Origin of the sequence: Lysinibacillus sp. NPDC097162, from assembly GCF_044762185.1 — a bacterium.
GTDB lineage: Bacteria > Bacillota > Bacilli > Bacillales_A > Planococcaceae > Lysinibacillus.
The window spans coordinates 230687-346029 of the sequence record NZ_JBIWDT010000002.1; the positions used below are offsets into that span (position 1 = coordinate 230687).

The 115343-nt window shown below is 37.3% G+C and carries 98 protein-coding genes, 1 riboswitch and 1 other annotated feature (2 of these 100 running past the window's edge); of the genes, 23 read left to right on the forward strand and 75 right to left on the reverse strand.

Annotated features, from left to right (window positions below):
• The 5 genes from ACIQXW_RS13275 to ACIQXW_RS13295 all read right to left on the reverse strand — a co-directional run.
• A protein-coding gene (locus tag ACIQXW_RS13275) for a DUF1565 domain-containing protein (protein WP_402762857.1) crosses the window boundary here: on the reverse strand, nt 1–323 show its start. The gene continues 1075 nt to the left of window position 1, outside the view; only the first 323 of its 1398 coding nucleotides appear in the window; its start codon is at nt 321–323; its stop codon lies off the left edge, out of view.
• Between the two features lie 103 nt (nt 324–426).
• Nucleotides 427–1221: an ABC transporter ATP-binding protein gene (locus ACIQXW_RS13280; protein WP_340821050.1), complete on the reverse strand. Its 795-nt coding sequence runs from the start codon at nt 1219–1221 to the stop codon at nt 427–429.
• Nucleotides 1214–2242 carry an ABC transporter permease gene (locus ACIQXW_RS13285; protein WP_340821051.1) on the reverse strand — a complete coding sequence of 343 codons (1029 nt, stop codon included), beginning with the start codon at nt 2240–2242 and terminating at the stop codon, nt 1214–1216. The genes ACIQXW_RS13280 and ACIQXW_RS13285 overlap by 8 nt, the downstream gene beginning before the upstream one ends.
• 277 nt (nt 2243–2519) lie before the next feature.
• A complete protein-coding gene (locus tag ACIQXW_RS13290; protein ID WP_402762862.1) occupies nt 2520–3542 on the reverse strand; it encodes an ABC transporter substrate-binding protein in 1023 nt (340 codons plus the stop codon).
• 345 nt (nt 3543–3887) lie between these two features.
• On the reverse strand, nt 3888–4421 hold the full coding sequence (locus ACIQXW_RS13295) for a hypothetical protein (RefSeq protein WP_402763222.1): 534 nt from the start codon (nt 4419–4421) through the stop codon (nt 3888–3890).
• Nucleotides 4422–4777: 356 nt separating this feature from the next.
• Nucleotides 4778–4822: riboswitch (PreQ1 riboswitch) on the forward strand.
• Between the two features lie 6 nt (nt 4823–4828).
• On the opposite strand from ACIQXW_RS13295, the gene ACIQXW_RS13300 reads away from it, so the two are divergent.
• Together ACIQXW_RS13300 and trpB are read left to right on the forward strand one after the other, a co-directional pair.
• The gene (locus tag ACIQXW_RS13300) at nt 4829–5311 is read left to right on the forward strand and encodes a QueT transporter family protein (RefSeq protein ID WP_401019278.1); all 483 of its coding nucleotides are present in this window, start codon (nt 4829–4831) and stop codon (nt 5309–5311) included.
• A gap of 129 nt (nt 5312–5440) precedes the next feature.
• Nucleotides 5441–5639, forward strand: a binding site (T-box leader).
• Between the two features lie 59 nt (nt 5640–5698).
• Nucleotides 5699–6862, forward strand: a complete 1164-nt coding sequence (trpB, locus tag ACIQXW_RS13305; protein WP_340821055.1) for a tryptophan synthase subunit beta — start codon at nt 5699–5701, stop codon at nt 6860–6862.
• A 121-nt stretch (nt 6863–6983) separates the two neighbouring features.
• On the opposite strand, the gene ACIQXW_RS13310 is transcribed toward trpB, so the two are convergent.
• From ACIQXW_RS13310 to ACIQXW_RS13320, 3 genes are all read right to left on the reverse strand, one after another.
• Complete coding sequence (locus tag ACIQXW_RS13310) at nt 6984–8609, reverse strand: long-chain fatty acid--CoA ligase (protein WP_402762866.1); 1626 nt, start codon at nt 8607–8609, stop codon at nt 6984–6986.
• Between the two features lie 282 nt (nt 8610–8891).
• Complete coding sequence (locus tag ACIQXW_RS13315) at nt 8892–9845, reverse strand: L-threonine 3-dehydrogenase (protein ID WP_340821057.1); 954 nt, start codon at nt 9843–9845, stop codon at nt 8892–8894.
• A gap of 319 nt (nt 9846–10164) precedes the next feature.
• The gene (locus ACIQXW_RS13320; RefSeq protein WP_402762869.1) at nt 10165–11838 is read right to left on the reverse strand and encodes a methyl-accepting chemotaxis protein; all 1674 of its coding nucleotides are present in this window, start codon (nt 11836–11838) and stop codon (nt 10165–10167) included.
• 174 nt (nt 11839–12012) lie between these two features.
• On the opposite strand from ACIQXW_RS13320, the gene ACIQXW_RS13325 reads away from it, so the two are divergent.
• Nucleotides 12013–13185: an FtsW/RodA/SpoVE family cell cycle protein gene (locus ACIQXW_RS13325; protein WP_402762872.1), complete on the forward strand. Its 1173-nt coding sequence runs from the start codon at nt 12013–12015 to the stop codon at nt 13183–13185.
• Nucleotides 13186–13242: 57 nt separating this feature from the next.
• Here the strand turns inward: ACIQXW_RS13325 and ACIQXW_RS13330 are convergent, their stop codons facing one another.
• The 12 genes from ACIQXW_RS13330 to ACIQXW_RS13385 all read right to left on the reverse strand — a co-directional run bounded on the left by ACIQXW_RS13330 (nt 13243) and on the right by ACIQXW_RS13385 (nt 26549).
• Nucleotides 13243–14223 carry an N-acetylglucosamine kinase gene (locus ACIQXW_RS13330; protein ID WP_402762875.1) on the reverse strand — a complete coding sequence of 327 codons (981 nt, stop codon included), beginning with the start codon at nt 14221–14223 and terminating at the stop codon, nt 13243–13245.
• Between the two features lie 12 nt (nt 14224–14235).
• A complete protein-coding gene (locus tag ACIQXW_RS13335) occupies nt 14236–15237 on the reverse strand; it encodes an asparaginase (protein WP_402762878.1) in 1002 nt (333 codons plus the stop codon).
• Between the two features lie 18 nt (nt 15238–15255).
• Nucleotides 15256–16404, reverse strand: a complete 1149-nt coding sequence (locus ACIQXW_RS13340) for an ROK family transcriptional regulator (protein ID WP_401019294.1) — start codon at nt 16402–16404, stop codon at nt 15256–15258.
• A gap of 14 nt (nt 16405–16418) precedes the next feature.
• Complete coding sequence (locus ACIQXW_RS13345) at nt 16419–17300, reverse strand: sugar phosphate isomerase/epimerase family protein (protein WP_340821063.1); 882 nt, start codon at nt 17298–17300, stop codon at nt 16419–16421.
• Nucleotides 17301–18359, reverse strand: a complete 1059-nt coding sequence (locus ACIQXW_RS13350) for a Gfo/Idh/MocA family protein (protein WP_402762882.1) — start codon at nt 18357–18359, stop codon at nt 17301–17303. It lies immediately after the preceding gene.
• Between the two features lie 12 nt (nt 18360–18371).
• A complete protein-coding gene (locus tag ACIQXW_RS13355) occupies nt 18372–19250 on the reverse strand; it encodes a sugar phosphate isomerase/epimerase family protein (RefSeq protein ID WP_340821065.1) in 879 nt (292 codons plus the stop codon).
• Nucleotides 19247–20233: an ABC transporter ATP-binding protein gene (locus tag ACIQXW_RS13360; RefSeq protein WP_402762885.1), complete on the reverse strand. Its 987-nt coding sequence runs from the start codon at nt 20231–20233 to the stop codon at nt 19247–19249. Before ACIQXW_RS13360 ends, ACIQXW_RS13355 begins: the two co-directional genes overlap by 4 nt.
• Nucleotides 20226–21218 carry an ABC transporter ATP-binding protein gene (locus tag ACIQXW_RS13365; RefSeq protein WP_340821067.1) on the reverse strand — a complete coding sequence of 331 codons (993 nt, stop codon included), beginning with the start codon at nt 21216–21218 and terminating at the stop codon, nt 20226–20228. The genes ACIQXW_RS13360 and ACIQXW_RS13365 overlap by 8 nt, the downstream gene beginning before the upstream one ends.
• Before the next feature lie 11 nt (nt 21219–21229).
• Nucleotides 21230–22126: an ABC transporter permease gene (locus tag ACIQXW_RS13370; RefSeq protein WP_340821068.1), complete on the reverse strand. Its 897-nt coding sequence runs from the start codon at nt 22124–22126 to the stop codon at nt 21230–21232.
• A 13-nt stretch (nt 22127–22139) separates the two neighbouring features.
• Nucleotides 22140–23063, reverse strand: a complete 924-nt coding sequence (nikB, locus tag ACIQXW_RS13375) for a nickel ABC transporter permease (RefSeq protein ID WP_340821069.1) — start codon at nt 23061–23063, stop codon at nt 22140–22142.
• 65 nt (nt 23064–23128) lie between these two features.
• The gene (locus ACIQXW_RS13380; RefSeq protein WP_402762889.1) at nt 23129–24712 is read right to left on the reverse strand and encodes a glutathione ABC transporter substrate-binding protein; all 1584 of its coding nucleotides are present in this window, start codon (nt 24710–24712) and stop codon (nt 23129–23131) included.
• 484 nt (nt 24713–25196) lie between these two features.
• On the reverse strand, nt 25197–26549 hold the full coding sequence (locus ACIQXW_RS13385; protein ID WP_402762892.1) for an aspartate aminotransferase family protein: 1353 nt from the start codon (nt 26547–26549) through the stop codon (nt 25197–25199).
• Nucleotides 26550–27009: 460 nt separating this feature from the next.
• Here ACIQXW_RS13385 and ACIQXW_RS13390 point away from each other — a divergent pair, with 460 nt between their 5' ends.
• Nucleotides 27010–28581 (forward strand): PucR family transcriptional regulator, encoded by a 1572-nt coding sequence (locus tag ACIQXW_RS13390; RefSeq protein ID WP_402762895.1) that lies wholly within the window; start codon nt 27010–27012, stop codon nt 28579–28581.
• A 143-nt stretch (nt 28582–28724) separates the two neighbouring features.
• Here ACIQXW_RS13390 and ACIQXW_RS13395 read toward each other — a convergent pair whose 3' ends face one another.
• Nucleotides 28725–29516 carry a carbon-nitrogen family hydrolase gene (locus ACIQXW_RS13395; RefSeq protein ID WP_402762898.1) on the reverse strand — a complete coding sequence of 264 codons (792 nt, stop codon included), beginning with the start codon at nt 29514–29516 and terminating at the stop codon, nt 28725–28727.
• 647 nt (nt 29517–30163) lie between these two features.
• Here ACIQXW_RS13395 and ACIQXW_RS13400 point away from each other — a divergent pair.
• The 4 genes from ACIQXW_RS13400 (at nt 30164) to ACIQXW_RS13415 (ending at nt 32896) form a co-directional block, all read left to right on the forward strand.
• On the forward strand, nt 30164–30862 hold the full coding sequence (locus ACIQXW_RS13400) for a polysaccharide deacetylase family protein (protein ID WP_402762901.1): 699 nt from the start codon (nt 30164–30166) through the stop codon (nt 30860–30862).
• Nucleotides 30863–30936: 74 nt separating this feature from the next.
• Nucleotides 30937–31137, forward strand: coding sequence for a hypothetical protein (locus ACIQXW_RS13405; protein ID WP_402762904.1), 201 nt, complete (start codon nt 30937–30939; stop codon nt 31135–31137).
• A 19-nt stretch (nt 31138–31156) separates the two neighbouring features.
• Nucleotides 31157–31567, forward strand: a complete 411-nt coding sequence (locus ACIQXW_RS13410; protein WP_402762907.1) for a hypothetical protein — start codon at nt 31157–31159, stop codon at nt 31565–31567.
• Between the two features lie 159 nt (nt 31568–31726).
• Complete coding sequence (locus ACIQXW_RS13415) at nt 31727–32896, forward strand: pyridoxal phosphate-dependent aminotransferase (protein ID WP_402762910.1); 1170 nt, start codon at nt 31727–31729, stop codon at nt 32894–32896.
• 57 nt (nt 32897–32953) lie between these two features.
• Here ACIQXW_RS13415 and ACIQXW_RS13420 read toward each other — a convergent pair whose 3' ends face one another.
• The 32 genes from ACIQXW_RS13420 to ACIQXW_RS13575 all read right to left on the reverse strand — a co-directional run bounded on the left by ACIQXW_RS13420 (nt 32954) and on the right by ACIQXW_RS13575 (nt 65929).
• Nucleotides 32954–33805: a MetQ/NlpA family ABC transporter substrate-binding protein gene (locus tag ACIQXW_RS13420; RefSeq protein WP_401019322.1), complete on the reverse strand. Its 852-nt coding sequence runs from the start codon at nt 33803–33805 to the stop codon at nt 32954–32956.
• Between the two features lie 20 nt (nt 33806–33825).
• Entirely contained in the window at nt 33826–34494 is a 669-nt protein-coding gene (locus ACIQXW_RS13425; protein ID WP_340821078.1) for a methionine ABC transporter permease, read from the reverse strand.
• Complete coding sequence (locus tag ACIQXW_RS13430) at nt 34487–35497, reverse strand: methionine ABC transporter ATP-binding protein (protein WP_402762915.1); 1011 nt, start codon at nt 35495–35497, stop codon at nt 34487–34489. Before ACIQXW_RS13430 ends, ACIQXW_RS13425 begins: the two co-directional genes overlap by 8 nt.
• A gap of 248 nt (nt 35498–35745) precedes the next feature.
• Entirely contained in the window at nt 35746–36945 is a 1200-nt protein-coding gene (locus ACIQXW_RS13435; RefSeq protein WP_340826371.1) for a glycine C-acetyltransferase, read from the reverse strand.
• A gap of 232 nt (nt 36946–37177) precedes the next feature.
• Nucleotides 37178–38254 carry a nucleotide kinase gene (locus ACIQXW_RS13440; protein ID WP_402762917.1) on the reverse strand — a complete coding sequence of 359 codons (1077 nt, stop codon included), beginning with the start codon at nt 38252–38254 and terminating at the stop codon, nt 37178–37180.
• Nucleotides 38255–38754: 500 nt separating this feature from the next.
• Nucleotides 38755–39387 carry a YczE/YyaS/YitT family protein gene (locus ACIQXW_RS13445; RefSeq protein WP_402762919.1) on the reverse strand — a complete coding sequence of 211 codons (633 nt, stop codon included), beginning with the start codon at nt 39385–39387 and terminating at the stop codon, nt 38755–38757.
• Nucleotides 39388–39519: 132 nt separating this feature from the next.
• Nucleotides 39520–40014 (reverse strand): Cys-tRNA(Pro) deacylase, encoded by a 495-nt coding sequence (gene ybaK, locus ACIQXW_RS13450; RefSeq protein ID WP_401019329.1) that lies wholly within the window; start codon nt 40012–40014, stop codon nt 39520–39522.
• A gap of 24 nt (nt 40015–40038) precedes the next feature.
• Nucleotides 40039–40830 (reverse strand): putative metalloprotease CJM1_0395 family protein, encoded by a 792-nt coding sequence (locus ACIQXW_RS13455; protein ID WP_402762922.1) that lies wholly within the window; start codon nt 40828–40830, stop codon nt 40039–40041.
• Between the two features lie 349 nt (nt 40831–41179).
• Complete coding sequence (locus ACIQXW_RS13460; protein ID WP_340821084.1) at nt 41180–41752, reverse strand: VanZ family protein; 573 nt, start codon at nt 41750–41752, stop codon at nt 41180–41182.
• Nucleotides 41753–41884: 132 nt separating this feature from the next.
• A complete protein-coding gene (locus ACIQXW_RS13465) occupies nt 41885–43423 on the reverse strand; it encodes an acyl-CoA carboxylase subunit beta (protein WP_402762925.1) in 1539 nt (512 codons plus the stop codon).
• Nucleotides 43424–43447: 24 nt separating this feature from the next.
• On the reverse strand, nt 43448–44233 hold the full coding sequence (locus ACIQXW_RS13470) for an enoyl-CoA hydratase (RefSeq protein ID WP_402762927.1): 786 nt from the start codon (nt 44231–44233) through the stop codon (nt 43448–43450).
• Nucleotides 44230–45147 carry a hydroxymethylglutaryl-CoA lyase gene (locus ACIQXW_RS13475; protein WP_401019337.1) on the reverse strand — a complete coding sequence of 306 codons (918 nt, stop codon included), beginning with the start codon at nt 45145–45147 and terminating at the stop codon, nt 44230–44232. The genes ACIQXW_RS13470 and ACIQXW_RS13475 overlap by 4 nt, the downstream gene beginning before the upstream one ends.
• 12 nt (nt 45148–45159) lie before the next feature.
• Nucleotides 45160–45372 (reverse strand): acetyl-CoA carboxylase biotin carboxyl carrier protein subunit, encoded by a 213-nt coding sequence (locus ACIQXW_RS13480; protein WP_139860471.1) that lies wholly within the window; start codon nt 45370–45372, stop codon nt 45160–45162.
• Between the two features lie 202 nt (nt 45373–45574).
• Complete coding sequence (locus ACIQXW_RS13485; RefSeq protein WP_402762930.1) at nt 45575–46933, reverse strand: acetyl-CoA carboxylase biotin carboxylase subunit; 1359 nt, start codon at nt 46931–46933, stop codon at nt 45575–45577.
• A 15-nt stretch (nt 46934–46948) separates the two neighbouring features.
• On the reverse strand, nt 46949–48589 hold the full coding sequence (locus tag ACIQXW_RS13490) for an AMP-binding protein (RefSeq protein WP_402762933.1): 1641 nt from the start codon (nt 48587–48589) through the stop codon (nt 46949–46951).
• Between the two features lie 33 nt (nt 48590–48622).
• Complete coding sequence (locus tag ACIQXW_RS13495; RefSeq protein WP_401010957.1) at nt 48623–49765, reverse strand: acyl-CoA dehydrogenase; 1143 nt, start codon at nt 49763–49765, stop codon at nt 48623–48625.
• A gap of 87 nt (nt 49766–49852) precedes the next feature.
• A complete protein-coding gene (locus ACIQXW_RS13500) occupies nt 49853–50503 on the reverse strand; it encodes a TetR/AcrR family transcriptional regulator (protein ID WP_402763210.1) in 651 nt (216 codons plus the stop codon).
• 470 nt (nt 50504–50973) lie between these two features.
• Nucleotides 50974–51912 (reverse strand): ROK family protein, encoded by a 939-nt coding sequence (locus ACIQXW_RS13505; protein ID WP_402762936.1) that lies wholly within the window; start codon nt 51910–51912, stop codon nt 50974–50976.
• Nucleotides 51913–51938: 26 nt separating this feature from the next.
• Nucleotides 51939–52631, reverse strand: coding sequence for a copper homeostasis protein CutC (locus ACIQXW_RS13510; protein WP_402762939.1), 693 nt, complete (start codon nt 52629–52631; stop codon nt 51939–51941).
• Between the two features lie 2 nt (nt 52632–52633).
• Nucleotides 52634–54073: a leucyl aminopeptidase family protein gene (locus tag ACIQXW_RS13515; RefSeq protein ID WP_402762942.1), complete on the reverse strand. Its 1440-nt coding sequence runs from the start codon at nt 54071–54073 to the stop codon at nt 52634–52636.
• A 164-nt stretch (nt 54074–54237) separates the two neighbouring features.
• On the reverse strand, nt 54238–56232 hold the full coding sequence (locus ACIQXW_RS13520) for an alpha-amylase family protein (protein ID WP_402762945.1): 1995 nt from the start codon (nt 56230–56232) through the stop codon (nt 54238–54240).
• 41 nt (nt 56233–56273) lie between these two features.
• Complete coding sequence (locus ACIQXW_RS13525) at nt 56274–57089, reverse strand: carbohydrate ABC transporter permease (protein ID WP_340821096.1); 816 nt, start codon at nt 57087–57089, stop codon at nt 56274–56276.
• The gene (locus ACIQXW_RS13530; protein ID WP_340821097.1) at nt 57086–57973 is read right to left on the reverse strand and encodes a carbohydrate ABC transporter permease; all 888 of its coding nucleotides are present in this window, start codon (nt 57971–57973) and stop codon (nt 57086–57088) included. Before ACIQXW_RS13530 ends, ACIQXW_RS13525 begins: the two co-directional genes overlap by 4 nt.
• Before the next feature lie 185 nt (nt 57974–58158).
• Entirely contained in the window at nt 58159–59469 is a 1311-nt protein-coding gene (locus ACIQXW_RS13535) for an ABC transporter substrate-binding protein (RefSeq protein ID WP_402762948.1), read from the reverse strand.
• A 27-nt stretch (nt 59470–59496) separates the two neighbouring features.
• A complete protein-coding gene (locus ACIQXW_RS13540; RefSeq protein WP_402762951.1) occupies nt 59497–60510 on the reverse strand; it encodes an asparaginase in 1014 nt (337 codons plus the stop codon).
• A 106-nt stretch (nt 60511–60616) separates the two neighbouring features.
• Complete coding sequence (fucU, locus tag ACIQXW_RS13545; RefSeq protein WP_402762954.1) at nt 60617–61045, reverse strand: L-fucose mutarotase; 429 nt, start codon at nt 61043–61045, stop codon at nt 60617–60619.
• A 20-nt stretch (nt 61046–61065) separates the two neighbouring features.
• On the reverse strand, nt 61066–61959 hold the full coding sequence (locus ACIQXW_RS13550) for a fumarylacetoacetate hydrolase family protein (protein WP_340821101.1): 894 nt from the start codon (nt 61957–61959) through the stop codon (nt 61066–61068).
• 27 nt (nt 61960–61986) lie between these two features.
• A complete protein-coding gene (locus ACIQXW_RS13555; protein WP_340821102.1) occupies nt 61987–62760 on the reverse strand; it encodes an SDR family NAD(P)-dependent oxidoreductase in 774 nt (257 codons plus the stop codon).
• The gene (locus tag ACIQXW_RS13560) at nt 62757–63572 is read right to left on the reverse strand and encodes an SDR family NAD(P)-dependent oxidoreductase (protein WP_402762957.1); all 816 of its coding nucleotides are present in this window, start codon (nt 63570–63572) and stop codon (nt 62757–62759) included. Before ACIQXW_RS13560 ends, ACIQXW_RS13555 begins: the two co-directional genes overlap by 4 nt.
• A 23-nt stretch (nt 63573–63595) precedes the next feature.
• Nucleotides 63596–64756, reverse strand: coding sequence for a UxaA family hydrolase (locus ACIQXW_RS13565; protein ID WP_402763213.1), 1161 nt, complete (start codon nt 64754–64756; stop codon nt 63596–63598).
• Nucleotides 64756–65082 (reverse strand): UxaA family hydrolase, encoded by a 327-nt coding sequence (locus ACIQXW_RS13570; protein ID WP_401019364.1) that lies wholly within the window; start codon nt 65080–65082, stop codon nt 64756–64758. Before ACIQXW_RS13570 ends, ACIQXW_RS13565 begins: the two co-directional genes overlap by 1 nt.
• Before the next feature lie 16 nt (nt 65083–65098).
• Nucleotides 65099–65929, reverse strand: coding sequence for an amidohydrolase family protein (locus ACIQXW_RS13575; protein WP_401019366.1), 831 nt, complete (start codon nt 65927–65929; stop codon nt 65099–65101).
• A 599-nt stretch (nt 65930–66528) separates the two neighbouring features.
• Here ACIQXW_RS13575 and ACIQXW_RS13580 point away from each other — a divergent pair.
• Together ACIQXW_RS13580 and ACIQXW_RS13585 are read left to right on the forward strand one after the other, a co-directional pair.
• The gene (locus ACIQXW_RS13580; RefSeq protein ID WP_401019367.1) at nt 66529–67548 is read left to right on the forward strand and encodes a LacI family DNA-binding transcriptional regulator; all 1020 of its coding nucleotides are present in this window, start codon (nt 66529–66531) and stop codon (nt 67546–67548) included.
• A gap of 300 nt (nt 67549–67848) precedes the next feature.
• Nucleotides 67849–70038, forward strand: coding sequence for a DNA topoisomerase III (locus ACIQXW_RS13585; protein ID WP_402762961.1), 2190 nt, complete (start codon nt 67849–67851; stop codon nt 70036–70038).
• A gap of 1135 nt (nt 70039–71173) precedes the next feature.
• Here ACIQXW_RS13585 and ACIQXW_RS13590 read toward each other — a convergent pair.
• The 4 genes from ACIQXW_RS13590 to ACIQXW_RS13605 form a co-directional block, all read right to left on the reverse strand.
• Complete coding sequence (locus tag ACIQXW_RS13590; protein ID WP_402762963.1) at nt 71174–71920, reverse strand: hypothetical protein; 747 nt, start codon at nt 71918–71920, stop codon at nt 71174–71176.
• 1 nt (nt 71921) lies between these two features.
• On the reverse strand, nt 71922–75704 hold the full coding sequence (locus ACIQXW_RS13595) for a DEAD/DEAH box helicase (protein WP_402762966.1): 3783 nt from the start codon (nt 75702–75704) through the stop codon (nt 71922–71924).
• A gap of 144 nt (nt 75705–75848) precedes the next feature.
• On the reverse strand, nt 75849–76403 hold the full coding sequence (locus tag ACIQXW_RS13600; RefSeq protein ID WP_340821111.1) for an NADPH-dependent FMN reductase: 555 nt from the start codon (nt 76401–76403) through the stop codon (nt 75849–75851).
• A 131-nt stretch (nt 76404–76534) separates the two neighbouring features.
• On the reverse strand, nt 76535–77386 hold the full coding sequence (locus tag ACIQXW_RS13605) for an NAD(P)H-binding protein (protein WP_402762968.1): 852 nt from the start codon (nt 77384–77386) through the stop codon (nt 76535–76537).
• A 229-nt stretch (nt 77387–77615) separates the two neighbouring features.
• Between ACIQXW_RS13605 and ACIQXW_RS13610 the strand changes: the two genes are divergently transcribed.
• The 5 genes from ACIQXW_RS13610 (at nt 77616) to ACIQXW_RS13630 (ending at nt 82168) form a co-directional block, all read left to right on the forward strand.
• The gene (locus ACIQXW_RS13610) at nt 77616–78662 is read left to right on the forward strand and encodes a PseG/SpsG family protein (RefSeq protein WP_340821115.1); all 1047 of its coding nucleotides are present in this window, start codon (nt 77616–77618) and stop codon (nt 78660–78662) included.
• Nucleotides 78663–78890: 228 nt separating this feature from the next.
• Nucleotides 78891–79076 (forward strand): SE1832 family protein, encoded by a 186-nt coding sequence (locus ACIQXW_RS13615; protein WP_402762971.1) that lies wholly within the window; start codon nt 78891–78893, stop codon nt 79074–79076.
• Nucleotides 79077–79173: 97 nt separating this feature from the next.
• A complete protein-coding gene (locus ACIQXW_RS13620; RefSeq protein ID WP_402762974.1) occupies nt 79174–80739 on the forward strand; it encodes an ABC-F family ATP-binding cassette domain-containing protein in 1566 nt (521 codons plus the stop codon).
• A 554-nt stretch (nt 80740–81293) separates the two neighbouring features.
• The gene (spx, locus tag ACIQXW_RS13625; RefSeq protein ID WP_036117523.1) at nt 81294–81698 is read left to right on the forward strand and encodes a transcriptional regulator Spx; all 405 of its coding nucleotides are present in this window, start codon (nt 81294–81296) and stop codon (nt 81696–81698) included.
• Between the two features lie 23 nt (nt 81699–81721).
• Nucleotides 81722–82168 carry a MarR family winged helix-turn-helix transcriptional regulator gene (locus ACIQXW_RS13630; protein ID WP_340821119.1) on the forward strand — a complete coding sequence of 149 codons (447 nt, stop codon included), beginning with the start codon at nt 81722–81724 and terminating at the stop codon, nt 82166–82168.
• Between the two features lie 134 nt (nt 82169–82302).
• On the opposite strand, the gene ACIQXW_RS13635 is transcribed toward ACIQXW_RS13630, so the two are convergent.
• Together ACIQXW_RS13635 and ACIQXW_RS13640 are read right to left on the reverse strand one after the other, a co-directional pair.
• Entirely contained in the window at nt 82303–82851 is a 549-nt protein-coding gene (locus ACIQXW_RS13635) for an RNA polymerase sigma factor (protein ID WP_340821120.1), read from the reverse strand.
• A 302-nt stretch (nt 82852–83153) separates the two neighbouring features.
• Nucleotides 83154–84281: a LuxR C-terminal-related transcriptional regulator gene (locus tag ACIQXW_RS13640; protein WP_401019382.1), complete on the reverse strand. Its 1128-nt coding sequence runs from the start codon at nt 84279–84281 to the stop codon at nt 83154–83156.
• 191 nt (nt 84282–84472) lie between these two features.
• Between ACIQXW_RS13640 and ACIQXW_RS13645 the strand changes: the two genes are divergently transcribed.
• The 3 genes from ACIQXW_RS13645 (at nt 84473) to ACIQXW_RS13655 (ending at nt 87639) form a co-directional block, all read left to right on the forward strand.
• Nucleotides 84473–85228, forward strand: coding sequence for an SDR family NAD(P)-dependent oxidoreductase (locus ACIQXW_RS13645; RefSeq protein WP_402762979.1), 756 nt, complete (start codon nt 84473–84475; stop codon nt 85226–85228).
• 20 nt (nt 85229–85248) lie between these two features.
• Nucleotides 85249–85992, forward strand: a complete 744-nt coding sequence (locus tag ACIQXW_RS13650; protein WP_401019386.1) for an SDR family NAD(P)-dependent oxidoreductase — start codon at nt 85249–85251, stop codon at nt 85990–85992.
• 264 nt (nt 85993–86256) lie between these two features.
• Nucleotides 86257–87639, forward strand: a complete 1383-nt coding sequence (locus ACIQXW_RS13655; RefSeq protein WP_340821124.1) for a dipeptidase — start codon at nt 86257–86259, stop codon at nt 87637–87639.
• Between the two features lie 609 nt (nt 87640–88248).
• Here ACIQXW_RS13655 and ACIQXW_RS13660 read toward each other — a convergent pair.
• Nucleotides 88249–88821: a nitroreductase family protein gene (locus ACIQXW_RS13660; RefSeq protein WP_340821125.1), complete on the reverse strand. Its 573-nt coding sequence runs from the start codon at nt 88819–88821 to the stop codon at nt 88249–88251.
• 102 nt (nt 88822–88923) lie between these two features.
• Nucleotides 88924–89418 carry an amidase domain-containing protein gene (locus tag ACIQXW_RS13665; RefSeq protein ID WP_401019391.1) on the reverse strand — a complete coding sequence of 165 codons (495 nt, stop codon included), beginning with the start codon at nt 89416–89418 and terminating at the stop codon, nt 88924–88926.
• Nucleotides 89419–89602: 184 nt separating this feature from the next.
• Here ACIQXW_RS13665 and ACIQXW_RS13670 point away from each other — a divergent pair, with 184 nt between their 5' ends.
• Nucleotides 89603–90625, forward strand: coding sequence for a DUF2804 domain-containing protein (locus tag ACIQXW_RS13670; RefSeq protein ID WP_340826375.1), 1023 nt, complete (start codon nt 89603–89605; stop codon nt 90623–90625).
• Nucleotides 90626–90717: 92 nt separating this feature from the next.
• Here ACIQXW_RS13670 and ACIQXW_RS13675 read toward each other — a convergent pair whose 3' ends face one another.
• Nucleotides 90718–91437, reverse strand: coding sequence for a glycerophosphodiester phosphodiesterase (locus tag ACIQXW_RS13675; protein ID WP_402762985.1), 720 nt, complete (start codon nt 91435–91437; stop codon nt 90718–90720).
• 135 nt (nt 91438–91572) lie between these two features.
• Between ACIQXW_RS13675 and helD the strand changes: the two genes are divergently transcribed.
• Nucleotides 91573–93801: an RNA polymerase recycling motor HelD gene (helD, locus tag ACIQXW_RS13680; RefSeq protein WP_402762988.1), complete on the forward strand. Its 2229-nt coding sequence runs from the start codon at nt 91573–91575 to the stop codon at nt 93799–93801.
• A gap of 374 nt (nt 93802–94175) precedes the next feature.
• Here the strand turns inward: helD and ACIQXW_RS13685 are convergent, their stop codons facing one another.
• The 4 genes from ACIQXW_RS13685 to ACIQXW_RS13700 all read right to left on the reverse strand — a co-directional run bounded on the left by ACIQXW_RS13685 (nt 94176) and on the right by ACIQXW_RS13700 (nt 100061).
• On the reverse strand, nt 94176–95042 hold the full coding sequence (locus ACIQXW_RS13685) for a GNAT family N-acetyltransferase (RefSeq protein WP_401019398.1): 867 nt from the start codon (nt 95040–95042) through the stop codon (nt 94176–94178).
• Nucleotides 95043–95538: 496 nt separating this feature from the next.
• Nucleotides 95539–97371, reverse strand: coding sequence for an ABC transporter ATP-binding protein (locus ACIQXW_RS13690; protein WP_402762991.1), 1833 nt, complete (start codon nt 97369–97371; stop codon nt 95539–95541).
• Nucleotides 97371–99092 (reverse strand): ABC transporter ATP-binding protein, encoded by a 1722-nt coding sequence (locus ACIQXW_RS13695; RefSeq protein WP_402762994.1) that lies wholly within the window; start codon nt 99090–99092, stop codon nt 97371–97373. Before ACIQXW_RS13695 ends, ACIQXW_RS13690 begins: the two co-directional genes overlap by 1 nt.
• Nucleotides 99093–99167: 75 nt before the next feature.
• A complete protein-coding gene (locus ACIQXW_RS13700) occupies nt 99168–100061 on the reverse strand; it encodes a DMT family transporter (protein ID WP_402762997.1) in 894 nt (297 codons plus the stop codon).
• 186 nt (nt 100062–100247) lie between these two features.
• Here ACIQXW_RS13700 and ACIQXW_RS13705 point away from each other — a divergent pair, with 186 nt between their 5' ends.
• Nucleotides 100248–102269 (forward strand): EAL domain-containing protein, encoded by a 2022-nt coding sequence (locus ACIQXW_RS13705; RefSeq protein ID WP_402762999.1) that lies wholly within the window; start codon nt 100248–100250, stop codon nt 102267–102269.
• A 91-nt stretch (nt 102270–102360) separates the two neighbouring features.
• On the opposite strand, the gene ACIQXW_RS13710 is transcribed toward ACIQXW_RS13705, so the two are convergent.
• Both ACIQXW_RS13710 and ACIQXW_RS13715 read right to left on the reverse strand, forming a co-directional pair.
• On the reverse strand, nt 102361–102828 hold the full coding sequence (locus ACIQXW_RS13710; protein ID WP_340821134.1) for a threonine/serine exporter family protein: 468 nt from the start codon (nt 102826–102828) through the stop codon (nt 102361–102363).
• 12 nt (nt 102829–102840) lie between these two features.
• On the reverse strand, nt 102841–103593 hold the full coding sequence (locus tag ACIQXW_RS13715) for a threonine/serine exporter family protein (RefSeq protein ID WP_340821135.1): 753 nt from the start codon (nt 103591–103593) through the stop codon (nt 102841–102843).
• Between the two features lie 372 nt (nt 103594–103965).
• Here ACIQXW_RS13715 and ACIQXW_RS13720 point away from each other — a divergent pair, with 372 nt between their 5' ends.
• Nucleotides 103966–105372, forward strand: a complete 1407-nt coding sequence (locus ACIQXW_RS13720; protein WP_340821136.1) for a polysaccharide deacetylase family protein — start codon at nt 103966–103968, stop codon at nt 105370–105372.
• A gap of 175 nt (nt 105373–105547) precedes the next feature.
• Here ACIQXW_RS13720 and ACIQXW_RS13725 read toward each other — a convergent pair whose 3' ends face one another.
• From ACIQXW_RS13725 to ACIQXW_RS13750, 6 genes are all read right to left on the reverse strand, one after another.
• Nucleotides 105548–107647, reverse strand: a complete 2100-nt coding sequence (locus ACIQXW_RS13725; RefSeq protein WP_402763003.1) for a beta-propeller domain-containing protein — start codon at nt 107645–107647, stop codon at nt 105548–105550.
• A gap of 219 nt (nt 107648–107866) precedes the next feature.
• The gene (locus tag ACIQXW_RS13730) at nt 107867–108325 is read right to left on the reverse strand and encodes an SRPBCC domain-containing protein (RefSeq protein ID WP_402763216.1); all 459 of its coding nucleotides are present in this window, start codon (nt 108323–108325) and stop codon (nt 107867–107869) included.
• A gap of 70 nt (nt 108326–108395) precedes the next feature.
• A complete protein-coding gene (locus tag ACIQXW_RS13735) occupies nt 108396–109370 on the reverse strand; it encodes a helix-turn-helix transcriptional regulator (RefSeq protein ID WP_402763006.1) in 975 nt (324 codons plus the stop codon).
• Between the two features lie 371 nt (nt 109371–109741).
• A complete protein-coding gene (locus ACIQXW_RS13740) occupies nt 109742–110935 on the reverse strand; it encodes an acyl-CoA dehydrogenase family protein (RefSeq protein WP_401019416.1) in 1194 nt (397 codons plus the stop codon).
• Between the two features lie 9 nt (nt 110936–110944).
• Nucleotides 110945–112117, reverse strand: a complete 1173-nt coding sequence (locus tag ACIQXW_RS13745; RefSeq protein WP_340826378.1) for a saccharopine dehydrogenase family protein — start codon at nt 112115–112117, stop codon at nt 110945–110947.
• A gap of 26 nt (nt 112118–112143) precedes the next feature.
• On the reverse strand, nt 112144–113622 hold the full coding sequence (locus tag ACIQXW_RS13750; RefSeq protein WP_340821140.1) for an aldehyde dehydrogenase family protein: 1479 nt from the start codon (nt 113620–113622) through the stop codon (nt 112144–112146).
• 438 nt (nt 113623–114060) lie between these two features.
• Here ACIQXW_RS13750 and ACIQXW_RS13755 point away from each other — a divergent pair, with 438 nt between their 5' ends.
• Entirely contained in the window at nt 114061–114861 is an 801-nt protein-coding gene (locus ACIQXW_RS13755) for a TIGR00266 family protein (RefSeq protein WP_340821141.1), read from the forward strand.
• A 246-nt stretch (nt 114862–115107) separates the two neighbouring features.
• On the opposite strand, the gene ACIQXW_RS13760 is transcribed toward ACIQXW_RS13755, so the two are convergent.
• Nucleotides 115108–115343: the 3' portion of an aminopeptidase P family protein gene (locus tag ACIQXW_RS13760; protein ID WP_402763011.1), read on the reverse strand. Its footprint extends 1543 nt past the window's final position; the window shows 236 of its 1779 coding nt (coding positions 1544–1779); its start codon lies beyond the right edge, outside the window — the gene reads right to left on this strand; its stop codon occupies nt 115108–115110.

Consider the following 115343-nt stretch of genomic DNA (forward strand, 5'->3'; position numbering starts at 1 on the left):
ACATCCTTCAAGTCCTTTCCACTAAGAACAACTTTCTCCTTGTTGTAAGCTTTAAATGTAATTGGTTTTGACTTGGTGCCACTTTGTTTTACAACAAGTTTTTCATGATAATTTCCTTTTCGTATGAAGACGGTAGTACCGGCATCTGCTTCTGAAGACGCTTTTTTTAATGTGCGAAATGGCTTTGATTTTGTACCATCATTTTGATCATTTCCATTTGTCGCAACGTAAATAGCTTGATCCTGCTTATCCTCATTATTGTTTAAAACAAAGACAATCACTATAGCAACTGCAACCAAGAGGATAAAATAAATTTTTTTCATTAAATCATTCCTTATTGTATATTAAAGTGCCAGTCACCCAAACAATTCTGAATTTTCACAAGAACATTAAAAACGCCCATACTCATGTAGGGGCGTTAAATCTTTATCCTAGCAACGCGCGGTCTGAATTCATTTTCTCTCCACGGATGCGTTCAAATTCAGCCATTAAATCAGGAATTGTTAGTTCGTGTTTACGATCCTCACCGACTTCCAAAATGATTTGACCTTTATCCATCATAATGAGGCGATTTCCTAAATCCAATGCTTGTTGCATATTGTGTGTTACCATCAGCGTTGTAAGGTTATCCTTTTCAACTAAATGCTTCGTAATGCGCGTAATAAGCTCAGCACGCGAAGGGTCAAGTGCTGCTGTATGCTCATCTAGCAATAAAATCGATGGCTTCGTAAACGTGGCCATGAGAAGTGATAACGCCTGACGCTCACCACCAGAAAGAAGACCAACCTTTGCCGATAGACGATTTTCCAAGTTTAAGCCAAGCATCTCTAATGATTCCTTAAAAACTTGTCGGCGCTTCTTATCCACACCAATATGCAATCCCCGACTCTTATTTCTAGAATACGCTAGTGCTAAATTTTCTTCAATCGTCATTGTTGGTGCTGTACCCGCCATAGGGTCCTGAAACACTCGCCCAATAAAATGCGAGCGTTTATATTCGGGCAACCCCGTCACGTTATTACCGTCTATTAAAACAGAACCGAAGTCAGGTGTTAACGCCCCAGAAATCATATTCATCATCGTTGATTTACCGGCACCATTACTACCGATAATTGTAACAAAATCACCTGGTTTTAAATGCAGGTTTATTTCAGCAAGTGCAATTTTTTCATCAGGTGTACCTTCATTGAAAATTTTGTTAATGCCGTCTAATTTAAGCAAGGCCTTTTCCCCCCTGCTCTACCGGTTTTACTTGAGTACGTTCTGCTGCACGCTTTGCTTTGCGCTTTCGTTCTTTATTTTTATCGACAAATTGCGGTACGACAAGCGCTAAAATAACGATAATCGCCGTGATTAATTTCATATCGCCTGAATCAAGGAAATCAACGCGTAATGCTAACGCTAAAATAATGCGGTAAATAATAGCACCTGCGATTACAGCTAAAGTAGTTCGCATAATTGTTTTTGTGCCAAAGATTGCTTCACCTATAATGACAGAAGCAAGGCCGATCACAATCATACCGATCCCCATACTAACATCTGAGAACTTCGAATATTGTGCGATTAAAGCTCCAGAAAATGCGACAAGTGCATTTGAAAGACCTAGCCCAAGAATAATAAGTGTATCTGTATTCGCAGAGAAACTACGAATCATTCGTTTATTATCTCCTGTTGCTCGGATAGCAAGCCCGACTTCTGTTTTTAAGAACCAGTCCGCAATAAATTTAATTAAAATCGTGATGAGTAAAACTACAATCAACGTACCCCAAGTTGACGGTACTTGCTGAATGCCGATGCTTTCTAATACGTTATTTAATGCATCATCGATACCTAAATTACTCCAAAATGTTTGAAACTTTGAAAACAATGTTTCAGAGTTTAACAATGGAATATTCGGACGACCTATCGTACTTTCTGCAGTTAACCCCATGATACGTAGGTTAATAGAATACAAGGCAATCATCATTAAAATCCCTGATAATAGCGGATTGATCTTCCCTTTTGTGTGAAGAATTCCTGTCATACATCCTGCAATAAATCCAGCAACAATTGCCACTAAAGTCGCTAAGATTGGGTGGTAGCCAAGCAGAATCATTGTCGCTGCTGTTGCCGCCCCTGTTACAAAGCTTCCATCAACCGTTAAATCCGGAAAATCTAACACGCGGAATGTTAAGTACACACCGAGTGCCATAATTGCATAGATGATTCCTTGCTCCACTGAGCCAAATATTGCTGTAAACATCGTTGAATCATCTCCTAAAAATTATCGTATCATTCACGTCTCGTCGTAATCGCGTCTTTATTTTTTCGAGTTTGCTTGAAAAGTACCTCATAATCTATAACATCCACCATGGGCTTTATCTCGGCTCAGCTAGGTTTTAAACCCCACTGCATTGGTAGCACTTTGGCATTTATTTCCCACTATAGGAGCAATAGACTTCTTCGGAAGCAAATTAAAATGAAGATAAAGCGGGGTTAATCCTCCCCCGCTTCAGCTTAAAATTGACTTCACTTATACATTATTTCTCTAAAAGCTCTGCGCCCCAAGAATCTTTAATTTCGATTCCTAAATCATCAGCTACTTTTTTGTTCACTACTAATTTTAAGTTTTGAGGATATTGAGCTGGTGTATCAGCTGCCGTAGCCTCACCTTTTAAAATTTTCACAGCCATTTGACCAGCCTCATAACCGATATCATAGTACTCAAAGCCAAATGCCGCTAAGCCACCACGCTCCACAGAATCAAGTTCTCCTACAATAAGTGGTAATTTATTTGCATTAGCAACATCAATGACAGATTCTAATGCAGAAACTACTGTATTATCTGTAATGATATAGAATGCATCTACTTTACCAATTAATGATTCAGTAGCTTGTTTTACATCTGCTGAAGTTGCAGCTGAAGCTTCTTTTACTTCAAGACCTTGCTCGGCCATTACCTTTTTCACTTCTGTTACTTGTGCTACCGAATTTTGCTCACCAGCATTGTAGACCATACCTACATTTTTAGCACCTAGCTCTTTTAAGAATGCTACCGTTTTAGAAATCGTTTCAGGATGTAAATCAATCGTACCTGTTACATTTTTCCCTGGTTTCTCCATTGATTCAATTAGTTGCGCACCAACTGCATCTGTTACCGAAGTAAAGATAATTGGAATATCGCTTGTAGCAGTCGCTGCCGCTTGTGCAGAAGGTGTAGAGTTAGCAAAAATTAAATCTACGTTTGCACTTACTAGGTTATTGGCAATTGTCGTATTCAGACTGTTATCACCTTGTGCGATTTGTGGATCGTATTCCACTTTTAAGCCAGAATCCTCAATCGCTTTTTTAAAGCCTTCTGTTGCCGCATTTAAAGATGGATGCTCAACAATTTGCGTAATCCCGATTTTATATGTTTTTTGATCTACACTACCGCTCTCACTTGCATTATTCTTTTCGTCGCCTTTTGAATCAGATGAACTAGAACCCCCGCTACCACAAGCAGCAAGCAGTAATACTAATCCAAATAATAGGAACGAAAGCTTTGTCATATTGCGCTTCACAATTAATCCCCCCGACTAATATCTCTATTATCTATCACACTTCACTCTAGCAAAGTGTGAATGTATCGCTATATTATCGTTATTATTGATATTCGTCAACAACATTATGAATGTTCTGACTTTTATATTTGACAAAATATTTTACTTTTTCGTTCAATTTGGCGCTTTAAACCGCTAAACTGCTACATTTCTAGTACTATAATTCTTTTGTAATATAATAAATAATTGTATGGCAATTTTTCGAAAGTTAAAGTGCGCCTCCATATGTTGTTGTGCGTAAAACTGGTTAAGCCTCTTTTTCATGGCACAAAAAAAGAACGAGCTAACATAACCCGATCTTAAAACTTATATATAAATTAAAAGCTTAACAGATTCAATTGTAGAAAAAATACGCGAAAATACATCTTGAATATTCTCTTTATTTTTTAACTCATATCTCCATGTATTGTCCTTATATTCCTGATCTGTTCCTAAATATAAGAACCCAGTTGCATAACTTGAAGGTTGAATATCAATAACATCGTCATACTGAACACCTTCATTGACAAATGGTACATGGGCTTTCGTAGATTGCATGAAAAATATCGGAACTTTTAACGTCTTATAAGAAAGCACATATTGATCATCAGCTGCTTCACTTAGAAATTTTTTCATAATCATAATTGCATCTAATTCTTTAGAAAGATATTCCGTGTTATTTTTCAAATCCTCAAAGGTAATTTTTTGAAAGATTATATTTTCTTCTCTTATCGCAGGATTTGTACCAATTACACCGATCTTTAAATCTTTTCCTGTATATACATTATAATTTTTTTCCTTATTACTACAACCAACTAGTAGAATCAACATCCCGAATAACAGTGGTAAGATTTTCTTCAAAGCTACACCTCCAATTACACTAAAGATAGTTGATATTATAATGTTTCTCACTAATACCTAACACTTCCCGTTTTGTGTGTAATAATTACTCGTTATGGCAACTAAATAAGTGGCACCAGTAGTTCCTGTAGTTGATGTCGTTATCTGTTATAGTGACTTTACAAATTCACTTATTCTCTAATTAAAACTAATTATAGTTGAAGCTTTCCCGCCATTTCAACCGACATTTTCTTGTCGGCACATTTAGAAATTTTAGTAATTGATGAATATATGCAATACTGCGAATATTCCGGTTGTCTTGTATTTAACACACAGCTATTTACAAACCCTCATGAACACTGATATGATTGCACTTGCTCTACGTGGTTCGTAACCATCCCACGAAAAAAAACTAAGGAGAAATGAATATGAAAGTTAAATTTTTAGCAGCAAGTGGCATTATTGCCGCGCTTTATATTGCTGTTACTTTGCTAGTCGCACCATTCGGTTTTACAGAGGTGCAATTCCGCGTTTCGGAAATTTTTAATCATTTAGTTGCCTTTAACCCTCGCTTTGCCGTTGGGATTATTATGGGTGTCTTTATTTCCAATTTATTTTCACCACTCGGTGCTTACGATTTAGTTTTCGGCGTTGGGCAGACAATGATTACGCTTGGCCTATTTATTGTTATTTGTAAATTTGTAAAAAATATATGGGCACGGTTAATTATTAACACCTTTTTATTTACTTGCACGATGTTTATCATCGCCTTCGAACTGAACTTAGCACTGGAATTACCATTCTTTTGGACATGGCTAACAGTCGCAGCAGGTGAATTTGTTGTATTAGCAGTCGGTGCGCCGATTATGTATATCCTTAATAAGCGCTTAAATTTCAAAAACTTGATTTAACAGACGAGTCTTTTTAGATTCGTCTTTTTTTGTCCTCTCTAAGCTTTTGTGACTTCGTTAATCCTTGCATCAAAAATCCATTTTCTTTCTCTTGACACTATTTTGAAAATACTTTAAAATTTTTCAATAATAAATGCTAAGAAAAAGAATAGTAGCAAGAACTTGTACTTTTAGAGAGCTGATGGCTGGTGCAAATCAGTAGTATGAACTTGTGAATGGACTTTGGAGCAGCCTCAGTAAAATGAGGCCGAACTAACTCCCCGTTACAGGAGTACACAAGCGCGCAATTTTGCGAATAAAGGTGGCACCACGGTTACTCGTCCTTTTTATAGAGGGATTGAAGTGGCTTTTTTTTATGGAAAATTAGAATAGAGGAGTCGAGAACAGATGAGTACAACAGTCGAGCAAAAAGGATATTTTGGTGAATTTGGAGGTAGCTTCGTTCCTGAAGAACTTCAAAATGTTTTAAATATTTTAGATGAGAATTTCCAAAAATATAAGGATGATGCAGATTTTAATAATGAACTAGATTATTATTTCCGTGAATATGTAGGTCGTAAATCGCCACTATATTTTGCTGAGAACTTAACAAAGCAACTAGGTGGCGCTAAAATTTATTTAAAGCGTGAAGATCTTAATCATACTGGTTCTCATAAAATTAATAATGTACTAGGTCAAATATTACTTGCAAAACGTATGGGTGCTAATCGTGTAATAGCAGAAACAGGTGCAGGTCAACACGGTGTTGCCACAGCAACAGCTTGTGCAATGTTTGGCATGGATTGCACAGTCTACATGGGGCTAGAAGATACAAAGCGTCAAGCATTAAACGTATTCCGTATGGAGCTACTCGGTGCAAAAGTCGTTGCGGTTGATAAAGGGCAAGGGCGTTTAAAAGATGCAGTAGACGAGGCATTTGCTGATTTAGTAGAAAACTATGAAACAACTTTCTATTTATTAGGCTCTGCGGTAGGACCACATCCTTTCCCTTCAATGGTGAAGCATTTCCAATCGGTAATTAGCCGCGAGAGTCGTGAACAAATTTTAGAAAAAGAAGGTAAGCTCCCAGCAGCCGTGCTTGCTTGTGTTGGTGGTGGCAGTAATGCAATCGGTGCATTTGCAGAATATATCGCTGATGAAGGAGTTCGCTTAATCGGCATTGAGCCCGATAAAGCAGCGACATTGAATGAAGGTACTCCAGGTGAATTACATGGTTTCAAATGCTTACTACTGCAAGATGCACAAGGTAATCCACTGCCAACGTATTCTATCGCAGCTGGTCTTGACTACCCTGGCGCAGGTCCTGAACATAGTTATTTAAAAACAATCGGTCGCGGTGAGTATGTAACAGTTTCAAACGAAGAAGTACTTGAAGCATTCCAAATACTTTCTAAAGTTGAAGGAATTATTCCTGCATTGGAAAGCTCGCATGCTGTTGCACATGCATTCAAATTAGCTCCAACTTTATCACCTGAAGAGAGTATTATCATTAATATTTCAGGTCGCGGAGATAAAGACGTTGAACAAGTTTTCAATATGTTGAATAAATAATAGCTCCAAAAGCGGTTGAGTTTCGTTACGTGGATGCGTTCCACTCCAATCAACGGCTACAATTATAAGGCTGAAAAAGACAAAGGCATCGAGAAATGTATTCTCGATGCCTTATATCATGTTACACAAGCGTATTTAATTTCGGATAAATTTCCGCCACATTGTCACGTAACTTAGCTTTTAAGAATTTGCCGACAGACGTTTTTGGTATTTCATCTAGAAATACAATATCGTCTGGCACCCACCATTTCGCAAATTGACTTTCTAAAAATGCTAACAATTCTTCTTCTGTTGCTGACATCCCTTCCTTTAAAACTACGCAAGCAAGCGGACGTTCTTGCCATTTGGCATGTGGAATTGCAATTACTGCTGCTTCAAAAATAGCGTCATGTGTCATTAATGCATTTTCTAAATCTACGGATGAAATCCATTCCCCACCAGATTTAATTAAATCTTTTGTGCGATCGGTAATTTTAATAAAGCCATCCGCTGTTCGTACCGCAATATCTCCCGTAAATAACCAACCATCTCGATATGCATCTTTCGTACGCTCGTCACGATAGTATTCATGTGAAATCCAAGGACCACGTAGACGTAATTCCCCCATCGTCTCACCATCCCACGGCACCTCTCCATTATCATTGACAATACTAGACTCAATACCAGCCATCGTCATACCTTGCATAGCACGCGCTTCAATTCGTTTTTCAATCGGCCATTCATCCATCCATGACATATAATTCGATAATGCAACGATTGGTGTCGTCTCTGTCATCCCATAGACAACGATATACGGAATACCGTACTTTTCTTCAAAAGTACGAATTAAACGTGTTGGTGATGCCGAACCACCACAACAAATCGCACGTAGTGAACTAATATCTCGCTCACGCTTCTCCTGTTCCTGTAATGCACCAATCCAAATTGTCGGTACACCTGCCGTCAATGTCACCTTTTCTTGCTCTACTAAATCTAAAATTAAATCAGATGTAAATTGAGGGCCTGGCAATACTTGACTTGCTCCCACATTAACACTCGCAAATGGTAAACCCCATGCATTCGCATGGAACATCGGCACAATCGGCATTACCACATCACGTTCAGCAATACCCATGGAATCGGACATGCTAAGCATCATACTGTGTAGCACTAAGCCACGATGAGAATAAACAACTCCTTTTGGATTCCCTGTCGTTGCACTTGTATAACACATGCCTGCTGGTGCTTCTTCTTCTAAATCATCCGGAAATTCGAAGTTTTCATCCGCAGATGCTAATAATTCCTCATAAGACAAAGCATTCGGTAATGTTGTCTCTGGTAGAGTATCTTCATCTGTCATAATAATATAGTGTTTTACTGTCTTTAACTCAGATGCAATATTTTCAATGATAGGGACAAGATCTTCATCAATCATTAAAATTTCATCTTCCGCATGGTTAATAATATAAATTAAATGTTCTTCTGATAATCGAATATTGACCATATGCAATATAGCACCAGCACATGGCACCGCAAAATACGCCTCTAAGTGGCGATGCTGATTCCAAGCGAAGGAACCAATCTTCTTTCCCTTTTCCATCCCCAGCTTTGTAAGCGCATCTGCTAATCGACGGGTTCTCTTCGCCCATTCTCCATATGTTAAACGGTGAATTTTATGTGGGCTTGTACGTGACACGATTGTCTTTCTAGCAAAATAACTTTCTGCTCGCTTAAAAAAATTTGTTAATACTAACGGTGCTTGCATCATAAAACATCATCCCTTCTTCTTGTGAATTCCCCCAAACTTTGTAGAATATTAACATCAATTTTAACAGAATAATATTAATATTCTGAATATGATTATATTAAAAAATTAATTACGATGCTATATATTCCAAAAATTTTCTTTTTCATGCTCACTTTTTCTTTCCTATCCATCTTTTTCAATACATCCATTCATATCTTTTCTCGACAAAAAAACAGGCAAAGAAAACAAAATTGTTTTCCTCACCTGCTTTATAGTACAAACTTCTGGTTTAATATATATTTTTTAAGAAATAGCCTTTTTTTGCAGCTTAATTTTTAATTTCTCTAACATATCAACCGTCATTTTAGCTAAGTCATATTCCGCTTTGAAGCCCCATTCATTTTTAGCTGCCTCTGTATTTATAGAGTTTGGCCAACTGTCAGCAATCGCCTGACGCACTGGATCTACTTTATAATCCATACGGAATTGTGGCAAATGCTTTTTAATTTCAGCCGCTATTTGAGATGGTTCAAAACTCATCGCAGTAATATTAAATGCATTACGGTGAATTAACTTGCTACTGTCAGCTTCCATTAAATCTACAATAGCTTGTAATGCATCCGGCATATACATCATATCCATGTAAGTTCCTTCTTGAATATACGATGTATACTTCCCTTGCTGAATTGCTTCATAAAATATTTCAACCGCATAGTCTGTCGTACCGCCTCCAGGAGGAGTTACATAAGAAATTAAACCTGGGAAACGTACCCCACGTGTATCTACACCAAAACGATTAAAATAATAGTCACATAATAATTCACCGGCTACTTTGTTAACACCATACATAGTTGTTGGGCGCTGTAACGTATCTTGTGGTGTATCATCCTTAGGTGTAGATGGTCCAAATGCACCGATTGAACTTGGTGTGAAAAATTGTAAATTTAACTCACGGGAAACTTCTAACGCATTCATCAGACCACCCATGTTTAAATTCCAGGCAAGTAACGGATTTTTTTCCGCTGTTGCAGATAATAATGCTGCCAAATGCATCATCGTATCTGCCCCAAAATCCTTAGCTAAATCATGCATCCTTTGTCCATCTGTCACGTCCAGTACTTCGAATGGACCCTTAGTATGTTCAAGCTTTCGTATATCCGTCGCCAATATATTGTCCTCTCCATAAATACTACGAAGTTTTTCTACTAGCTCAGAGCCAATTTGACCAAGAGCACCTGTAACCATAATCTTTTCCATTTCTCCAAACCTCCACATATGAACAATTGTACTCCTGATAAGTACAATATTTTATACTAAAACATTGATTTAATAACACTTTTGATGAATTTTATTATAAAGTGTTCATATTAAAAATACAACAATAATATGTGCAATTTTCTAAAAAAGAACATAAAACGCCTTGTTACCAGTATATGATTTTGTATTAAAAGTGTTCTGATGCATTCATTAAAAATACATTTGTACTTTCCATAAATACAAATATCTATTTTTTTACATAATAAAAGAACCTCTTTGACCTTTTAATGTCAAGAGGTTCTTAATTCTTATTTTTTCATTAGATTGAAAAGCGTTTCACAGCAATTTGCAATACCTTTGAAACTTTTCGTAATTCTTTTATATAATTATGAAATTGTTGCTGTGCATTTAATTGATCTGCAGTTAACTTAGCCACATGTTTGGTCGAGGCAGCATTCGTATCTGAAAGAGATGTTAACATGACGGCATCTTCGTTAACCTTTTTCGTATGCTCAGCTATTTCTTGAACTGTCGACGATACCTCAACTATATAAGGCTGGATATTATTCACTTTTTCTAATATTTGATTGAAGCTTGTTGCTGTTTCTGAAGTTACATTTACACCCTTTTCGGTAGCAATTAATACACCTTCCATCATCTTAACAGCATAATGAGAATCTGTATGGATGTTTTGCACAATAGACGTAATCGTATTAGTTGAATGAACTGTTTGCTCCGCTAGCTTGCGCACCTCATTCGCAACGACTGCAAACCCTTGCCCATGCGTGCCAGCTCTAGCAGCTTCGATGGACGCATTCAAAGCAAGTAAATTTGTTTGTGCTGTTATTTTTTCAATTACTTCAACCATTTGATCAATTGTAGCGGCACGTTCAACTAAATTAAAAATAGCTGTATTTGATTTTTCTACCGCTTGTTTAATAGCTTGAATTTGTGTTAAGTTTGCCTGCACAATTTCTGTACCACTCTCTGCTTCGTGTGCAGTATCATGTGCAAAACTCTCTACAAGCTGCACCTTTTCTAATATAATCTGTACACCATTTAGTACTTCTTCTAATGAAGCTGAATTGGACGCTAATTTAGTAGTTGACGCAGTAGTTAACTCCGCAATATTTTGCACATCTTCGGCAATTTTAAGCGTAGTTGTAGAAGATTGCTCAGAGGATTGTTGCAAATTTTCTGTCATACCTTCTACTTCTTGCGCACTATTTGTAACCGTATGTAGTAATTGCTTTACTTCTGTTGCCATCTGATTATAAGACAGTATAACTTCCCCTAGCTCATCATGTGCCACATAGCTCGCATTGGCTGTAAAATCTCCTTGTTCTGCTCGTTTTAATAGTGATTTTAATTGCCGAGTTGGTACATTGACTGCTTTCGTTGCAACTAAACCAATGAAAATAACTAATAGTACCACAAACATACAGACGCTACCTAATAACCAATAACCAAATTGTACATCCTTTTGGTAAGCCTGCTGCTGTTCCTCTGCTCTTTGCACTAAGTAGCTCTGTGTTTCTTCTAAAATTGAATGGCTTTGTTGGCTTACAGGGAAATAGGACAGCTCATAAAATTGCTGACGTTCTTCCGAATTTAACTGCTGATAGTTTTCAACTAACTCTACCTGCTGCGTGAATATTGTATTATACTTCTTTACCTGATGATTCATCTTTTTATCAATCGTTAATTTTTCTAAATGACCTAAAGGCTGTTCAATATTATTTAGAATAGCCGCCATCTCTTGGTAATCACCACTGGAATCCACTAAAAAATCCAATTGTCTTTGTGCTTCTTCTAACTCATTTAGCCATCCAATTGGTACAAGCCCCTCGGTATAACTCTCACTTGCATGCCACGACATTTTCCGTAAATAATCTACACTAAATATACCGATTAGGATATTTGATAGTACACAAACAATCATGAGTACAAGCAGCTTATCTTTTACCTTAATATAACGAAAAAATTGCATCATCTTCGGCTCCTTCTCCAACTCTTACCATTAATCATAGTATGGAGATATAAAGCCAGTGTTATGTTTTTGTAAAATTTTCTAGAAATCTGAAGAAATTATCATATGCTCTTACGGAACCTTCTTTAATTCCATTCGTTCCCTATTACTAGTTGGTTTTTCCAAAAACGAAAGGAGGTGAAACTGTTGCAGCTAAAAAAATTAGATAATAGTTTAGCAATTAGTCTATTATTGCTAGGAATTATTAGTTGTCTTTTCGTACATTCTAGCAGTATCGCATTTGAACAGTATGCAAGCTTGTTTATTGTAAAGCAATTTATTTATTTTAGCCTTGGATTTTTAATTATGTACGGCGTTGCAACACTTGATATTGAGCAACTTAAAAAAATAGGCTGGCCATTTTATTGGATGATCGTAGCCCTCACATTTGGCTTATTTATTGCTCCAGAGAGCATCGCTCGAACGATAAATGAGGCGAAATCTTGGTACCAAGTTCCACTATTAGGATCATTTCAGCCATCAGAGTTTTTGAAATTTGCATTTTTAATTGTTGTCAGTAAAGTCATTGTCGCCCATCAAGCAAAATATGTACGCCCTTCCTTTCTATCAGATATGCGCCTACTATTTACGATTGGCATTATTACTCTTCCACCGACACTTGCTGTCTATAAGCAACCTGATACAGGCATGGTTATGTTATACATGGCGATGATTATACCGATGATTTACTTCTCAGGCATTCAAACTAAGTTACTCGTAATCTTTACAGCCATCCCAGTTTCAATTGTGACTGTTATTGCCACTCTTTATATACAGTTTAATGATTTTTTTACAGAAAAACTATTAAGTAAATTATCTGGGCATCAGGTTTCTCGTATTTATGGGTGGCTACAACCTTATGAATATACTGATTCATCTTTTCAGACTAGACAAGGCTTTATGGCCATAGGTTCAGGAGAGTTCATTGGGAAAGGCTATTTACACAATAATGTCTATGTCCCAGAAAAGCATACCGATTTCATTTTTTCTGCTATCGCTGAAGAAGTAGGTTTTATTGGAGGGGCTTTTGTTATTGCGCTATTATTTTTTGTTATTTACCGTATTGTCCTAATTACAGTTCAAGCAAAGGATCCATTTATGACACTTATGGGTGCAGGCATCTCCAGTTTATTAGCATTTCAAATTACGCAAAATATTGGTATGACGATTGGACTTTTACCTGTAACAGGAGTAACGTTACCGTTTCTAAGCTATGGAGGGAGCTCACTACTTTCAAATTTCATGTTAATGGGTATCGTCATGATTATCCATAACTCTTATAAGGGATATATGTTTAAAGTAGGGGATTAACAAAATGCAAGTAGAGATTAGTACATACCATTCTCTACTTGCTAAGTTAAAGGGGGATTAATTAGTTAAAAACCTTTTTATACTTGCATTATATTGATCGATAAAAATTTTAGCTTCATCACTAGATAATTTTAATGCAGCTAAAGCGGCACCGCCCACTGGTAAGCTATAGGCACCCATGAAGTCATACAGATTACTATTCTTTTTATCAATTGCGACTAATTTTTCAATAAATAGCCTCAACTCGTTAAAAACTCCTCCAGCTAGCACTACTTTGACACGCTTATTTGCAAACGAATTTTTTTTATAACAAGCATCTATACTTTGATAAAAAACATGGCATACTTGATCAATAATTGTTTTGGCTTCTCCATCACCACGTTTAGCGCATTCGATTGCTATCTTACTTAGAGGGGATATTGTATCACGTGGATGTCCTTCACCATACACTACTTCAATTATCTGCGGAACGGATTGTAATTGAAAATATTCTAATACTGCTGCTGTTAGGAGCGTTTCAGGACCTCTTTTATCAAATGCTTTAAATACCGCTTTTAATGTGCGAATGCCAATATCATAGCCACTGCCCTCATCATCAAAAATATAACCCCATCCTGCTGTACGCTCAATTCTTCCAGACGAATCTATACTGAGTGTAATCGCACCTGTACCAGAAATCTGTACAATACCAGGCTGGCCCAATGTTCCCGCATATAGCGCGTTCACCCCATCATTCGATAGTGATAGTTGACAGTCTTTAGGTAAAAGCGAGGATAATAATTCACGGGTAATTTTCTCATTATTATTTTCTGTTACTCCCGATAGACCCGCATGGCACTTTGTAATATGTTGAAATTCGTGAAGTCCCTGTCTTTTTAAATCATTTATTAGTTCTGTTATCGTCTCTGTAAATTGCTCCATGCTCATGGATGTGGGGTTACTTTTACCCGTTTCTGCTAGCGCCAAAATTTGGCCACGACATGTTGAGATTGTTGCAATTGTTTTTGTTCCACCACCGTCAATTGCCAAAACATACAAGTGCCTTCACCTCTATACAATTTTAATTGTAGAAACAATTTCTCCTACCTCAACCCCTGCGTCATTACGCACAGATGAAGGTGACAACGCTTTAATACGCTCAATTGTTTCTCGATTTGTATATTGAATTTGTTCCAATACAGAAGCAATTACATGTGGCCATGGACTTTCTGAGCCATTCATAATTTTCAAAGCAAAACTTACCCCTTCTTTCCTTAGAGCAAAACAGTATACGCCCTGTGCCCCGCCCTTCGCCACAATATTAGGATCCTTCAATAATGCCGTACAAATAAAGTTTTGAGATGCAATAATCTGATTATGTTGATTCATTACTTCAGTAAGCTTTATTACTGCTTCACGAATCTGTTGATCATCAATTAATTCTGGTCGTGCTAGCTTTAAATAGGCTAATGCCATATTTTTTAGCGGAATCGCAAAGACTGGCGCACCACAGCCATCAATCCCTGTATGAATTTTCTCCACATCATATTCACTTAAATAAGCAATGTATTTTTTTATCATCTGCTGCAGTGGATGATCTGGATGGCAATATTGCTTAACATCATAGCCATTTGCTAGACAGGCAGTTAAAAATCCTAAATGCTTGCCCGCACAATTATGAAATAGTTTTCTCTTTTCAAAGCCCTGTTGAATATACTGTGTTTTAGGTTCCTCATTTAATGGATAGGATGCAGCACAAATTAACTCATTTTCATTAATAGGTATTTTTTCTAACAAAGAGACTAACGCCTCTTGATGATAAATTTCACCTCTTTGTGAAGCCAGAAATAATGCACTTTCTTTTGAAGTAATCCCGTACTTTTCTATAAAATCGGTCATAAAAATGGGAATGGCTTGAAATGGTTTTGCTGCAGAACGAAAATACACAGGCTCATAATCTTGACCTACAGAGACGAATTCTTCCTTCGTTAGATTCACAGCACTCATTTGTCCATAATGCACATTTTCCATTAATCCTGAACGATACTCTTTTAAAAATTCTGAGTAAGCCACGAATGAACCAACCTTTCTTTAAACAGACAGCAACTGCTTTTGTGCTTGTAATGCCGCTCCTTTAACAACCCCTTCTTTTAATTGATTTGAAAACTGCAAATCAAAGGGTTGTAATTCCTTCCATATATACTGTCTACACTTTTCACTAAGTAATTTTTGAAATGTTACATTATGCTCAATAATTTCTCCACTGACTATGACAGCCTCCGGTTCATATAAACAAACTAGATTATTGATGGCAATAGCTAAAAATGTAGCTACATCTTGTTGAATATCAATTGCCCATTGCTCACCATGATCAACACAATGCAAAACCTCTTCTATTGATTGAATATTAAGATTTTTAGGCGTTCTTTTTAACAACGCTACTTCAGAAACATACATGGATAAGCATCCTCTTTTACCACAATGACATATTTCACCAAAGGGATTAATCGTGATATGGCTTATTTCTCCCGCTTTATTTTGAATGCCACGATAGACTTCTCCATTTAATAATATAGATGCACCTATGCCCGTTCCAATTCCGACTAAAATACAATTTGAATACATTGGTGTATAAATATCACCAATTTCAGCATTGATTTGCATTTTTAATTCATTATCTACGATGACTTCACAACCAAAAATACAATTTAAATCTTCTTTTATGTGGCAGTTTTCCCACTTCAATTGCTCAGAGGAAACGACTATTCCTTCCTCGTTGTTGATTACTCCTGGAATTCCTATCCCAATGCCTAGTAATTTATCTTGAACAATCTGATATTCCGTCATGATATTATCGATAGACTGTTTCAGTAGATGTAAAGCTTCTTCATATTGATGCCTAATGCTACATTTGACTTCCTGAAAGGCAATCAGCTTCCCTAAGAAATCTAATATACCTATCCGAATAGTAAAGCAATCAATTTCTATCCCAATAGTATATAAAGCATCTTCACGCATATGAATTAACGTAGGACGTCTACCAATGGCTGTTTCTTCCGATACCCCTTCTTGAATAAAGCCTTCCGCTTCTAGTTCCTGCACAATACGAGTAATGGTCGTAGGACTCATTTTTGTATATTTTGATAATTGAATTCTTGAAATTGGCGCCATCTGTCTTATTGCGTCAAGCACAATATATTTATTTTGCTTTCGCATCTGAACTTGATCTTGCTTTTTCAAAATCGATTCAACCCCTATTTAAACTTTTCTATAAAATGAACAGCTTCTTTGATGTCTTTTTCAGGATTTAATCTCACTTCTCGTTCAATAGTTAAATAGCCATTGTAGCCGATTTCCTGCAAAGCTAAAAAATAAAGCTCGAAATGGACATCTCCTTGTCCTAATGGAAGTTCTCTAAAAAACTCCCCATTTTCCACCATTTCTTCTATTTTATCATGAGATGTTCCAGAATCGTATCCTAAGTACCCATACACATCTTTGGGGTTTGTTGGCTGCAGTTGAATACCATCTTTTACATGTGTATGTACGATATAATTCTTTAAAAGTTTAACGCCAGCTACAGGGTCATCACTCGTTACCATCACCATATTGGCAGGATCAAAATTAACCGATACACCATTTGTCGATAGTTTATCTAAAAACCCCTTTAATGTTTTACTCGTTTCTGGACCCGTTTCAATCGCAAAGTACGCATCTAATGACGTAGCATATTGGCCTAATTCTTCACAGGCTTCCAGCATTGTTTGATAAATTGGATCATTTTCATCTTCAGGAATAATACCAATATGGGTTGTAACAATGGATGTTCCCAAATCCTTGGCTAATTGCATAATTTCTTTCGATTTTTTTATTTTCCAAATATTTTCTGTTTTATCTTGAAAGCCATGTCCTCCTAAATCTCCACATAATGCGGAGATTTCTAGACCTAACTCTGAAATGTACTGCTTCAATTCTGCTCTTTGTGCAGCATTTAAATTATCTGGGTCCAACTCACCTGAAACTGCATACATTTGTACTCCTTGTGCACCAACTTCTTTCGCTTTTAATAAACCTTCACGAATAGGCAAACGAAAGCTATCTACTATCACACCGATTTTATTGTCCAATTTCACCATTTAATAAACAACTTCCTTTCCTTCAGTTGCAGATATATAAATGCCCTCTAAAATTTTCATAATTTCTACGCCATCCTCCACCGGTGCAACTGAATCATATTGATGAAGGCAGCAGTCAACAAATGAATTGATTTCATTTTGAAAGGCTTTCGCAAAATCAAATGTTAAATCGTTAATTTGAGGATGAATATTTAAAATCGTATTATGCTCTTCACTGACAATTTTTAACTCAGGCTCTAGCTCTGCTCCACCGTTCGTGCCGTATAACTTAATACTGATTTCATCTTTAATAGCATGTAGTGTATAGGAAACGTCTACCATTAACGACGCGCCATTCTCAAATGTAATAAGGGCATTTGCTAAGTCTTCTACTGTATTTTTAGTAGCATCATAGTCTGCTGCCTTATAAAAGGATAAATTTTCAACATGATTTCTATTTCCTAATTGATTGTACGTATGACCTGTTATACGTTTCACCTTTGGTCTACCCATTAAATACCAGCAAATATCAATCACATGTACTCCTAAATCAATTAAAGGGCCGCCACCAGACTTATCTATTTCTGCAAACCAGCCCCCTGGATTACCTAATCTTCTTAGACATGAAGCTTTCGCATAATAAATATCGCCTAGTTTGTTATCGTCGATGAAGCTTTTCAGCACTTTAGTATTTGTTGCAAACCGTCTAACATAGCCCACTTGAAATATTTTCTGATGCTTTTGGGCAATCTTTTGAATGTTTAAAGCCTCCGCATAGGTCATGGATAAAGGCTTTTCAATCAGCACATGTAAGTCATTTTCTAATGCAAGAATTGCCAATTCGGCATGCGTATTATTCCATGTACAAATACTTACTGCATCTATATTTTTGTCTGCGAATAACGCTTCCTTAGAAGAAAAAACATGAGTTGCGCCAAATTGAGCTGCTTTTGCCTTGCCTCGTTCAATAGAGGCATCATATACGCCATATAACTCAACCGCAGGATTTTTCATATAAGAGCCTAAATGATAATCGGAAATAGAACCTGTACCGATTACACAAACTTTTAATTTATTCATATTCTTCCCCCTTTAGAGCTTGCATTCGTCCCATAAGCGACGTACATTATCCATCCCTATTTTTGAACCAACTTGACAATCTTCCATGCCTTCAAATTCCACTGTAATATAGCCATCATATCCACTGCCTTTTACGAGCTTAATAATTTCTCGAATATTTATATCGCCATGTCCGACAATAGCTCCTCTGATGTAATTGTTATGAACTGTACGGTACCATTCGCCCTCTCCTGGATTTTCATAGTAAGGTCGAATATAAAAATCTTTGAAATGCACTGTAGCAGCATATGGAATGTTTTTCATGACACCAATTAAAGGTTGTTCATCAATACATAAAAAATTTCCGATATCTAAAGTTGTTTTAAAGTTATCTCTGTTTACCGCATGAATTAATTGTTGTACACGATCACTTGTTTGAACATTAAAGCCGTGATTTTCAATCGTTGTCGTAATATCAAATTGTTTTGCGTAATCTGCAATCAACTGACAACCTCTAACCATTTCTTCAAAATGCTCATTGTAATAATGAATAGTTGTTAGCTCCTTTGGTAAAGTAAAAAGTGTAACGTCATGGCGCATAATGTTAATGCCCATATGATGTACTACATCAACATGTTTCTTTAAGCGCTCAACTTCTTCTAGAAAAGCTTCCTCCGTATCCTGAATAAAGTTTGCTGGTAATGAGTAGGCTGATAACGCTAGTCCTAGCTCCGCTGCTTTTTCTTTAATTTGTGTTGCAAGTTCATAGTTATCTACAACAGTAAATTCATAAGGCACTAATTCTACATGCTGTCCTCCGTTGTCTGCCACCCATTGCAAAACATCCAGAACATTCATTTCCCCCTGCCTCATTTTTTTGACCATACTGTATGTGCTTAACCCTATTTTCATATATGAACACCCTCTCTATTAGTGACAAAGTGACATGCAACACTTTGCTCTTCGTTAATTTTTTTCATTTCAGGAATAGCTTGCTTACATATATCTGATGCAAGGGGACACCTTGTGTGGAAGGTACAACCACTTGGCGGGTTTTTAGGATTCGGAATGTCACCAGTTAAAACGATTTTCTTTTTTCGTAATGTTGGGTCTGCTATCGGCACGGAAGCAATGAGTGCTTGTGTATAAGGATGCTTAGGTTCATTAAAAATAGTTTCTTTTCGCCCAATTTCTACAATGGACCCTAAATACATAACACCTATATAATGGCTAATATGTTCTACAACACTTAAATCGTGAGAAATAAAAAGAAAAGATATTTTATATTCTTGCTGCAATTGCTTTAATAGATTTAAAATTTGCGATTGTATAGATACATCCAATGCCGACACAGGTTCATCAGCAATAATTAATTTTGGTTTCGTTATTAATGCGCGTGCAATACCTAAACGCTGTCTTTGTCCACCACTAAACTCATGTGCATAGCGGTCGGCATGTTCAGCATTTAATCCAACGACTTCCAGCATTTCAAGAACTAGTTTTTCACGCTCAGCTTTTGAAAGTTTTGAATGAATTTCTAAAGGCTCTCCAACAAGCTCCTTTACCTTCATTCTTGGATTCAATGAGGCATATGGATCTTGAAAAATCATTTGAACAGTTTGCCTTAAATGCTTTAATTCGGATTGCTTTGCAGTAGCTACTTCTTTTCCGCCTACAACAATACTTCCATTTGTTGGTTCTATTAATCTAGTGATTAACCTGCCTGTAGTAGATTTTCCACAACCACTTTCCCCAACTAGACTAAATGTCGTACCTTCTTCTATTTCAAAGGAAACATCTATGACCGCGTTAACAAATTGCTTTTTTTGAAATAATCCACCTGCTGTTTGAAAGCTTTTTTTTAGATTCTCCACTTTTAAAATCGTGTTAGGCATTTACTTTCACATCCTTTTTCGCGTATAGCCAGCAGCTACATTGCCGTGTAGCTGAAATTTCCACTGTCGGTGGACTCTCCTGATGGCATATGGACATTGCTTCATTACATCGTGGAGCAAATTTACAACCATTTGGCATATTTTGCGGGGATGGCACTTGACCATTGATGGAATCTAATATTTCTTTGTTATCACCAATTTTCGGTACAGATGCAATTAAACCTTTTGTATAAGGATGCTTTGGGCTAGCAAATAACTCAAAGACATCTGCTTCCTCTACAACCTGCCCTGCATACATTACAACTACCTTATCGCACATTTCAGCAACAACACCTAAATCATGTGTGATTAATAAAATAGCTGTCTCATTTTCTTCCTTTAGCTTTTTCATTAGCTCTAAAATTTGGGCTTGTATCGTGACATCAAGCGCAGTAGTTGGTTCGTCAGCAATGAGTAATTTAGGATGACAGGCCATAGCCATAGCAATCATTACTCGCTGGCGCATTCCTCCTGATAGCTGATGTGGATATTCATAAATGATTTCCTCGGCTCTTCCTATACCTACACTTTTTAACATTTGGATTGCATGATGTTTGCTTTCGTTCTTTGGCAGCTTCAAATGCATCTCAATTGCTTCCATTAACTGCTTGCCAATTTTTAAGACAGGATTTAAAGAGGTCATAGGCTCTTGAAAAATCATCGCCATTTGCTTGCCACGAATCTTCCGAATTTCTGATTCGGACATTTTCGTCAAGTCATGTCCATTAAAATGTATAGAGCCATTGACAATTTTGCCTGTAGTACCATGGAATAATTGCATAATGGATAACGATGTTAAGCTTTTCCCACTACCCGATTCTCCCACTAAGCCTAATATTTCTCCTTTACGGATGGAAAAATTGACACCCCTTAAAATCTTGATTTCCTTTTTATCACGTGTAAAGGACGTTTCTAAGTCAGTTACTTGCAATACATGTTCTGACATAGGCATTCTCCTTAATTATTTTTTATTTTTGGATCTAATACATCTCGTAATCCATCACCTATTAAGTTAAATGCTAGTACGGTTAAAAATATAGCAATGCCTGGCATGATGACGACGTGTGAAGATGTTCCTAAATAGTCACGCCCGCTACTTAGCATTACCCCCCACTCAGGCATTTCAGGGCTGGCACCTAAGCCTAAAAAACTTAAACCAGAAGCTGCTAAAATGGCTGTTCCTATTCGCATTGTGACAAAAATGATTAATTCATTCATCGTTTCAGGGAAAATATGTTTCCACAGCACTCTAACATGCGAAGCTCCCATTGATTGAGCTGCCTCTACGTATACATTCTCTTTCGCATTCAATGTAGCGCCTCTTACTAAACGGGCAAAAGAGGGTACACTAAAAATCATCACAGCAATAATGACATTATTAATACCAGGACCTAATAAGGCTACAATGGCAATGGCTAACAATAAATCAGGGAATGAAAATAATACATCACAACTACGCATAATCAATTTGTCAATCCATCCACCAAAGTAACCGCTAATTAAACCTAAAATTGTGCCTAGTATTAAGCCTAAAAATACGGCACTAAAACTCACCATCAAGGATATTTTTGCTCCCACTATTAGACGACTAAAAATATCTCGACCATACTCGTCCGTTCCTGCCAAATGACTTGCACTTGGTCCCTCTAATAAAGCATCATAATTTGGTTCGAAAGGATCGTACGGCGCGATATAAGGACCAATCATAGCGACTACAATTAACAATCCTATAAAGATACTTGCTACTAATGCAGCCTTTTGTTTTTTAAAAGACTTCCAAAATTCTTTAAGAGGAGAGTATTTTCTTTGTGTATTTTGCACTTCGCTATTTTGCACAGCAGTTGGTGAAGTCATGTTATTCCCTCCCTTAAGAATCTAATTGAATTTTTGGATTTAACACTGTATAAAGCACATCTACGGCTAAATTCACTAAAATAAATTCTAATGCAAATAACAGCAGTGCTGATTGAATAACGGGATAATCTCGAAATGCGATAGAATCGATTAAAAGTCGTCCCATTCCTGGAAAACTAAACACGGTCTCGACTACCACCGATCCTCCTAATAGAAATCCAAATTGCAAGCCTGCCACTGTTACCACCGAAATCAAGGAATTTCTTAAAGCATGTGTCACAATAACGGAGCGCTCTTTCAATCCCTTTGCTCTCCCTGTTCTTATATAATCTGCTTGTAACGTTTCAAGCATAGAAGATCGAGTAAATCTAGCAATCATTGACATAATGCCAGCCCCTAAAGTTAAGGAAGGTAAAATATAACTAGAAAAGCCATCTAATCCACCTGTCGGAAATAACCCTAGTTGCACTGAAAATAATTGAATCAATAATAAGCCCAGCCAAAAACCTGGAATCGAAATGCCCGATACAGCCGTTACCATTCCAAAATAATCAGGCCATTTGTTTTTATTGATGGCAGAAAAAACACCAATCGCCAAACCCATCAATGTAGCCCAAAACATGGAAAGGAAAGTAAGTTGCAGAGAAGGCATAAACCTTGTTTTAAACATATCAATGACAGGTAGTCCTGTTGTTAAAGATGTTCCAAGCTCACCCGTCACAAGGTTTTTCATATAATCTACATATTGTTTAAGAATGGGTTTATCTAGACCCATCTCATGTCTTACATTTTCAACATCTTCTAGCGTGGCATCCTTACCAGCTACTAATCGCGCAGGGTCACCTGGTATGAAATGAATAAATAAAAATGTTAATACGGAAATGACAATTAAAATCGGTATCATTTCAACAGTTCTTCTTGCTACATATTTCCACATGGCACCTTCCTCCTTTCTATTTTTTAGAAAAGGAATTGACTAGCATCAATTCCTTTTACTGTGCATTACTCGACTTTGGCGTTCTTCACATCAAGTCCACCTGTAGGATTTACTAATACACCACTAACATTTGAACGAACACCATATACAACCTCATCCACCCCTAAGAAAATCCAAGGTGTATCTTGATATACGATTTCCTGCAATTTTTCATATAGTTCAGCTTGGCGATCTACATCTGAAATGGAGTTAGCTTCATCCATTAATTGGTCTGCCTCTGTGTTATTATAGTAAGCTGTATTTGCACCATTTGGTGGGAAGGATACGCTATGGAAAAGAGGCTTTGTCGCATTCGTTATATCCGAAGCATATGCTGACCAACTCACATACCACATTTGTAATTTCGCGTCATCTGGTGTTTGTGCACCATAGATTTCATCTGATAAAGTGCCTTCTTCCATTGATTTAATTTCTACTTTTACACCGATTTGACCTAACTGTTGTTGAATAAACTGCATACCTTTCATCGTATCTGAGTTTGTGTTCCCCCAGATTTCAATATCGAAGCCATCAGGATAGCCAGCCTCAGCCAATAATTCTTTTGCCTTTTCAATATTGTGTTCATACATTTTTTGTTGCTTATAATAAACCGTTTTAGAAGGAATAATGGAGTCTAATGGTAAACCTAGACCCGCATTAACCACTTTTATATAAGCATCTTTGTCCACCGCATAGTTAAAGGCTTGTCGAACTTTAATATCATTCAATGGTTTTTTATAGGTATTTAATGAAACGTAGTGTGCAATTGTAGAAGGAACTTTATTAACTTCAACATCTTTACTTTTAGAAAGTTCTTCAATATTTTGAGATGGCACTGGATAGATAACCTGTGCATCACCCGCTTTTAGCATCGCCACTCGTGATCCGTTTTCTGGTACTGGTTTATAGGTGATTTTAGAAACACGTTCTCCGCCACCCCAATAGCCATCAAAATTTTCAATTGTTAAATGGTCTCCTTGTACCCATTCAACAAATTTATAAGGACCTGTGCCGACAGGTTTTTTAGGTATATCTGCTAAATTATCTTTAATCATTTTTGGACTAATCATTTTGGCAACCCCGAAGCGAGTAATCATTGGTCCATATGGTTCTTTTAAAGTAACTTTAATTTCATAGTCACCTAGAATTTCAACATTACTGATTAAGCTAAAACCACGAGAATACAAGCGTAAGCTTTCATCATTCATGATTCGTTCAATGTTGGCCTTTACAGCCTCTGCATTAAACGGTTCCCCGTCATGGAAAGTAACCCCTTCTTTAAGTTTGAACGTATATACAAGAGCGTCTTCACTTATTGAATAATCATCTGCTAAAACCTTAATAATTTGTCCATCTGCATCGAAGCCTAACAATCCTTCTAGCATCGTCTCCTGAACAGAATTCGAATTAGTATCCCCTGTGTTATGCGGATCCATTGAAATAAAATTTTCATTTACAGCGATGACAAGTTCATTTTTTGAACTAGCTGTGCCTGATTCTGTAGTAGACTTATCCCCAGTATTTGATGCGTTAGAATTGTCTTTCTCTGCGCATGCTGCTAAAAGAAACGTACATAGTATGACAAAAACCAACTTTTTAACATAATTCATCTCATCTTCCCCCTTTGTAAAAATATATAAAAATATTTCTTATAACTTAAAATAAGAAATATAATTACTAAAAACATTTATTTTCTCCACTGCTGAAAATAAATAGGCAAAAAATAAAACTATATTTTCTTACGATTAGACAATTCAATTCAGGAAAGACGGTGCTTCCTCAACTATCACAATTGCTTTTAATCAGAAAATATAGTTCAAATAACAAGATGTATTTATTCCACTGCTGAAAATAAGTGATTAAAAAAATATTCCCTTCCAGGATATCGTTTTAATTATCAGAAAATTAATTATTTTTTACAACTATAAACTATGAAATCTAATATTTCCAGTGTTTTTTTAATAAAATTCAGAATTTTTAAATTATTATTATTAGGCTATAATAATTAACCCAAAGTTCATTTATGCTACAAAATGCCACAATAAAAGTTCTAAAAGCCTTTATTACACGGCTTTTAGAACTTTCATGAATAGTCTATAGCGTATTTATACTATCGACAGCCACCTTTAGTATGCGGTCTAGATCTTCTTGTACAATATTAAGTGGAGGTGATAACGTTAAGACGTTATTAAACCCTGCTACGGTAGCTCCATTTTTTCCAATGATGACACCTTGCCCTTTACATGCTGCAATGACAGCATTCACTTTTTCCAATGGTAAAGGTTCTTTGGAAACTTTATCTACAACTAATTCAATCCCAATCAATAAGCCTTTACCTCGCACATCTCCTACATTTGGATGCGTGTTTAAAGCATTTTGAAGTGTTTGTAGTGTTTTAGCTCCCACTTCCTTAGATCGCTCAAATAACGCTTCTCGCTCAAGAATTTCAATATTTTTCAAAGCGACAGCACAGGCTACAGGAGAGCCACCAAATGTGTTGACATGGCGGAAATAACCGTATGCATCTGTTCCTGTAAATGCCTCATAAATTTCTCTTTTCACTGCAGTTGCTGACAGAGGCAAATAAGCACTTGTAATACCTTTAGCCATCGTTATAATATCAGGCTTCACATCATAGTTCATAAAACCAAACGGCTTCCCTGTACGTCCAAACCCACATATTACTTCATCGACAATCATTAAAGCCCCATGTTTTTTACAGACTGCCTCAATGCCCTTCATATAATTTTCTGGAGGCATGATAACACCACCACCTGTAATAATAGGTTCTAATATCATTGCGGCAATAGTATCGCCGAGTTCCCAAGTCATCATTTTATCGACGGCTATTACACTCGCTAAGTCAGTTGGTGCTATCGAGTCATTTTCTGGTTCACGATATTGATCTGGTGGCGCTACATGAATAAAACCTGGTGATAACGGTTCATATTTATATTTTCGTTCTGCTTGCCCAGTCGCAGCTAAAGCCCCAAACGAGTTTCCATGATATGCCCGATAACGTGAGACAATTTTATAGCGCGTACTTTCCCCTTTTTGTTGATGGTATTGACGCGCTATTTTAAATGCCGTTTCATTTGCTTCAGAGCCGCTATTCGAAAAGAAAACGACATAATCACCGCCAAGCATTTGGTTAATCTTTTCTGCTAATTCAACAGCGGGTAAATGGCCTTGTGACAGAGGCGCATAAGCATTTTTCATCATTTGCTCATGTGCAACATCCGCTAATTCTTTACGCCCGTAGCCTACATTTACACACCATAACCCTGCCATTGCGTCAATGTATTCATTACCTTCTGTATCAACGATTCTTGCACCATCCGATTTTTCTACAACATATGTGGCTTGCGGATTATAGGGCTTCATTGAATGCCAGACATACTGTTCATCTTTTTTTAATACATCGCTCTTAAGATTTGTTTGAACCATTTACATGCACCCCTTTAATTATATTAAGTTCTATTATTGAAGCAGCTTGAACTGTTCCACCTAATGTAATTTGGTATCGCTATTACTTGGAAAGGCAAATGAACCTGTTTGATGTTTCATCTTCCAACGTTCAAAAATGGATGTTATTTAGTCAGTCAGTTACATTGACTTTTTGCGCTGCATTCCACTTCCTGTAAACATCAAAACTCCATTTCCAAGCATGGTTATTATTTGTGTCACCCCATTTGATTGAATTGTTTCTTACAAAAATTTTACATCTTCTAAAAAAGGAATGTAATAGACACTCTGTATAATTCTATGATTTTGTTTTAAACATAATGTAAAATAGAATAAATAGTTTTTAAAAAGTATATGACGTAAATTACTAGCTAAATTATCACTTTTTACTTATGAGTCCATAATTCCCATATACAATACGAACTTTGATTGGAGGGCTACGATGAGTCAATATAAGCTTCAGGTAAAGGATGTATTAGAGAATGCACACTTTAAAAGCGCCGAGGTCGTTGCAGGCAAGGATGGGTTATTACGCATTGTAAAGTGGGCACATGTTATTGAAATTGTACAAGTTGATAATTTCCTAGCAGGGGACGAATTGGTTTTAACGACGGGGATTAGTTTACAGCATATTGAGGACTTTACCTTTTTCGTAGAGTCTCTAATTGAAAAAAACTGTGCAGCACTTTGCATAGAATACGGCACCTATTTACAAACAATACCAGAATCTATTCTTTCACTAGCTAACCGCCATGACTTCCCAATCATCGTTTTTCATGAGACAGTGCCTTTTGTTCGGATTACACAAGATTTACATAACCAGATCATGAATCAACAATATTTTATGATTTCTTCATTAGAAACTTACTCCCAGACTTTAAACAAAAACGCTCTTTTAGGACAAACAGTGGATGACATTCTGCAAACTCTTTATCAAGCGTTACGTACACAAATCATTTTTTCTATTAAAGGTCGGGATGCTATCTTTTTCCCAAATATGCCCCTAGCGAAAAGACAGCATTTATTAAAGATGCCAAAATCAGCAACACAACTTAAACATGAGCCCATTTTTATTGTCGATCAGCATTATGCGGATTTATCCCTTTATCGAGCAGATGGATTATTCTCAGAATTTGAATTACTTATTTTAGACCGTACAGCGACGGCACTAGCACAGCTTTTAATGCGTGAATTTTATATAGAAGAGAAAAGAGATATTGAGGATGCAACGATTTTAGCGGATTGGATCGATCACAAGCTGACGAAAGAGGAAATCTATAAATTTATCGTGTCCCATCATTCTAACTTTACTTATTATAGTAGCGCGGTGTTTATTTTATCTTCACCTTATACAATCATGAAGGTACAAGAGGATATTGTGTATAGCAAGCTTTATTATCGGAATCTATTTGAACAAAATGGCTTTATCCCCTTTTTATTCGAAAGGAAAAGCTATGTTATATTCATTCTACTCCACACAAAAGATTGTAAAGCGAGTCGCGAATTATTAAATACGCTATTTTCTACGCTCCAAAAAACGGATTTTTATAAAAAGCAATTGTCGCAAGGGTATCAGCTAGCGATCGGTAAGGTTGTTTCGGATGTCGAGGAAATTCCAAAGAGCTATCAAACAGCTTTGGAAACATTATATATTTGTCGCAAAGTTCAAACGACATCGTTTTTTTATGATGACTTGCACTTGTACCACCTTATTTACAAATTACAAATGCAAGTGGATTTGCAAGAAGTCATTCAAGATTATTTACAGCCTGTTATTGAATATGATAAAAAATACAACAGTAAACTGCTAGAAACACTCAGAGTTTATTTACAAACGAATGGCTCAAAACAACAAACTGCCAATCAATTGTTTATTGTACGGCAAACACTTTATCATCGTCTAAAGAAGCTTGAAAGTTTGCTAGGTGAAAATTTTATGAAGGGCCACAATCGTATTACACTTGAGTTTATGTTACTTGCCAGTTCACTAATTGAAGATAAAACGCAAAATTGAGTAAGCATCCTAAAATTGTTTGAGTGCCTGGCACTTAACGTAAAAATCCACTTTGATTTTCCGCGCAGCATTTTGTTAGCCGCAGGAATCTTCGTGGATTTTTACTTGGATATAGAATTCAGAATTGTTTGTGTGCCTGGCACTTATTTCTCAACAACGCCGCTATACAATCCAGGTCTACGGTCATCATAAACTGGAATTCTTCCACGTACTTCATCGACAATTGAAAAATCAACATCAATAACTGCTACTTCCTCATCGTCTGCACCAACCCATAATACTTCTCCCCAAGGTTGAATAACCATGGATTGTCCATTGAAGTTTTCTACCTTGTTGGCAATTCGATTAACAGCAATGACAAAGCATTGATTTTCAATTGCACGTGCCTGTAATAATGTTTTCCAATGGTCAATACGAGGTGTTGGCCATTGTGCTGGTACGAATAGAACCTTTGCTCCATCTAATGCATGCGCACGTAACCATTCTGGAAAACGAATATCATAGCAAATAACACCCGCCGCTTCAATATCCCCTAATGCAAAGCGGTTCATTTCATCACCCGCTTCTAAATATAGATGTTCATCCATCAAACGGAATAAATGTGCTTTACTATATTCGCCAACTTGCTTTCCTCCCTTATCAAACGTATACATCGTATTGTAAAATTTATCGCCCTTCTTCGTTGCGACAGAGCCCCCCACAATATGTACACCAAGTTCGATTGCTAAGCCTTGTAGAAACGCCTTTGCTCGCTCTCCGTCTGTATCTGCAAGTTCAGCTAATTTTTCAAGCGCGTAGCCAGTATTCCACATTTCGGGAAGTACAATAATTTCCGCACCTAAACTTGCCGCTTCGCGTATTTTCTCTTCAGCTCTCGCGAAGTTTTCTTCTACTTTGCCAAATCTTACGTTTAATTGAATACAACCTATTTTCATTTTCATTCCCCCGTCCAATAGTTAAAAAATAGTTTTATAATTCAAGATACAAGTAATTCCAAACGCTTCCAAAAGCATTTAGCTTATTACATTACATTTTTCTATACCCCATTATATCATTGAGCGATCTTAGCTTGTCGATGATATGAAGGAAACCTTGCACTATAATTGATTTCGCACAATGTCCATCATTTAATGTCTTATTAATTACTTAGAACACTATAAATATACATATTTATCGTTTAATGACAATAATAATCAATACTGATATACTTATTACATACATAGAATGAATAAAAATCGTTTTCTAGGCAGACCTTTTTAACTTTATAAAAATCTTAATCAAGAAGGAAGGTATTATCATTTATGGACAGCGCATTTTTCGTTTTTTTACCTCTCTTAAGCTTATTAATCTACATAGCTCCAGTTGTTTTTATCATTTGGTTTCTCCTTAAATTTCTTAAAATACAACAAGAGCAAATACAAATCCTTAAAAGTATTTCTGATAAGTTAGATAAGCGCTAAAAAAAGATGGGAATTCCCATCTTTTTTATTTTTTCGATTAACTCTTTTGGACTAGAGGGAAAGCGGCTTTCGAATGGAATTATAAACTGTATTAAAACTTCCAAACGGAAAGAAGGTTTGTTATGAAAAAGAAAGTAACAATCATTGCGACAGGATTTCTGTTAGTTTTTCTCCTATTATTTGGCACATATAAATTAATGAATTCGAGAGCGTATCAGTTGTTTGGGAATATAACGAATAAAGTAGAAACAACTCAAAAAGTGATTGCGTTAACTTTTGATGATGGACCAACAGATAACGTAAAAATGATTTTGCCACTATTAGAAAAGTATCATGCCAAAGCGACCTTTTTTCTAATTGGTGAAGAACTTGAAAAACATCCAGACGAAGCAAAAAAAATTGCAGAAGAAGGACATCAAATTGGCAATCACACGTATTCTCATAATCGAATGGTTTTCAAAACCCTTTCCTACTATAAGGATGAAATTAAAAAAACAGATCTATTAATTCGAAATGCTGGATTTAAAGGCGAAATTGATGTTCGGCCCCCTAACGGAAAAAAACTTATAGGCTTCCCGTATTACTTAAGTAAACATAATAGAGACACGATAACTTGGAATCTCGAGCCAGACAGCTTTTACGACTCGGCTTCAGACAAAGTGAATTATGTGAAAGAGAATGTTACACCTGGTTCGATTATTTTAATCCATCCAATGTATGATAAAACCGATAAAGCACTTGAAACAATTGAAGGCATTTTACAAGAGCTGTCAAATGAGGGCTATACATTTGTTACTGTGAATGAACTTCAGGATTTATAAAACATGTGAGATAGCTTAAAGAGACTAAATTTAAACTAATGTCACTCATTCGAGTGGCATTTTTAGGAGGTAAAATGAAATATATAAAAGGGTTTTTAGGATTCATAATGATGACTTTTGGTAGTATGCTCATTGCTATCACCATAGATGATGTTCTGATTAAGAATATTCTTTTAAGAATACTTGGTGCATTCTTTGTTTTCATTGGAGTTGATATATTACATAGACAACTCCATCCTCATAAAAATAATTCTCACAAAATAAATTACAAGTGAAAAATGAGAGGAGATACTTGTGAGAAAATTAACACTTATATTATCTACTTTATTTATTTCTAATTCGGTATCACTTAGCGCTATAGTTAACGCTGAAGAAAATACGAATTACTCTACAACAGAAAAACAATATGAATATAGCCTCAAATATAATTACGAGGAGATATATGCGTTATTAAAATTGACTGAAGAGGAATTTAATTTATATTGGCAACAAGGGCTTTATATTGCAGAAATGGCTATAAAACAAGGTATTGACAGAAGTGTATTAGAAGAGTATTTTGTAACTTTCCATCACAAAGTTTTACGAGAATGGCAAATACGTGACGAAGTACCTGAACATCTTTACTTCACACAAGTTTATCGATTAAAAGATGAAATCAACAAATTTATTGATCGTCATCTAAATAAAGACCAGGCTCAAAATTAAATGAGGCCTGGTCTTTGCCTTCCGCATAAGTCTCTTTTTAGTCTTCTTCTTACGTTTTTTACCCTTGATAAAGAAAGACTATAGACAATCTATTGAAAAAGTAATAGTATTTGCAACATATCTATAATAATTATTATATTCTGAAAAAGGTGAGCATACATGGAATTATCAAAAAAACTACAGCAACTCCCAACTCAATTTTTTGCAGCACTTGTACAAAAGGTCAATGCGGCACTAACGGAAGGGCGCGACATTATTAATCTTGGACAAGGCAATCCCGACCAACCGACGCCCCCACACATTATTAAAGCGCTTCAAGAGGCAGCAGAAAACCCTCAGCATCATAAATATTCCCCGTTCCGTGGTATTACTGAATTACGCCAAGCTGCAGCTGCGTTTTATAAACGTGAATACAATGTGGATATTAATCCTGATACAGAAGTAGCCATTTTAGGCGGAACGAAAATTGGACTTGTGGAACTGCCAATGGCCGTTTTAAATCCTGGTGACACAATGCTATTGCCCGATCCCGGTTATCCAGATTATTTATCTGGTGTTGTATTAGGTGAAGTTCAATATGATGTGATGCCACTTTTTGCAGAAAATGATTTCTTACCTGACTATGATGCATTGTCTGATGAAGTAAAAGAAAGAGCTAAGCTTCTTTACTTGAATTACCCGAACAATCCTACTGGTGGAACAGCAACACTTGAATTTTTCGAAGAAACAGTAAGGTTTGCTAAAGAGCATCAAATTATCATAGCACACGATTTCGCCTACGGTGCGATTGGCTTTGATGGCAATAAACCAGTGAGTTTCATGCAGGCAGACGGTGCTAAAGATGTCGGTATTGAACTGTATACGTTATCAAAAACCTATAATATGGCTGGCTGGCGCATCGGTTTCGCAGTTGGAAATGCTCAAATTATAGAAGCTATTAATCTTATTCAAGATCATTTATTTTGTAGCCAATTTCCCGCTATTCAGCAGGCAGCAGCTGTCGCTTTAACTTCTTCACAAACTTGTGCTCAGGAACTTAACGCGACATATGAGCGCCGTCGAAACGTCCTAATTGAAGAAGCTCATCGTATTGGTTGGCAAGTAACAGCTCCAAAAGGTTCGTTTTTTGCATGGCTCCCTGTTCCATTAGGTTACACAAGTGAACAATTTGCCGATTTATTACTTGATAAAGCTGATATTGCAGTAGCTGCTGGCAATGGCTTTGGACAGTTCGGTGAAGGCTATGTACGTGTCGGCTTACTTGTTAGTGAAGAACGCTTACGTGAAGCTATTGGCCGAATTGAAAAGCTTAATCTATTTAAACGATAATTTACTAATATAAAGTAAGAAGCACTCGCCATATGACGAGTGCTTCTTATTTCTTTATTATTTACGATTTTCCATCCACTCTGGTTTACCAAAGCCTTTGAAGTCTGCATCAATTACTTCTTCAAATTTAGCCGATTCTACAATTTCAACTAGATCCTTTGATAATTGTGAATCTTTGTTATCAGCCTTCACCGCAATAACGTTTCGGAATTGGTCAGGCATGTTTTCTAAAAATACTGCATTTAGTAAATCTAGCCCCGCTGCTAAAGCAAAGTTACCAGGTACGCCAGCTAAATCAACACTTTCTACTGTACGCGGAAGTGCAGCTGCCTCAATCGGTTGGAATACTAAATTTTTGTCGTTTTTCACAACATCTTTTTCTGATGCTTTTAATTCTTCAATGCTAGGGTCAATCTCGATTAAGCCTTGCTCCTGCAATGATAATAATGTACGTGCTGCATTTGAAGGATCGTTGGCAATTGCCACTGTTGCGCCATCTGGAATTTCATCGATTGATTTATATTTGTTTGAGAAAAAGCCCATTGGTGCTGTTGGTACAATAATTAATGCTTCTAAATCCATGTTGTTCTGCTCTTCGAAGTTTTCTAAGTATTTCGTATGCTGGAATAAGTTTGCATCAATATCGCCATTATCTAAAGCTTTGTTTGGTTGCACATAATCACTGAATTCTACTAATTCAACTTTGTAACCTTTTTCTTCAAGCTGTGGAATAATTGCTTTTTTAAGCATATCGCTATAAGGACCTGCTGTTGCACCTAGTTTAATAGATTTGCTTTCCCCTGCTGCATCTGAACCCTTTTTTGAATCGGATCCTTTGTCGCTTGAACCACATGCTGCTAAAACGACAGCAAGAATGATTGTTAAAAATGCCAGTAATGATTTTCTCATCTTTTCTTTCTCTCCTCTTCTTATCTTTTATCAATTGATTTTGCAAACCAGTCGCCAGCAATTTGTATCGCTTGCACGAGCAAAATTAATATCGCAACGGTAGCAATCATAATTGTATTATCATAACGATAGTAGCCGAATCGGATAGCTAAATCACCGATACCACCGCCACCTACTACACCTGCCATCGCAGAGAAAGCAACTAAACTAATTACTGTAACTGTCATTGCTTGAATGATGCTTGATTTTGCTTCGGGAATTAAAACATCTTTAATAATCATCCACGGTGTTGCTCCTACCGCTATTGACGCTTCAATAACACCTTTATCAATTTCACGTAATGACGTTTCCACTAATCGTGCAAAAAATGGAATGGCTGCAACCGATAAGGAAACACTCGCTGCAATCGGCCCAATTGTTTGTCCAACAAGTAATTTCGTTAATGGGAATAACGCGACTAATAAAATGATGTATGGAATCGATCGAATAAAGTTCACCGCAAAGCCGAACACACTTTTAATTAAACGATTTTCCCAAAATAGCCCCTTATCCGTGACAAATAATAAAATACCAAGCGGTAAACCTACCACGATTGACACAGTTAGCGAGATGCCAATCATAATAATTGTCTCCTGAAAGGCTTTCAATATATCCGGAATCATCTCCATAAAATGCGTTACATCAAACATGCTGAACCACCTCCACAATCGCACCACGTTCGGTCATATAAGCAACAGCTTTCTGTAACTCACTCTGCTCACCTTGTAGCTCCATTAAAAAAATACCAAGTGGTCGTTCTTGTATGTATTCGATTGTGCCATGAAGGAAATTCCCTTTTACGTAAAAACGTTGCATTGTGTCTGCAATAACGCCTTCACCTGCTACATTTCCTTTAAATAAAATTTTGACGATTTGACCATGTACATCTTTTAAAATCGTTTCAGGAATATCAAACGATACAACACTACTAATAAACTCCTGCGTTAATACTTTTTGAGGGCTAGCGAAAATATCATATACTTCGCCTTCCTCTATGACTTTACCATCTTGCATAACAGCCATACGATTGCAAATTTCCTTCACTACATCCATTTCATGTGTAATTAGAACAATCGTAATACCTAACTTATTATTAATTTCCTTTAACAGTCGTAAAATTGACACGGTTGTTTTAGGATCGAGTGCGGATGTAGCTTCATCACAGAGCAACATCGCTGGATTGTTTGCTAAAGCTCTTGCAATTCCTACTCTTTGCTTTTGACCACCACTTAGCTGCGCAGGATAAACATCCCTTTTTTCTGCTAAGTCGACCATTTTAAGCAATTCATCCACTCTTGCAGGAATATCAGCTGCTGGCATATTCGCTGCCTTTAGGGCAAAGGCTATATTTTCGCCTACTGTTTTTTGGCTTATTAAATAGAAGTGTTGAAATATCATTCCAATTTTTAAGCGAGCTAAACGTAGTTCATTTCGTGATAGTTTTGTTAAATCCTTACCATTAATTAATATTTCACCGCTAGTAGGTCGTTCGAGTAAATTTATACAACGTAAAAGCGAGCTTTTGCCAGCTCCCGAATAACCTACTATTCCGAAAATATCGCCACGATTAATTGTTAAGGATACATCATCAACACCGACAACCTCTTTTTTCTTTGAGCTATAAACTTTTGATACATTACGATATTCGAGCATTTTGTTCTCCTTACTCAATTATTCAATAACAATTATAACCTACTATTTCAATATGCTTTATAGAATAGTTCGAATTATGTTATTTGTCAATCTCTTTTGACAATCTATCATATCACCGATTATTTATTTTCCGATTAAATGGTTATAACTTTAGCAATATCTCGAATTTTCGCAGTAAAACTATACGTAATATAAAAATAAAAGAAGGCACTTTCTGTTCAAATTGAACAAAAAGTGCCTTCTATTCCTTATTGAATTACGCCTAATTCACGACCTACTTTTTCATAAATCGCCAATGCATTGTCTAGCATTTCCTTTGTATGAGCTGCTGTTGGCATATTACGAACACGGCCAGTGCCTTTTGGTACTGTTGGGAAAACGATTGATTTTGCATAAACGCCTTCCTCAAATAAGCGACGTGAAAACGCTTGTGTCAGCTTTTCATCACCAATAATACATGGTGTAATAGGTGTTTCAGATTCACCGATATTAAAGCCTAATTTCGCTAACCCTGCTTTTAAGTAATCCCCATTGTCCCATAGCTTATCATGTAGTTCTGTTGAATCAATAAGCATTTGTACTGCTGCAGTAATAGCAGCTACATCACCTGGCGGCAACGCTGTTGAGAATAAAAATGGACGAGAACGGACTTTCAACCAGTCAATTAGATTTTTCTTGCCGGCAACATAACCACCGACTACACCAATTGCCTTTGAAAGTGTACCGATTTGGAAGTCGATTTCTTTTTCTAGACCGAAATGTTTTACAGTGCCTTTCCCTTTACCTGTAACACCTGATCCATGTGCATCATCGACATAAGTAATTAAATCAAACTCTTTCGCAATTTCGACGATTTCCGGTAGTTTGGCGATATCCCCATCCATTGAGAAGACACCATCTGTAATTACCATCACTTTATTATACAAACCTGATTCTGTAGCTTCTTTTGCTTTTGCGCGTAAATCATCCATATCTGAGTGATTGTACGCAATGATTTTTGCACGCGATAAGCGGCATCCATCAATAATAGATGCATGGTTTAATTGGTCTGATAAAATTGCATCGTTTTTATCCATAACAGCTGAAATAGCCGCCATATTACAGTTAAAACCTGATTGATAGGAAATAGCTGCTTCTGTTCCTTTAAATTCGGCAAGCTTTTCTTCTAATTTAACATGCAAATCAAGTGTGCCGTTAATTGTACGAACAGCACCTGCACCCACACCATATTTTTCTGTTGCTTCTTTAGCAATTTGCTTTAATTGCTCATTTGTTGCTAAGCCGAGATAGTTATTAGAGGAAAGATTAATAAGATTCTGACCTCGAACTTGAATAACTGGCCCATTTGCGCCTTCTACTGCGTCAATTTCATTGTATAAGCCTTGATCACGTAAGGCTTGTAAGTTTTCATCTAAAAATGCATTTAGTACTTTTGACAAGAGTATCATCCTTTCTACGATTAGTTTTGTCTCGGCGTCATAATATTCGGATTTTAATTTATGCATGCATCCTACAATTCAAAATCCACGGCTTCTGCCAGAGGCATTGTCTTCATTCAGCTTGCTTTTGACATTCATGCAAATAAGGGGTCATTTGCATCAATTCGCTTTAGCAAGTAGCTATTGAATAAAGATCGACTAGTCTACTCATAGTGTAGCATAAGCAACCAATTAGAATAAATTACTTTGCTAATCTTTCAAATAAAGGAGCCGTTTTTTCACGCCAAATTGCAGTCGATAAACATTGATCCATTAGCTGGCGAATTGTTTTCTCTGCTTCTGCATAACGCGTCGTATAGCCGATTGCATCTTGCATTGCACTTTTATAGTTCACGCGGATTTCTTCAATTTGAGCTTCCGCTTCCTCGGACAAAATACAATGTTGCCCCATATCGAAAATTTCATCCCCTAATCTTCCATCCTGTGGCTCAAATACATGTGGTTCTGTACTATCAAATATGCAAAAGTTTAATTCTGGAACGATGACCATATCCACTGAACCAGCATCTAAGCCACACCAAACAATTTGCGCATCTAGCCCTCTAGCATTTGCCTCGTCAGCTAATCCTTTCATTAATGAGGATTTCCCTGTACCTGGCTTGCCTTTTATCATCAATCTTTTCGCTAAATTTTTCGTCATGCTTTCTACTGTATTTTCTGCACCACGAGGTGTAAGTGTTCCTAATAGTCGATGTGTCCGTCTGCCTGTTTTATTTAAAACGATGGATTGAAAAATATTCGACTTTAAGTTGGTAACTTGTTCATCTAACGCTTGCCAGTCCATGCAACTTTGTGTAACAATCTCCCAGTCATCATGTATTTTTTTTGCGATTTCAAGCATTGTAATACACTTCTCGCGCCACAATTCTCGCTCTTTTATTGCAACGGCTAGCTTTTCGCCAATCTCTTCAAGTCGGTCTTCTTCTAAGCAATCATAAAAGGACAGCACACGATGCTTCGTACCAAATAAAGTTGGTTCAATCCCCCACTGTGAAGACCAAACATAGAGTCGATTACAGCCTCGAATAAATACTCCCTCTATTACGTTCTCTAACAATGCGTGTTGAAACCACTCTACCGCAAAGCCCTGTTTTACATAATAATAGCCGAGCTCCTTCAGAAGTTCTGATCCTTTATATGTTGATGGGCCTTGCAGAATGTAAACTAGTTCCGCTTCATCCATCATTTCTTTATATAAATGTTTAATTCCTTGCCCAGTAAGTGCGTGTCCAAAGTAATAGGTCACATTTCCGTTCAATGTCGCTCCCCCTTTTTTTATGCCATGACATTATATGAACTATCACACCAAAAGATGAAAGGGGAGGCAAATTGTTTGAGTGCCTGACACTAATTGTGTGCGTACCTGGCACTTGGCATAGACACCTGACATAATACAGGCTCCTTACATCGTAAAAATCCACTTCGCTTTCCGCGGGCACAATGTAAGCCGCAGGAGTCTTCGTGGATTTTTACTGGGGTATTAATAAATAGTTTTAGCAGAATTCAGAATTGTTTGAGTGACTGGCACTAATTGTGTGCGTACCTGGCACTTGGCATGGACACCTAACATAATACAGGCTCCCTGCATTGTAGTAAAAATCCACTTCTCTCTCCTTGGACACAATGTAATCCGCATCTGTCACTAACACAGTTTGTTGCATCTTAAGTTACGGACGTTCCCGCACGCATTTTCGTGGATATTACTTCGATATATATTACTAAAAATTTCAGAATTGTTTGAGTGCCTGACACCATAACTTAAAATGGTTTGATGCCTTCCATGCTTCCGATACATTTCATTAAAACTTTCCGACAATACGGTAAGGAAAATTGCACAATATAGCCGGATGTTAGTGCAATAACGACAGTACCAACACCAACAGGGCCACCGAGCAACCATCCGAGAATGGTTACGAGAACTTCAATGCCCATACGTGCTGTTTTAATCGTCCCTCCAAACCTTTCAACGAGTATCATCATTAAAGTATCACGTGGACCTGCCCCCATATTTGGTGCAATATACATTCCACAGCCGAAACTTAAAACAAATAAACCTAATACAAAATAGGTTATTTGTAAGCTATAAATATCAGTTGATGGCAACAGCCAATTAAACACATCAATAAATGAGCCGATAAGTAGCATATTTAGCCATGTACCTATTTTAGGCCACTGCCGTAATACAATCGAGGTTGATACGACGATTAAAAATCCTGTTAAAATAGACCAAGTTCCTATTGTTAAGCCGAAATTTTGAAATAACCCTACATGTAACACATCCCATGGGCTTGTTCCTATAATTTTCCCCTTGATTGACATCGTAATACCTAATGACATAATCATCATGCCCACCACAAAAAACACCCAGCGCCATCCTGTGACTTTTCGCATTTCACTATCCTTCTCTCTATGTATGATATTGCTCTAACTTTATCATCATTTCTATTCCGAAATCTCAGTTTTCGTTAATAATTTAAAATAATCTGAACATAAAATTTCTCCAAATAAAAAACTACCCAAGGATTATTCTTGGATAGTTGTGATTGGAGCAAGTTGTGCCTTAGTCACTGCAAGTAAATCATCTAGTTGAATGTGCATTTGCATACCAATTTTCCCTGCACTAACAATAATACTTCCTTGCGCACTTGCAGATGCATCAACAACCGTAGGATACAGCTTTTTCATGCCAACTGGTGAGCATCCACCACGGACATAGCCTGTATAACCAAGTAGCTCCTTAACTGCTAGCATCTCAATCTTTTTCTCACCAACGACTTTAGCCGCAGCTTTTAAATCAAGTTCTTCCGCAACGGGTATGACAAAAACAAAAAGCTTTTGGGCGCTCGCCTTTGCCACTAATGTTTTAAATACAGATGATACAGGATGTCCGATTTTCCCAGCTACTGACACCCCATCTACTTGACCGTCACCTGTCTCGTATTCTAAAACGTCAAATTGTATTTTTTGTTGCTCTAATAGTCTAATTGCATTTGTTTTTGTATGCTTCGCCTTTGCCACAATTAAAATCCCCAATCTATACCATTAAGCTGTCATTGAAAACGTCGAGTTGTCTCCATATAGATAGCCGCTTTTTGCCATTTGAATATGCGTAGCATATTTTGCAGACGCTATTTTAAATGTCCGTGCTTTCATTGCCTCATCATAACTCTTACCGAAAATTGTATCTGCAAATGGGTCCAAATTCAATTCCTTCGAAAATCGTTCTGGCACCTTTACATCAGTTGTTTCCGTAACATAAGGTGGTTCAAGCTCATTAAGCACTGTTTCATCTAGCTCTGTACCATTCTGAATTTGTTGCATTTGAGCATCTGCACTAGCCGCTATACGTAAATCTTGTGGAGATGGAACTATTGGTGTTAGCGCAGCACTTCGAACCTGCTGTAAAATTTGCAATGTGTCCGCGGCCTCAGTATCCGTATCCATTACTGCTTCAGGCAAATCATCTAATGCTGGATATCGGTCATCTGATGCTTTTAGCCGTGATGAAGAAGGAGATTCTCCAATATCACTGCCGATTGTTTTATATGCTTGCTCATGAGCTCTTACACTTTTTTCAGTTTGTTGTAAATCTTGAATCATAGCCTGTTGCTGTGGCGTTACTTCCTTAGATTCTTCTTTATGTTGCTCATATAAATCTTGATCTTGGCGGCCTAATAATAAATTTTCGAGCTCTAGCAATATTTTATTTTTTTCTGGTTGGAAGTACTGTGCATTTTTTCGATAAGCATCACCAGCCTCTTTACGCTGAAGGATTTTCTTACGGTTATAATGAGCAGATTGTCTTTCTTGCTCCATCATGTTTGATAGTTTCATATCATCACCTCGACTTTCTTTTTAATATGCAAGTTTAGTAGTAAATATGAACAACTCTCTATTAACTATTTTTATTCAAACGGAATGGTTTCTGTACTTTTATTATCGGAATTTTCTCTCTTAAATTCAAGCAATAATTACTACTAACCTCCTAAAGAAACAATACCCCGAATTTTATATAGGTAAAAACACCTTGTTAATAAGAGTGTTTTTATTATTATTATATTTCTTTATTACTTTTTCATTTATTTTCATTGAAATTTATCACATTAAACACTTGTAAAATAGTGTTTATAGCGAATAAAAAACAGCCCATTATTAAATGGACTGTTTCTTCTATAATCGAACTTTATGAACGTTTTTTCGGCATGATAAGCACACATTTATAAGCTAAGTATCCAAACCATGCGCCTAGCGTATTTAAAATCAAGTCATCAATATCTGCAGAACCAACTGTAAAAATAAACTGCACGGTTTCAACAGCAAGGCTAGAGAAAAAGCCTATACAAATAATAACCCATGCCTTTCGAAACCTCTTTGACAGTAGTGGTAACAAAAAGCCCATCGGTGTAAATATTAACAAATTGCCTAATAAGTTTACGACAATCAAATCTAAATTAAAATATTGTGAGTAATTGATATAACGTAAAATTGTTTCAAACGGTATAAAATTTGTCGTTACTCGCCAGCTACTATAATCAAACAAACCAATCTCACTTAAAGAATAATCGCCACGGAACAACATAATACAAACATCCACTAAACGATTAATCACTAATTTGTAAAAGGCGATAATTGTGTAAAAACTAAAAAACACCCAGCCTATTACTTTTAGCTGCATATAATACGTATCAATCCACGCTCGAAATGGTAATGGTAGCTTGGCATCACCTTGGATACTAGATATATTATTTTTTGCCATGCTAATTCACCCACTTCCTCTTATCCATCCCATATTTTAATATGTCTGACCGTGCTCATGCAAGGGGTGAAATATATCAAAAAATGCACACCAGCATAAACTGGGTGCATTTTTCGGATAAAATATTTCTTCTTATACTGGATTTACACCATGCTTCCGTTGAGAGAATAACAAGTATTTAGACATATACAAGTCCAAACGTGTTTCCAGTGCCTTCCGTAAATCATTCGGCTCAATGACATCATCAATAATTAGCTCAGATGCTAAGCGATAAATGTCAATTTCCTCTTGGTATTCTTTTCGCTTTTCAGCAATAAAGCTTGCTTGTTCTTCTTTTGGTAGTTCGGCAATTTTATTGGCATATACTGCATTTACAGCTGCCTCTGGACCCATTACGGCTATTTGTGCGTTTGATAACGCAATACAGCAATCAGGCTCAAAAGCCGGACCTGCCATTGCATAAAGCCCTGCACCATACGCCTTACGTACAATTACAGTTAGTTTAGGTACAGTTGCCTCGCTCATTGCAAAAATCATCTTCGCGCCATGGCGAATAATGCCCGCCTTCTCAACTTGTGTTCCAATCATAAAGCCTGGAACGTCTACAAGGAAAATAAGTGGAATATTAAAAGCATCACATAATGAAATAAATTTTGCCGCTTTGTCAGCTGAATCGTGGAACAATACGCCGCCCTTCACACGTGGTTGGTTGGCTATAATCCCAACTGATTGTCCGTTAATGCGTCCAAGCCCAGTTATTAATTCTGATGCAAATAATTTTTTTACTTCACAGAAAGAATCTTCATCAATCAACCGATCAATTAATTGATACATATCAAAAGGCGAGTTTTGATTTTTAGGAATTAATTCTTCAATTGATTTTTCAAATGTTGCTGGTGGCTTTGGCGCTTCCACTTTACTACGCTCAGCATAGTTACTCGGGAAATAGCTCAAATATTTGCGTGCATAGGCAATAGCTTCCTGCTCTGTTTTTACAAGCACATCCCCACAACCAGATACTGAACAATGCATTTTAGCGCCACCCATTGTTTCTAGATCTACCTTTTCACCTATGACCATTTCTGCCATACGTGGTGACCCCAAATACATTGATGCGTTGCCTTCCACCATCACCACAATATCAGAAAATGCAGGAATATATGCGCCTCCCGCTGCAGAAGGACCAAACAACAAGCAAATTTGCGGTACTTTACCAGAAAGTTTTACTTGATTGTAGAAAATACGTCCTGCTCCACGACGTCCAGGGAACATTTCTAACTGATCTGTTATACGTGCACCTGCTGAATCAACTAAATAAAATAATGGACAATTTAGCTTCTCCGCCGTTTCTTGAATACGGATCATTTTCTCCACTGTACGTTTTCCCCAAGACCCTGCTTTAATCGTCGAATCATTGGCTAAAACACATACTGTACGACCATGGATTTTACCGATACCTGTTATAACGCCATCTGCTGGTAAATCACCTGCTAAACAGTTTGCATACAGTCCATCTTCCGATTGAAGACCATCATCTAATAATAATTCTAGTCGCTCTCGGACAAATAGCTTGCCTTGTTGTGCATTTTTATCGTGATATTTCGGCAGACCCCCTGCTAAAATTTGTTCCTTCATCGCATTTGATGTATTTTCTGTGGATATATTGCTCATGTCCAATTCCCCCTTTGCAGTCCATTACTTTCCTGAATATTGCGGTGTTCTTTTTTCTTGGAAAGCTTGTAAGCCCTCCAAGCGATCTTCCGTTGGAATAAGTGCACTATATGCAAGTGATTCGATTTTCAAGCCTGTAGCTAAATCTACTTCAACACCATTATTAATGGCATTTTTCGCCTGAATTAATGATAGCGGCGCATTTTTCGCCATTTCGAGTGCAAGCTGTTGCGCTCTTTCTTGCACTTCATGCCCTTCATATACATATTCCACAATACCAATGTGTTTCGCTTCCTCGGCATCGATTCGACGTGCTGTATAAATTAGTTCCTTCGCTTTACCAATTCCAATCAGTCGCGGTAAGCGTTGTGTCCCACCTGCTCCTGGAATAATGCCAAGTGAGGTTTCAGTAAGACCTACTTTGATATGTGTGGCTGCTATGCGTAAATCGCAAGCTAAAGCGAGTTCTAGTCCGCCTCCAAATGCAACGCCGTTTAAAACAGCAATAACAGGTTGAGCTAATGACTCTACTTTTGCAATCGTTGCTCCGATTAAATGCACAATTTGCTTTACTTGTTGATCGGACATCCCTTTACGCTCTTTTAAATCTGCTCCTGCACAAAATGCCTTTTCCCCTGCACCTGTTAGTAAAACAACACGCACTGCTGGATCAGCATTTATTTTATCTAGCGTAGCACTAAGGTCGTTTAATAATTGTACTGACATGGCATTGGCAGCTTCCGGTCTAGATAGTGTAATGAGCCCTATATTACCTGGTAACAAATCAAATTGAACGAGTTGTTGTGTCATGTGACATTAGCACTCCCTTCATTACGAACAATGGCCATTTGTTTAGACGCAACGTCCTTCCCTAGCTTTTGTTCGATAAATAGTACCGCTTCTAACAGCCTTTGCATGTTAACGCCTGTTTCAATGCCCATTCCTTCTAATAGATACAACAAATCCTCTGTAGCTACATTACCTGTTGCTCCTTTTGCATAAGGACAACCGCCTAGGCCACCGAGTGCACTATCAAATTTCGTAATACCCATTTCTAACGATTTCATAATATTGGCAAGTGCTGTACCACGCGTATCATGGAAATGCATCGCAAATTTTTCAGCCGGATATCTCTTTAACAGCTCTTCTAATAGATGCTCAACCTGCGTCGGAACTCCAACGCCGATTGTATCTCCTAGCGATATTTCATCAACGCCCATTTCCAATAATTTATCTGTTACTTGTAAAACTTTTTCTGGGTGTATGTAACCCTCATAAGGGCATCCGATTACCGTTGAGATATAACCACGTACATGCTTATTTGCGGCCTTTGCCCCCTCAACTACTTCCTTCATTATTGGAAATGTTTCGTGGATTGTTTTATTGATATTTTTTTGATTATGACTTTCACTGGCAGACATAAAAATGCTTGCTTCATCGATGCCCGCTAGCAATGCACGTTCTAATCCTCGCATGTTTGGCACAAGTGCCGCATACGTTATGTCCTTTTCTCGCTTAATAGCTTGCAGCACTTCTACTGCATCTGCTAATTGAGGAATCCACTTCGGATGGACTAGAGATGTTACTTCTATATAATTTAATCCCGTCCGACTAAGTAAATTTACTAGCTCTACTTTATCTGCAGTAGCGATGTGTACCTTTTCATTTTGCAAACCATCACGAGGCCCAACTTCCTTTAACGTAACATGCTTTGGTAATTGCATAGAAATGCCTCCCTATTCAATTTCTAAAATATCATCGTCAACGTTAATGAAATCGCCTTCGTTCGCAATAATTTTTGTTACAACGCCGTCCTCTTCTGCAGCAATCGGAATCTCCATTTTCATTGACTCTAAAATTGCTACGTCTTGCCCTGCTGTTACTTTATCGCCTTCTGCCACTACGATTTTCCATACTGTTCCCGCCATGCTCGCTTTTACTGTTGCCATATAAATCCCTCCAAATAGTTAGGTGTATTTGTTTCAAGTGACAAACGTATCACTCAAAACAACACACATATTTTCACTTTGTAACGCATGCATACTCGCACATGCTTTGCATAAGCTCCTCAGTATGAAAACATCTGTTAGTAATCACGAGCCATTTGTTTATAAGCTCGTTGCTACGAATGTCCATAATATGAACTTATCCTTATTTTGTTTCTGTTAATTGTGGTAAATAAAATTCCTCGACAAATTTCGTTGTTGTATGCCCTTTTAAAAATTGCTCATGGGTTACCGTTTTCAAAAGCATCGGTATATTTGTTTGAATGCCTTCAATTTTATATTCTTTCAATGCTTGTATAAGGCGCTCACACGCAATTGCTCGCGTTTCTCCCCACACTACTAATTTACTAATCATTGGATCATAGAAAGGGGTCACAGTTGAACCCGCTTCTACACCACATTCATGGCGAATACCCTCACCTGTTGGCAATACAAGATCTGTAATTTTGCCTGGAGACGGGAAAAACGTTGTAGGGTTTTCTGCATAAATTCGTACCTCAATGGCATGCCCCTGCTTGTCAATGCTGTCGCGTGTAAAGCTTAATAGCTGTCTCGCTGCTACTTTCAATTGTTCTTCTACAAGATCCAATTTCGTTATTTCTTCCGTTACTGGATGCTCTACTTGTAAGCGCGTGTTCATCTCTAAAAAATAGAAGTTTTGCTCTGCATCTACTAAATACTCAATCGTTCCTGCGTTTACATAACCGATATGCTTCACCGCTTGCACAGAAGCTTCTAGCATTCGCGCTCGCGTTTCCTCAGAAATAAATGGAGACGGGGCCTCTTCCACCACTTTTTGATTGCGTCGTTGAATTGAACATTCTCGTTCAAATAACGGAACTACATTGCCCTCATAATCCGCGATAATCTGTACTTCGACATGATGTGGATTGGCTATGAATCGTTCCATGTACATCGTGCCATCACCAAAAAATGATTGTGCACGTTTCTGATTACCTTCAAATGCTTTCTCTAACTCCTCAGCATCTGACACAAGTTGCATGCCGATGCCACCACCTCCAGCAGAGGCTTTTAGCATAATTGGATAACCTAAACGAGAAGCGATTTCAACTGCTTCTGAAACATCTTTGACAGGCGCTTCAACCCCTTCAACAATCGGTACTCCTGCAGATTTCATCGTCTTTCGCGCTTCTAATTTACTGCCCATGGACGCGATCACTGTAGCACTAGGTCCAATAAATACTAGGCCAGCCTCCGTACAACGTTTTGCAAAATCAGCGTTTTCCGAAAGCAAGCCATATCCCGGATGGACAGCGTCAGCCCCGCTTTCTTTTGCAATTTCAAGAATCCGCTCAATATTTAAATAGCTTTGAACAACAGGCGGCTTACCAACGCAGTATGCCTCGTCAGCATCTTTGACATGTAAACTTTCAGCATCCGCCTCAGAATATACCGCGACCGTTTGAATATTAAGTCGCTTACATGTGCGAATAATACGTCTAGCAATTTCACCACGATTTGCAATTAATACTTTCTTGAACATTGTCTTGCCCCCTCCCTAATTCACCTTCACTGCTGCCACAAAATCTTCGCGTAGTTTAAACTTCTGCACTTTTCCTGAAGCAGTCATTGGGTAGCCATCGATAAAGAAAATATGTCGCGGAATTTTATGTTTAGAAATTTTATCTCGGCAAAAAGCTCGAATTTCCTCTTCTGTCGCCTGTTCCCCTTCTCGCAATATAATCCATGCTGCGGCTTCTTCACCGTACTTAGGATCAGGGACACCCGCTACCTGTACATCTGCGATTTTTGGAAATGTATATAAAAACTCTTCAATTTCACGTGGATATAAATTTTCACCACCGCGAATAATCATGTCCTTCAATCGGCCTGTTACTCTCACATAACCTTCTTCATCCATCGTTGCCAAATCACCGGTATGAAGCCAGCCATCGTGATCGATTGCCAGTTGTGTTTCCTCAGGATTGTTATAGTAACCTTTCATCACATGGTAGCCTCTTGTACATAGCTCGCCTTGCTCATTTGTTTCAGCTTCTACATCTGTACCAGGAACGACAATTTTAACTTCTAGATTCGGTAATGCTCTACCTACAGTCTCTACTTTTAGATGGAATGGATCATCTGCTCTCGTTTGTGTAATGACAGGAGAAGATTCCGTTTGACCATAACAAATTGTTACGTCAGTCATACCCATTTTCTCGATCACAGCTTTCATGACTTCAATAGGACAGTTAGAACCTGCCATTACGCCAGTACGTAATGTCGATAAGTCGTATGACGCAAAATTGTGTAAATTCAACTCGCTTATAAACATAGTTGGTACTCCGTGTAATGCAGTACACTTCTCTTTTTCTACTGTTCGTAACACTTCCACAGGGGAGAATTCTTGCACAGGTACCATTGTTCCACCACTTGTAGTAATAGCTAATGTACCGATGACACAGCCAAAGCAATGGAAGAAAGGCACTGGAATACATAAGCGATCTATCGACGTTAAGCGCATACATTCCGCAATGTTAACCGCATTATTGACTAAGTTATAATGTGTTAACATAACCCCTTTAGGAAACCCTGTTGTTCCAGAAGTATATTGAATATTAATGACATCATCATAATGGAGTGAGGCCTGTATTTGATCTAATTGTTGCTCTGTAACTTGCTCAGCAGCTGCTAGTACATCAGACCAGTTAAGTACTCCCGGATATTTTGTTTCGCCAATTAAAATAACATTTTTCAATAGAGGTAGTCGCTCCGATTGCAATTTACCAGGTTCACAATTTTCAAGCTCCGGGCAAATTTCTTGGAGTGTATTCATAAAAGAATGGTCTCGATAATTTTCGATTAAAATTATCGTTTTAGCATCGGATTGTCTTAGTAAATATTCCAATTCATGCGCACGATAATTTGTATTTACAGTAACGATTGGCGCCCCCATCTTTCCTGTGCCAAACTGTAACTGTACCCATTCAGGAACATTTGTCGTCCACACTGCGATATGATCTCCCTTTTCAATACCAAGGGCCATTAATCCTCTCGCAACTAAACGACTTTGATGATTTAACTCCTCATAAGTCATACGTAAGTCTCTATCTGCATACACTAGCGCTTCATTTTTAGGATATTTTTTAGACTGTTCATCGAGCAATTGACCAATTGTTTGATACACAAGTTCTGCCATGAAAATCCCCCTTAAATATGCTATATAATGTTTTTAACAGCCAATTAGACGAGAAATAACGAGACGTTGAATTTCAGATGTACCTTCGCCGATTTCCATTAATTTAATGTCACGTAAATGACGCTCTACATCATATTCCTTCATATAACCTGAACCACCATGAATTTGAATAGCTTGATTGCAAGTTCGGAAGCCCATCTCAGATGCGAATAATTTCGCCATAGCAGCTTCCTTAGCAAATGGTTTTTTCTGGTCTTTAAGCCATGCTGCTTTATGTACAAGTGTACGAGCAAGCTCTATTTCCATTGCCATATCTGCTAATTTAAACTGTATTGCTTGTAACTTGGAAATTGGTGCTCCAAATTGCTCTCGTTCGTTCGCAAACTTTAATGCTTTTTCATAAGCAGACTGTGCAATGCCGACTGATAAAGCCGCTATGGAAATACGTCCACCATCTAACGTATTTAAAAATTGGCTAAATCCACGTTTTTCGTCCCCTAATAAATTCGTTTTTGGAACGCGAACATTTTGCAAAATGATTTCACATGTATTGGAACCACGCACACCCATTTTGTCGTAATTACAATTGATTGTGACACCAGGTGTATTTGTTGGCACAATAATTGATGAGATGATTTTTTTGCCATCTTCACGTTTGCCTGTTACTGCCGTAACAATAATTTGGCGTGCATGGCCTGCATTTGTAATCCAGCATTTTTCACCGTTAATAACGTAATCATCACCGTCAACTACCGCTGTTGTACGTGTTCCGCCAGCATCAGATCCTGCATTTGGCTCCGTTAAACCGAAGGCACCTAATGTTTCTCCCTTTGCCAAAGGTACAAGCCATTCACGCTTTTGCTCTTCCGTTCCAAAGTTATAAATTGGAGCCGCGCCTAAACTCACTGCTGCTGCATAGCTTAAACCTGTACCACCGCAAGCACGCCCAATTTCCTCAACAGCAATTGCATAGGAAACCGTATCTCCTCCAGAACCACCATATTCCTCAGGAAACGGGATACCCAATAAGCCTAGCTCTGCCATTTTTTCAAAGCTTTCTATTCTCATTGTTGATGTCTCGTCGACTTCACGAGCGTAAGGTTTAATCTCTTTCTCTGCAAAATCACGTACCATGTCTCGAATCATCGCTTGCTCTTTCGTTAGTTCAAAGTTCATTCCCATTTCCCCCTAATATCCAATTTGCCATAGCGGATTTCTTTCAGACGACAGTTACATAAATCTGGACCGACTAGTCGGTCTGTATTAAAGATTAATAAAACCAGCTTTTTCTTCTGGCTTCACCTTTACCATAAATTGAGTTGCTTCTTCCATAGCTTGCTCTGTAACAATTGCTCGTAATATCATATCCGTAAATACTTCTGTAATTTCCTCCATTGTCAACGGACCGGTTTGTTTAAACCACATATATGTCCAGTTAATCATCCCCACAATGGCCATTGTTACAATCGTACAAGGTAATTCAGAACGAAAATCCTTAGTTTGCTGTCCTTCTTCAATCACCTTTTGTAATATTTCCCGATATTGGTCCCGCTTTTTATGAATTATTGCACTATATTCTTCTGACAACGAACGGCTTTCTTCATAAAACACAGTAATATGGGCTTGATACACATCAAACACTTGTGTCAGTGTTTGAAGCATTGCACATAAGCGTTTAATCGGCGTATCATATTTGTCATAAGCTTCCTGTGACTGTTTAATAACATGGGAAATAAACACATCATGAACTTCATATAACAATTCATCTTTCGATTTAAAATTATGATAAAATCCACCTTTTGATGCACCGATGTATTCTACAATGCGATCAACAGTTACATTATGATAGCCATCTTGCTGAAACAGCACTACAGAAGCGTCAACAATTCGTTGTTTTAACGTTTTTTTTACCATAAGCATCTATCATCCTTCTTTATAACACTTACCCCTTTGTTCCTTATAACTAGGACTTACATTCTCTTAATTTTCCTAATTATAAAAATACTATGACTCCTTTAATATAGCATTCTCAAAAATTGGTGTCTAGTTCCATAAAACAATTTAATAGTATTAACGAGAATTTTTTTACTTTAAACAGCATATAAACCATTCGTTTTTAACAAAAAATATGAATCTACACAATATCAAATGTGAATTCACATGTGGAATACTGTACTTCCTTTATGTCTGAAGCATTCTTTTCCCCAGAAGCATTTTTCCGCAAATTTCCTACACTAACTGTATGCTCTCTAGTTGAATTTTATGTGACAGGCACTCAAACAATTCTGAATTTTTATATATCCAAGTAAAAACCCACGAAGACTTCTGCGCTTACAAAGTGCTGCGCGCGGAAAGCTAAGTGGGTTTTTAAAAGTGACAGGCACTCAAACAATTAAATTTGCCGCACCTATTAATGCTGCATTTTCAAACAATTGCGAACGTCTAATTTCATATGTGTTTCGATAGGAAGGTAGAACATAGTGTTGAGTCTCTTTCTCAATTTTCTCCATAAATCGGGAATTCGTTTTCATAACACCGCCACCTAATACAATGCAGTCCGGGTTAAATGTTTGTATAAAATTCGCCAAAACCATCCCTACATATGTAGCTGCTTGCTCAATAATTTCTTGTGCAACTAAGTCTCCTGACTCATATGCAGCAAACACCATTTTTGTATCAATTGGTCTTCTTTCATACTTCTCCATTTCGAGCAAAATGGATGTACTACTTTTAATTGCATCCATTGCACGTCGTTGAATGGATACTCCTGATGCATATGCTTCTAAACAACCCAATTTGCCACAATTGCATGTTGGGCCATTCGGATTAACAGTGACATGCCCTATTTCACCAGCTAACATATTACTGCCAGTAAACAATTGTCGTTCAAAAATAATGCCTCCACCGATTCCTGTGCTTATCGTCATAAAAAGCATATTCTTTGATTGCCGACCAGCACCGAAGTTAAATTCTCCCCAAGTAGCTGCACTCGCATCATTGACTACTGTAATTTTCTTATCTAACTGTGCATTTAACATCTGCCCTAAAGGTACGTTATTCCAATTGAAAGTAGACCAATAGTGAATAATTCCATTATCTGTATCAACTATCCCTGGCACTCCGACGCCTATACCTTTTATCTCGTAACCTTCTGAAAGAGCATTAATCGCCTCTACTAATCTATTAACAACAATCTCTGGACCATCATGCCCTCTCGTATCCATACGAGTTTCCTTCATGATTTTCCCATCAACACTTAATAATCCAACGGCAATTTTTGTACCACCCATATCTACCCCAACTAGGTACTCTTTTTGCTGCATTTTATTTCCCCCAATGGTCACTGTGTCTATGCTCGGTATAAAATTATATCCTTTATTTCTTTAATTTTATGTTCGTCTATAAAATGGTCAAAGCTCGATTGATGCCGAACACCAGATCCAAAATGAAATTCTGAAACGTTAACCTGTTTCAAAAAGGATGGAAGGGTATTAGGTGATAGACCAGAACCTGGCATTATTTGAATGTGAGATTGGCTTGCCTGTTGTTCTAAAGCTTGAATTTCACTAACTGCATCAAGTACTTTATTTTTGCCACCTGATGTTAAAATTCGTGAGATTTCCTTATAAGACATTAACGTATTTAATGCCTTTGATTGGTCCCTTACTTCATCGAATGCTCGATGAAATGTAATATCCAATCCATCCGCTGCTTCTATTAATTGTTTTAAAGTATGTTCATCAATATCATGCTCTTCAGTAAGTGCACCAACAACTATTCCACTAGCACCTAGCTGCTTACATATTTGAATATCCTTTAACATTATTTGTAAATCGTTTTGATCATAGAAGAATGAACGGCTGTGAGGACGAATCATTACATTTACAGGGATCGTTAATTCACCGCAAACACTTTCAATCATTGCATAGCTCGGTGTTAATCCTCCCTCGGCAATACCTGCGACTAATTCAATTCTGTCTGCTCCTGCTTTTTGTGCCGCTTTCGCATCTGTTAAAGAAATTGCAATCACTTCAATAACCATATTTAGTCATTCCCTTTTTCTAGTTTACTATAGCTTTCTATAAAATCTGCCAATAATCGAACGCCATAACCTGATGCACCGCGCACATGATAGCCTCTCGTTTTCGGCGATTGAACAGGTGCCGCCATATCAATATGCCCCCATTTAGTACCTTTAGGGACGAATTTTCTTAAAAAGAGTGCAGCCGTAATAGAGCCTGCTAGATTGTCTGAGCTAATATTACAAATATCTGCATAATCACTCGCTAATGATTCCTCATATTGATCAATAAGTGGCATCGGCCATACAAAATCACCATTTTGACCGCCTAGCTTTTTCATTAATTCTGTAATCGACTCATCTCCGAATACACCTGCATATTTTAAGCCTAATGCTGCACCAATTGAGCCCGTTAACGTAGCGATATCAATAATTACATCTGGCTTTAACCTTTCAGAATATAGTAGAGCATCCGCTAAAATAAGTCTTCCTTCAGCATCTGTATTGCCAACTTGAACATGCAGATTATTTGCGAAACGAATAACTTCACCTGGTAAAAATGCCTTTTCATTAAGCAAGTTTTCAGCAATCGGCAACAGGGCGGTGACATTTACATCTACATTTTTTGAAGCGATTAAATCCATAGCACCAAATACAGCACCTGCTCCGCCCATATCCATCCGCATATCGCTAATGTTAAGACCCGTTTTAATGCTAATACCACCGCTATCATAAGTCATACCTTTACCAATCAACACGATATGTGGCTTATTAACATTCGTACAGTACTTAATCTCTGCTAAATAAGATGAATATTGACTGCCTCTTCCAACTGCCAGTAGCCCATTTAATTGGAGCTGTTGCAAGTCGTCAGTATTATAAATATTGACGGACAGATTTTTTTCACCGAAATGCTGACGAATCGTTTCAGTAAATGTGTCTGGGTTAAGGTCAATCGGATCTGTATTACATAAGTCTCTCGTTATATTAGTGCTGTTTGCACGTAACATTCCAACGGTAATAGCATTTTTTAAAGCTTCTGTTTCTTCTAATAGAAAATATACATTACAAGGTTTTACGACTATTTTTTCTTTGCGGTATTTTTGAAACTGGTAGGCCCCAAGTATCCAACCTTCTACAAAAGCAGTCACAGCATCTAGATGATTGAGATTTATTGCATTTAAAAAATCAAATGATACTTGAATGTCATTATTTTCACTGGCATTAGCCACTCGTGCTACTTCTCCTGCTGCTTCTCTTAAGCTTTCATAAGTAACTGTTTCATCGCTTCCCAATCCAATGATTAAATAATCCTGACCGCCCTGCTCTGTTTCATGTCTTAACCAGTGGCATTTATGTTTTTCAATCATCCATTTAGGAATTTGGATGGATTGATGAGCTGATTGTAATACAGGATTTACAACAACGATATCCTTGTTCCGTTGCCCAAAATGAAATTCCATTTATCATCACATCTTTCATTTATCGTCATTAAGTTTCGAGCCGGCTCGAAAAGCTTCTCTTCAAATCGATGACACCCGCAAGAGCCTTTAACTATATTAAAAAGGAAAATATCTAAGTTTTTTGTTCTTAGATTATTTCCCTTTTTTATAGTTTTTTCATAACATTAATCGATATGTAGCATTAAATGGCCTTCGATTTTTTCCACAGTAAACTGTATATACTGTCCTTCAACACTGTAACTTACCTCTGATAATTCAGGCAGTTTTTTGACAGATGTCACCTTTGTATCACCAACAAACATTCTAATTTCTGTGTTATAAAGTGGGATAATGTCTTCAATCGTATAAATATCCTCTGAGCGTTTCTCAGTTATATAATGAAGTGCATGCAAAATCTTTGCCCCTGTTTCTTTATCTTCATTTAATGATGTCAGCAATGTCGATGGACCATTATGAGTAATGAGCTTTCTTTCGAGAAGATGATCAATCGCATCATTCATCATCCATTTACACCAAGCTAGGCCATTTTTTCGATATAGTTTGAAAATAGGGTGTGAGAAGTAAATGATATTTTGGCGTTTTGTCACTGCAGCATGTCCAAATGTATGCGATGATGGGGCATGTTGATGCGAACAAAACGTAGTGCCTTCTCTATTAAAATAAGGTTTTACTGTCTGCATCAGTACCTCTGACTGTACAGGTTTCATTTCTAAACCTTTTAAATACATGACATACTCTTCTTTATGCAATTTTTTCCCAATTATATCATTCGGTAAAACAAAATCACGGTCATACTTTGATTCACCAACGTACACATTTCCAAATAAATCTTCTTCGTTACTATTTTTATTAATTAGAGATTCAAATGTACCAATAATTTTCCCGCCATTGTTAGCGTAAGCTTGTAGCTTTTGCTGTAACTCAGGAGAATAGTCAATCACATCAGGTAAAATAATTAACTTATAGTCATTAAAATCAATTTGACTGTCGATAATATTAAATTGATATGATAACTCTTGTAACATTCTAACTGCACCGATTAATGCTGGATGGATACCTAAATTATGATCTCCTGGTGTATAAAATTCTTCAGGTGTTAATACCCCGATTTCTGTAACCGGTTTTGTATTCATACAGTACTTTTCTACTTCTTTCACTTTTCCATAAACACTGCCAATTAATTCATAAGCAGCTTTCGATAATTTACCATTTGGATGAAGTTGATCTCCAATTGAACAGCCTGCACCTAAAGCAAGCATATTGAAGCACTCAAATTCTAAAGCTGCTTTATTTTTCAATGAGTGGAAATCACCCCAATACGTGTGAAACTTACCCGTCATACCGATGATGTCCTTACCCAAAATACGAGAATATCTCATTGTTGCAGGGAAATGATCATAGCCCCATCCACCACTTGGTAAAGACTCTAGCTCCAAATGTGTATAATTGTTTAAGCTACTTTTATTGCCTGGACCAATATGAGAGCTATTATAGAAAATACCTGCATGCGGCACTCTAGTTCTAATAAAATCACTAATCTCTTCTTTAAATTCCTCAAGCATCAGCGTAGAATAATAGATTCTATCTACTCTATTTTCTGTGTTTAACCCTTTATGTTCCATTTGTTCAAAACAATTTTTACAATTACAATCAACTTTAAATAAAATATCTAAAAAGAAGCCATCAATATTTTCGCTTTTCACTGTATCGATAATATCTTGTAAATGGTCTTTAAAATATTGTCTATAGCCGCTATTTAAACAAATTGTATAGTAGAAATGTGGTTCAGGAACACCTTGACTGTTAATGAATTCACCGTTTTCATCAATCGATAACCACTCAGGATGATGTTTACTAATATAACCATCCCATTGCACAGTTGTATAAATCGGAACTTTAATATTATTTTTATGGCAAACCTCTATTTGTTCTAATAAAAGGTTTTTATTTTCAAGATGCGGATGGATTAAGTCTGGACGATGCTGTGAAGGGTAATATAACCAGCCGTGATGACATCTAGCAAAACAAGTAATCGAGTTTACATTCGCTTCTTTTAATGTCTCAACAAACTCCTCTGCAACAAAGTCCTTACCAACACCAGGAATATCTTCACTCGTATGAAAATCTAAATGTACCTGTCTATAACGTAATTCGCTCATATTCATAACCCCCAATAATATTCACTATTTCTATTTCATTGTTATTCTTTGACTGAGCCTGCCGCAAGACCACTTTCAATTTTCTCTTGGAATAGAAGATAAACGACTAAAGGAACTAATATCGTGATGACGATTGCAGCCATTAATGGCCCGTATTCTGATCCTCTTTCACCACTAAAGTTTAATAGACCCAATGCAATTGGTTTTAAGCGGTCATCATTAATAAATAAAAGTGGGAACAGAATGTTATTCCATGCGCCTAAAAAATTAAAAATAGAAACAGTCGATATTGCTGGAACAGACATTGGCAATATAACTTTGAAATATATTTGGAAATAACTTGCGCCATCCATAAGTGCCGCTTCTTCTAAAGAGGCATTAATCCCTTTCATAAACCGTGTCAAAACTAAAATGCTAAATGACAAAGAAAACGCCACATACAGTAGAACTAATGCCACTAAGTTATTTTTCAATTCTAGTGCTCCAATAATATATGAAACTGGTACAAGAACTGTATGCATAGGTATCATCATACCTAACAGGAAAAACAGAGCTAAAAATTTATTCACTTTAAAGTTAAATCTTGATAATGTAAATGACGCCATAGAAGAGACAATCGCAAGGATAATAACTGTTGCCATTGAAATAAGTATACTATTTAAAAAATATCTACTCATATTCGCTTCTTGCCAAGCAATTACATAGTTTTCAAATCTAAAAACCTCAGGCAAACTAAAGGGTGAACTAAATATTTCTTTATTTCCTTTAAGAGAAGAAACTAATGTAAATAGCATCGGTTCAATAAACATTAAAGCCATTGCTATTACAAAAACATATAATATTATTTTCTTTTTCATTGGTTCTTCTCCTTCCTATTCATGATGGCTTCACTACCGATAGTCAATACGAGCGCAATAACAAAAATGATGACCCCTAATGCACTACCAACGCCATAGTTGTTGTATCTGAAAGCTTCATAATACATTAAAGTAGTCGGCAGATTGGTTAGACCATTCGGCCCTCCCTCAGTCATAACAAAAATTAAATCAAATACTTTCACGGTCCCAATAATATCCATTAAAATACATAAAGTAATAATTGGCTTTAGCATAGGAACTGTTATATGGAAGAACTTTTGTACAGATGAAGCCCCATCCATCTCTGCCGCCTCATATACTTCTTCTGGTATCGTTGTTAACCCCGCTAATAGGATTACCATGTAGTATCCAACACCTGCCCAAATGTTTACAAAGATAATTGCACCCATAGCAGTAGATGAGTCAATTAACCAGCCTTTAGCTAAATCTGCTAGACCAATAAATTCTAATAAGCTATTTAAAGAGCCATTTGGCATAAAAATAAAGTACCAAAGTAGACCGATAGCTGTTAGTGGAAAAATAGTAGGTACAAAATAGATTACTTTAAAGAATCGATGTCCCCTAAATTTCGTATTAATTGCAACTGCTAATAATAAAGCGATTGGTGTATGGAATAAAACGCTAAAAAACACCATGCCAAACATATTTTTTAAAGAAATAAGAAAGTCTTTATCTTTAAACACATTTAGATAGTTTTCTAAACCTACAAAATTTAATGGTGCTCCTTTAATGCCATTCCAATTGACAACGGAAAAATAAAGGGCGCCTATCATAGGTATAATAAGGAATAGAATATAGATTACTAAGGCCGGTAAAGTAAATAGAAAAATTTTTGACTTATCTCTATTTGTTTTTACATTCATCTATTCCCCTCCATTTCTTAATTTTTTTGTAATCTTAATCAATTTCAATCTAATTCGCATATGCAACAGGCGGACGCATTCCACGGGTAAGCATCGAGCCGCTTCCCTCGCTACGCTCGATGCTTGCATTTCCCACTGGAGTCGCCGCCTTCCGCTCCACCTTAATATTCGTTATGGAAAACTACTTATTTAGATTTATCAATTTCATCTTGAATTTCTTTTGCTGCATCTTTAGGCTTACCACCGATTAAGATACTTACGATAGAGTTTCTTGTTCTATCTTGCATAGATGGTAGTGGATCAAAATCGAACACATCTACTGCAATTCCTGTTGACGTAGCACCTAATTCAATATTGTGTAAGAACAAATCAGATACTTTCGAGTTATCAATTGCGATATCTGATCTTGGAATTAAGAACTGTGCTTCCTCTGCAAATCGTTTAGCTGCTTCAGCAGAAGTAAGCATTTTTAGTAGTTCAATTGTATATTCTTTTTCTTTTCCTTCTAGTTTGCCATTCACCATATATGGACTAATAATTTGCATATCTTCATCTTTAAACTCTGGTTTTTCATCAAAGTATGGGAATTTAGCAAGTTTAATCGCATCAGCGTATTCTGTCTCACTTGGATTCGTAAATTTCCCAATGTTCCATGGACCAGTAATAATCATCGCTGCCTTACCTTCAAGGAAATCTGCCACAGCAATTTCATCGCTTATACCAGCAGCACTTTTACCAAATGCATCTAACTTATTTAAGTCTTCAACATATTCAAGTGTTTTCACAACATCTGAATCTGTCCATTTTAATTCTCTAGTACCTAGTTTCTTTGCTGCTTCTGTCCCCATCCATTTATAAAAAATTTGGTTGTGTAAATGTCCTGCCATATACGTTGCCTTTGCACCAAGTGCAATAGGTGTTACATCGATGCCTTTTAACTTTTTAACAGCTGCTGTTAGTTCACTCCATGTTTCAGGGAATTCATTAATACCAGCTTTTTTAAGTAGTTCTTCATTATAATAAACACCAATTAAACCAGACTCCATTGGAATTCCATATGTCCCCTCATGACCTGGCACTTGATAATATTTTAATGCACCTTCTGTGAAATTTTGTCCCCATTCAGGATCATCCTTTAAAACTGGGTCCATATCCATAAGTAAGCCACTTTCAATATACTCGTTTAAATTTGCAACACCTTGAACTCTAAAAATGTTAGGTAAAGTGCCAGATGCAAGATCTGTTTTCAGCTTATTGTTAAATGCTGATTCATCACCTTGAGATTCATCAACAACAACTACATCGGAATGCTTTGCCTCGAATTCTTTAATAATATCTTTGTAGATTTGTGCCTGACTGCTTGTCCCTGCCATTCTTGTTAGCAATCTGATTTTTACCTTACCATCTGCATTATCACTAGCATCACTCGAACCACCACACGCTGTAAGTATAGTAGCTAATAAAACCATCAATACAACTAGCATCTTTTTCTTCATAAATTTCATCCCCTTTGTAACAAATTTTTATTTTGTATTTGGTGTTAATGCAAATACCTCATGGATTGATCCTACTTCAATGCCCCCATCACTTTTAATGATGCTTGGTCTAAGGGAGCGAATATTAGCAATTGTTTCTTTATTTTCATAGTCTATTTGCTCTAAAATCGAAGCAATTACATTTGGCCAAACGTCTTCTGAACCATCTAAAACTTTCAAAGCGAAACCTAAACGTTCTTTTTTCAAGCCGAAGCAATACACGCCTTTTGCTCCGCCCTTTGCTACAATATTTCGATCTTGCAATAATACAGAGCAAATAAAGTTTTCAGACGCTACCATGTTGAATTCATTGTTCATAATTGTTGTCATTCGCTCTACTGCTTCTCTAAGTTCCAAATCTTCAATTAAATCTGGACAAGCTAATTTCAAACTTGTAATAGCCATATTGTGTAATGGTATAGCAAACACAGGCACACCACATCCGTCTATTCCGATATGAATTTCAGATAGCGGTGTTTCTGATAAATAAGATAGCGTTTTCAAAATAAGCTGTTGTAGGGGATGATTTATATTCCAATAACCCTCCGTTGGAAAACCCATTTCACGACAAGTTGCAATAAAGCCCATATGTTTTCCCGAGCAGTTATGAAAAAGTCGTCTTTTCTCTATATGTTGTCTTAACATTGCCTCTTTTGGTTCCGCATTTAAAGGGTACGAAAAAGGACAAAATAATTCATTCTCATCAATGGCTAATTTCTCTTTCATCGTTTCTAGCGCTTCAATGTGATACGTTTCTCCGCGATGTGAAGCAGTAAATAACGCTGCTTCTTTATCAGTTAAGCCATACTTTAAATCAATTTTAGATAAAAATGCAGGTAGTGCTTGAATCGGTTTTGCAGCAGATCGGAAATATGTATTATGTTGGATATTACCAACTTGATAGATAGCCTCCTTGCTGTCATTAACACCACAAACGACACCAGAATGAACATTTTCCAGTAAGTTCGCTCTTGTTTCTTCTACTAACACTTCAGAATTCATAATTCGCTTTCCCCCGATACATTAGAATGACCAAATTCCCGATACGCTTGTATTCATATCGAGTTTACGGTGAACATGCAGTTAATGTTCATCCTCGAAATACCGATTATTTGATGACACCTTTTTTTAAAATGATGTTAGCGTACTGAGCTTTTTCGCTTGTTGCTACTACGGCAAAAGCCTTTTTTGTGCGCTCGTAAAATTCAAAGCGCTCCATAAATTCAAATGGAATTGGATATTCGGATTGACGTTGAACGATTTGCTCATACTCTTTCCAAATCGTTGGTTCCACTGGATCTCCTGGGACAACAGCCATTAATTGAATGGGATGTTCCACATACGTATCGATAGGAAAGAACGCCAATATCGCTTCTAGTAATTCTGGAATTGTATGTCCATCACAACGGATTAGCTGTTGGGCATGGCTGGCAGCAGGAAAATTTCCGTCCGCCAACACAATTTCATCTCCATGACCCATCTCCATTAATACCTTCATTAAGTCTGGTGAAATAATTGGAGGAATCCCTTTTAGCATAGTTATTCACACTCATTTCTTTAATCTTCTGCTACGAAGTAATTTGTAAGAGAACCTAATTTCTCGATTTCTACAGTTACTTCATCCCCTGGTTGAATATACACTTGCTGTTCTGCAGGATATCCGAACACTACGCCTTCAGGTGTACCTGTTAAAATAATATCTCCAGGCTCTAATGTCATATGTCGGGAAATATAACTAATAATTTCAGCACAATTGAAAATCATATCTGCTGTGTTTGAGTTTTGTCTTATTTCTCCATTTACATATGTTTTTAATGCTAGATTATTAGGGTTCTCTATTTCATCTGCTGTCACTAAGTAAGGACCAACAGGACTGAACTTATCGCACGTTTTACCTAACAACCATTGTTGTGTTTTCATTTGCAAATCGCGCGCCGATAGATCATTTACAGTGCAATAACCAAAAACATGATCTAATGCATTTTCTTCTTTGACATTTTTTATCTTTTCACCAATAACAATTCCAAGCTCTACCTCATAATCAAGTTGCTTTGTTACATTTGGAATTTGAATATCACTTTGATGTCCAGTTAATGTGTTATCGAATTTATTAAATAAAATAGGCACTTCTGGATATGGCGCATTCGTTTCATCTGCATGTTTACGGTAATTTAAACCTACGCAAATAATTTTATGTGGTTTTGTAACACATGGTCCCCAGCTGATTTGACTGTCATCTACAAATACTGCACTTTCTTCTACTTCTATTGCTTGAATAAAATTTTGAAGCTTTGCAATCTCTTCTTTATTACAAGAAAATAAAGACATTACATCTGGTAAGTTATTAAAATTCGAATTTTTGTTAATCGATGCGGCTATATCTATAATGCCTTGCGTCGTTTGAACGCCTAATTGATAGTTGCCCTGCTTTTCAAATGTTAATAGTTTCATAATCATTCCTCATGTCATTTCGTAATATTACGCATTTTTCCCAAAGACAACACCACCATCTATGTAAAGCGGTGAACCCATCATAAAACTGGACTCATCAGATGCTAAAAATAAGGCCGCTTTCGCAACATCTTCAGGTTTTCCTAATTCGCCACTTAGCTGTCTTGTTTTAATACTTGCGATGGCAGCTTGTGGATTGTCATATGCATTCTTTAAATAATTTTCTACAAATGGTGTAAAAATTGTTCCAGGTAATAAAGCATTTACTCGTATATTGTAAGGTGCATAATCTACCTGCATCGCCTTTGTTAACGATAAAATGGCTCCTTTAGTTGCCGAATATAATGCGCGTTGCTTTAAGCCTATTTCCGCAGCACATGAAGACATATTAATGATGCATCCACTCTTTTGCTCCATCATGTGAGGGACAATATATTTTGTTGGCAAATAGATTCCCTTTACATTTACGCTCATCACTTTATCCCATACGTCTGGCTCTACCTCATCTATCCGCCCAACATTACTAATGCCTACATTATTAAAAAGGATATCAATTTTTTCGAATTGCTTTGTAATATGTTCAACCATCTCTTTTACAGCTTCAGGAATAGTCACATCTGCATGATAAAATGTTGCGCTTCCTCCGTTATGTTGAATATCCTTTACTGTACTTTCACCATTTTCCTTGTGAACATCGTTAATGATGACGTGGGCTCCCTCTGCTGCAAAAAGAAGGGCTGTCGAACGACCAATACCACTACCACCCCCGGTAATGAGTGCTACTTTACCTTGTAATCTCATAGCAACAATTCCCTTTCTTGTTCTAAATGGTCTTCTGGCTGTGCGGCTTTCACAGTTAGTCCTCCATCTACCATTAGTAAATGTCCGTTTATTTGCATCGCTTCCTCAGAAGCTAAAAATACGACAGCATCAGCAATTTGCTTTTCAGTGCCCAGTCTTTTCATTGGGTTGGCTTGTATTTCTTTTTCTAAAATACTTGGATCTTCGAGATATTCCTGACACATATCTGTAGCTACTGTACTTGGACCGACGGCATTGATATTAATATTATATTTACCTAATTCAATCGCTAAAGCTTTAGTCAAATGACTAGCCGCCGCTTTGGAGGAAATATAATGTGGGATAACAGGACTTGTCACAAGCAGGCTTGCTGTAGATGTAATATTAATGATTTTGCCGTACCGTTTTTCAATCATTTTTTTAGCTACCCGTTGTGAAGTTAAGAAAATTGATTTTACATTTGTTTGATACGTCGTATCCCAAGTTTCTTCTGTTAACTTCATAAATGACTCGAATGGCGCTATACCAGCGTTATTCACTAATATATCTACATTGCCAAGCGTTTTCTCCACTTCATCAATCATGTGATTGACTTCTTGTTTAATACCTACATTCGCTTTTACAACCATCGCTCTGACATTAAAACGATTCTCTATTTGTTCCTTTAACATTTCGGCTTTTTCTAATGAACTTTGAGATGTATAGTTAATGGCAACATGGGCTCCTTCTTCTGCTAATCTTTCTGCGATAGCAGCCCCTATCCCCCTACTTGCTCCAGTTACTAGAGCAACACGGTTTTCAAGTTTTTTCATATTTATTCTCCTAACTTTACTTGTTATAGACTAATACCAATTCTGCTAATACTAAATTCTTGATGGCCTAAAATTTCGGCTTTTGTTTCCTGACCTTTTGCTACATTTACAATCGATTCAAAAATGCGTTTACCCGATTCGTCCAACGTTTCTTTCCCTTGTAAAACAGGGCTGACATCTACATCGATATTGTCTGCCATTCGACTTCCAGTAATTTCGTTACCTGTTATTTTAATGACAGGAATAATTGGATTTCCTGTCGGTGTCCCTCTTCCTGTTGTAAAGCAAACAACATGAACACCCGCTGCCGCCATGCCTGTTACACATTCAATATCATTCCCTGGTGAATCCATGAAATAATAACCTGTGCCTGGAATTTCTTCTGCGAAGTCTACAACCCCTTGAAGCATTGCTGTTCCAGCTTTACTGATACAACCTAAAGATTTTTCCTCAATCGTCGATAAGCCCCCTGCAATATTACCTGGGCTTGGATTTCCTCCACGCATATCGACACCCATACGTTCTACTTCAAGTTCAAATTGTTCAACACATTTATATAATTTTTGTTGTACATCTTGATTGATTGCCTTTGCAGCAACAAGATGCTCAGCACCAATGATTTCTGTAGTCTCGCCCATGACAATTGTGCCACCTGCATTCAAAATAGTATCAGCTGCTCTACCAAGTGCAGGGTTACTACATAATCCTGATGTAGCGTCAGAGCCGCCACATTTCACACCAACAATTAGCTCTGAAAGTGGAATATCTATTAACGGAATATCTTCTATTTTTTTCAGAAGATCCTGTGCTACTTCCACACCTTTTTGGATCGTTTTAACAGAGCCACCTTCATTTTGAATGTCAATCCAAACAACTGGCTTACCAGTCTCTTCAATTTCTTGCTTTATGTCTTGTGCATTGATTACTTCACAGCCAAGGCTAACAATTAATACAGCACCAACATTCGGGTTTTTCCCCATTCCAGCTAATACTTTATGTGTTCTCTCTTTGTCAGCACCTACTTGGCTACATCCATGTTGATGAGGTATAGCTACTGACCCCGGAACTTGTTGTTGAATTCTTGAAGTAACCTGATTTGCACATACAACTGTTGGTAAAATTAAAAGATGATTTCGAATACCAAATTTTCCATTGTCTCTTCGATAGCCCTTAATAACTGTCATCATTTCACACCTCCTGCACTTTTATCTCCGCGTCCGCGTATGCCCTCGATATTGTGAACATGTACATGCTCCCCTATCTGAATAGCAGTAGTTGCTGCTCCGATTACTTCACCGTACTTCACAATTTCCTCAGCCTTATGGATAGGAGCAATCGCAACTTTATGTCCAAAGCTAACATCTTGTTGCAAAGTTAATTCATATGTTTGATTACCTTTTGTGTAAATCACACTTTCACCTTTTTTTACATCCGTTAAAAGGGTTGTTACATTATCCTTTTCATCCATTACAATGCAAGCTATCCCTTGTTGATACACCATTTCTGCCATTCCTTCGCCCTCCCTCTTATAATTTATAAAAACGCTTGGCATTTTCTCCAAATATCATTTCTAAATCTTTTCCAAGTAAGTTTGTAGGTAAGTTTTCCATAAGTATCGCCAGCACATCGTTGTATGTACCTGATAAATTACATACAGGCCAATCACTTCCAAACATTACTCGATTCGTTCCAAAGACGTTTACCACATGGTTGATAAAGGGCTGAAATTCTTCAATCGCCCAGTTTTTATGAGTTGCTTCTGTCACTAATCCTGAAAGTTTACACATCACATTCGGGTACATCGCAATTTCACCCATAGCTTCTTTCCAGCCATCTATTTGTTGCTTTGCAATATTTGGCTTAGCTATGTGGTTTACTACTACTCTTAATTGAGGAAATGTTTTTAATAATTCTAGTATGTAAGGAAAATGCCTTGGCTTTATTAAAAGATCTAGCGGAACATCATACTGTACAAGAAGTTCAATGTTCTTTAATACATCTTTTCTTAAAATCCAATCATCCTCATCCAAATCTTGTAACATAGGTCGAACACCTACAAAACCAGGATGTTGTAGCAACTCCTCTAAATGTTGCTTAAAGTTTAATTCTGTAAAATCTAACCAGCCGACCACACCTGCAATCCATTCATGCTCTTCAAATAAATCTAATAAAAATAAAGTTTCATTGATTGTAGGGGCCGCTTGGACTACTATTGTTTTTTCAATTTGATGTTCATTTAAAATTGGATATAAATCGTTAGGCATATAATCACGATAAAGCTCTGGTAAATCTTCGGTTAACCATTTATAATCATTCCTTGATAACTTCCAAAAATGTTGATGTGAATCGATTATCATATTCAACACCACCTTTGTTAACTTTTATGTTACCGGTAACGTAAAAATAACAAACAAAAAATTACATGTCAATACTAATTTCTGAAAATAATCAAAATTCAAAACCAAGGTAAATAGATGGTATTTATAAGAATATTTCATACTTAGTGAAGTAGAATAGCGACAATGAACGCTATTCATTAGATGCATTGACGTATTTGAATGTTACATTTACCAAGCTCAAATGTTAAAAACTTTTAATTTTGAGTAGGTTAGAAAATGGGATGGTGATGTAGATTTTTAAACCACATGCTATAATGACTTGAGAAAAATGGTGGATGAACATCGGGGAGCTTTAAACGGAAAACTAATTGTATTATTTTATTTTTGGCTCACTTAAAGCGCTTTCCCTATTGGATTCAACAATTGGAAAGTGTAGAGTTAGAAGAAGTACAATTATATTTGAATTATTTATGTAAAAATAAACCACAACATGGTAATCACGATGACTTTATTTTGAAATAAAATGTATCTTCATTCGAGATGTTTTTTGCGTAGAATCGTTGCGCCAGCAGTAGGAATAATACAAAAAAATTAACAATGTAAGGTAGGTACGATAGGTGACAACAATATATGATATTGCAAAAAAAGCTAATGTTTCTCCTATGACTGTTTCAAGAGTTATTAACAATAAAGGCAATATTAGCGAGAAAACAAGAAAAAAAGTAGAAGCTGTTATTCAAGAATTAAACTATATCCCCAACTCCGCTGCCAGAAGTTTAAATATTAAAAAAACGAAGCTCCTTTCATTAGTTATTCCTGATATTACAAACCCTTTCTTTACAAAGGTTGCTAGAGGTGCAGCAGATAAGGCTAATCAACTAGGCTACCAGCTTATGTTGTGCAATACTGACGAAGATCCAGAAAAAGAAAGTGGCTATATAGATGCTCTTATTTCGAAAATGGTAGACGGTGTCATTATTGCGCCTACTGGAAATCAGTCTAAAAAAAACTTAAAAAAGCTTGTGAAAAACAAAGTTCCTTTTACGTTAATTGATAGGATGATAGATGATCTTCCATGCGATATGGTATTGGGGAATAATCATGAGGGAACAAGAGAGTTAGTTCAGCATTTAATTGATCGAGGACATAAGAAGATTGCGCTTATTCATGCACCGTTAGATATTTCCACATCCAAAGAGCGTTATCAAACGTATGTAGACACATTGAAAGTAAATGATCTGTCTTTTAATAAAAATTTGGTTATCCAAACACATTATAAACAAGAAGAAGAAGAATGGGACACTATCAATGGTTTACTGCTATTACCTGAGGAAGAACGACCTACTGCCATCTTCGCAGCTAATAACTTTATAGCGATTAACGCAATTACAACACTGCGCAACAAAAATATCCGAGTGCCAGAAGATATTGCCGTTGTGTGCTTCGACGACTTAGAGCCTTATTCAAATTTGGACCCTTTCTTCACAGTAGCTTCACAGCCCGCATATGACTTTGGTTATATGGGGACACAATTAGTTATTGAACGAGTTGAAGGAAACGGACCAAGCGAATATCGCAAAATTAATCTTCAACCAAAACTTATCGTGAGAAAATCTTCTAGTACTTCTATTGTTTAAGATCATTAATAAAGTCATTTTTAAAAAAATCAGACAGAAGTAAACTCAAAAAATCTGAGTTTATTTCTGTATTTTTTATAAAATTCAGAATCGTTTCAGTGCCTGACACTTAATCATTTTGTATATTCCCCTACTTTTTCTTTCGAATTAGATGCACCTTAACAAGTGCCAGGCACTCAAACAATTTAAATTAAGTTAAAGTCCAATTCCCCCTTCGTATACACCGCTGATTTCTTCTTTAGCATAATAATAATGCTCTATGATATAGTAAAAACAAGGATTTACGAAAGGATGTTATTTATGGCTAAAAGTGTAGTAATAGCTGAAAAACCATCAGTAGCTCGCGATATTGCGCGTGTATTGAACTGCAATAAAAAAGGAAACGGTTATCTTGAAGGGGATAAATACATCGTTACATGGGCACTAGGTCATCTTGTAACATTAGCAGACCCTGAAAGCTATGACGTGAAATACAAAACGTGGAATTTAGAAGATTTACCAATGTTACCTGAACGCTTAAAACTGACAGTTATTAAACAAACAGGTAAACAATTTAATGCGGTAAAAAGCCAACTGACGCGCGGTGATGTAGGAGAAATCATTGTGGCAACTGATGCTGGCCGCGAAGGTGAACTCGTAGCACGTTGGATTATTGATAAAGTAAAGATAAATAAGCCGATTAAACGTTTATGGATTTCTTCTGTAACTGATAAAGCCATTAAAGACGGGTTTGCTAACTTAAAACCAGGCAAGGCCTACGATAATTTATATGCTTCCGCTGTTGCCCGTTCAGAAGCAGACTGGTATATCGGACTAAATGCTACTCGTGCTTTAACAACGCGTTTTAATGCACAGCTAAACTGCGGTCGTGTACAAACACCAACAGTGGCAATTATTGCGGCGCGCGAAGATGAAATCAAACATTTTAAAGCGCAAACTTATTACGGTATTGAAGCTCAGACTGCCGACCATTTAAAACTGACATGGCAAGATGCAAAAGGCAATAGCCGCAGCTTTGATAAAGATAAAATTGACGCTATCGTTAAAAAGCTTGGTAGAAACAATGCAACTGTTACTGACATTGAAAAAAAACCGAAGAAAACTTTTGCTCCAGGTTTATATGATTTAACAGAGTTGCAACGTGATGCGAATAAAATTTTCGGTTATTCTGCAAAAGAAACGCTGAATATTATGCAAAAATTATATGAGCAGCACAAAGTATTAACGTATCCACGTACAGACTCTCGCTATATTTCACAAGACATTGTTGCAACTATACCAGAACGTTTAAAAGCTTGTGGTATTGGTGAATACCGTTCACTTGCAAATAAGCTTTTAAATAAACCAATTAAAACGTCGAAGGCATTTGTCGATGATAGTAAAGTTTCTGATCACCATGCAATTATTCCGACAGAAGGCTATGTCAATTTCTCTGCTTTCTCCGATAAGGAACGTAAAATTTACGACCTTGTTGTGAAAAGATTTTTAGCTGTTCTTTTCCCTGCTTTTGAATATGAACAACTGACATTACGTGCAAAAATCGCTGATGAAAGCTTTGTCGCACGCGGGAAAACAATCCTATCAGCTGGCTGGAAGGAAGTATATGAAAATCGTTTTGACGATGAGGATACAACAGATGATTTGCAAGAACAAATCCTTCCGCGCATAGACAAGGGTGACACACTTCAGATTAAACTGATTGCACAAACATCTGGCCAAACGAAGCCACCAGCCCGCTTTAACGAGGCAACACTATTATCTGCGATGGAAAATCCGACGAAATATATGGGGACGAACGATAAAAAATTAGCCGATACTTTAAAATCTACAGGTGGTTTAGGTACAGTAGCAACTCGCGCTGATATAATCGAAAAGCTCTTTAATTCATTTTTAATTGAAAAACGTGGTGCTAAAGATATTTACATCACTTCAAAAGGCAGACAACTGCTTGATTTAGTTCCAGAGGAGTTAAAATCCCCTACCCTTACAGCTGAATGGGAACAAAAGCTCGAAGCGATTGCCAATGGAAAACTGAAAAAAGATGTATTTATTAGCGAAATGAAAAATTATACGAAGGAAATTGTTTCTGAAATTAAGGCAAGTGATAAAAAATATAAGCACGATAATATTTCTACTAAATCTTGCCCTGATTGTGGTAAACCGATGCTTGAAGTCAACGGCAAAAAAGGCAAAATGCTTGTTTGTCAGGACCGTGAATGTGGTCACCGTAAAAATGTAGCACGTGTGACAAATGCTCGCTGCCCTCAATGTAAGAAAAAACTCGAACTTCGTGGTGAAGGCGATGGGCAAATCTTTGTATGTAAATGTGGGCATCGCGAAAAATTATCTGCATTTGAAGCGCGCCGTAAAAAAGAAGGCGGCGGTAAAGTCGATAAACGCTCAGTTCAAAAATATTTAAAGCAACAAAATAATGATGAACCAGTAAACAACGCAATGGCTGATGCCTTAAAAGGACTAAAACTCGATTAAGAGTGCCAGTCACTCACACAATTCTGAATTCGCCCTAGCAAGATATTTTTAATAACTTAAGCCGCACACCAAGCATAGCGAGGGGTGTGGCTTAAGTTTTTTTCATCTCTAATACAATATAAATTTGCTAGTAAAACTATTGAATATTTACATAAAAAGTACGTTTAAAACTGCATACTCTTATTCCCTTAACATATATTGAATTGTCATAATATTCACTAAATTATGAAGGAGGAGTAGAAAATGCAAGCTCAAGACTTTAGACCTCGAAATGTGATTATTATTACGATTATTGTTGTTTTATCACTAATAATTGGGCATTCGATTTATGTAAATTATATTGAGGTTTTTTAAATACACATTATGAAATCATATCTAGTATCTTAGTTGTTGGTGGCAGAGTAAATATGTAAGCGGAATTATTACCATAAAGGCTATCTATATACTATTTAGAGTTAAAGAGTAAAACGAAGAATCCTCTCAACGTCCCCTTGTACCATGTGGGCGTAGAGAGGATTCTTTTTTCTATTGCAGGATTACCTCCTCAATTCGCGGAATCAACACCTCAATTCGCGGAATCACACCCTCAATTCGCGGAATCAAACCCTCGCTCCGCGGTATCACACCCCTGCTTCGCGGAATCAACACCTCGCTCCGCGGAATCACACCCCTGCTTCGCGGAATCATCCCCTCGCTCCGCGGAATCAACCCATCACTTCGCGGAATCACACCCCTGCTCCGCGGAATCAACCCATCACTTCGCGGAATCACACCCCTGCTCCGCGGAATCACACCCCACTTCACGGAATCAACACCTCACTTCGCGGAATCAGCCCCTCTCTCCGCGGAATCACACCCCTGCTCCGCGGAATCACACCCCTGCTTCGCGGAATCAACCCTTCGCTTCGCGGAATCACACCCCTGCTCCGCGGAATCAACACCTCACTTCGCGGAATCAACCACTCTCTCCGCGGAATCACACCCTCACTTCGCGGAATCAGCCCTTCACTCTGCAAAATCATCCCATCGCTCCGAATCACTAGCTCACTTCGCGAAATCCTCTCCATAACTAATCGTTTTTAAGTACAAAAAACAAGCGGTAAGCCCACCATTGCTTTACCGCTCGTTCTGTCGTTTATAAATATTGTTCACGCCATTGTAGTTGCTCTTTTTCTGTAAGTTGCTGTTCCAGCTTTTCATCCCATTGGTTTAGCAATGTATTCCATACTCGGGCATATACAATATTTTGCTCCTTATTAAAAAGAACAAATTCTAAACAGGGGATATCATTAATCTGTTTCGCATCTGAAGTAACAATAGTAGCTACGATTTTTTGTGAGCTAGATTCTTCCTCTTCCTGTTGTAAAGCTGCAAGCATCATTTCCTCATCAAAATGTTCTTGCTGCTCAGCGTCCTTATCGACATAACGATATGGCTCTGGTAACTCATCATATTCCTCTATAGCCTCTTCTCCTACAGGAAGAATCGCTTGGTGACATGGACTAAATAATAGCGTTGCCGTTTCGACCTCTAGCTCTTCCTCGAAAATGCCATGCTCCAATTGTTGCTCCCCTTTAGAGGTTAGTCTATAGAAACCATCCGTTTGTTCGATAAGTCGCACGCGAGACATTAACGTCACTAAGTCCTCAATAAACAGTGGATCTACTAATAATAGCTCACTCAATTCCTGTACATTTTGAAAATTTGCTTCCTGCATGCTAATTAATAGCATTTTCATTAGGACATCCATCGTTGAGCGACGAATTGGCTCATATGTCACTTCAATCGTGCGAACCGGAATACACCATTCAGTAGATTTCACTATTTTCACATGACGATTTTGCTGTAACTCTCGTATTAAACGCTGTTGTAATTTTAACACCCTACATCACCTGTCCTTCATGATTACGTAAACCGTTGTAGGATTTCACCGTCGTTAAAAGATTGCTGTACATGTCACGTGTATCTTGATGCTTAGCACGTTTTGCAAACATATCTGCACTGCCAACAAGCATTAACAATTCACGTGCACGAGAAAGTGCAACATTTAACCTGCGATAATCTCTCGCAAAGCCAATGTCTCCTCCCTTTGGCGTATTACGTACCATACTCACTAATATGACATCCATCTCCATCCCCTGAAACTTATCGACAGTTCCCGTTCTAAACTGTAAATGGGGTAGCTGTAATTCCTGTTGAAGTAGACGATTAATTTTTTTCACTTGCTCGCCATAGAAGCTAATAACGCCTACACTTTTCTGTACATCCTGTGGTATGCGCCCTGCCTTTTTCGCCTCTAAAACAGCAGCATTTAAATCTGTTAAAATTCGGCGGATTGTTTGTAGTTCCCCCTCATTATAACGACTCGTACCACCTTTAACTTGTTCCTCTAAAAATGGTTTTTCCGTTGGCATATCAATCCATAGTAAATGATCATCTCGATTGACGAAATGTCCTTCTAAGCCATGGTCACGTGCTAAATCAGAATCCGGTAAACCGCATTGCAGACCACTCTCTTCCTTGGCGTAAAAAGGTGTAATACTGTGCATGATTTTTTCATGCATACGGTATTGTAATGCGAGCATTTGCTTATGTGTTGGCGGTAAGTTATTAAATAACCGCTCGAATAACGATTCACGTAGCAAGCTTTTTAGCTCTTGTGCACCATCGAAGTTTGGATTTTCTTCTAACATGCCCTTCAATGTTTCCTCTAGCGTATCATCACCAAGAAGTGGTGGTAGCTGATGATGGTCACCAACTAAAATAACTTTTTTGCCCTTAAGCATTGGTAATAATAACTCTGGAGGTGTCGCCTTGGATACTTCGTCAATGATGACAACATCAAAAGTCGGATAGTTTTCCATAAATTCCTTACTTGCCGAAGCAACGCATGTTGTTCCGATAACATTGGCATGACGCACATATAATTTACGAATTTCATCTAAATCATATTCTGTTGCGTTTTGTAACTTATCACGCCATTGCTCTTGCAATTTCTTACGTAGAGGTAGCTGCTGTTCTTTACGATGTAGCTCTTCTAAGCTTTCATTTGTCGTTTGAATAGTTTCTTTTACTTCCTCATATGTGCGCTCTGGCGTAGATTGTAGCAACGTTGTTAACGCAGTTAGTTGTTTTTCCTTTTTTAGCCCATCTACATTTATAGCTTTAATCTTTTCTTCTAATTGCGCTAACTGTTCCTCAACCTCAACTAAGCTTGCCTTTGCTGTTTGTTGTGCTGCTTTCTTAGGCACAAGTTGTGTGTTAGCTTGCTCAACGGCCTGAAGCTGTTGACGGGCTGTTTGTAGAGCGGTTTGTGTATTAGATACTAGCATTTTCAACTGTTCCACTGATTCTTCTGGCATAATATCAGCTTGGAATGTATCAGCGAGTTGCTGTAGTCGCTCGGTATGTTTAATATATGGCTGTAATTGGCGTTGCAAGCTTTGTACATCGAAGCTTGTTATGGCACATTCTTGATGTATTAAACTACTAATATTTTTACGTAGTGACTCAAATTCCCGATCTTTATGATCCTGTTGTTGTCGAAGCGCCATCCCCTTTTGCCAAACAAAATCGCGACGCATATAGAGCCCTAGTAAATAGCTTTCTACCTGTTCAATAGGAGGTGTTTGCCCTTCTTGAAACGACTCATTTAGCTGTGCAAATACACCCGTTAAATTTTTTAATGAGAACGATTGAACAGGCTGTTGACGACTTTTAGCTAACGCTCGTTCTTTCTCCTCAGGCGATACCAATGTTTCAAGCTTTGCAATCGCTTTTTGTAATCGGGAATTTATTGTTGCCCAGGCTTCTAAATCTTTCGCATCCTCTAAATGCTCTAGTCGTCCAATTTGTTGAGCTAAAATGTGCGTAGGACGTATTTGATAATGCTCTAAAAAGCGTTGAATACGATCAAAGGACGTTAACGTACCAATATATTGTTGTCCTTCCTTCATTAAAAGCAATCGCTTATTTTCTTGTTCATATTTTAGTTGAATATCTTGAAACTGCGATGTCAGCTCCTGCTTTTCTACAAGTAATTCTTTATATTGAATAGCGGCTTGCCATTGTTCTATTTTATGGGTGCAATCTTGAATCGTTTGTTGTAGCTGTTCAAGCGAATCATAATCAGATAAAATTTGTTCTTGCGATTGTATAGCAGACTCTAGTTGTGCTAGCTGTTTCTCAAGAAGCTCTTTTTGCTCTTCACTAGATTCTTTTTCTGCTTTTGCCGTTTTCAAATCCTTTTTTAACGATTGAATCTCTTTTTGCAAAATTGGTTCGTCTATTGCCGCCTGTTCCTTAGCAGCGATTTCCTTAACTAGCTCCTCAAGCCATGTCTCAAGCTTTTGCCGCTCGTCCACTGCTTTTAAAATACTTGCCTTCAATTCTTGTTCACGCTCAGCAAAAGCGATAATTTCTTCTTCAACAGAAGCTAATGTTTGTTGGCGCCAATGAAGGGCAACATTTTCCTCAATGAATTTTTTTCCCTCTTCTTCAATACTTTCTGTTCGACCATACCGTAAAATTCGAATTTCTTGATTGGAGAGAAGTCTCCCTAATGCATTATCAACAGCTAAATTTGACTGTGATGCAACGAGTGTTTTCAATCCTGCTTTTACATTTTGCTGGCATATTTCTGAAATAACCGTTGTTTTCCCAGTCCCCGGTGGCCCTTGAATCACATATAAATCTTCAACAGATAGGGCTCCGATTACCGCTTTACGTTGATATTCATTTAAATTATTATGAAACTCAATATCATCTCGCAGCTTTGCAGTGCGGACAGTTGGGCGTTTTTCAAATAAAATCGTCTCTAGACTAGCATTAACTGCTTCGCCCTTTTCTAGCTTCGTAAAGCCATTGCGTAAGCGTCGAATTTGACTTAGTGTTGCAAAGTTACTAAAGCTTGCTTGTTTTGAGCGCAAGTTTAACTGATCTTTCCGAGCCTGATCCTGTGCAAAAGGCTTTAAATCAATTTCCACTGTTTGCTTGCCAGCATTCGATTTTAATACTTGTCCGATTTCGCCACGTACCCCTTGGATGCTAACACTTAAACCTTCGAGTTGCTTCCATTCCTTCGCTTTTACATATGGACATACAAGTGTTAAACGTGAAAAGTCTTCATTGAAGTAGCTTTGCTTAAATTCCGTATGAATATCATCAATTGTTGCATCACGTTCTTGGATTTTTAAATAGCCTTCCCAACTAGCAATACGCTTTTTCACATATTCGGTGCGTTCTTCAGCAATCGGTAGTTCTCTTATTTTCGTATGAAGGTCAAGCGGGATACCTGCGCCATTATTAGGCTTTGTTACAAATTGCAATGCAGCCGGTAAGCGGCGATTCGTACTTATTGGACCTCGCATATGTACAAAACGAATATTTGTTGCTAATAACCCTTCCACTTTTAGCACACAATCCATAATTGCCGTTTTTCCGGCAAGTACACTATCTAACTTTTCATTGTGCTCTGCATTAAAATAAATCGATAAAAACGTTTCGCCAATTGTTTTGGCTTTTCTTTTTTCAATATAGACAGTAACTGTTTTTTGTAACGCAAAAAAGGCATGCTCGTTTGCTGAGCATTCCTCTACCGCCTCCTTTGCCTTATTCGTCAAAATTAAATTACAGCGTTGTTTCTCTAGTAAAGCGATGTTCTGCATGAGCTGCCCTCCTTTCCGAATTCACTAAAGTATTATTTTATCATATCGTAAATGGAATCTTGCAAAGAAAAATCCCCTGCACAGTGATTTCCTTCCACTGTACAAGGGATCAATACTTATTGGTACCGACAATAGGACATATCTTTAATGCTGGTCTATTGTTTCTTTCGGTAATGTTTTACTCATTTCACAGTACTGAACGAAAACACGTGCCATTTCACGTAAACGATTATGAACATCCTCGTCTACAATTACATTATTTGCATCAAAATGTGATGTATGCGTATATACATAGTTTGGCGTCACAAGTGCACGGAAGTAATCTAAAATAGGCTTTAATTGGTTCTCAACTACTAAATGGTGCTGATATGTGCCACCATTCGCTACGATAGATACTGGCTTATAACGCATTGTTTTCGGATGTAAGAAATCAAAAGCATTTTTCAATACACCTGGAATTGAAGCTTGGAAAATCGGAGTTGCAATAATATACGCATCCGCTTCTTCAAACTTTTGAATCATTTTTTTCATATCTTCATTTAATGGTGAGCCATCGACAATTTGATGTTTATATTCACTAAAATGCATAATTTCTAAATCGAAACTAGCATCGAAATCTTTAATATAACGCTCTACTTGCTCTAAAATAGCACCAGTTTTACGCCCAAACATTGTGCCATCAACGAGTAAAATTTTCATATTCATTTTGCCTCCACATTCATCTTCTACAATAATATTGTAACAAATGAATAGTGGCTCGGGAAGAATTGTAATAGTCAAAACAATAAATTCAGTCTTTAGACGGAATGCTATATTTAATGGAAAGACGACTATTTTTCATCGTGTCGATTAAATGTCACTTCTTTGTCTACTACAGTTTCTTCCACTTTAAATTTATCTCGATTAATAATGACCTCTCGATTTACCTTGCGCTCTGCATCAGACACATCTGAGCCTTTAAGCTTTTGCCAATTAAATAACTCTTCACTCGTAAATTCATCTTGTGCCACAGTAGGAAAATCCATTTTCGCTAAGTCCTGTGATGGATAAATTGTCACCGGCTGTTTCTTTCCATGTAACCCAATAACAATCATTGCTTTGGCAACTTGCGAGGACTCAATAGAACGCAAACGCTTTAACGGTCCTATTAATAAAGGTTTAGCAAGTTTTAATAGCTTTTCTCCTACCTTTTCGCCAAAACGAAATTCATCGCGCTGCCCTACTAAAAGAGAGGGACGAATAATGGATAGACGCTGTAAGCCTAGCTCTATTAATGCATGCTCAAGCTTCCCTTTCACACGATTATAATAAAATCGAGATCGCTCATTGGCACCCATAGCTGTTATGACAAGCATATGCGGAATCCCTTGCTTTTTCGCCAATGAGGCAATGGCTAGTGGATATTCAAAATCAACTTTTTCAAACGCCTCACGTGAGCCAGCCTTTTTAATCGTTGTACCTAAACAACAAAATAGCTCATGAGCAAACTCAATATCTTTTTCTTCTAATGTATCGAAGTTTCGAATTTTCACCTCTAACTTCGGGTGCTTATATTGTAGCTCTCGTCGTGCTATAACGATGACCGAAACATATTCATCATTGTCACATAACTGTTCTATTAGTGAACTACCTGTTAATCCAGTAGCCCCTACAACAATTGCCGAACGCATGCCCAATTTCATTCCCCCTTTGAGAAAGTCTTATATTTGCTCCACAAAGACGATTTCTATGTATGTATCATCAATAATGAGAACTAGCTTCATTTTGCATGTCCTCTCTACTATTCATCGGTATAGCAAAGTCAATTTTTAAAGTTTCATCTCATACATTATTTATCTAATGTTAATTTTTACACATACTTGCCCAATTTTCACCATAATTTAAATAGACAGATGAAAGGATGGGATACATTTGCAAAACGAAACACAAACAATTAAACCGAAAAAATCGATTGTTTTCATAATTGAAAGCTGTATTGATAAAGGGCTGTATCCTTTTGAACGAGTTGCAACATTAGCTAAGTTGCTTGGACAAGAGGAAGTTTTCATATTCGTAAAAACCCCTTCAAATGATGGGATTCAAATTTTAATGAATCACAATCTTTCACCAATACTATTCGATCACTTCGACGAATTACCTAAGCAAATAAAAGCGATACAACCTGATTTAATTGTTAGGGATGGTCGTAACTCAGAAAGCTGGCAAGTGGAGAATTTACGGCCATTTTGCAAAACGATTATTCATTTTGATGATTTTGGTGATGGTGGCCAAGCCTGTGACTGTGTATTACTAGCACTCTATCAAGAAGTTAAAGATTATATGCCTTCCCATTATATTGGTGGCAGTTTCGTCTTTGCATTACCTGAAGCTTATCAGCATGCAGAACAATTACCTGATCTTAAAACACCAGAAAATCCTCCTCATATTGTTGTTGCTTTCGAGGATGGGGACGAGCATAACTTAACATATCGTACTCTTCGACACCTAACCCAGCTACAAATCCCACTACAAATTACAGTAATGATTGATGAAAGCTATAGACATGCTACTGATGACTTGCAAATGATGGTTTTAAGTCGTCGGAATACTGCCATTTTGCGTGATAAAGACGCACTCCTTAAATTATTACCCAAAGCTGATGTCATAATTTGCAATGCTAATTACACACCATATAAGATTGCTTCCTATGGCGTGCCATGTATTACGCTCGCACAGACAGAAAATGAGCTATTACACGCATTCCCTCGTGAGCATAATGGCTTTATACATCTTGGCCTCGGGCGTAAGATGAAACAATCACAAATACAAAATGCTGTTATGGAGTTTTTATTGCATGAGGCGCGCAGTGAACGTGCTGTGAAAAAACAGCGCCAGCTGAATGTCGCTAGCAATAACAAAACGCTTGAATCTTTATTACTTGATTTCGCTTATGATCGACATAATATCGCTTCAACTTAGTGATTCTTTTAAGGTGAATATGATACAATATATTAGAATTTTTCACTTTCGTAATTCCCCTGCTTCTAGTTGAATGTATCTATTACAAAGTAGGCTAGAATATTTGAGGAATCTCAACGCATCAGTACCCGATTAATTTTAACAATTGAGCGGTGGGGGATGACAAAACCTCCATCGCTTTTACACGCTTTCGTAATAAAAAATACACTAATAAAGGAGCCAAGTATCATGCCATCAAAAAGCGATATTGAATATCAAATCAAAGAATTAAAAATGGATTATATAAATTTACAAGGTGACATCGAAAAACTTGAATCTACAGGCCATAACGACCAAGTCGCAAATGCTGAGCAACGCCTTGCTAACATGGAAGCAAAGCTAGCAGAATTAAATAAACAACTAGCAGAGCTATAATGAATTCACATCGTGCCAACTGTTATGTTGTAGCAGTAGCATTGTGATTCATCTATTTATACAGACCTAATCGAATTATTTTGGAGGAACAACATATATGGCAATATTAACAGTTGAAAATTTAGGTCATTCTTTCGGTGACCGTACACTTTTTAAAGATGTTTCTTTCCGTTTAGTAGAAGGCGATCATATTGGCCTTGTCGGCGCAAACGGTGTTGGTAAGTCTACTCTTATGGGAATCATTACAGGACAAACAATTCACGATGCAGGAAAAGTTGAATGGCTACCTGGAACACATTATGGCTATTTAGACCAGCATACTGCGCTAACAGCAGGACGTTCTATGCGCGATGCATTACGTGATGCCTTCCTCCCACTATATAAGAAAGAAGAAGAGCTAAACGAAATTACAGGTAAAATGGCTGAAGCAACACCTGAAGAATTAGAAGTTTTATTAGAACAAATGGCAGAGGTTCAGGATGCTCTTGATGCTGGAGATTTCTACACTCTCGATATGAAAATCGAGGAGGTTGCACGAGGTCTAGGTCTAGATGCTATTGGTCTTGAACGCGATGTAGCTGCCCTTTCTGGTGGTCAGCGTACGAAAGTTTTACTGGCAAAGCTATTATTAGAGAAGCCAAAAGTATTATTACTCGATGAGCCAACGAACTATCTCGATGAAGAGCATATTAATTGGTTGAAAAACTATTTAAAAAATTATCCACATGCATTCTTATTAATTTCCCACGATACGGAATTTATGAATGAGACAGTTGATGTTATTTTCCAATTGGAGTTTTCAAAGCTAACTCGCTATACAGCTACGTACGAAAAGTTTTTAGAGCTTGCTGAAATCAATAAACGTCAACATATTGATGCTTATGAAAAGCAACAAGAGTTCATAAAAAAACAAGAAGACTTTATAGCGAAAAATAAAGCGCGTTACTCTACAACTGGTCGTGCAAAATCTCGCGCGAAGCAGCTTGATCGTTTAGAGCGTATCGACCGTCCAGAAACAGCAGTGAAACCTGAATTTGGTTTTAAAGAAGCACGTACACCAAGCCGTTACGTTGTGGAAGCAGAGAATTTAGTCATCGGTTACGATAAAGACAAACCACTACTACCACCTCTTTCATTTATGATCGAACGCGGTGAAAAAATTGCCTTAGTCGGCATGAATGGTGTTGGTAAATCTACTTTACTAAAAACGATGCTTGGTAAAATTAATCCGCTAGGTGGTACGGTAATTCGTGGTGATTATTTAGCTCCTTCTTATTTCGAACAAGAAGTAAAGGCAGATAAAATCACTCCAATTGATGATGTGTGGAATGCCTTCCCTTCTATGGAGCAAGCACAAGTACGCGCTGCATTAGCACGTGCTGGTCTAAAAACAGATCATATTACTCGCCCACTTAATTCTTTATCTGGTGGTGAGCAGGCTAAAGTTCGATTATGTAAACTAATGATGGAAGAAGCTAACTGGTTACTATTTGATGAGCCGACAAACCACTTGGACGTCGATGCCAAAGAAGAGTTAAAACGTGCTATGAAAGAATTTAAAGGCACAATTGTACTCGTTAGCCATGAACCTGATTTCTATGAAGGCTTAGCAACAAAAGTATGGGATGTGCAAGACTGGTTCACTTCTGGTCAACAAAGCTAAATACTAATAATGTGTCATTCTAAAGAGTAAAAATCTACTTCGCTTTTCGCGGGCACAAGGTGAGGTGCAACTACCGCTGTTGCGTCTTCCTTTTTGTGCTGACCCGCAGGATGCTAGGTGGATTTTTCCTTTGAAATTAATATATCCTTCTGATATTGCTATATACGACAACTTTTTGACTCGCTCATAGGTGGTCACTCTTTGGCAAAGCCTCGCACCTTCTATATTGTAAAAATCCTCACCGCTTTCTGCGGGAGTCTACTCTACTGGCATACCCATGAAAATTCAGAATTGTTTGGGTGACTGGCACGCATTCAATATTCTCTATTTTTAAAATCTTCTAAACTTACATCATTGTAAGCTTATTTAATGAAACTTTTCGCACTTTCCAGCGTATATTTAGTATAGATTAAAAATATTATGTTCTCTTAAAAGTTTTTTAATTAACTATTGATTTATATATAGCTTACTAGTAAGATATATGTATAACCTATTTTACTTACTAATAAGCTATTCATAAAATATAATCCAACAAAGAAAGCGGGGAATGAAGAATGACAGTTACTATCTACTCACAAGCGAGCTGTTCTTCATCCAGAAAAGCACTAAAATGGTTAAAAGATCACAACATCGAATATAAAGAAAAACGCATTACATCACATCCTCTTACACTTGCTGAATTTAAAGAAATTTTAAGCATGACAGAAGATGGTACTGATGAAATTATTGCAACAAACTCAAATGACTTTAAAAATCTAAATATTGATATTGATCAGCTTTCTATTCAAGAGTTGTACGCAATTATTCAAGCGCATCCTAGAATGTTACGTAGTCCTATCCTTATAGATGAAAAACGTATCCAAGTTGGGTACAATGAGATGGACATTCGTCGTTTTATTCCACGTAAAGTACGTGCTTACGAATTAAATGCGATGACAAGATTGGCACAAGAAAGTTAAAACAGTTTTGGAGATGACCTTATATGGATCAAGAAAAACAACAAGCCATTACCTCTTTGTTTGAAGTTGTCTTTTCTATCGAGCGTAAATGGGCAAACGAGTGGAATAATCATAATGCACTCGGCTTTTCAAAATCCCATATTTTAATTTTAGACTACTTATCGCAGGAGGGACCAAAGCGCCCTTCTGCAATAGCAGAACGCTTAAAGGTAACAACTGGTGGTGTCACGGTATTAACGACCAAACTGATTAATGCTGGTTTTATTGAAAAGACGCAGCATGCTACTGATCGTAGAGCCTCACAATTAGTTATTACTACCGAGGGTGAAGAAATACTTGAAGAATCCCGTCAACAAGTAAGTGAAATTATTAATAATATGTTTGGCATGCTCTCAGCTGAAGAGGTGCAAACGTTGCGTGATATTTTCGCCAAATGCTTACTATCTGTTGATACAAATCGGCAAGATTAAATTTTCATCTTTGTTTTGTGTGGAAACACGAAAAAGGATGCATCGCAAATTTTTGTTTGCAGTGCATCCTTTTTTGGATTGGCCGAACGAATACTTCCGTCTAAGTAGTTATGGTTGTGCGACCAATATATTGATTACGCTGGCAGCACAGCCTCGACGATTGACACATCGGCCATTAGCATTTCTTTTAAACGCGCTTTCGCACGGAATAAACGAGATTTCACCGTACCGATTGATACTTTCATAATAGTAGAGATTTCAGCAAGTGAATATTGGTCTATGTAGAAATACCATAATGTTTTACGATAAATTGTATCTAATTGACCCATTTTGTCCTGTACTAGCTTCGTCACAATCTCTTTTTCAATTTTTTCTTCTGTAGAAATGTCATTATTGGGAACCAAATCTAAAATCGGTACGTCTAATGTTTCAGGTTGGTTCATCATATACTTACTGCGTCGTACTTTTTTTCGATAGCGATCTCTAAATGTATTCATTGTAATTGTTGTTAGCCAAGCTTTAATATGTTCAACTTCGGCAACGCTATCTTCATAGCGTACGACTTTTACCCAAACTTCTTGCATTAAATCTTCTGCTTCTACATTATTGCGAGTTAGTTTCAAACATAAATGGTATATATAACGGTTATATTCCTCATATACGCCTTCTAATTTTTCATTCATTGTGTATTCCTCCGCTTCTTGTTCTTGCTTCTATACACATTCTCGCAAAATAATGTATTACACTCTATCGTATTGGCTTTCAATTTCATTACAATCGTGTAAGCTTAATTGCTTTCACTTGTAATATTCGTAAAAATTGTTTTACTACTATATCACTTTCCCAACAAAAGACCACTTTAAAACCATATTCCTCTATTTTTATCTCTATATTTTTAATAATATTTATTATCAGAAAATTTATTAGGCATTAATTGATATGAAAAAAACAAAAAAATGCACTCCTAGCAGAAGCGCATTTATTGTTAACTTAACAGCCCTAAACGAAAAGATGAGGCTACGACCTGTGTTCGATTTTTTGCTTTGAGCTTTGTCATGAGGCTACTTACATAATCCCTGACCGTATGCTCGCTTAAAAATAATAAACTGGCAATTTTTTTATTATCATATCCTTCAGCAAGTAAGCCGAGTATCATCGACTCCCTTTCCGTTAAATGAAGTTCTGTATTTTTCTCTACCTTCTCACTCTTGCGTGATAAAAATAAGCCTAAACGCTTTCCTACTTCCTCAAGAAGCGTTAATTCTTCCTTTGTACAATCGAATTCCTCGCCTAGCTGATCAAATGTTAGCCAGCCGAATAACTGATCCCCTCCAACAATAGGAATAAAAATAATTGAGGATAAACCAAATAATTGGATATGCTCCTCCTTCACGTAATTTTTTGGGCTTTTTAAATAAATTGGTTTTCTTGAACTAAGTATAGTGTTTTCTCCTGTTAGCTCCCCTTTCATGCTTTGCACCTTAGGAAGCTCTGCACCAATAACTCCATAAAATTGATTGGACCATGGGACATATGCGTAAAATACACATCTCTTGTAGCTAAAATATTCTTCACATTTTTTTAAAATATAGGCTAAATCTTGATAGCCTGAGGAACTGATAAGCAATTTATCGAGCTTATCTAATAACTGTAAATGTCTCAATCCCTCATTTTCAGTAGGCCTATTACTATCTTTGCCTTCTCCCTCACAGTCATAGTAAAGCTGTACTAGAGACATAAATAATGATAATACATACATTAAGACAGCATTCGTTCGACTACTCTTTTGTTGAATCATAAACGTAATCAATGACTTTTCAAATATTAATTGGAATAAATTAAAGCTCTTCCTATCAATAATGGATAATTGTGATTGTAGCCACGTATTAAAAAAATACTCATCACCATTTAATTCATCAATGTTTGTATGTGTCAGTAAACGTAAAAATGAATCTAATAGCAACGCTACTCTATTTCGTTCTGTTTCGCCTATAGCAGGTTCTAGATTGAGGTAAATATTCATATTCTCTTTAATTTGTTTATGATGAACTTTAATAAATAACACAAACTCTTGAAGTGTTACTTCTTCAATTGGCTGAAATGGATGCGTCATAGGAAATTCTTCTCCTTCACACTAAAATACCCCTATAAATGGAGGATATTCACTCACTATATTATACAGCATCTTATAGGATAGTATTTCAAATTGACGATAGTAAAATAAAGGTATCGCTAAACAATGCGAATACTTTTGGATCGTTAGGTAATTATATAACCAGAAATAATGAAAGGGGCATGCATGAAATGAGACTTGAAAATGCAGTAGCCATTATTACAGGTGGAGGAACAGGAATCGGGAAAGAAACTGCACTATTGTTTGCCAAAGAAGGAGCAAAAATAGTTATTACAGATATAAACGAACAATCTGGTAACGACACAGTACGTGATATTCAAGCTATTGGCGGTGAAGCATTATTTGTACGCCATGATGTTAGCAATGAAGAAGACTGGAAAAAAGTTGCAGATGAAACAATTAAAACATTTAACAAAGTAGATATTCTTTTCAATAATGCAGGTATCTATATCATTAAACCACTTGCAGAAATCGAACTATCTGATTGGAATCGCTTAATGTCCATCAATGTGACAGGTGTCTTCCTAGGCATGAAACATATTATGCCACTTATGGCTAAACAACATAAAGGCTCTGTTATTAATGCTTCTTCTATCGCTGGCTTAACAGGTGCTGCTGGGCACGTATTATACGGAGCTAGTAAAGGAGCTGTTCGCATTATGACAAAAGATGCGGCAATGGAATATGCTCCATATGGCGTACGTGTAAACTCTATCCATCCAGGCTACATTGACACTGGAATGGCAGACTATGCGTCTGCAACAACTGGAAGCTCTAAAGATGAATTAGGAAAAAGCATTTTCCCATTAGGACGTTTAGGCTCTGTTAAAGAAGTAGCGCAAACAGTATTATTTTTAGCTTCTGATGAGTCTTCCTTCTCAACAGGTGCAGAATTCGTCATTGATGGCGGAGCAACAGCAAAATAAAAATAAAGGTGGTCATTTATATGAAACTACAAGATAAAGTAGCAATCGTAACAGGCGGTGCTAGCGGTATTGGTGAAGCAACCGTTCGTCTTTTTGCACAAGAGGGTGCAAAAGTAGTCATTGCTGATTTCTCTGAGCGTGGACAAAGTATCTCAGATGAATTAAATAATAGTGGTTTTGATACACTCTTCGTGAAAACAGATGTCACTATCGAAGAAAACATTAAAAACATGATTAATGAAACTGTAAATAAATACGGTAAACTTGATATTATGTATGCTAATGCGGGCGTAGCTGACGATGCACCAGCACATGAGTTATCTTACGAAAAATGGAAAAGAACAATTGATATTAATTTATCAGGTGTATTTCTTTCTGATAAATATGCAATTGAACAGTTTCTTGCTCAAGGTACAGGTGGCGTTATTGTCAACGCTGGTTCCATTCATAGTTTTGTTTCCTTACCGAATCCTACAGCCTACTCATCTGCAAAAGGTGGCGTAAAATTATTAACACAAAACCTATGTACTGCTTATGCTAAACAAGGCATTCGCGTAAATGCGGTATGTCCTGGCTATATCGAAACACCTCTATTAGCTGAAGTAGATGCTCAAAAGAAAGAATACTTAGCATCCCTTCATCCACAAGGTCGTCTTGGTAAACCAGAAGAAATCGCAAAAGCCGTTTTATTCTTAGCAAGTGATGACGCAAGCTTTGTTAATGGCACTACACTTCTAGTCGATGGCGGTTATACTGCTCATTAATTATTATAAAAAGATCTGATTTCGAGAAAACAACGAAATCAGATCTTTTTTTATAGAAATGATGGACTTATGTGAAAGTTATCGACCAGAGAGGTTAGGCAATACTCAAAAGAAGACTATGGATGTTTAAGGCATAATCTTTAGCAAGGGCTAGTGGAGCAAAGCATTAATAAATACTGGAAAAACCTTTGCAATAACAGGATTCCCCAACCACATTATGCTATACTATTTCTATTATCGAAATATTGAAAGAGGGATGCTAATATGACGCAAGTAGAGACATTAAATGCTTACTTTACAGAACATCGCGAGGCACACTTAAACGAACTAAATGAATTTTTACGTATTCCAAGTATTAGTTCGTTATCAGAACATAAGGAAGATATTCAACACGCTGCCGAGTGGCTAGCCGATGCCTTCAAGAAACTAAACTTGGAAAACATCTCAATTACGCAAACTGCTGGTCACCCTGTTGTTTATGCTGACTGGTTACATGCAGAAGGCAAACCAACGATTCTATTTTACGGCCACTACGATGTACAGCCTGTTGATCCATTACATTTATGGGAAACAGAGCCGTTCAATCCTACGATTCGTGATAACAAATTATTTGCACGCGGCGCAAGTGATGATAAAGGCCAAGTGTTTATGCACTTAAAAATGATTGAAGCACTATTTGCTACAACAGGTACTTTACCAGTGAACGTCAAATTCATCTATGAAGGTGAAGAAGAAATCGGAAGTCCACACCTTCCTGCTTATGTCGAAGAGCATAAAGAAAAATTAGCTGCAGATTTAATTTTAATTTCAGATACAGGTCTTTATGGTCCTGGTAAACCTGCAGTATGCTATGGCTTACGCGGTCTTACAGGCGTACAAATTGATGTTCGTGGAGCAAAAGGCGATTTACATTCTGGTCTTTACGGTGGAGGCGTGCAAAATGCTATCCATGCATTAGCTGAAATTTTAGCTTCCTTCCGCGATGAACACGGCACAATTCAAGTAGAAGGTTTCTACGACAAAGTATTACCATTAACAGAAGAAGAACGTGAAGCTTACCGTGCGCTAGGCTTTGACGAAGACTCTGTAAAAGAGGAAGTTGGCGTATCAGAATTATTCGGTGAAGCTGGCTATTCTTATTTAGAACGCACTTGGGCTCGTCCAACACTAGAAGTAAACGGTGTGTTTGGTGGCTTCTCTGGCGAAGGCATTAAAACTGTACTTCCTGCTGAAGCCGGTGCAAAAATTACATGCCGACTAGTACCAAATCAAGATCCAGAAGAAATCGTTGCATTATTAAAAGCACATATTGAAAAACATAAGCCTGTTGGTGTAGACGTAACGATTTCAGAATTCGATAAAGGACGTCCATTCTTAACACCATTTGATCATCCATTTATTCAAGCGGCTGGTCGTTCATATGAAAAAGTTTATAATGTCCCAACTGCTTACACACGTGGCGGTGGTTCGATTCCAATCGTTGCTGCATTTGATGAAATTTTAGATTTACCTGTTGTTCTAATGGGCTTCGGATTATCGAGTGAAAACTTCCATGCACCAAACGAACACTTCCATTTAGAGAACTTTGATAAAGGCCTACGCGTTTTAGGCGACTACTTATACGAGGTTGCTGCGTTACAAAAATAAACAAGACAATTGCTATTACAAAAGAGAAAAAGTGTTAGATTGAATGCAATCAATCTAACACTTTTTTTACTGCGACCGTTGTTGTTCGCTACGGCGGACGCTTTCCGCGGGCACACCGTAAGCCACAACCCTCGCTAACGCGCGGTTTGTTGTGTCTTACGCTGCGTGCGTTCCCGCAGGAGTCGCCACCTACGCTTCCAACAACTAGTACACGCTGCAATTTATTATTCCTGCAAAAGAAAGAATTGCTGATTTCAGACAATCTATCACTATTTAGCTATGCCGTTGTTGTCCGCTCCGGCGGTTGCTTTTCGCGGGCACACACGTAAGCCACAACCCTCGCTAACGCACGGTTTGTTGTGGCTTACGCTGCATGCGTTCCCGCAGGAGTCGCCACCTACGCTTCCAACAACTAGTGCCCTCCTCTAAATTCCTGTAAGATTATGCAATTATGCACCAACCACTTTCGTTTTCCACGAAGCACGACGGTTTTTCTTAGAATTACTCACAATGCATTTGAACACAATAGAAACCCCCTCACCAGTTTTGAAGTGACCCCTAAAAGTTAGACACGGTTATTTCAGTTTGGCAGGGGGGTTTTTCAATCGTCTATTCACCGAAATTTGTTACAAATTCTGCTGATTTTTTTCGTTCTTTCCCTTTTGGAACTTCATCAAAATATCCGACTTGTAGCATTGCAATTACACGTTCACCTGGCTGTACTTTCAATGCCTCACGGAATTTCGGATTGTCTAAAAAGCCTGGTGTTTTCCAGCAAGTGCCGATGCCTTTCTCCCAAGCTAACAGCTGGATATTTTGAATGAAAATACTCGCTGCAGCATAATCTTCTAAACGCTCTTTTTGGCGCGCATCCTCTGGCACAATGACAAAAGCAAAGCCACCTGGTAGTGTAAATTTCGTCGTTTGCTTAGCTAAATCTTCACTAGAAAGATCTTGCCATTTTGGGATAGCTATATCACGCAATAAATGTTGAACTGCCACTAACTCATTATCACAAGCTATAACTAAACGCCAAGGCTCACGATTACCGTGGTTTGGTGCCCATATAGCATCATCAATAATGCTCAATAATTCTTCACGATTTACCGGCTTCCCATTAAATTTCTTTATAGAACGGCGGTTTATAATTGCTTCTCTTACTGATAATAATTGTTCACTCATTTTTTATTATCTCCTTCTATTTATATTAGAATATTGATTATTCGTCATTAGTTCTATCTCCAACATTATCACAAAATGATGAGCTTTAAAACCGCCAACTCTCTAAGCAAAACTATCATCTATATGGTAGAAGTAATAGGTCATATTAGGGGTATACGCCGTAGAATCCTGATAAAGATATGGCCTGTTAATACTATCGGAAGTATGTGCATTCACATAAGGAACTCCATTTTGTATACTCGTGACAATAACAGAATGATCGATTCTGCCGTCTCCTTGAAAATCGTAAAATATGATGTCCCCAAGCTCTAACTCTTCTGCAGATTGCACACGTGTAGCCTTCAAACCAGTTTTTGAGCCTTCTAAATACCATCTAAGAGAATGTGCGACAGACCAGCTAAAACTCCAGTTGCCTTGCTGAATCCACCAACCCCGTTCTCTATTTGGCGCACCTCTCATCGGTGCCCCTCCAGCAAGTAAACATTGCGAAATAAAATTCGTACAATCGACATCAAAGTTTGGAAATGCTGGATTGCGTCTATTCCACCATAAATTCGCATATTGAACAGCTGCCTGTCTGTTATACATTTTGGCCACGCTTCCCCTCCTTATGACCATCATATGACCACATCATTCGTTCTATTAATTAGGTCCTTCATCGTATTATTGCTGAAAACGGTTATATCAGGCGCTATCTTTTCCAATTTCAAGATAGTTTTTGCTACAATAAGATTAAACAAATTGGCATTTTTTTATTTTATGAACAGAAGGGATGTTGAATGTGAAGCAGCATGCTGAGAAAGAAATCTTACAGCCTACTCATTTATGCGATAAAAAAGGTAATTTAAATCCAGCTGCTATTGGATTTGCACGAAAACCTCTCATAAATAGCAATTTAAGTGGTCATATTATGCGTAAAAAGAAATGGAATTATTGGTGTGTCTATGGTGATGAGATTTTATTCTCCGCAACTATTAGTCATCTCGATTACGCAGCAGTCTGCTTCGTATATTTCCTTGAATATGAAACTCAGCGCTATTTTGAAAAGACAATAACAGTTCCACTTGGTGGCAAGCTTAAAATGCCGACACACGTGCTTGAATCCGTATCTTTCAGTAATAGTGAAATGTCGATTGATATGACTTATATTCAAAACGAAACACATTTATCTGTTTCAATCCCTACATTTGATGGCGATGCCCTAAGTGCGAATTTAATTATTCAGCATCCACCTGCGGACGAATCGTTGAATGTCGTCATTCCATGGAATCGTAGAACATTCCAATTTACAGGGAAGCATCATATACTCCCTACATCAGGAGATGTGACTATCGGTAATCGTCACTTTACATTTACTCCCGAGGAAAGTTTTGCTGTACTTGATTACGGGCGGGGTGTTTGGCCTCGAGAAGCCACATGGAATTGGGGAATGGCATCTCAGCGAGTTCGTGGCAGACGCATTGGACTCAACTTAGGTGGTAAATGGACTGATGGTACTGGAATGACTGAAAATGCGGTTTTTGTTGATGGAAAAATGACAAAAATACATGAGGACTTACTATTCGATTATGATCGTGAGGACTATATGCAACGCTGGAAAGTGAAGACGAAATTCACAAATCAAGTCTCTCTAACGTTTTCCCCATTTTTTGAACGTATTGCCGCAACAAATGCAAAACTCGTCAAATCGGAAGTCCACCAGATGTTTGGCTATTATGACGGTACTGTTCTATTAGATAATGGTGAGACACTCGTTATTAAGCAAATGCTTGGTTGTATCGAGGAACATCAAGCAAAATGGTAAGTGCCTAAAATACTTATTAAGTTCATATGTGCTGCAAAAAAATTCGCCCTCTTTTCAAAAAGTATCGCGAATTTTTTTGCTTATTAGCCTCTTTACTTTGTTAAGCCTGCTAGTATTGCTTCTGGGTCATCTGTAAAAACAGCTTGTATACCAAGCTGTTGCAATTGTTTCGCATACTCTAGGTCATTAACTGTGTATACACGTATCGTCGCCCCTTGTTCAAGTGCTACACCTATCGATCTCCTAAATGCTGTTGGTAAACTGACGTGGATAGCATTTGCAGGGATTTTTGCCGTATATGTTGTAAAATCAACTAAAATTTCAGCAAATAAAGCCGCAGTTTCAATGTATGGCGCCATCTGAGATACAGTTTGAAGCGATTCATGATTAAAGGAAGAAATAATTACTCGCTCAGTTATTTGGTGCTTCGCTATTTCCTTTAACACAAGCGCCTCAATTCCCTCATAAGGAAAGATATCTGTTTTTAGCTCGATATTGATACGGTGATGTGTAGCAACGAAAAGCTCTAATACTTCACTTAATGTTGGAATAATCTCACCTTTATATTCTTCTGCAAACCACGAACCATAATCATATGAACGAAGCTGTTGAAGCGTTAAGTCTTTCACATAGCCTGAACCGTTTGATGTACGGTCAATCGTTTCATCATGGATGACTACTACCTCCCCGTCCGCAGTGACATGAACGTCCAACTCAATACCCGCAATTGGTAGCTTGGAAGCCGCATAAAAAGCAGCTTTTGTATTTTCAGGATAGTGTGCAGATACACCTCTATGTGCAAATAGATCCAAATGCAAAACCTCCTTCTAATCTTTACTTAATAGTATAACAATAAGTGAATTACGATATTTACACTTGATAGGTAAAATTTTGTATAGTAGTATGAGAATCTACTTGAATTTGTAAGTACTTAGGAGGTGCTAAAAATGACTGTAAAACACCCGGATTTTCAGGCTGAGCTGGAGAGGCTAGCATACACCCAAAATTATATGCAACAAATCTTAAATGAATCTCAGCGTGATTTACAATCTGCGCAAGAAAATATTCGGAAGTCCATGGCAGATCTTGATTATTTAGATTCTAGTTTAAGTTATTTGAATATTTTAACAAACGCCCGCTTCTTTGAAATGGCTCGAAATCAAAAAGAAGGCTTAGAAGCCGTACAAAAAAAGCCATATTTTGCTCGAATTCATTTCCAAAAGACTGGTGATCCTGAGGAATTTTTGTATATCGGAAAAACATCCTTGTTTCACCGCGATACGCATGAACCAATTATTGTAGACTGGCGTTCACCTGTGGCAAACGTTTACTATGATGGGCGTCTGGGAGATATGGAATATGATGTACGTGGAGAAATTCATAAAGGACATTTGTTTGCCAAGCGACAATATAAAATCGAAGATGGAGAATTACTCGATATTCGGGATATTGACTTAACGACAAATGATGAATTACTCCAAGAGGCATTAGCAGGAAAAGCAGATGTACGCCTAACAGAAATCGTCTCCACCATACAAAAAGAACAAAATGATATTATCCGCGCACATCTTCGTCAGCCAATTATCGTTCAAGGTGCCGCTGGTAGTGGAAAAACAACAATTGCTTTGCACCGTATCTCGTACTTCTTATATACAATGGGCGAACATTTTAATCCTGAGCAGCTCATGATTTTAGCACCAAATAAGCTATTTATCGATTATATCGGCGATGTCCTACCAGAGCTTGGTGTTGATAAAATATGCCAAACTACGTTTTCAGATTATGTCCTTGCAGCAACTAAATTAAAACTAAAGCTTCGTAATCCTAACGAACAGCTGGAATCATTAGTAATAGGTGGCGCTGATCAGCCTACTGCGTGGATTTCTGAAGTTAAGGGTTCCCTCTATTATCGCGATATGATAGAACGCTATTTACAAAAAATCGAACTGCAAATCGCTGAACAATTCGAAGATGTATTTATTGAAAAATATCGTATAATGCGTGCCTCACATTTAAAAAAGTTGTTTTTATATGAATTTTCTTATATGCCAATTGAAAAACGACTCGCACACATTAAAAAGGTGCTAGCCAGCCATGTTCGGCAAAAGAAACAAGCTGTTTTAAATATGTTACATGCAAAGTACGATGAAGCACTTGGCAAGGCACTTAATGGTATTCGTGATGCAGAGAAGCGTAAAAACATTGTCACTAAATTTATAGATGAACGTGATGAACGTATGCCAGCAATTGAAAAAGAAGCAAAATCGACTGTATCTGTCTATATGCGCCGCTTTGCAAAATATAATGTAAAAACGCTCTATCGTACACTTTTAACAAATGCTGAGTTATTAGCAGAAGTCGCACCAGAATGGCATTATTTAGAGCAACAGCAGTTTTTACAATCACATGCTAAAGAGCAATGGATGCTAGAAGATTTAGCTGCTCTCTATTATTTACAGGCACGACTAAAAGGGATTGCAGATGAGTGGAAAATGCGCGTTGTCTTTATCGATGAAGTACAGGACTACAGTCTATTCCAGCTAGCCGCTCTAAAAGCAGGGTTAGAAACCGATATGTTTACAATGGTAGGTGATTTAGCACAAGGAATTCATAGCTACCGCTCATTAACAGCTTGGGAGCCTGTGCAAAATTTATTCCCTCGTGCCAGCTTCAGAACACTTCAAAAAAGTTACCGAACAACCATTGAAATTATGGAGGTCGCTAACCAAATTTTAATGCAAATGGATGAGCAGCTACCTTTAGTCGAGCCTGTAGTCCGTCATGGGGATGCGCCAACTTTTATACAGGCAGCTTCTTTTAATACGCAGCAAATTAAAGAAGTTTTTGATCGTATTAGAGCAAACCGGCATCAGTCGATTGCTTTAATTTGTAAAACTACAGCTGAAGCCAAATCAATGCAACAGGCTTTGATGAACGATGCTATCCCTTGTCAACTTCTCACTGAGGATGAGTCTATAAATCAGCAAGTATTACTTGTAGTACCAAGCCATTTAGCAAAAGGACTGGAATTTGATGCTGTCATTGTTGCTGCATTTGATACCCCTTTCTTTAATACTAAAATTGATAGAAAGCTACTTTATGTTGCACTAACTCGTGCAATGCATGAGCTTTATTTAATCGGTCCATCAAAAAAAACATTTTTATTAGATAATTAAAATTCTTCATATAAGCTAAAAAAATAGCACAGTAGGATATAGCCCCCTAAAATGCTATTTTAACGTTGGATAGCCTTGCTCAATCATATTAGATAAATAAAACTACAAAATTATTTATGTCGCGGTGGTAGTCTGTAAAACTTTCCTTTTGATAAGTACGCTTTAACAACTTTCCACCATGAGCGAGGTGCTTCCCTAGGAGGAGACTTTTTTTTCGGCAATGCTGGTATACGCATGAGAACGACCCCTTTCTTCAGGCTTATTAATACTATATGGACATAGTACACATTTATGATAAAAAAGAAGTTTTTAACAGTTTCTTAAAAATAAAAAAAGTGAGAAGTGAAGCTTATTGCTCACTCCTCACCCATCATTTAATTTTTCACATAATAGTCTAGTTGCTGTGCTTTCATAAAGCCTGCTCTCTCATAAATCGAAATCGCTTTTCTATTTTCGATTTCTACATCAAGCATGACAAATTTAGCGTTTTGTTTACTTGCATAGTCTTTTGAAAAAGACAATAAAGCTGTACCGATTCCTTGCCCTTGATACTGCGGATGAACTGCTAGGGCTGTCACCCATTGTATTTCATTTTCCTTAACTGTTGCCACCGTACCTACAACTTGACCGTCTTTATGTGCTACCCATAATTTCCGACCATTCGTTGACGTATTAAAGGCAATTAGTTCCTCCGATTCTGATGGCAAATCTCCAAACGCCTCACTATAAATAGTGATCAATTCAGTCTGTTCTTCTGCAAATGGGGCTATATGAATATCATTTCGTAGTTCAACTGACTCTGCTTTCGTTTCCAGCGTCGCTTCTGAAAAACTGTATGAATAACCACACTTTTCGATAAATGTATGTCCAAAGGGAGATCCATCAATAACTACTGCTAATTGACCTTCCGCTCCTCGCTCTTGTAGACCAGCTTGTAATACGTTTACTAATGCTGTCCCAACTCCTTTTTGGCGATAAGCTGGAGAAACTACTAACGACCATTCATACGTATGTAGCCCCATTAAATCAATAGCACTTGCAGCACCAACTAATTCATCATTATCATCTTCATAAGCGAGCACCATAAAACCTTTTGATTCAAATGAGCCTGCTAATGGAATATTCATAATCGTTTCATATACACGATAATCATTTAAGGTTGCTTCTTCGCATAATATTTTTAATTCATTCAGTGTTTCCTTGTCCAGCGGGAATGACACTGTAATTACTGAAATGTTCATTGTTTACTCCGTTCTTAAACCAGACTATTGCCCTATTGTAGCAAGAAAGAAAATAAACTGGCAACAAATTATAATACCCTTTTCTAATAATCAGCAATTTTACTTCAAATACAGAAAAAACAGAAGGATTTATACTACTATTGTACTTCAAAGTAAATGAAATTTACTAGAAGGCATTAGTTATAAATTATTATATAGGATGCCTTATAAGAAATTAAATAATTATATTTACTGTAATTATTATAACATTTATTCAAATAAATTACATTATTAAAAAACAGAATGACTATATTGAATAATCATGTACTGTTACTATTGGCAGGATGCCTCCCATTGTAAAAAAGAGCGATTTCATAAAAGAAATCACTCTACACTATAGACAACACATAAGCGAAACTACTACCGATGCAATCCAAAGGTTTACCGGTGATTTTTCTAGGTCGACAGGTTAACTGCCTTTTTTACCAACAACTCGTGCTACACGGCTCTCTTCACACTACTCATCTAAATGATGTGTTGAGGAATTTAGCATTTGGGCATAAATCCCACCAGATTCAATTAACTCATGCTGTAATCCAGCTTCAACTAGCTCGCCCTTTTGCATAACTAAAATAACATCCGCATTGTGTACAGTGTTCAACCGATGTGCAATTACAAAACTTGTTCGTCCTTGCATAAGCCTATCGAGCGCCTCTTGGATTGCTAATTCTGTTACTGTGTCAATGCTACTTGTTGCTTCATCAAGCAATAAAATTTTCGGATTAGCAATTAGTGCACGTGCAATCGATAGTAATTGCTTTTGTCCTTGGGAAATCTCACGTCCATCTGCCGTAAGAACAGTGTCATAACCATCCTTTAGTTTCATAATAAAATCATGGGCATTAGCAAGCTGTGCTGCTTCGACAATTTCATCATCGCTAGCATCTAAACGACCATAACGGATATTCTCCATTACTGTTGTTTCGAATAAAAACGGATCTTGTAACACAAAGGCCATTTGTGAGCGAAGTGCCTCCCGATCAATGTGCTGTACATTTACACCATCGAATAATACATCGCCCTTTGCCACCTCATAAAACCTAGCAATCAACTGTAGAATAGTTGTTTTTCCAGCACCAGTTGCACCTACCAATGCAACAGTATGCCCAGGCTCAATCGTAAAATTAATATCTTTTAATGTGTAGGATTCCTGTGCATCATCATACTTAAAAAACACATGTTGAAATGTTACCTGTCCTAATAATGTATGTTTTTTTGCAGCAGCCATTTCCTTTTCAGGCTGTTCGTCAAGTAAAGAAAATACACGTTCAGCTCCTGCTATAGCTGATAATACCGTATTAAACTGATTTGCCAAATCATTTAATGGTCGTGTAAATTGGCGAGCATATTCTGTAAAAATAACAATTACCCCAATTGACACATGACCGTATAGCGCTAGTACTCCACCAATACCTGCAACAATTGTAAAGCTCATATTATTTAAAAAGTTCATGACTTTCGGTATATAACCCGAGTACGTCTGTGCCCAAAAGCCCGTATTTTTCAACCGTAAACTTTTGTCGCGAAATTCTGCCTTTACACGTTCTTCCTGTGAAAAGGCTTTAACAATTCGCTGCCCTGATATTGTTTCTTCGATCATGCCGTTAAGCGCTCCTATGGCTGCTTGTTGTTCCTTAAATAACGGAGCCGTTCGACGGGTAATCCAGCGCATCGCCCAAAACATAATTGGAATAATTGTCATTGTTAAGATCGTTAACAACGGACTCAAGCTCAGCATAATGATAATCGTGCCGCCAAGCGTTAACACACTCGAAAATACTTGTATAAAAGAGCTATTCAAAGTCGAGCTTACTGCTTCAATATCATTTGTCATACGACTCATTAATTCGCCATGTTGTCGTCTATCAAAATACGAAATCGGTAGCTTTTGAAAATGAGCAAAAACACTTGTGCGCAGTCGATAAATCGTTTGTTGGGCAATCCCTATCATCCAAAAATTTTGTAAAAATAAAGCGACCGCTAAAAGTAAATAAATACCAACAAGCAACATAACTTTACTACCTAATCCTTTAAGCTCACCATGCATCACATATATATCAATTATTTTGCCTATTAAGTACGGTCCTAGAAGTGCCAAAATCGAGCTTGCCATTACGAGTAACAGGACGACAATTAATAGCATACGTTGTTCATCGACAATCTTCCATAAACGCCAAAGTGTACTTTTCCAATCTGCTGCACGTGGACCTTTCTTTTTCTTTACGACCTGCTTTACATCATCTTTCGATAAAATCGGCTCATAGCCAAAAGGTTTTTGGAAAAATCCCATTATTCCACCTCCTGTTGGGAGATTGCGATTTTTTTATACAGTTCAGAAGTTTGCAGAAGCTCTTCGTGTGACCCATATCCGACCACTTCGCCTGCATCAATTAACAAAATATGATCTGCACCTTTAGCCGTCCGAATTTTTTGTGTGACCACGAGCATCGTTGCTCTTTCTTCACTAAGCGCATCCCATAGTGCCTGCTCTGTTTTAACATCAAGTGCACTTGTACTATCATCAAGCATTAATATATGTCCTTTTCTTAATAACGCTCTAGCAATAGACAATCTTTGTTTTTGACCACCTGATAAATTAACGCCCTTTTGCCCTACTCGGGTATCATAACCACTTGGGAAATCTTCTACAGATGCGTGAATTTGTGCCTGCATTGTTGCATTGAGCACCTCGTCCATTTCGGCTTCTGTATCGCCCCATCGAACATTGTCAGCAATACTCCCTGTAAATAATAAAGATTGCTGCGGTACATAACCTATAATGTCACGTAGCTCTTGTAGATCCCATTGCTGAACATCTTTTCCTTCTACAAAAATCTGTCCTTCCGACACATCATAAAAGCGTGGAATAAGCTGTAGTAATGTTGATTTACCAGCTCCTGTAGCCCCCATGATTGCTAATTTTTCACCTGACTTCACATGAAAAGTGACATTAGACAATACAGCAGTGTCTGTACCTGGATAGCGGAAGCTTACATTTTTAAATGCTAATTCGCCTAATTTCAAGTCGTTAGCTGCACCTTCTTTAGATGACGAAGTAATTTCTACTTCATTGTCAACAGCAAGCACCTCTGTCATACGTTCTGCTGAGGCTTTTGCACGTGCATAAAAAATTATAATAAAAGCAAACATTGAAAATGAACCTGTCATACGCATTGCATAATTGACGATAGCTACAATATCACCAAGCGGTGTCGTTCCAGCAGCAACTTGCTTTGTACCGAACCAAAGTACAGCCAATAAACTCATGTTCATTACAAACAATAATACAGGCATAATATACTCCATCGTACGCAGAGCTTTGACAGTATCCACCTTTAATCGTGAAGCAACCTGCTCAAAGCGCGTAGCCTCATATGCCCCACGTAAATAAGCCTTCACTAAACGCATCGCTTGCAAATTTTCTTGAAGGACACGATTCAAACGGTCCACACGCTTCTGTACTCGCCCAAAATATGACACACCTTTTGCAACCATAAAAATAAGGAAAACGAAAATGAGCGGTGTACCAATAACTAAAAACAGTGCTAGCTTTGCATTGACAACAAAAGCCATGACGATGCTCCCAACAACAGCTAGTGGTGCGCGGAGCATAATCCGAAGGCTCATAAACAGTACTGTTTGAACTTGCGTTACATCATTAGTTAGTCGAGTAATAAGCGAAGCCGTAGAGAACTTTTGATATGTAGCTAATGTAAAGGATTGAATTTTGTCAAACAAAGCATTGCGCAAATCAAAAGAAAAGCTTTGCGCAGTATGTGATGAAAAATAAGAATTGACGACGCCTGATATAAAGGCGATAAAAGATAAAACAAGTAAAATGGCTCCCCATTGAATAATCATGTCATTATTTTGACCGCGAACACCATCATCAATAATTTTGGCCATGATAAGTGGCTGAACAAGCTCTACAAATAATTCAATCAACATCAAACATAATGCAAAAATTGCAGTCCACTTATATGGTTTTACATACGAAAAAATTACTTTCACATTCTCTCCCCCTTATTTGAGAAGAACTATCATTTACACTGAAGGTAGTTAAAATAACCTACACAAATAATAAATTTATGCTTTTTCACCTGCAATAGATAGCCACGTTACACATACAAGCATAACGAAAACTCCCACTAATTGCCACAATCCTAGCGATGTGCCAAATACAATTACTGAAATCACCATCGCCGTTAAAGGTTCAATACTAGATAAGATACTCGTCTCGACAGCTGTAATATACTTCATGCTACTTAAAAATAGTATAAATGCTAAAGTACCTGTAAAAATTAACGCCATCATTAACCCAGTAATTTTTAAATCTGCAAAGACAATCCACTGATTTGATTGCCATACACGACTTAATATGCCTAATGTTACACCACCAATTAACATTCCCCATCCTACAACAAGGAGCACATTCCATTCCTTCATAAGACGTGCAGGATATAGTGTGTAAAATGCAAAAGTTAATCCAACCGCTACTCCCCATAATAAGGCTTTATTACTAACTAATAAAGAATCAAATGAAGCATTCGTTAGTAGCAGAAATAATCCTACTAACGTGCCAATAATACCTAACACTTGATATTTAGGTGGCCATTTCTTTAAACTAAGAGAGACATAAGCAACAACAAATATTGGCGCTAAAAATTGAAGTAACGTAGCTAAAACTGCATTACTTTCATTTATAGCTCCGACAAAAGCGTATTGCACACCGAGCATCCCTACGATACCAAAGATGACAAGCTGCCTACTCCAAAGCTTTTGTTGCCATATACAAAAAATATTTTTACCCGTTAGCAACAAATATGTAAGTAAGACAATACCTGCAACTGACAACCGAATTGTCAGCATAAAAGAAACTGTCAATGCTGTATGATTGAGTAACCATTCCATTAATGGTCCAGTTGCCCCCCATAGCATCGCTCCAGAGATAATAAAAAGAATACCTTTTAATCGTTCCATCCAATTCCCGCTTCCTATATACGTACTAAAAATTGTTATTTTTCTTCAAAACTTTTCATTTATCTCATTAGAAAAGTCCTATCTTTTCCGATTATCAAATATTTACAAATATATTCATAATGACTAATTCCCGATAATTCTCTATAATATTAGTATATATAGATTACCCAAGGAGATCGAATAATCATGAGTCTTAAGCACAAATCATTTACGATAGATGAGCATTATATAAATTCACTTCCTTTTCCTGCAATTGTTATAACACAAAATGGACAAGCAACTATTTCAGGAAAACACGCTGAAGAATTATTTGGTTTTTCAGTCAATGACATTACAGGACATACTACTCCATCCATACATGAAAATCTACTAAGAAATCTTTCAAATGAGACGTTTCAATCGATTTTACAAAATGAAGAAAGTACATATATAGATCAGGTTCAAGTTTGCACCCAAGCAGATGAAGAAATCACTACAGCAATGCTAGCTAAGCCATACTTTGAACAGGGTGAACACCTTATTCTCATTATGTTTATGTTACCAGAGTTAATGATTAATTCGGTTTCAAACAGTAGTACTTATGTAGACTTAAAGCAAGGTTTAGACTCTACTTTTATGACCGTAACGCTTGATCGTGATGGATTTATTTTAGAATGTAATGCAGAGTTTTTAAAAATTAGCCAATGGACACCAAAGCGTGTTATCGGCAAAACATTCTGGCAGTTGTTCCCTGAAAATGAAGTAAGTGAAAAAATTACAAATACAATTTGGCGCAATTTAAATAATGGTCACACATGGCAAGGCGAAATTGAAAAAGTTACGAAAACAGGGCAGTCTTATTGGGTGCTTCTCACAGCTATCCCAACATTTAATCTAGAAGCTAATGAGCAACAATTTATTTTAATTGAAAAGGATATTACAAAATCTAAGACGATACAACATCAGCTTGAAAAAATTGCTTACATAGATACCGAAACAGGCTTAATGAATGCTCATCGACTAGAAAAAGTAATTTCCAAAATGATCGAGGAAGAAAAACACTTCTCCTTCGTCTATTTAAGTATCGATAAGTTTTACACATTAAAAGAATTACATGATCAACAAATAAACCAAAGTCTTATTATTGAATTTACAAATCGTATCAAAATGTACTTCCAGGACAGTACAATGGCACGTATTAACGAAAATGATTTCGTTGTCATTACACCTTTAAGTGAATGGTTTATTCAAGGCTTCTTGTCCTATTTACAACAGCATCCGATTTATAGCAGCAATATTGCAGTTCCTATTTCAATTAGTTGCGGGATTACACGCTTCCCTGAGGATCAAACTACCTTCTCACAGCTAATGAAAGCGTCTATCGCAACGATTACAACGGTTCGCGAAGCTGGTGGCGACAAAATTGTCTCCCTTTCAAAAGCAACACATAAAGCTTTAAATCGTAAAGCATTAATTGAAAAACGTCTACTACAAGCACTTGATCAGAAAAACCTAAAAGTACTTTATCAACCACAAGTTGACGTTTACACGGGTAAAATTACAGCTGTAGAGGCACTAGTTCGTTGGGAAGATGAAGTTATTGGCGTAGTTTCACCAGATGAGCTCATTCCAATTGCTGAGGAAACAGGGCTAATAAACAATATTGGTTCGTTTATGCTGGAAAAGGCTTGCGAACAAGCGCTTATTTGGAAGAAGGCTGGTTTCAATTTAAAGGTGGCGATTAACTCGTCTGTCCGCGAATTCCGTGACAAAAACATGGCCAAGTCAATTCTTGAAATGTTAGCAAAAACAAATTGTCCTGCAAACCTTATTCAAATTGAAATTACAGAGAAATTTGCATTGGAAGCTGAAGCTGCAACCTTTATTACACAACAAATGCGCAAGCTTGAAAACGAGGGCATCGCTTTCGTCTTAGATGATTTCGGTACAGGTTATGGTTCATTCCGCTATATGCAAATTTTACCGATTGATACATTAAAAATTGATAAAGCATTTACTAGTTCGTTATTAAAATCCGAAAAATCACAAAAGCTTATGCATGGTATGATACAGTTAGGCAAATCCATGGAACTAAAAGTGGTAGCTGAGGGTGTTGAAACGGCTGAGCAAGCTAATCTGTTAATTACTTATGGCTGCGATACTATTCAAGGATTTCACATTAGCAAACCTGTTACACCAGAAGAAATCGAAGCACTACTTGTAAAATAAAAAACAAGATAAAGAGCTGTTCCTAAGGATACAATCACTTACGGAGCAGCTCTTTTTTTATTACTTTTCATAATCTAGAGTTACATAGCATTTATTTTCTGTAAGTCCTTTTCAGCTTTGACTTGCTCGAACGTACAGCCCGAAACACAAACTGCATTAATACTTCTGCAAATACTAGGCCCATAACAATCGCACCTGTAATTAAAAACGCCTTCAGTCCATACTGTAAGCCTTGTAAATAATCATCCTCCACTACATTTCGCATTGCATTGTAAGCCATCCCCCCTGGTACAAGGGGAATTATTCCCGCTACAATAAAGATAATCATCGGCATTTTAAAACGACGTGCATATAAATGCGCAACAATTGCTATGATAAATGAGCTAAAAAACGAAGCGTCTACAACATCCATACCGTGCTCTGTTAATAAATAATAAATCATCCAGCCAATCACACCTACAAAACCACAATGGAACAAGGTTTTTCTAGGAACATTAAAAATAATTGCAATTCCGGCCGTTGAAAAAAAGCTCACAATTAATTGTACGAATATATCCATTTTTCCCGCCCCCTAAAATGATAGGATGACGGCAATTGCTGAACCGATAGCAAAAGCTGTTAAAAACGCCTCTGCTCCCTTTGCCATCCCTGACATAAAATGACCTGCCATTAAATCCCTTACCGCGTTGGTGATTAAAATACCTGGTACTAGTGGCATAACAGAGCTAATAATAATTTTATCAATTTCTGTACCATAGTTAAATTTCACCGCAAAAAAAGCAATCGTACCAATAATTAACGAAGCTGTGAACTCCGAGAAAAACTTCACTTTTGTTAAATGGTTCATTAGAATAAGAGTAAGAAACCCTAACCCTCCTGCTATAAATGCTGCAGGGAAATCAGACCATCCACCCTTAAACATAATTAGAAAACAGCCACTCGCAAGTGCTGCTGAAAATACTTGTATATACATCGGCAAAAAATAATTTGTTTTTTGTATCGTCTTTAGCTCGTCATAAGCGTCTTCTAATGATATTATGTGAGATGTGAGTCTACGAGATACTGAATTTACCATGGATATTTTTTGTAAATCAGTAACCCTACTGGAAATCGAAGTGATTCTCGTCGGCTGTGTCTTGCCTAACGAAAAAATGATACCTGTAGGTGTAGCATAACATTGCGCATCTAGCATATTTTGAGATTGTGCCATACGTAGCATCGTATCTTCAACACGATATGTTTCTGCACCACTTTCAATCATAATTCGCCCTGCAAGTAACAAGCAGTCAATAGTAAATTCATTATCCACTTCATGTGATAGCATTCCAGTTATCTACCTCCTTCAAAAGGTTCCTTGCATATAGTAACGAACTGCAAATAAAAACTCAACCAAAAATCTTCGATATTATCAATTATATTTTGGAATAATTGTATCTGTCGCTAAATGATACAATGCCTTCAGTTCAAAATCCATTTATTAGTCGAATTTAATTGAGCTAAAAACTGAAAAATACAGTTTGCAAAATCGAGTCTTTATAAGTTATTCACGTGGTGGTTATAAAAAACTGTTACATATTCTATTTTTTATTATATTTCTATTTAATTATATAAAATATTTGTAGATTTCTATAACTTTTCCAATGTCTCGTACGTCTGATTTTATAGAAGAATAATTATAGAAAGGAGCAAACCAACATTGATAGAGGAGCGCAGAAAAAGACGCCGCCCAATAATTGATTTATTGTTAATTGGGCTCATTGTTACATTAATATCCATCATCCTTGTTATTATACTATCTAAGGACGAATTTAAATTTCAAAAAATAAGTGCCTCGAAAGACACAAATAGTGAATCTAATTTATCCACAGAAAACTCTGCGTTTCCTGGCATACGTATTGTATCTGACGTTTCTAACGATAAACGCTCACCTTTTGCCGTTCACTATCCACAAACAGAAAATAAAGTTTTTAACGAGACCGTACTACAATATATTACGGATGCTAAAGACAACTATCTGTCATCTATGAAAAATAATAAGAATAAAGAGGCTAAGGGTGAGCTTACTATAAATTTAGAGACCTTCCCATATCACGAGCACTACTATTCATTTGTCTTGACGAAAATGCAGTATTTAGGCGGAGCTAATCATGTCGTTTCAACAACAACATTTTTCTATAATAACGAGACAGGTGAACAAATTAATATACAAACGTTATTACAAAACGATAACAATAACTTATCAACTTTAGCAGCCTATGTTCGCAAAGATTTACAACAAAACCTTCAGTTAAAAGAAGTACTAAATGAAGATGAGCTACTTAAAGTGACGGAGCCAAAGTGGGAAAACTTTAATCGGTTTGCCATTGTCGATGATTCGATACATTTTTACTTTGACGAATATGAAATTGCAAGTGGATCAGCAGGTGCACCTATAGTGAAGCTTTCACTTTCACTTATCAATCCATTGTTAGCCTCTGAATTCCAAATTGCTATGGAGACAATGGAACCAACTAAACCTCCTGTTTCCCCAGGAGATCCAAATGTTAAACGTATTGCGTTAACATTTGATGACGGTCCACATCCAAAAGTTACAGAGCAAATTTTAAATACGCTCGACAAATACGATGCTAAAGCTACATTCTTTATGCTTGGCAGTCGCGTAAAACACTATCCTGATATCGCCAGAGATGTTCTTGCACGTGGTCATGAAATTGGAAACCATACATGGAACCATCCTGTATTGACAAAAATGCCGTTAGAACAAGTATTAAAAGAATATACATCAACAGCTAATGAAATTGAATTAGCAATTAATCAGGGCGCAACCGTTTTTAGACCACCATATGGAGCGACCAATGATGAAATAAATGAAAAAATACCAGTTCCTGTAGTACTATGGAGTATTGACACATTGGACTGGAAACATCGTAATTCACAATTATTACTAACGTATATTAAAAGTAATTTGCACAATAACTCCATCGTTTTAATGCATGATATTCATCAATCAACAGCAGATGGACTCGATGCTGTACTCGCCTATTTACAAGGAGAGGGCTATGAATTTGTTACAGTATCTGAAATTCTTCCATATCGTCAATGAATAGAAAAAGTGTTAGATTGACTAAAATCAATCTAACACTTTTTTGCTATGCCATTGATGTCCGTTTTGGTGGTTTCTTCTCGCTTAGAACAGTAAGACGCTCCCCCGCTAACGCGAGGGTTGTTACGTCTTACGTTTTGTTTGTTCGGCGCAGGAGTCACCACCTTTGCTACCATTAATTGATGTTTAGTGTATCAAGCGGTTTGAAATCTTTTAATTGGTAGCTCTTTACTTCATTGCGTGCAATTGTGTATAAAGTATCCTCTACATAAACTACACGTTGGACGTTTTGCTCCCAATTTTCATATGGCTCACCCGTGCTTTTATTAATGATATTTCCTTTTAGTGCAATGCCCTTCTCCGCTGTAATTTCATAAATTTGTGCACCTTGACCTTGGTATACAACTTCATCGTCCTTCCCTGCCTCATAAAGCACGACTGGGAAGCCGAAGTAATGATATTCTTTATTGCGGAACAATGCTTTTGGATTGTATTGTACGTCTGAATAAGAGCCTTTTCCACCAATTTTCACTGTAGATTGCTCTTTTGGGTTTTTAAAATCTGTAACATCAAATAGCGACATTTTCATATTAGTTGTTACCGTGAAATTACGCTTCGTATAAGGATCAAAACGTTCTTCCGTATCATAACCAATTCCAATTAGGTGTGTATCATCTAATGGATGTAAATAGTTGCTAAACCCTGGGATTTTCAATTCACCTAGTACTGTTGGCTTTCTCGGATTTGCTACATCGATAACAAATAGTGGATCAACTTGTTTAAATGTTACGACATATGCTTTCTCTCCCATAAAGCGTGCTGAATACACTTTTTCCCCTGGCGCCAAATCCTTTACTGCACCAATCTCCTTTAAGCTTTTATCTAAAATAAACAAATGGTTTCGGGAAATATTTTTCTCATCCCACATGTTGCCTTCAGTCGTAACAATGCGGAAATTCCCCTCGTACTCATCCATTGAATATTGGTTTAACACAGAGCCTTTAACTTCACTCGTACCAACAAAGTTCATGGCTGTTCCATCTAAATCCCATTTAAATACTTGTGTATTACTTGATAGAGGCATCCAGATTCTGTCCATGATACCTCCGAATGGAACTGCTTGATTGCCATCATAAATTGGTGTAGTTAAATATAGCGCATCTTCTGACATATAAAGTCCACTACTACCTCCTAAATAACCTTTAGTATTAGCAGAAGTTTTAGCTCCATTTTTTAAATTAATTGCTGTAATTAAACTATACGTGCCATCCATTGTGTTTGGTAAAATTGAAATCTTATCAAGAGGTAAGCTTTTGTATTCCTCACTGTCTACACTATCATACATTTTTGGCTTTAAATCTTGCGTTCCTTCCTCTTGAAGAATCCAATAATTTGGATGCATATTGCCGATTAAATACAGCGTATCATTTGTAATTCGCATATCCTGTAAATAGCCCTCTTGAGCAACTTCACGAATAAATTTTGGATTTTTCGGATTTGTAATATCATAAAAAACGGCCGTCGACATGCTTGTGCCTGATTTTTCAATGTAGTCTTCTCCTATTGCAATTAATACATTATCGTATAATGCTAACTTCACAATATATTGAGATTCCTTTTGTTTAATTGTCGTTGCCAGCTTCAAGTTTTTAGGATTATTTGCATCAACAACAGTTATACTTTGGTCTTTTATAGCGTAAATAAAACCATCTTTCACAACTACTATATCGCCCTCTTCGACACCTTCTACTTGGTTATTTGTCGTAGAAGAACTATTAGCTGAAGGTGCGCTATCTTTACTGCTTGAGGCACTATCCTCAAGAATGCCCATTTCGGGCTCCCTATTACCATTTGCCATAATAGCTTCAAAATATTGTTGCAATTCTTTTTCAGATTTTACAGGCTCTAGTTTTTCAATAACGGTAAATGCAATATCATGGGATGTCGTCTTAAGCGTACTATAAGCGAATGCTTCTTTATTTACATGTAATCGATAACTACCAGGAGAAAGTTTACTAACAATAAGTGATTTTTTATCTTCTCCCAACGTAATTGTTGCTGTCACTCTTTGCCCCGCTTCATCGGTAACATAGACAAATTCATCCGTTATATTTTTTGATTTTAAAGCTTGTGTAAAGGATGCTGTCCAACTTTGCGTTGATATAATTGTACTTGTTGCTTTAGCATGCGCTTCTGGGGAAACCATAAATGTGAAGACCCCTGGCAAAACAGCTAAAACAACGATAATCATTATGGCTAACCATTTACCTCTCATTATTTTCCACTCCTTCATATACTTGTTTTATAATTAGACTACTGAAGTGTTATAAAGTTACATTTAAAGAAAAAATTTTATAAAAAAATAAAAGCGATACATTGAAACAAAACTTCGAGCAGCTTGTCGGTAAATAAAAATAATCCATTTTGATAAAAGTATTATCAAAATGGATTATTTATTAATGGTTGATAATAAGGACTGTCCTTCCTTCTCCTCTTATAAACCTTCACCAAAATCTAGCGTGCTACCTGTTTCTACTAAAGTTTTTGTATTACTTAAAATCATCCACCAAGCTATGTCACTGTTGTCATAGGAGGTATCGCCTTCTTTCCATTGGTCATGAATAAGCGTCAATTTCGTGCATGATCCAACAGTCTCTAAAAGATAAGAAATTCTTGATTCCAATGCTTTATTTCCCTTTACATAAGACTTTCCAGGATAGTGAGTAAAACGCAGTAACCGATTTGGTTCATATTCCAATACGTTGCCGTATACATGTACTGTTTTATCTCCATCTACACCTGGGCCGACATATTCCAAAAGGTCGCCAACCTGAAATGTAGAGTTAATGACAGAACCATAATAAATTTGTTTTGTACCTTCTGGAGAGATAAGTGCTTTCCAAACTTCCTCAGGTGTACCTGCAATAAAAAATTGATATTTTAAATCATTCATCATTTTTATACCTCCTAATAATTTTGCTTTGAACATTTACAGTATAAAAAAACTTCACTGACAACTACGGTCAGTGAAGTGAAGTATTTTGATAATGCTTGAATAACTCAAAGCTAATAGTTTTCAATTTTTCCTGTAATAAAGTTGGCTCCAAAATAGTAAGTGATTTACCATAGGGAAGAAGAAAGTAAGGTACAAAACGATGAATGGACTCTTTATCGACCTTAAATAGAGCCTGATTATTTTTTCGTTCTATTAAAGCATGATTGAATAACCAATGCTGACATAAATCATCTAGCACATGTGCATTACCTTCGATACGGACTGAAACGAGTTTATCAAGCTGATTCGAATCAGGTAAAAGGTCTTTTAAAAAGTAAGAACGTGCTGAGAATCCAAAAGGCCGATCAAATTTTCGATCCGTTTTGGACAATGATTGAATACGATCAATTCGAAAACTCCGCACTTCTTTCCGCAAATGGCAATAAGCTACTGTGTACCATTTACTTTTCCAATATACAATACCATAAGGGTCGATATAACGAGATTGAGGTTCAATCTCCCTTTCTTTATGATAAACGATATTTACACTATAACTGTCTGCAACAGCCATTTCTAAATCTTGAAGAATAGATTTTAAAGAAGGTGCAACAGTCGGATGTATAACTTCAAATCCTCTTAAATGATTATTAATATGATTCAGTTGTTCCTCGTTTGTATACATTTTCAATTTAGAAATGGCTTCATCTAAAGTTTCACTAAAAGGATACCCGGCATCTATTGCAAATTTTGCAGCGTGTACAAGCGCTTTCTGCTCATCCGGGTTAAAAAATAAAGGGGCCTTTGTAAATTCATTTAGTAAACTGTACCCACCGTTATGCCCTGCATCTGAAATGATTGGTACGCCACTTGCACATAGAGCATCAATATAACGGTATACCGTGCGGATACTGATTTCTAATTCTTCAGCTAGCTCCTTTGCAGTCAATTGTTTCCTTGTTTTAAGGAGCCATAATATAGAAAGCATATTAACCATTTTAGACATATACAAAGATTCCTTTCTCCGAAATTCAAATCCACTTAATGCGCTCCTTCTGGAAGAACATTCTACTTTATTATAAATATCTTACTGTGGCATTTAAATAAAGGTTGATAAAATATTTCCTATTCGAAGTTCAGTTCAGACTGTAGATGGCTACTGCCGTTGATTTCTATTACAAACCGTAGATTTTTTTCTTACCAATACATAAAATTGAGTAAGAATTGAGAATTGAGAATTGCGTGAGTGCCTGGCACCTAAAAATAAAAAAATGACAAAAGGCATTGTCAAGAAATAATCTTGACGCCTTTTGTCGAGCATCTCAGCTAAACTAATTAATTGGTTAGCTTAACATTAAAAAATATAATACCTCTCTTTTACTCATCAAATGGCCATTTAGGTAACATTTTGGCTAACGGCTTATCGTTCCGTCGACCAAGTACATAATCGGCTTGCATAATGGTATGAATTTCTCGTGTACCTTCATAAATTACTGGCGCTTTAGAGTTACGAAGATAACGCGCAACAGGATAGTCATCTGAATAGCCGTACGCACCATGAATTTGCAGCGCGTCATCTGCTGCCTTATTGGCAAAATCACAAGCCTGCCACTTTGCCAACGAAGTTTCCCTTGTGTTGCGAATTCCATTATTTTTCAACTCACCAACTCGATAAACAAGCAGACGACTCATTTGATAGCCTGCTTCCATTTTGGCAATCATTTGGCCGACAAGTTGATGCTCACCGATTGGCTTGCCAAATGTCTCACGCTCATGACAATATTTCACACTTGCCTCAATACACGCTTGAATAAGACCAACTGCACCCGCTGCTACTGTAAAGCGGCCATTATCCAATGCAGACATGGCAATTTTGAAGCCTTCTCCCTCTTCACCTAAACGATTTTCAACCGGAATGCGCAAGTCCTCGAAAAAAAGTTCTCCTGTATTTCCTGCACGAATTCCGTACTTCCCTTTAATCGCCTTGGATGAAAAGCCTTCCATTGAGCGTTCAACAATAAAGGCACTGATGCCATGATGTTTTTTCGATTTGTCTGTATAGGCAAAAACAATAAAGTGATCAGCTATATCACATAAAGAAATCCACGTTTTTTGCCCATTTAACACATAACAATCACCATCTCGAACTGCGGTGGTAGTCATTGCCGCTACATCAGAACCTGCACCAGGCTCAGTCAACCCAAATGCCCCAATACGTTCACCTTTCGCCTGTGGCACAAGGTATTGCTGTTTTTGCGCTTCAGTGCCCCATTGCATTAACGTCATACTATTTAAACCTATATGGACGGATACAGCCGTTCGAAAAGCTGTATCCCCTCGTTCAAGTTCCTCACAAACGATAGCAAGTGCATTATAATCCATGCCACTGCCACCGTACTTTTCAGGTACGCATACACCCATAAATCCGAGCTCAGCAAGCTTTGACCATATGCTTGCATCAAAGCTCCCCTCTGCATCCCACTTTGCAATATGTGGCATTATTTCATCATCAACAAACTGGCGTACAGTTTTTCTTAGTATTTCCTGCTCTGTTGTAAATTCGAAATTCAAGGCCTTCACCTACCATTTCACAATCATTGCAGATTTATGAGATGTTTCCTTAATGACAACACCACGCTTAGCCATTTCTTTAATATACGGCTCACCTGGTACAATGGTTTCTGGAGCAAATACTCCACGTTCTGTAATAAGCCCATCGCCAATCATTTGTGCTACTACAGAAATTGTATTCGCTGTAGCACGAGCCATCGCTGTCTCATTAATTGTCATATCTTTACGTACGACCATTTCGTACTCATATGTGACCTGCTGTTGCGCCTTTTCACCTGCTACTATTACACGTAATAGCACCGCATCAGGCTTCGTTCCAAGTTCAAGCTTTTTCTTCAGTGCTTCCCTGACAACCGCTCTTACAGGCACTTCTTGATTTTCCAGCTCTACATTATTACTAGCATCTAAAAATCCTAAGTCTGCCAATAATTTAAATTTCTCTGCATGCCCCTTATAACGAATCGTTTTATATTCTAATGTGTGGACATTTGGGAATGTCTTATAAAGAGTGGAAATACCACCCGATGTATAAAATGCCTCAAGCACACCAAAACCATCGAAATATATAGGTTCAATTCCTGATAATGATGGAACTTCTTCAAGCTTGCCTTTTTGAATCATTTTAGAAGGCTGTGTATAGTGGTCAAATACACCATCAAGAGAAAAGACACGCGTATAGTGCAAAGGTGGCTTCGGCTCTGTAGGAATGCCTCCTACATATAGTTTAATAGATTCTACTTCATCTAGTTTTGTTGCGCCATAGCCTGCTAATATGTTCACCATACCTGGTGCTACACCTAAATCAGGAATGATTGTCACACCTTTTGCCTTTGCTTCTTCATGTAATGCCAAAATCTTGTCAGTTACACCACCGATATGTCCTCCTAAATCTACGGAATGAACACCTGCCTCTATCGCAGCCCTTGCCACACGTTCATTGAACGAATAGAACAGTGCATTCACAACAACATTACCTTTTGCAATAACAGATGTTAATGAGTCATCACTTTCCGCATGCAGCTCTACTACTTCAACTTTATCTGTATTTAATGTATCTACAAATTTTTGAGCTGTATTTACGTCGATATCTCCTAAAATAACACGTTCAACATTGTTATTTTTTATTAAATCACGAGCTACTTCTTTCCCCATCAATCCTGCACCTAATACAACAACTTTCATCATGAACATCCCCTTTCATTGATCTGTTACTTTGTATCGATTTGTGCTCTTTGTAATTTGCCGCTGTAGTCAACGTATATGCTCTTCCATTCTGTGTAGACATCCAATGCTGCTACACCAGAATCTCGATGTCCATTTCCAGTTCCTTTCGTTCCCCCGAAAGGCAAATGGATTTCAGCACCTGTCGTACCTGCATTGATATAAACAATCCCTGTATCTAAGTCTCGTTGAGCGCGGAAAATCGTATTAACATTTTGTGAGAAGATAGAGCTTGATAAGCCAAATTTCACACCATTATTGACTTCAATTGCTTCATCTAAGTTGGCAACTTCAATAAGAGAGACGACCGGTCCAAAAATTTCTTCCTGTGCAATAATCATATGAGGCTTGACATTGGTAAACAATGTTGGCTCATAGTAAAACCCTTTATCATAAGGAGCCTCGTTTAAAATTTTGCCTCCTGTTAATAAGGTTGCACCTTCCTGTTTACCAATCTGTACATAATGATTAATTTTTTCCAATGCCGCTCTATTAATCACCGGACCAATTTTCACACTTTCATCTAAACCGTCTCCAATTGTTAAAAACTGCATTGCTTCTAATAGACGGTTTTCTAATTCTTCTCTTACATCTTTATGCACAATCACACGACTACATGCTGTACATCTTTGACCTGCTGTACCAAATGCACTCCATAATATCGCTTCTGTAGCAAGCTGTAAGTCTGCATCGTCCATGACAATTACAGCATTTTTTCCACCCATCTCTAGTGACACTTTCTTTAAATGCTTCCCACCAAGTTCCGCCACCTTACTTCCCGTTGTGGTAGAGCCAGTAAACGAAATCACTTTAACATCTGGATGCTCAATCAATGCTGTCCCTACAGTTGGCCCTGTACCAAAAATAATATTTGCTACCCCTTCCGGTAAGCCCACTTCCTCAAAAATTTTCCCCATTTCATACGCCATCATTGGTGTTTCATTAGATGGCTTCCAAATGAACGTATTGCCCGCGACAAGGGCAGGGAAAGATTTCCATGTAGCGATAGCAACAGGGAAGTTCCACGGTGTTATTAGGCCAACTACGCCTATTGGTGCTCGCACACTCATGGCGAACTTATTAGCAAGCTCAGACGGTGTTGTCTCCCCAAACAACCTTCGCCCTTCCCCTGCCATATAATAAGCCATATCAATTCCTTCCTGTACTTCCCCTCTTGCTTCTTCAATCACTTTACCCATTTCTTTTGTTAAAACGGTCGCCAAATATTCTTTCTTTTCTTTCATCCGTTGACCGATGGCATATAAATAATCTGCACGCTTTGGTGCTGGCACAAGTGCCCATTGTTTTTGTGCAGCCTTCGCTACAGCTACCGCTTCCATCACTTCATTTGCAGTTGAAAGCGGTATTGTTGCTAAGTGCTCTCCGTTTGCAGGATTTGTCACTGCTATACTTTGTAAATGCGAATGTGTAACCCATTTACCACCGATATAGTTTTTAATTTCCATTACAAACACCCCCTGATAAATCTATGATGCTTTGGCTTCCACGTACCTTTTGCTTTCGCTACAGAAAATATCTGCCGCTATTGCTTCCTATGTGCACTACATAACATATATGCAGTTACAAAGTGTCAAAATTCCGAATTTTCATTTTAAAGCAACCCCATGATTCTTAAATCTAATCACGAAGCAACGTTGGTGAAAAATATCGGTGACAATTGCCAAAGGCTTTATCTTTGTCCAGCAATTTCAAATAGATAGTGCATACTTTCATCACTATATAGAAACAACTGATGCAAAGATAAATAATACACATTCTAGTTTTTTATATTCGACATTTTCTAGCTTATTCCCTTTTTTTCTAAAATTATTAATTATGTACTGAAACTATCCTGTCTAATAATCGTATACAATAACAATAAATGATATTGGAGGAATTACATTATGAATAACCATGAAATCGACTACAAAATATTTGGTGATGACATGCAATATGTGCAAGTTGAGCTAGATCCGCAAGAAACGGTAGTAGCAGAAGCAGGAGCCTTAATGATGATGGATGATGCTATTCAGATGGAAACAATTTTTGGTGATGGCTCAAGAGGTAGTTCACAAAGCGGTTTTATGGGGAAATTACTTGGAGCAGGTAAACGTCTTGTGACAGGTGAAAGCTTATTCATGACTACATTTACGAACGCTGGTTCAGGTAAACGTCATGTCTATTTCGCATCGCCATATCCTGGGAAAATTATCCCTATGGATTTAAGTCAACTAAAAGGGAAAATTGTTTGTCAAAAGGATGCTTTTTTGGCGGCTGCTAAAGGCGTTTCAGTTGGTGTTGAATTCCAGAAAAAAATTGGCGTAGGGTTCTTCGGTGGTGAAGGCTTCATTATGCAAAAACTTGAAGGCGACGGTATGGCTTTCGTACATGCAGGTGGTGCAATTCATCAAAAAACTTTACAGCCTGGCGAAGTATTGCGTGTTGATACAGGTTGTTTAGTAGCGATGACTTCTGACGTTGATTACAATATCGAAATGGTTGGCGGCGTAAAAACTGCGCTATTTGGTGGTGAAGGAATCTTCTTCGCAACATTACGCGGTCCAGGTACTGTTTGGGTTCAATCATTACCGTTTAGCCGTTTAGCAAGTCGCGTCTTTGCAGCTGCTCCGATTTCACAAGGCGGTGGCGGCCAGTCAGCAGGTGAAGGTGGTATCGGTGGACTATTCGATATGTTCAATAAGTAACTAGAGCGTAGTCACAAAAAATAGGAAAATAGCTAGCTAAACAGGACTCATGCATCCTATAGTTGCAGTCCATGTTCTGTTTCGTTTCACTTAGCATGGTTATTCAAAATGTAATAGATTACTTTGTAGGGTTGCTTGTTCTTTTGTAAGAATCAAGCAACCCTATAGTTATATTTAATGAGGCTTTTTCAAAATTGTTTGAGTGCCTGGCACTTATTCCGAGTGCCTGGCACCCATGTTGTTTGTCTATTCTATTTCTTTCGTTTCTTCTCTTAACCATGCACTCTCTTCTTCATTTAAATAAGGCGCTAGCTTTGTGTAAACCTCTTGATGATAATTGTTTAACCATTGCTTTTCACTCTCTGTTAACATATCTTTATTGATACCCGCTAAATCAATAGGGCAATACGTAACTGCTTCAAACTTCATAAATTGACCAAATTCTGTTTTCTCGTCTTCAACTACTAACATCATATTTTCAA

Bases quoted from the DNA above. Each gene is read 5' to 3' on its own strand.
- ACIQXW_RS13285 (WP_340821051.1), bottom strand. From the start codon at position 2,242: ATGTTTACAGCAATATTTGGCTCAGTGGAGCAAGGAATCATCTATGCA.
- ACIQXW_RS13300 (WP_401019278.1), top strand. From the start codon at position 4,829: ATGAAAGTTAAATTTTTAGCAGCAAGTGGCATTATTGCCGCGCTTTAT.
- trpB (WP_340821055.1), top strand. From the start codon at position 5,699: ATGAGTACAACAGTCGAGCAAAAAGGATATTTTGGTGAATTTGGAGGT.
- ACIQXW_RS13310 (WP_402762866.1), bottom strand. From the start codon at position 8,609: ATGATGCAAGCACCGTTAGTATTAACAAATTTTTTTAAGCGAGCAGAA.
- ACIQXW_RS13315 (WP_340821057.1), bottom strand. From the start codon at position 9,845: ATGGAAAAGATTATGGTTACAGGTGCTCTTGGTCAAATTGGCTCTGAG.
- ACIQXW_RS13320 (WP_402762869.1), bottom strand. From the start codon at position 11,838: ATGATGCAATTTTTTCGTTATATTAAGGTAAAAGATAAGCTGCTTGTA.
- ACIQXW_RS13345 (WP_340821063.1), bottom strand. From the start codon at position 17,300: ATGGTGAAATTGGACAATAAAATCGGTGTGATAGTAGATAGCTTTCGT.
- ACIQXW_RS13350 (WP_402762882.1), bottom strand. From the start codon at position 18,359: ATGAATAAATTAAAAGTTTGTGTAATCGGTACAGGTTCTATTTCCGAT.
- ACIQXW_RS13355 (WP_340821065.1), bottom strand. From the start codon at position 19,250: ATGAAAATAGGGTTAAGCACATACAGTATGGTCAAAAAAATGAGGCAG.
- ACIQXW_RS13360 (WP_402762885.1), bottom strand. From the start codon at position 20,233: ATGCCTAACACGATTTTAAAAGTGGAGAATCTAAAAAAAAGCTTTCAA.
- ACIQXW_RS13365 (WP_340821067.1), bottom strand. From the start codon at position 21,218: ATGTCAGAACATGTATTGCAAGTAACTGACTTAGAAACGTCCTTTACA.
- ACIQXW_RS13370 (WP_340821068.1), bottom strand. From the start codon at position 22,126: ATGACTTCACCAACTGCTGTGCAAAATAGCGAAGTGCAAAATACACAA.
- nikB (WP_340821069.1), bottom strand. From the start codon at position 23,063: ATGTGGAAATATGTAGCAAGAAGAACTGTTGAAATGATACCGATTTTA.
- ACIQXW_RS13380 (WP_402762889.1), bottom strand. From the start codon at position 24,712: ATGAATTATGTTAAAAAGTTGGTTTTTGTCATACTATGTACGTTTCTT.
- ACIQXW_RS13385 (WP_402762892.1), bottom strand. From the start codon at position 26,549: ATGGTTCAAACAAATCTTAAGAGCGATGTATTAAAAAAAGATGAACAG.
- ACIQXW_RS13390 (WP_402762895.1), top strand. From the start codon at position 27,010: ATGAGTCAATATAAGCTTCAGGTAAAGGATGTATTAGAGAATGCACAC.
- ACIQXW_RS13395 (WP_402762898.1), bottom strand. From the start codon at position 29,516: ATGAAAATAGGTTGTATTCAATTAAACGTAAGATTTGGCAAAGTAGAA.
- ACIQXW_RS13400 (WP_402762901.1), top strand. From the start codon at position 30,164: ATGAAAAAGAAAGTAACAATCATTGCGACAGGATTTCTGTTAGTTTTT.
- ACIQXW_RS13405 (WP_402762904.1), top strand. From the start codon at position 30,937: ATGAAATATATAAAAGGGTTTTTAGGATTCATAATGATGACTTTTGGT.
- ACIQXW_RS13415 (WP_402762910.1), top strand. From the start codon at position 31,727: ATGGAATTATCAAAAAAACTACAGCAACTCCCAACTCAATTTTTTGCA.
- ACIQXW_RS13420 (WP_401019322.1), bottom strand. From the start codon at position 33,805: ATGAGAAAATCATTACTGGCATTTTTAACAATCATTCTTGCTGTCGTT.
- ACIQXW_RS13425 (WP_340821078.1), bottom strand. From the start codon at position 34,494: ATGTTTGATGTAACGCATTTTATGGAGATGATTCCGGATATATTGAAA.
- ACIQXW_RS13430 (WP_402762915.1), bottom strand. From the start codon at position 35,497: ATGCTCGAATATCGTAATGTATCAAAAGTTTATAGCTCAAAGAAAAAA.
- ACIQXW_RS13435 (WP_340826371.1), bottom strand. From the start codon at position 36,945: ATGATACTCTTGTCAAAAGTACTAAATGCATTTTTAGATGAAAACTTA.
- ACIQXW_RS13445 (WP_402762919.1), bottom strand. From the start codon at position 39,387: ATGCGAAAAGTCACAGGATGGCGCTGGGTGTTTTTTGTGGTGGGCATG.
- ACIQXW_RS13455 (WP_402762922.1), bottom strand. From the start codon at position 40,830: ATGAAACTATCAAACATGATGGAGCAAGAAAGACAATCTGCTCATTAT.
- ACIQXW_RS13460 (WP_340821084.1), bottom strand. From the start codon at position 41,752: ATGGCAAAAAATAATATATCTAGTATCCAAGGTGATGCCAAGCTACCA.
- ACIQXW_RS13465 (WP_402762925.1), bottom strand. From the start codon at position 43,423: ATGAGCAATATATCCACAGAAAATACATCAAATGCGATGAAGGAACAA.
- ACIQXW_RS13470 (WP_402762927.1), bottom strand. From the start codon at position 44,233: ATGACACAACAACTCGTTCAATTTGATTTGTTACCAGGTAATATAGGG.
- ACIQXW_RS13475 (WP_401019337.1), bottom strand. From the start codon at position 45,147: ATGCAATTACCAAAGCATGTTACGTTAAAGGAAGTTGGGCCTCGTGAT.
- ACIQXW_RS13480 (WP_139860471.1), bottom strand. From the start codon at position 45,372: ATGGCAACAGTAAAAGCGAGCATGGCGGGAACAGTATGGAAAATCGTA.
- ACIQXW_RS13485 (WP_402762930.1), bottom strand. From the start codon at position 46,933: ATGTTCAAGAAAGTATTAATTGCAAATCGTGGTGAAATTGCTAGACGT.
- ACIQXW_RS13490 (WP_402762933.1), bottom strand. From the start codon at position 48,589: ATGGCAGAACTTGTGTATCAAACAATTGGTCAATTGCTCGATGAACAG.
- ACIQXW_RS13495 (WP_401010957.1), bottom strand. From the start codon at position 49,765: ATGAACTTTGAACTAACGAAAGAGCAAGCGATGATTCGAGACATGGTA.
- ACIQXW_RS13500 (WP_402763210.1), bottom strand. From the start codon at position 50,503: ATGGTAAAAAAAACGTTAAAACAACGAATTGTTGACGCTTCTGTAGTG.
- ACIQXW_RS13505 (WP_402762936.1), bottom strand. From the start codon at position 51,912: ATGCAGCAAAAAGAGTACCTAGTTGGGGTAGATATGGGTGGTACAAAA.
- ACIQXW_RS13510 (WP_402762939.1), bottom strand. From the start codon at position 52,631: ATGGTTATTGAAGTGATTGCAATTTCTTTAACAGATGCGAAAGCGGCA.
- ACIQXW_RS13515 (WP_402762942.1), bottom strand. From the start codon at position 54,073: ATGGAATTTCATTTTGGGCAACGGAACAAGGATATCGTTGTTGTAAAT.
- ACIQXW_RS13520 (WP_402762945.1), bottom strand. From the start codon at position 56,232: ATGAGCGAATTACGTTATAGACAGGTACATTTAGATTTTCATACGAGT.
- ACIQXW_RS13525 (WP_340821096.1), bottom strand. From the start codon at position 57,089: ATGAAAAAGAAAATAATATTATATGTTTTTGTAATAGCAATGGCTTTA.
- ACIQXW_RS13530 (WP_340821097.1), bottom strand. From the start codon at position 57,973: ATGAATGTAAAAACAAATAGAGATAAGTCAAAAATTTTTCTATTTACT.
- ACIQXW_RS13535 (WP_402762948.1), bottom strand. From the start codon at position 59,469: ATGAAGAAAAAGATGCTAGTTGTATTGATGGTTTTATTAGCTACTATA.
- ACIQXW_RS13540 (WP_402762951.1), bottom strand. From the start codon at position 60,510: ATGAATTCTGAAGTGTTAGTAGAAGAAACAAGAGCGAACTTACTGGAA.
- fucU (WP_402762954.1), bottom strand. From the start codon at position 61,045: ATGCTAAAAGGGATTCCTCCAATTATTTCACCAGACTTAATGAAGGTA.
- ACIQXW_RS13550 (WP_340821101.1), bottom strand. From the start codon at position 61,959: ATGAAACTATTAACATTTGAAAAGCAGGGCAACTATCAATTAGGCGTT.
- ACIQXW_RS13555 (WP_340821102.1), bottom strand. From the start codon at position 62,760: ATGAGATTACAAGGTAAAGTAGCACTCATTACCGGGGGTGGTAGTGGT.
- ACIQXW_RS13560 (WP_402762957.1), bottom strand. From the start codon at position 63,572: ATGAAAAAACTTGAAAACCGTGTTGCTCTAGTAACTGGAGCAAGTAGG.
- ACIQXW_RS13565 (WP_402763213.1), bottom strand. From the start codon at position 64,756: ATGACAGTTATTAAGGGCTATCGAAGAGACAATGGAAAATTTGGTATT.
- ACIQXW_RS13570 (WP_401019364.1), bottom strand. From the start codon at position 65,082: ATGGCAGAAATGGTGTATCAACAAGGGATAGCTTGCATTGTAATGGAT.
- ACIQXW_RS13575 (WP_401019366.1), bottom strand. From the start codon at position 65,929: ATGATAATCGATTCACATCAACATTTTTGGAAGTTATCAAGGAATGAT.
- ACIQXW_RS13585 (WP_402762961.1), top strand. From the start codon at position 67,849: ATGGCTAAAAGTGTAGTAATAGCTGAAAAACCATCAGTAGCTCGCGAT.
- ACIQXW_RS13595 (WP_402762966.1), bottom strand. From the start codon at position 75,704: ATGCAGAACATCGCTTTACTAGAGAAACAACGCTGTAATTTAATTTTG.
- ACIQXW_RS13600 (WP_340821111.1), bottom strand. From the start codon at position 76,403: ATGAAAATTTTACTCGTTGATGGCACAATGTTTGGGCGTAAAACTGGT.
- ACIQXW_RS13605 (WP_402762968.1), bottom strand. From the start codon at position 77,386: ATGAAATTGGGCATGCGTTCGGCAATTGTTGTAGGGGCTACTGGATTA.
- ACIQXW_RS13615 (WP_402762971.1), top strand. From the start codon at position 78,891: ATGCCATCAAAAAGCGATATTGAATATCAAATCAAAGAATTAAAAATG.
- ACIQXW_RS13620 (WP_402762974.1), top strand. From the start codon at position 79,174: ATGGCAATATTAACAGTTGAAAATTTAGGTCATTCTTTCGGTGACCGT.
- spx (WP_036117523.1), top strand. From the start codon at position 81,294: ATGACAGTTACTATCTACTCACAAGCGAGCTGTTCTTCATCCAGAAAA.
- ACIQXW_RS13630 (WP_340821119.1), top strand. From the start codon at position 81,722: ATGGATCAAGAAAAACAACAAGCCATTACCTCTTTGTTTGAAGTTGTC.
- ACIQXW_RS13635 (WP_340821120.1), bottom strand. From the start codon at position 82,851: ATGAATGAAAAATTAGAAGGCGTATATGAGGAATATAACCGTTATATA.
- ACIQXW_RS13640 (WP_401019382.1), bottom strand. From the start codon at position 84,281: ATGACGCATCCATTTCAGCCAATTGAAGAAGTAACACTTCAAGAGTTT.
- ACIQXW_RS13645 (WP_402762979.1), top strand. From the start codon at position 84,473: ATGAGACTTGAAAATGCAGTAGCCATTATTACAGGTGGAGGAACAGGA.
- ACIQXW_RS13650 (WP_401019386.1), top strand. From the start codon at position 85,249: ATGAAACTACAAGATAAAGTAGCAATCGTAACAGGCGGTGCTAGCGGT.
- ACIQXW_RS13655 (WP_340821124.1), top strand. From the start codon at position 86,257: ATGACGCAAGTAGAGACATTAAATGCTTACTTTACAGAACATCGCGAG.
- ACIQXW_RS13660 (WP_340821125.1), bottom strand. From the start codon at position 88,821: ATGAGTGAACAATTATTATCAGTAAGAGAAGCAATTATAAACCGCCGT.
- helD (WP_402762988.1), top strand. From the start codon at position 91,573: ATGACTGTAAAACACCCGGATTTTCAGGCTGAGCTGGAGAGGCTAGCA.
- ACIQXW_RS13685 (WP_401019398.1), bottom strand. From the start codon at position 95,042: ATGAACATTTCAGTAATTACAGTGTCATTCCCGCTGGACAAGGAAACA.
- ACIQXW_RS13690 (WP_402762991.1), bottom strand. From the start codon at position 97,371: ATGGGATTTTTCCAAAAACCTTTTGGCTATGAGCCGATTTTATCGAAA.
- ACIQXW_RS13700 (WP_402762997.1), bottom strand. From the start codon at position 100,061: ATGGAACGATTAAAAGGTATTCTTTTTATTATCTCTGGAGCGATGCTA.
- ACIQXW_RS13705 (WP_402762999.1), top strand. From the start codon at position 100,248: ATGAGTCTTAAGCACAAATCATTTACGATAGATGAGCATTATATAAAT.
- ACIQXW_RS13710 (WP_340821134.1), bottom strand. From the start codon at position 102,828: ATGGATATATTCGTACAATTAATTGTGAGCTTTTTTTCAACGGCCGGA.
- ACIQXW_RS13715 (WP_340821135.1), bottom strand. From the start codon at position 103,593: ATGCTATCACATGAAGTGGATAATGAATTTACTATTGACTGCTTGTTA.
- ACIQXW_RS13725 (WP_402763003.1), bottom strand. From the start codon at position 107,647: ATGAGAGGTAAATGGTTAGCCATAATGATTATCGTTGTTTTAGCTGTT.
- ACIQXW_RS13730 (WP_402763216.1), bottom strand. From the start codon at position 108,325: ATGAATGATTTAAAATATCAATTTTTTATTGCAGGTACACCTGAGGAA.
- ACIQXW_RS13735 (WP_402763006.1), bottom strand. From the start codon at position 109,370: ATGTCTAAAATGGTTAATATGCTTTCTATATTATGGCTCCTTAAAACA.
- ACIQXW_RS13745 (WP_340826378.1), bottom strand. From the start codon at position 112,117: ATGAAAGTTGTTGTATTAGGTGCAGGATTGATGGGGAAAGAAGTAGCT.
- ACIQXW_RS13750 (WP_340821140.1), bottom strand. From the start codon at position 113,622: ATGGAAATTAAAAACTATATCGGTGGTAAATGGGTTACACATTCGCAT.
- ACIQXW_RS13755 (WP_340821141.1), top strand. From the start codon at position 114,061: ATGAATAACCATGAAATCGACTACAAAATATTTGGTGATGACATGCAA.